The following is a 115,343-nucleotide window of genomic DNA, read 5'->3' as shown; positions in this document are numbered from 1 at the left end:
AAATAGATACCAGATATAAACCAGATTGTTCCATCCGAGTTGGCATAATGATAATCCGTAAAGAATCGGATTGGGAAACCATACTCTGTTCGGAGCGGTCCATCTTCAGTATGTAAAGTTCCAGGAATACATAGGATGGCTAATACAGCAAGCCAGGCTGATAGATTCATTATTCTTTTGTTAATCGTCAATACCTCTCCTCCTTATTCAACACTAACGGTATCTTCACCAAAATACGTCCCTTCCAACTTTTGATCCATAAAGTCTCTTAAGTCCTTTTGATCAAGTATATATTTCGTATCTCTATTAAATCTGCTTTTTGTGGATACAATAATCTGTTTCCGATTGTATTGAATTGTAATTTCAGCGTTATGCTTTAATCTCAAAGCAATTCCCGCACTAATGCTTCCTGTGACATCATCTACTGGTATTTTGGCTGATTCCGGGGCTGCATTCAGCCAGCCGACTATACGGCTAATGTCTTCTTTACTTAACGTAACATTGTCAATGCTAACGTGTGCTCCACCGTCGCCTGTCCTGGTGTACACAACTATGCTCATCTCTGTGCTTATCACTTGATTTCTCGAAATCGGCTTATTTGGATCTGGATTACTCGTGATTAGAAAATACATAAACATGATTGCCGCACCTATGAAAAACCAAAATCGCCTACGTTTTCCTAGCATTACAACACATTCTCCGTATCCACCACGTTGGCAAACAGTCTCAGTACCGTATTGTGATGTGCAATAATCTGCTCTGCTTGAAGCGTCTTTGAATTCCATGTGCTGTGCGCATCTTGAACCAGATTGACCGTGTAACCCAGACTGAACGCTCTGCGGCAAGTCGTGTCTACACATACCTCAGTCTGCATACCCGCGAGAATCAACTCCTTCACGCCATTATCTTGCAATTTCAGATGCAGATCGGTTCTGTGAAATGAATCCGGTGTCTCCTTTTCAATAACGAGGTCACCAGCTATAGGTGCAATGGACGGATGAATGGCCCACCCCGGAGTTCCTCGTTCCAGTGGACTGCCTGCCCCTTCGCTGTGCTGGATATATATGATGGAATGCCCTGCTTCACGGGCCTTGGCAATTAACACCTGGATCTTTTGAAGCAATCGTTCCCCCTGATAGACGGGATCTGCTTCATCAAACATCGCTACCTGTACGTCAATGATTAGAAGTGCACAATGCGTTGTCATTTTGCTTTCCTCCTGACAAATCAATTTAATTCAAATCTTTCTTCTTCGTACCTTTAACAAAACTTCCAATCTCATATCAATCAGTACAAATAGGATAGCGGCAAGAACGCCAAACAAGGTCAGAACTAACGTCTCTTTGAAATCCAAGATTGCTTCTCCTGCGCCCATGACCAGATAATAAATATACATGCCTAAAACTCCAGCACATGCATAGCCTAATATCCTCGTACTTAGATACAACACATGATTAGGGAATTGTATTCGGCTGAGCAGATAGTCTAGCAATATCGATAAAGGTAGCCCGATCAACAGGATCAAGGGAGTCGCGTATACCAGATAAATAACAATGTAAAAATCAAAACTGTAGGATTCATTCATCGATATGAGACTTGCAGCCAAAGTAAAACCAATGATGGTTAGAACGGTTGTTATCAGCTTTCTTCCCATGTTCATCTCATCACTCCAATACAGTTATCTCTATTCATTGGATGTGCTCATGCGTCAGATTTTGCCGGTTGCCATCCGATTTCTTGAGACCAACTGTGTGCTCTCTGTAATATGCCCCACACCATTGGTCCTTTTCCTTCAACATATTTGAGACGCTGATCTTTATACAATGACATGAGTCTGTGCTTTTCTTCCGCATAGTTCAAACAATCTTCTGGATGTTCCCTTAGATAGTCTCTGAACAGCAAGGTCATCTGCTCGGAGAAACCGCCTACCTGTCTAACGTGTATATGTATCCTTCTGTTTCCGGGTTCTTCACGAAAGTAACGTTTAGTCTTATCCGGATTTTCTGCTCTGAATACAAATCCGACGGTTTCGATCTCATGTTTGTAGTCCAACAGATTCTTATAATTAGAAACAGATAGTTGTATATCTATAATAGGTTTAGCGTCTATTCCCACAATTGAAGTGGACCCAACATGATCAATCCGCACGGCCTTTTCTCCTAACGCTTCTCTTAATTTCGAACCCGTTTCGAGAAACAAATTACGCCATGCCGGATCATACTTTGCAATTCTCCATTGACCCTCCATACAACTCCTCCTTGGTTATCCAATCAAGCTATATAATTAAATAACACGTTCTTTTAACCTTTTGTTACATGTAGATTATTTAGTGATGCCATATTGATATCATGCAAAATCATCATTGTTTATCCCTAGTTCTATTTGTTTTTTGGATTCCATCATGTATTCGTACACATCATCAATTTCTGTTATCCCTTTAATTTTCTCTTTTAACAGTTCAATAATTAATTGATTTTCACTCTCTCGCATCTTTATATCTTCCATATAGTTATCGTTATAGTCGTTCATAAAATCTAGTTTGTTTTTATAAAATCGAAATCTCTCCAAAACATATACTTCCTTAAGATTAATAAATAATGCTATAAAATCCTTAATGTTTCTGGCAACTAAAGTTACTTGATTACCAAACGCCGTAGGTTGGATAAAGATAACCGGAGCTTCTTCCAAATCACTAATGGATCTGTTAAACGTGAAAAAAGCAAAATGGTCACCATCTGCCCCTATTCTTCCAAATATAATGGCATCATCTGGCGTACAATAGTATCGATCATCATCATTGTTAAAACTAATATAAAACCCCACATAATCATGAAGGGTCGCATTATGTTGTTTACGTAATTCCTTATCTATTCGAACGATGCCTTCTAATGATTCCGGCATTTTATAATGTACTTCCAAGTTTGCATACCTCTCTTCTATTGGCATTGATTAATATATCTATATTTTGACACAAATTAAAAAAAAGAGAAGGACCCTTAGGCCCTCCCCTTAACTTCTTAATGATAATCACACTTGAAATTTGTAAACTCAGCTGAAGTATCTTGCCCGCTCGCGTATAACCCAATAAGTACGCCCGTAAAACCTCCTGCCACCTCCGAGGATAGGTATCTCGTCTGTGCCGTGCCCAGCAGAATCTCTTCACCATCTGCTTGAAACAGGAAACTGTAGCGTTCTTGGCTTGAGCAGATCACCAGCGTTGCATACTGTTTATTTCCCAGATCTACTTCATGTTTTATCGATTTGATATCACCGATATTTAGACGCTCGACCACCTTATAACCGTTCTGCTGCCCACGAATAGCCACTTCATAATGATGATTCTCATCCATGTAGATCGTGATCCCGGCTTCTCCACTCGTCAGACTAACATCGACAGAAATCGTAGCATTAAAGTCTTTTTGACGTAGCCCAATGAACGTTGGGGATGCCGGAACGTCCAGTGTTACATCGGTTCCTGTTAGCGTAAGCTTATCTGATTCAAGCTGATAATGCTCTGTATTTGGATGACGAAGATAACACCAGTCGAGGTTCCAGTCTGTATTTTCAAACGTATAATTCTTCTTATCCTGCTGGATCACCGTGTCGGGAATGCGATCCGTCTCAAAACTCGTCAGCGTTGTGCCTTCATGCCCGGCTGTAAACCATCCGTCTTCACCAAACGTAATTGGAGTCAGAAATACTTCTCGACCCAGATGATGGTACGTAGCCCATTTGCCAATCTGTCGGAATCCCAGGTGAAAGAGCCACCAGTTCCCCCGATCATCCTGAACCAGATCACCATGCCCTACTCCCTGCAACTCATAACCTCCCAGATTGCGGTTGGTCAGAACTGGATTGTGCGCATAGGCTTCGAACGGTCCCGAAGAAGAAGTGCCCCGAGCATATGTAACCATATGACCATACTCGGTGCCGCCTTCGGCTGCAAGCAGGTAATAATAACCGTTCATTTTATACAGATGCGGACTTTCCAGATATCGTCCACCTGTTCCGTTCCATATCGAACGACTTGGACTAAGTTTGCGGCCAGTTTCAATCTCAAGCTCACACTGGACAATTCCGCCAATGCCTTCATCATCAACGCCATTACTCATAAACAATGTTTTTCCATCTTCAAAATACAAATCGGGATCAATCCCGCCTTGATCCACATAAATAGGCTCAGACCATTCTCCGTAAATATCGTCCGTCCAGACATAGAAATTCTGATGCGTCGTATCATTGGTTGTGACCATATAAAAACGCCCGTCATTGTGCCTGATGGTTGGGGCAAATACACCCCCGGAGCTGTCCACCGTCTCGAGTTGAATCTGGCTTTTACGAGTCAGGCAGTGACCAATCTGCTTCCAATTCAGCAAATCCTTGCTTTCAAAGAGCGGTACGCCCGGAAAATATTGAAAAGAACTACACACCATATAGTAGGTATCGTGCACCTTAATCACACTAGGGTCTGGATAAAAACCTTTTACAACAGGGTTATTGTATTTCATTACTTCACTCCACCTCTTAATATAAAATTCACATATATAAGAATTCAACTTTGTAACAACTACAAAAATTAAACACCATCGGGCGTAAACTTGCAATGAATCTGAATTGCATCTTGGAGCTAATTTTATTAAATTAATATATATGTGATTTTAGAAGATTGAGGGTAGGGAGTTGTACAGATGATCAAAGCAAATGGAGAGCCCCAGTTCCTTCCTTTATATGAGGCGCTGGCAAGCGAAGTCAGATGGGAAATAATGGACATAATTGCAGATCGCGAAATGAATGTGAAGGATATTGCCGCAGTATTAGAGCTTAGCCCCTCCATCGTCACGATGCATATTCGCAAACTGGAGGATGCGGGTCTAATTGGGAGCAGACGCGTTCGGATCAACGGAGGGACGCACAAATTATGTTACCTCAAGCAAAATCAGATTGAGATCGAGCTGCCATCCGCAAGCCAAACTTCACGAACCAGAGAACAGACGATAGCCGTTGGACACTACACTGCTTTTGATATTCACCCTACCTGTGGGCTAGGAACACTTGAGAAAGAAATCGGCGTATGGGATGATCCACGTTACTTCCTTGATCCTGAGCGTGTACACGCCGCTATCCTGTGGTTTGGGAAGGGCTATGTTGAATATAAAACACCAAATTTTGTCCTTCCTGATCAGACAACCGATGCGATTGAAATTTCGATGGAACTGGCGTCTGAAGCTCCGGGATTGCGAGATCATTGGCCTTCCGATATTCGTTTCACCTTCAATGGCATTTCTCTTGGAACGTGGACAAGCCCTGCCGACTTTGGCAGAGCAGCACGCGGCAAATATACGCCAGAATGGTGGCATCGCAATGTGAATCAGTATGGATTATTAAAGACCATTCGTATCGATACCTCCGGTACTTACATGGATGGAGAGCGGATGTCTGACATCACACTTGCGGATATTAAGCTTAGCGAGCCGTTCTGGACGCTTCGTTTTACGGTTGACGAGGAAAGCCCCAACGTAGGCGGATTAACGATCTATGGTGCCGGTTTTGGTAACCATGATCAGGATATTGTTATTCGTGTATTGGGTTGAATTTTTTAACCTAATCGATTAACTTGATTTTCTCAAAAACTTTATATTTCTCCAGATCTGAAGTAATTGCATAAGGCAGGTAATGATATAATTCAGATCTGGTTGCCCACTTGTATTCACTATGTTCTTCTGAAAGATTCACTTGATGATCTTTAGTTCTACACAAATACATTAGAAGAATGACCTGTCGATGAGGATCGGTAAAGAACGTATTGGCAAACAGTAATTCATCTATTTGAACTTTAATGCCAACTTCCTCTCTAGCTTCACGAATCAGAGCCTCTTCCAATTCTTCTCCGAAGTGAAGTTCCCCCCTACTGTCTCCCAACTTCCGGCGCCTACCTCATCCACTAGTGAGCGCTTAACAATTAACACTCTGCCTTCATTCTCGATTAGTCCTTTTATGACAGTTACCATTTTATTTTCCAAGTGTTTAATCGCAGCCCCATTTTTGTATTAACAATCAGTTTATGTTTGGAACCATCTTCTTAACTGATTAATATGAGCTTGATGATAACGGTTATGGTCAGCCATGTGCCATAATCCCCAACGTATCGTAGCTTGCTTTTCGTTCTGATGTCCAAAAGTAACGACTCGATCTAGATCAGCATCCGCTAAATGTGTGCATGTCTCTTTTAGAAGGGTTAATACACCCTCATATTGAGAGATAAGTGTGTCACGTGCCAGACCTTGAACCAGCGGAAGTCTATCATTTTCATCGATCATAGGGCCATATTGCTCTATTAAACGCTGAGGAAGGACAGATCCCTTTATTCTATACACCCAATTCATATCAACGAACGTAATATGTCGGATTAATTGAGCTGTACTATTAAACTGGTTGTTTTCCCCTTTGTAATCCACTTCTTCTTGCGACATACCTTCTGTAATTGATTTAAGTCGTTGGCTATTTTCTGTTACAGCGGATAATAACATCCCGACAACAGGTGTCATATTGGCTTCCCCTTGTAGGTCGTGAATCATAGTCATCACTCCTCCTTTACCCTCGTTCTTTCAATAGGTCCTTAATTTCCCTTAACTCTGATAATATTTCTTTGGTGTGCTGGCTATTTTTTGAGTTATCTATTCCAACTTTCACAACATAAATACCGAGGAACAGATACACCACCAACATAATGATCATTCCCATGTGCATTTCTCCTTCCAAAAAAACAAAACGCTGTTACGAGAATCACTCTCCCACGTACTCTCTCTCCAACTGATTCCCATGAAATGCCTTCAAAATAAAAGCTCGATCCGGAACGTTCAACCGTTCATACGACTGCAGATACTCTCTGTTGTCATATGGAACGCCAATGAATCTCACATTCAGTTTGCCCTCTTGAAGATCCACAATCCCATATCTGGCAATGGCAAGATCGTTACAGCCTAAAGCTCCCGGATTCATATATACTCTTTGATCTGTCCTATAATAATGAAGAATATGATAATGACCAAAACAAACCAAATCATGGGCCGTCCCCTGATACTTCGCGTCCAGTTTGGTCCCTGATGGTTCTTTATCGATGACATCCAGCTTGTCGTTGTTCATATGATAGTGAGTCAAAAGGAATCGACGTCCTGCTACCTCTTTTTCAACAAACTTCGGTAGAGCTTGTATTCTCTTGATCGATTCTGCACTTAGATGTTGACCAATCCATTCATGGTGCTCGGCTAAGCCTTTATGTCCTTCTAATGGACTCTTATGTTGGAGCAAACTCAATACGGCCTCTTCGTGATTCCCCGAAATCGCTATCATATTTTCACGACTGTACAACATCTCGATCACTTCATTGGAGTAAGGGCCGATGCCGATCATATCTCCCAAGCAAAATGTATGCTCAATGTCTTCTCTGGAATCGATATCAGCCAATACCGCTTGCAGCGCAGGAAAATTCCCATGAATATCGGTTAAGATGGCAACCTTCATTGTGATTCCTCCTCTGGAATGTACATCGTCTGAATCTCCTGTACTCCCGGAATAAAGCCCAGATTCAGATACACGGACTCCGCATCATTTCCTTGCATCACATACAATCGCAGCACGGGATATTTACCCTTAAGCTCATTCAAAGCTCTCTGTAACATCAGTGTAGCAAGCCCTCTACCTCTATATGCCGGCCGAACCCCTATGCTATATACAGCAGCCTGATTATCTTGCAAGCACAAGCGACAATTTGCAATAAGCTGTCCCGTTTCCTCGTCATATACAAGCGTGGATGCTTGGGTCAGAATTTCATTGGTATAATTAGGGTCATCACTTGGTATAAAATCTGCAAGAGTGTTATGTTTTCTTCGTGTAGCTTCAAGACTTCCTGCAAAACTCTCCAGGTCACATTGAGCAATCTCATCTTCATTCACATATTTTCTATTGCCGGTTTCACTTTCAATAATCTCTGGACTCTTTACGGTTACCCTGCTGTCCCATTCGATTTCAAAATGATCTGTAGGCCGCTGCATCCAGCGGCATCTGAACTCCACTGGCCAGAATCCGGCTCTTGCGTATAGATCAACTTGGTCTGGAAGAATCTCAAAGGTCAGAATGCGTTTGGTGCGATCGGACCACTGTACTAATGTATGCTTCAGAAGCTTCAATACCTCAAAGCACTGCTGGAACGGCGGGATAAAAAATAAATGATACATCCGGTTAGGCTCCATTCTCACGCCACCTATTTTGCTTTCCCCTTTGTAAATCCAGTAGGCACTGATCTTGGAAGAACTGAACTCTTCTTCCCTGAAAAATCCGACATAACGCATATCATAATAAACCGTGCAAAATAATCCCCATTCGGCAAAATCAGCTCTGCGAATCGAATATTCATCCGACAGATCATATTGAAGTATATCTATGGACCATTCTGTTAAACTCATACGTAATTCCTCCTCAATTCTAATTAAACGGCAAACAATCAAATCATTTTTCTATACGCCACCCCGTGAACATGAACTAACACCTGCTGTGCCTCCATACGTTCGAAGAAATCCAACATGTCCTTAAACGGATTCTCGAAATACGAAGTCAGGTAGGCAAGCTCTGGCGTTGTTTTGATAAAATTGTAAAAAAAGTAGGGGTCCATGTTGCCCACATCCTCTGGACTACCAAGGAAAACCTCTAATGTCTGCCCTGTTTCTGTATTCTTGAACATACAGTGCTCGCCGTGAACATCAAAATACCAGTTCCCCGTTAATTCTTCTTCTCCTTGGATTACATCCGCATTGGACAACAAATGGTACGCCCCTGCGAGAATTTCCGTCCGATCAGGCTGATCGGTTTCCAATATCAGTTGGTCGATTAATTGCCGCGCGATTCTTTGGTACATATCCATCACAGCCAACAATTCTTCCGTAATTTCCTGCGTTATCGCCTTCATAGTTTCAGATCCTTGCCCTTTCAAATGGAATAATTAGTTGCCCGACCTTGCGGTTAGCAAAGATACGATAACGTAGCCAAAAAGTTGAACCGTAAATACAATGGCGACAAACTCAACCATTATGCTGTTCGCTGCATTAAAATCATTCACAAGATCCACAAAGATCTTCCCAGGTCGGGATAATACATCCCACGAATTCCACCGATTAAATCTACCAATGTAGACCCCTATACTGCTCAATAGCAAAATAACACCGACAACCATCATACTAATGTACTTATTTATTAATTGGTTTAACATTCCGTGGATTTGAATGATCGAACAAGTCGAGAGCAGCAATCCGATGATCGCTACGGCAAACGTCAGGGTGAGTCCATACCAAAAATCAATATTAACCCAAAATTGAACCTCCCCTTGAGCATCAAAATATCGGAATGAATGCAGAATCTCCGTAAAAAGGTAGGCCGCATTGGGCAGAAAAAAGAGCCATACTCCACACATCAGCGCCATAGATATCATGCTCGTTGCGGTTAATTTCTTATGAAATATGTATCTAATGCAGGATGAGATGATGAATGGTACCCATGCCAGGAACATATCCCAACTTAGAAATCGATACATATTTGTATCTGTTTGAACACGTAAATACATCACAACACCTAAACAACAACAAGTAGCCACGAACAAGGTAACGATGAGTCGGAGATCTTGTACCGGATGTTTGTTATCTTTCATTTCTTTGCTTCTACTTCCTTTTCCCTGATGAATGTTATAAATACTTTTTAAATGCCTTGCTGGATTCTCCGTCGTACCCCAATTTCGTATAAAAGTGATGTGCTTCATGTCTGGATGATCCACTGGTAAGAAACACCTTCACACAATTTTTCTGTACACATACGTCTTCCACATATTTCATCAATTCAGAACCATATCCCTTGCTCTGCACATGTTCCGTAATAATAACCCGCTCAACTACGCCGAAGGGTCTATTTTCCACCAAAGCATCCAGACAAATATGTAAATGAGCCGTGCCGATCACCTGATCACCCAGTTCATAAACGAACAAGAAACTGTTTGGGTTATTTCGAACCTCTTCAATCCGTTCTGCCAATACCTTTGTGTTTAAGTTGTTCGGCAATAATTCTTTATACAGTCTTTCGATAACCTCTGCATCCCTAGCTTCTGCCTCTCTTATCATCAAGCTTGCCCTCCCTGTTACCTCACTTGATAACTTAAAATGATATCACCGTTGTCCTCGAATTCACCCGTGTCCTGAAATCCGCACCGCTTATACAGCGCATTTGCCGCACTATTATGCGGAACATGCGATACCCTGATTTGCTGGCAATCACTTCTCTCTTGCAACATACGAATCACTTCTTGAATAGCAAGTTTGCCGTAACCCTTCCCCTGATACTTCTCGTCAATCATGAAGCGCAGAATCCAGTAATACCCGTCATTGTAGATCTCGTTATCAAATAAAATAAAACCGACCATCTGATCCTCTGCCAAAATACCGTATGGTTTGGACGTAATTTCCTTCGTTGCATGAATCAATGAATCCGCATTGCTTGCGACCAACTCCAGCTGATCTTCCCGTGGTTTAAGGTGGATGCACTCAAGTTCATTTTCTTTGGTTATGGGTTGTAGGGTTACTTTCTTCACATCCACAATCATCTCTCCTTGCAGCTTACTTACTATATTTTCTTGATCAATATAATCTCCAAAGGTTGTGTATCCAGCAACAGAGCCCCTGCATCAACATACCCCAGCTTTCGATAGAAATGTTGGGCATGTTCGTCTGATTGCGTTGAAGTCATCACGGTATCGAAGCCTTGTTGCTTCATTAGACTTTCCCAGTGATGCACTACTTTTTTGCCATATCCGCCGTTTCGATAGGGTTCATCTATCCAGATCATATTCATGAAGGGAAGGTTGTCCCAAAAGTAACCGTACCTCATCCATCCAACTCTTGATCCCTCGTCCTCATCCTCGTCCCATAGAATGAATATTTCTTTCTCATTGATCTTGGTTTTCAAAAGTGCATGATGGATATGCCGATCTCTATCCAAGATATAGTCGTAGTCAGCTTCCGTTGCAAATTCAATCTTCATTCGTATTGCTCCCTTCATTAACTATGTCCATCATAACCCAAAATGTGGTAGTTGCGAACAGTTCTTTCCTCTTTTTTTCCCATGCCAAAAAACCACGGTTTCCCGTGGCTGCACCCGCTCTATTGTCCTCAATGCGATATCGATCCGCTCACCAATTGCCCCTTGTACCATACGGCCTGCCGCGCAGATCGCCGCGCAACGGCTTCCGCCGAACAACTCGCATGCACCAATACAAAACTCGCGGTGTCGCCTACCTTCGGCCATACCTGTTCCCCTTGTGAATCCAGCGGTGTAATACCGCCTGTTACCCATGCCAAAGATTGAGACAAGGACAGTTCGTCACTATATCCGTACAGTTCTGCGAATCGTCCCGCTTTCTCAAGCAGATCCCCATTGCCAAAAGGAGACCAATGATCTGTCAGGCTGTCTGTGGCCAGCTTCACGTCCACGCCCATACGATGGAGCAAGGGAAGTGGCATCATCGTTCTGCCGATGGGCACCGTGGAAGCAATGCTCATCCCAAGCGAAGCCATTCGCTGCGCCATATCTTCTGCTTCCTGCTGCTCTGCGCGGGCGAACCAGAACGCATGACTTATCGTAACTTTACCTTGAAGCCCTGCTGTTTCTGTCAGATTTGCGAGTTCCAGCAGCGTTTGTTTGCCGGCCTGACCTCCATCATGCAGATGTATGTCAATGCCCGCCTGGTGCTGAACAGCCAGTTCAACCATGGCATTCAGTGATTTCTCGATGTCTTCGTCCACGGTATAGGGATCGAGTCCACCCACATGTGTTGCACCTTCCTGCATCGCTTGGCCCATAAGCTCCACTGAATTCGAGCGAAGTAGTCCATGCTGCGGGAAAGCCACGATTTCCGAAGAGATTTTCCCCGAAAATGATTCCAGAGCCTGCCGCGTCGCTTCCAGTCTTTTCAAGCCACTGACAGGTTCAATATTGCAATGGCTACGTACATGAGTGGAGCCGTACCCCTGGATCAAGGTCAGAATACTCTTCGCTTGACGCTGGGCATCTGGCAGTAGCTTGGGTAACAGAACCTTTTCTTCTTCAATACGTTCGAAAATACTGGAGATCCGTTTAACGGCTGTCCACGGCCCATCGTAGTAGGTTTTATCCAGATGAATATGTGCCTCCTCGAACGAAGGCAGCAGCAGAAGTCCCTTGCCATCTACTTGTGGTAGATCGCTAGACAGCGGGTTGTTTCCTTCCACAATCTCCGCGATCACTCCATCTTCAATCCGTAGATGAGCGGGGCTTGTCCGCGTCCCCGTCACCTGTTCTCCCTCCCGAACATACCCCCGCTCCACAGTCACGTTGGTTAACCAATAAGCCTGCTTCATCATGTCATCCCTCTTTTCTTACCCGGCATTACGTCCCCCGGATACCGATTGATCTATGATCCATGGTACCATACGGTTTCACCGGGCAAAAATACGTAAAACGTTGGTGTTCCATATGCGAAACGTTTGTATTACTCTACCTTAATACATGCAAAAAAACAGGCACAATACGTGCCTGTCCCGTCCAATCACCTTAATCTTCTTGATTACGCGAGTCTATTAAAAATGAAATCGCGCATGCCCTCCATCGGTCACGCCTTCAATCTGTTCGATATCCAGCAGTCTGCGCTTCATCTCCAGGCCTCCACGGAACCCGGTCAGCTTGCGATTAGCCCCAATAATGCGGTGGCATGGTAGCAGAACCGGAATTGGATTGGCTCCATTTGCAGCCCCAACCGCTCGCACAGCCGAAGGTCTTCCAATCGCAGCGGCAATATCTCCATAGGTCCGAATTTCACCGTAAGGCACACGCCCTAGCTCTCTCCATACCTCTTGTTGAAAGTTCGTTCCGATCAAGTCCAGTGGGATCGCATCTGTATAAGCCATGGGTTCTCCTGCAAAGTAGGACTGCAACCAGTCCATCATACCTGTTTGTTTCAGAGCATGCTCGTTCTCTTCCAGTTCCACGCCAGGTGCTACTTTCTGTATCCAGCCGTTCCAATCCTCCAGTGTTTCGTTGGGCATAACCACTCGGCACAATCCCTGTTCCGTAGCGAGCAGCACCCATGGACGACCGTCCAACTGCATCGTGGTGTACATCAACTTTTTTCTCATTCGTTTATCGCCCTCTCCCCGGTGGAATGCTTAATGCTAGAACTAGGAGATAATCTGCTTCTTCACCTTACGTTTCATACTGCGGATGATCTGCTTGCTCTCCGGATCCACGCGATAAGATTCCGTGATTTTCTGAAGTGCCTTATTATACGTAAAATCGTCCAAGGTATTATGCCTCAGATAACGCATGGTCACCTCAGGTTGTTTCACATAGGCCATTGAGATGGCCCAAGCCACTGCCATTTTCACATAATACGCCTCGTGTCTAATGTGATCCAATGCGGATAGAACCTGATCAATATATCTCTCATTCAGATAAAAATTCAACAACATGACCACACCAAACCGGATCTCATATTCCTGATCTGATCTCAGATACGGCTGCAAGAACGCCCACATGGGCTCCGAATGAACCTTTGTATATTTCAGTCCCGCACAGAAGCTGTCACACACCGACCAGTTGTCAATCTTCGGTACAAATGTTTCAATAGCCTTTAACAGTTCGTCCAGATCAGCCTGGACATGTCCAATGACCATTGCTTGTAACATCACTTCTTCAAAATATTCGTCCTCTGCCGTTTCCAGATACGTGCGCCAGTCCCCCGCGGCAAGCTGCTTGGCAATTTTTCGTAAGGCTGGCAACCTTACACCAAGTACATTCGTGATGTTGGGAATAAGTGCAGCCGAGAATTTCTGATATTCCGGCTCAACCATGCTGAACAATTGTGTTCTGATATCTACTTCCACTAGCGCATGTCCTCCTCGTCTGTTGCTGTACAACAAGTATATCCTTGCAGCGGCTGTTTGTAAGCCCATATCGAATGTTTGAGCAAGATTACAATATCATTTTGGGACTCTCATTTTTTCTCCATTTGTTTAACTGCCAACCCATTTCGTTTAAAAATATGAAGCTGAACGTTTAGAAAGGAGTTTCGATATGAACGGACCTCATACCAAGAAAGATTTCTCCGTGGAGGAGATCACCGAGCAACTCGTGCAGCATGTACAATCCCGGAACCTTCCCGATTTTTATAAATTGGTGAAAGAACTGCATCCCTACGACCTCTCACTTGTATATAAAAAGTTCCCTGAAGAAGAAACCAATCGGTTTCTGCTCCTGTTCAAACCCGATGCTCTGGCGGATCTCGCCGAGACCTTGAAGCTGCACGAACAGATTCAACTGTTTGAACGACTTGGGCCGGAACGAACACTTGAAGTCATGCAGCAGATGGACAAAAGTGATTTGATCCGGTTCATGCACGATTTGCCTGCCAAACGCAGAGAAGAATTGCTGTCCAACATGAACCTGGATCACTCTGCTATTATCCGATCCGTGCTTAATTACCCGCCGGAGACGGCAGGGCGTATCATGACAGATCAATATCGGACCCTGCTCGCTCATGAGACAGCCAAGGAGGCCTTACGACAATCGCAAGGTACTATGCATATCTCAGCCTCCAGTTATCTCTATGTAACCGATAATGAAGGCAAACTGGTCGGTGTCGTGAGTTATCGATCCCTTGCCTTGGCTGACGATAAGACCCAGGTTGAAGAACTAATGACCCGGCGGGTGATCCATGCAACGGTAGATATGGACCAGGAAGAAGCAGCACAGCTTCTACAGCGTTATGAGTTTATTGCACTTCCGGTGGTGGATGAAAATCACAGGTTATGCGGTATCATTCAGATGGATGATGTCATCGATATTATTATGGATGAAGCAAGTGAAGATTTGGCCAAGATGGGGGGCGGCAGCAAGGATATCGACTTTGATACCAAACCACTCGTGGCCGTCAGACGCAGGCTTCCCTGGCTCATTCTATTACTGCTGATTGGCCTAATCTCAGGAAGCATCGTGGATTTTTTCGAGGATACACTGAATCAGGTTGTCGCACTGGCATTCTTTATGCCGATGATCGCGGGTATGACCGGTAACACAGGAACGCAATCTCTGGCTGTCGTAGTACGAGGACTAATCGGACGCAAGCTCGACAAAGCCACCGTACTCGCACTGATTGGCCGGGAGATCAAAGTAGGCACAATGATTGGCTTGGTATGCGGATTACTGATCACCGTCATTGCTTATTTCTGGCAAGGGGACTGGCTGCTGGGCGCGATTATTGGGGTATCTCTGTTTCTCACTCTTGTCATTGGTACGCTGACCGGTACATGCATCCCGCTTCTGCTTAGTCGTTTCAAAGTCGATCCGGCTGTTGCCTCTGGCCCATTAATCACCACATTGAATGATATATTGTCCCTGTTTATCTATTTTGGAATCGCCACACGTTTCCTCGATGCCTTGATGTAACTAAGTTGTGCATACAGCAAAACAGACCTGATCCTGAGATCAAGGTCTGTTTTTTCATTTTACCAAGTGTTACGCTGATCTTTTATTTTTATTATAGATATCAAATGCTACAGCCAGCAGCAGTACCAATCCCTTAATCCCCTGTTGCCAGTCAATACCGAGACCAATCAGGGACATCCCGTTATTCAACACACCCATAACCAAACCACCGATGATGGCACCAAATACCGTACCTATCCCCCCTGAAGCGGAAGCACCACCGATGAAGCAGGCCGCAATGGCATCCAGCTCAAAGTTGGTACCTGCTCTTGGCGTAGCCGCATTCAGACGTGCGGCGAAGATCAACCCGGATACCGCGGCAAGCGTACCCATGTTCACGAAAACCCAAAAGGTAACCTTTTTTGTTTTGACCCCAGACAGACCTGCGGCCTTCTCATTACCTCCAAGCGCATACACATGCCGTCCCATGACAGTACGATTCATAACGAAGGAGTACACAACGATCAGGACAAACAGCAGGACCAGAATATTCGGAATTCCCGCGTAACTCGCGAGTACAAATGTAAACAGATTGGTCACGGCAGCCACCACAATCAACTTGAGCAGAAATAGTCCCTGTGATACAACCTCGAATCCATATTTTCGCTGGGAACGGCGTTCCCGCAGTTCATTGACAATGTACCAGACGGTGAGCACAAGACCCACAATAATGGATACCAGACCGAAGCCTGAGAAGTGAATATCCGGCAGGAAACCCGAGCTTATTTTCTGGAATCCACCCGGAAAAGGAGAGATCGACTGTCCCTCCAGCACAATCATCGTCAAACCGCGGAACAGAAGCATCCCTGCCAGCGTCACGATAAATGCCGGAATTCGTACATATGCGATCCAGAAGCCTTGCCATGCACCGATCAAAGCGCCCACCAGCAAGGATGCGATGACTGCAAGCCAAGCCGGAAGCTGCCAATCAACCATCATAATTGCGGCAACAGCACCAACAAAGGCTGCAATGGAACCAACAGACAAGTCAATATGTCCGGTAATGATGACCAGCACCATTCCGATCGCCAGCACCAGAATGTAGCTGTTCTGCAAAATCAAATTTGTAATATTAATCGGCTTGAGCAACAGCCCGCCTGTAAGTACCTCGAACAAGAGCATAATCACTACCAAGGCAATAATCATGCCGTATTGACGGATATTATTTTTGAACAGTTTTGTTATCATTTCCATGCTTGCCGCCTCCAGACTTGGTCATATATCTCATCAACGTTTCCTGCGATGCTTGCTCCCGGCTGACTTCACCGGTGATTCGTCCGGCATTCATCACATAGATCCGGTCACACAGGCCAAGAACCTCCGGAAGCTCGGATGAGATTACCAGTACGCCCTTGCCTTCAGCAGCAAGCCGATGAATAATCGTATAGATTTCGAATTTCGCTCCCACATCAATACCGCGGGTAGGTTCATCCAGGATAAGAATATCTGGTCCGGCAAAAATCCATTTGCTGAGCACCACTTTTTGCTGGTTGCCACCACTCAGATTACCGGTCTTCTGCAAAATACTTGGTGCTTTGATATTCATGCTTTTCTTCATCTCTTCCGCGACCAGCACTTCTTCGCGCTCGTTCACTACCGCGTTTCGCGTCAGCTTGCTCAGACCCGTTAAGGAAATATTGCGCTTGATGTCATCCATCAGAATGAGTCCGTATTCCTTGCGGTCTTCTGTCACATAAGCAAACCCATTCTGAATAGCCTCTGTGACGGTATTGTTGTGGATCGGTTTGCCATTCTTAATGAGTTGACCCGAAATATTCCGGCCATAGGATTTGCCAAAGATACTCATGGCAAGTTCGGTACGCCCAGCGCCCATCAGCCCGGCAATACCTACAATCTCACCACGTCTGATATTCATATGGATCTGATCCAGTACTTTCCGCTCGGCATGATGTTCGTGATATACCGTCCAGTCTTTTACCTCAAGGATAACTTCACCAATGGTCGCATGACGCTCCGGATAACGGCTGGTGAGATCACGTCCTACCATTCCGCTAATAATCCGGTCCTCCGTCACTTTTTCCTTCTTCATATCCAACGTCTCAATTGTCTTGCCATCTCGTAAAATGGTCACTGAATCGGATACCTTGGATACCTCATTCAGCTTGTGTGAGATCAGGATACAGGCGATGCCCTGTTTCTTGAATTCCAGCATCAATTGCAGGAGATTTTCACTGTCGTCCTCGTTCAGCGCAGCGGTTGGCTCATCCAAAATAAGCAGCCGAACCTTTTTGGAGAGCGCCTTCGCAATTTCGACCAGTTGCTGTTTGCCTACCCCGATGCTGGATACCAGCGTGTTTGGATTTTCGCTCAGTCCCACCTTCGAGAGCAGTTCTCGTGTACCCACAAATGTTTCTTTCCAGTCCACAATGCCTCTGTGGGCACGTTCATTGCCCAGATATATATTTTCCGCGATTGAAAGGTAGGGAATCAGGGCCAACTCCTGATGGATAATGACAATCCCCAGATCCTCGCTCTGCTTAATATCCTTGAACTCACAATTTTTGCCCTGAAATAAAATGTCGCCTTCATACGTGCCATGTGGATATACACCACTCAGTACCTTCATCAACGTAGATTTACCTGCGCCATTTTCACCACATATGGAATGAATTTCGCCTTCACGGACTTTCAGATTGACATTTTCCAGCGCTTTGACGCCAGGAAAGGTTTTGGTGATGTTTTTCATTTCCAGAATGATTCCGGCCATGGGATGTGCTCCTTTCATTTATTATTTCAGTCCTATTTCTTCCTTCGTGTAATACTGGGTACCAACGATATCTTGCTCCACATTTGTACGGTCCACGGAGATGGGATCCAAGAGATACGCCGGAACAACCTCAATACCGTTGTTATATGATGTTTTATCATTAACTTCAGCCTGTTTTCCTTGCAAAATGCTATTGGCCATCTCTACCGTCTTCTCCGCTAGCTTCCGCGTATCCTTGAACACCGTCTGCGTCTGTTCCCCGGCCACAATCGACTTGATCGAAGCAAGTTCGGCATCCTGTCCTGTAATAACAGGCAGCGGTTTGTTCGAAGTACCGTAACCGATCCCTTTCAAGGATGAGATGATACCAATACTGATTCCATCATAAGGAGATAATACTGCATCCAGATTATCACCCGAGTAATACGCACTCAGCAGGTTATCCATCCTTGACTGGGCCAATGCACCGTCCCAGCGCAAGGTCGCAATCTGGGCCATCGTCATCTGCTTGCTGCGCACGACCAGTTTGCCGGAATCGATGTATGGCTTCAGCACAGACATCGCACCGTCGAAGAAGAAATAGGCGTTATTATCATCCGGAGAGCCACCAAACAGCTCAATGTTATATGGTCCTTTTCCATCCTTGAGCCCAAGCTTTTGTTCGATGTAGGAGGCTTGAAGCACACCTACCTTAAAATTGTCGAACGTGGCATAATAGGTTAAATAGGGCGTATTGCGAATGAGCCGGTCATACGAGATCACCTGGATCCCTTCGTCATGCGCTTTCTTGATTACATCCGTTAATGTATTGCCATCCACGGACGCGATAACCATCACATCCACACCTTTGGTGATCATGTTTTCAATCTGTGAAATCTGATTTTCAACCACATCCTCAGCATACTGAAGATCGGTTTTGTACCCCTGCTCCTGAAACAGACGGACCATGTTCTCCCCGTCTCCCACCCATCGCTCTGATGATTTGGTTGGCATCGATATACCGACATATCCCTTTTCTTTGCTGCCTGGGCCACTCTCTGCCAGATTACAGGCCGAGAGCATCAAGGTCATCACCAGAAGCCAGATGAGCATTGCTCCTTTTTTCATATGAAGTTCCCCTTTCCTCACGTCATACGGTTCTGAATGAGTTCTAAGATAACGCTTACAATGCATATGGTACATTCTGTTGCTTGGTGTTCCTGTCTGAGACCAATGGTAGCATTGGAGAAGCCGTAAGGTCTTTGCACGTTTTGAACCTTTTTTATAAAAATTTAACTTTTGATGGAAACGCTTAAAATACAAGTGTGACCCATGAGATACCATACCAGAGTCAAAAAAAAAAGGACATGCTCCACTTCGCTTCACACGAAGTAGAACACATCCATTTCAATTATCACACGTCTGAATGAACAACTGTAATACGATATTTAATTCGCAGAAGGATGATAAGCCGTTCCCCCGTTCTTTCGATACTGCACTGGCGAAATGCCCATTGTTTTCTTAAATGCAGTGCTGAAATAATGCTGGGTATCATAACCTACACGCTCAGCTATGGTGTGGATCGGCAGTGTTGTTGAATCTAAAAGCTGTATAGCCTTGCGAATGCGAGCATGCGTGACAAGCGTGACAAAGGAATCATTCAACTCTTTCTTCAACACACGGCTAAGATATACGGCAGATACTTGTAGACGGGAAGCGAGCGATTCCAGGGTCAGTTCCCGCTCGGCATATTCTTCGTGAATAAGTTGTCTTGCCCGGCGAACCAGAGGCGACAACTGCACTTCTCCGTATACCCGTTCACGGCAATGACGGTAAGAATCCGGCGTTTCTTCCAGTGTCCCTGCATGTGTCGCCACATGAGCATGAATGGCAATATTCAGGCAAGAACTAATCTGTTGTTCCAGAAGGGACTCTATTTCTTCAGGGGCTTCCTGCCACAGACACATGCCGATCAACCCGCTTACGTCCCGAAACAGGACATGTGGCACGTCCCCCAGCAGTTCACTGATTATATTTTCCACTGCATACAGAAACAACTGACGATCATTCTCTCTCAGTATCGTCTGACGAGCTTCAGCGGCAGGCCAGCGTACGACCCCGACCTGCACAGGTGGGACGGCGGGTAACCGCAAAAACACAAGCTGCTCGGTCAGATCCCTCCCTTCAGCCTGCCCCTCCAGCCACTCCAGCATAAATCGCTGGCGAAGCAACGGGATATTACGTTCAATCTGATGGGCTGCCTGTTGTACATATGCCGTCCTCTGGTGCTCTTCAGTAAGTCGCTGATGTAATCGCTCAAGCGCAGCATGTAATTGTTCTGCTTGCACAGGTTTTAAGATGTAATCCTCTACGCCAAGACGAACCGCCTCCTGCGCATATGCAAATTCATCATGTCCCGAGATGATCAGGTAACGACAGCCCGGGCACTTCTGCTGAAGGGCACGGATTAGTTCGATTCCGTTCAGGAATGGCATATTCATATCAACGAGAACAATATCCACACCCAAATCAGCCGCCCGTTCCAGCGCTTCCTCGCCATCTTCCGCTTCACCAACAACCTCCATCCCGAGAGTTGTCCAGTCAATGGCATCCCGAATCCCCTCACGAATGATCGGTTCATCATCAGCGATGAGCACGCGGTATTTCTTCGCCACATGGCTATCCGGCGTAATCTCCATTACTGTAGTCAATCCGGATGTCTCATCTGTTTCAGTGGAAGTTGTCACGGTCGACTTCATGAATTTTCCCATTCACTCTCCTGCCTCTCTTCGTTACTGATTTGCTTGGTTGTCGGGAGCTCTCGCATCAACGGATGAATAATGGTCACATTAGTTCCTTCCCCTTCCTGGCTCTCCAGCACAATACCGTACTCATCGCCAAAGGACAGCCGGAGACGGGCCTGCACATTCAACATTCCATAACTTTTGCCTGTCATCCCAGGCGTAGACGCTTCCAAACTTGCCAAAGGAGCTTCGAGCAGCTGCTGCATCTCGGCAAGCCGTTCGTTGGACATGCCTGCTCCATTATCCTGAACGGTCAGCAGCAGTCTGTTATGTTCCAATCTGGCCTCCACCCGAATGTGTCCTGGCCCACGCCTGCCCTTGATTCCATGATAGATTGCATTCTCTATCAGGGGCTGAAGCAGCAGCTTTAACACAAAAAGATCCCGCAGTTCCTCTGGAACATTCAATGTATACTGAAGACGATCGCGGTATCGTGTCTGCTGAATTTGCATATAGCTGGTCATATGCTCAATCTCGGAATGCAGCGGAATGTAATCCTGTCCTTTACTAAGCCCTATACGAAATAATCGAGATAACGCACCAACCATGCCGGATACATCTTCTGCACCCTCTTTGCGTGCCATCCAATGAATTGTATCCAAGGTATTGTACAAAAAGTGTGGTTTGATATGCTCCTGCAAACTTCGCATTTCAGCGTCGCGTTTCTGCCGCTCCCGCAATTCATTTAGTGATATCAGTTGTCGAATCTGTACCAGCATTCGGTTATAACTGTTGCCAAGCATGCCAATCTCGTCAGCCCGGTCGCTCCAGCGACCTGGTCTGAGATTGCCGGTCTCCGCCCTGCGCATATAGGACATGAGCCGGAAAATGGGCTGAGCAATGGAACGGGAGAACCATGAAGAGGCGCTCAGGCCAAACAAACACACCACAAATACAAAGCTAACCACGTAAAACTGGATTTGGCGTACTTCGGATATGGAGTCTCTTGTGGGAAATACTCCTACCGTTCTCCAACCCGTAAAGGTAGACGACTGATACATGAATAATAACGTTCCACCTTCTGTTTCGGCGGTAAATGTTCCACTCTCACCGGAGGGGAACCAGTCTGTGGGAATGTCTTCTATTAGGGGGTGCTCCGGCTTGTATACACTTTGACCTTCTGCATCCGTCACCATCACATAACCGGATTTCCCCAAGGTTACATTACGGGCAGCCTGAGAGACGGACCTTAGTTTTAGATCAATCATAATAACGCCTCGCACACGCCCTGACGCTTCATCCGTGATGGAACGCGCAACCGATACAATCTCATCATCCTTGTACCGTACATGTGTCGTGAGATTACGCTCTTTTGGCTGGCCCAATACCATGAATATGCCCGGATTGGCTGCGGCTTCTTGGTACCAATTTTCCTGGATCAGGCTCTGCTCTGCTCGGGGATACATCTCGTTGCTAATATAGTCACCACTTGCATTGACGAGAACAATCCCGGCGATTTCAGGATACAATGTTGTGAATCCCTGCAAGGTTTGTTTGATGCCATATAACCGATTTTGCTCCGTTTCGGCAATTGTGCCCATGTTTATCGGTTCACCGTCTGCATCATCATCATTCAACGGCATTTTGTCGTTCATAAAAGCATCAATATCCGGCTCAAATGCAATCAGATAGGTCATATTCTGCAAATTCTCCATTTTGCTGTTCAGAGCTTCATTCACTTTGCCAATCAGCTGCATGGTATGCCCTTCAACCTGTCGTTCAACTACCCGCTCCACCGTCCAGTTCACAAGCAACCCAAGCCCTACGGAAGGTACAATGGCAAATAGCAGAAAAAGCAGCATCAGCTGGTATCGAAGAGGCATATTACGCAAGCGTAAACGCCGAATCCCATTCTTAAAAGTTGAGAGAATTGCTCTCCTGCTCCAAGGCCTTGGACTCTTGAAATCCTCCTTGTTATTTGGCATAGTAATCATCCACATCCGAGCGTGTCACCACAGAGATCCCTGTGTCCACCATCACGGGAAGCGGTGCATTTTCACCGGATGAGGATGGGGCAGGAACCGTTAACTGGTGATGCAGATGGAACAAATATTGGAGTGACCAATATCCCATATTCCAGGTTCCCTGTGCAATTGTAGCTGAGATCGTACCGTTCTTGATCATATCCAATGTGGCCTTATTTGTATCAAACGAAATAATCTGCAATGGATGTCTGTCCCCGGTAGTTTGAACGGCTTCCCCCGCCCCTGCTCCTCCGGTGGCTTCAGTCACAAAAATACCCGCCAGCTCGGGATGTTCCTTCATCATTCTCTGTGTTTCGTCTCTGGATACCATCGCATCACCGTGTCCGTCTGCAACTTCAACGATCTGCATGGAAGGGTATCTCTTCTTGATCGTATCGCGGAAGCCCTTCGTCCGCTCTTCATGATTTTGTTGCCCAGGCAAGGTTAATACCGCGACCTCTCCCTCACGCCCCAGCAGTTCAGCCATTTTATCGGCAGCCATTACACCTGACTTGTAATTATCTGTCCCTAGAAAAGAATAGGCCTCGCTATCAGGTGCATCCGCGTCGAATAAGACAACAGGGATATCTGCGTCGACTGCCTTGTTGATCGCTGGTACTAGCGATTGAGGATCGATTGCAGATATGGCAATGCCTGCGGGTTTACGAGCGATAGCCTGCTCGATTACCATGGTCTGCTCCTTCGCATTATACCGGGTAGCCCCGCGATATTCTACGGTCACGCCAAGTGCATCCCCGGCATCCTCGAATCCTTTGAGCGGGCTCTTCCAATACTCCAGCCCGGACTGGAATGTAATCATGATATACGTCTCACCGATATCACCGCGCAGCCCACGGTCCTCCCATGAACTGTTTACCTGACTGGTGTATTCGAATCTCAACACATACAACGCAAATGCTGAGATTAGCAAAATGTAAACAAGCAGCATTTTTTTCATTCCGTTCACTTCCTCAAGTTGTCTGATCACCTTGTACTTCGTTTAAATTGTAAACGCAATCATTCAAAAAGAAAACTCCCCCTTATCTTTTTAAAAGGAAGCTCCTGTTGCTAACGGTGTACCTGCTGCAATAATGTACTATATGGTTTCTCCCTCTGGACGTATGATCATGGAACTAGACTACAACCAGAGGAGAGCATCATCATTATGAATCTTGCATCTTTTTTAATCTACTGCATCGTTGTTACATTCACCCCTGGCCCCAGCAATATCGTAATTCTTTCTTCTACACAGATCGTTGGCGCACGAAAAACAATGCGCTATGTCTGGGGAGCTACGTTGGCATTTGGTCTGCTGCTTACCGCTTCAGCTTTTCTTAATCAGCTTCTTGCGGGAGTGTTACCTGGAATTCTGAAGGTGATGCAGATTGTCGGCGGCCTTTACATGGTGTATCTGGCGTACCAGATCTACAAAATGGGTACCACCGAGGATGCACCGAAACAAGTTACCGGATTCTGGAACGGTTTTATCATGCAATTTGTGAATCCAAAGGTCGTCTTGTTTACTTTCACTGTCATTCCAAGTTATGTATTGCCCTTTTATCAAAGTTCATTTTCTTCGTTCCTGTTCGTGCTGCTGATTACATTCATTGGATTTCTGGCCTATTCCAGTTGGGTTGTTTTTGGCACGGTTTTCAGAACGTTGCTGAATCGCCACCAAAAATTACTGAGTATTCTCATGGCACTTTTTTTGTTATACTCAGCCATTATAGTATCCGGATTAATCTAAAGCTTGGGAGGTGTGCTGCATGGAACGGTTTAACTATAAAAAGTCGCAAGACGTGCTGGCACTATCCGCCAGCTTTACTGATTTTGCATACAAAAAACATTGCCATGAAGAGTATGCGGTCGGCGTAACCCTGCGTGGCATTCAACAATACAACCTGGACGGACAATATCAGGCGTCTCACCAAAATGGTGTCATGTTATTCAACCGCGAACAGTCTCATGATGGAAGCTCCTATGATAAGGCTGGCATTGACTATGTGATGCTGTATTTGAAGCCGGATTTGGTAGAGGAGATTATAGGTAAAAAGGAATTGCGTTTTGGAAGTCCCATCGTCTATGACCCCGAGCTTGCACGTAACATTCTGATGCTGAACGATGCCGTTCAACTCAGACAGGACGAAGCCGAGTGCAGCGAACGGGTCTTCAATCTGGTTCACCTGCTGGCTCAGAAGGAAATGGACACCAAGCTCTGGTTGCCTCAGGACAACCTGGTCCGCAAAGCCAAGGAAATCATGTTTTGCAGCACCGAAGATGTGCTCAAGCTGGACAACCTGAGTTCCGAATTTGGCATGTCCAAGTTTCAATTTATCCGTGAATTCAAGGCACATGCAGGCATATCCCCCTACCAGTTTTTCTTAAACTGCAAAGTAGAGCGTGCCCGTCAGTCCATTGAAAAGCAGAAGGACGTATATACTGCTGTTGCCGATTGCGGATTTGTTGATCTGACCCATCTGAACCGGCATTTCAAACGGGTATTTGGTGTCACAGCCTATGAATACATGTTGCAGCTGAACTTTAAAAATTGAACTAAAGAATATTTACACTGGCCACTCAGATGACAGAATAACCTTCTGATCGCTGTTATCCCCAGATTTTTTTGATCCCTTTTTATAAAGGGAAGATTCGGGGATAGCGTATGCTTTCGATGCAGCTTTCTTTCAAAAGGCTTTTAGGCGAACGCTTCGCTTCTTCAGATTCTGTCTGTCCTTGGGCAATCACACTCTTTTCTTTCTTCTCCAGACCCACACAACTGCCAACACTGCTAATAAAATGACTGTACCGTATAAGATAAGATAGAAAGGCCCACTTCGCCCATCATTAGTTTCTCCAAAGTCTTCTTCACTCACAACCTTGCCTGCGCCCAGCAATTTCAGATCATCTCCGGCTTGTTCAATTGGAACATTGCGACTGCACAGATTCGTATGTAGCTTATGATCCAATTCATATCGATAAGCATAGATCAGGTAGGACTGATTCTTTTCAAATTGAATGCCACAGGATTCAGATCCTCCGTCACTCGCAAGGATTTTCATCTTTTTGGCATCAACTCCCTTCCATGCCGTATCTACATCAAAGGTATACTCTCTTAATAAGCCATCATGCTTCGACTGTTGAGAACGTCCCTTCTTCACCACTTCTCCTGTAAATACAGTTGTGTTTGTCTTCAATCTCTCTTGAACATCATTCTCGACACAACTGCAAGCATACACTTTCTCTCCGGGAAATAGAGCTAACCCAGATGTAACCAACAGTAAGATCAACATGCACATCACCAAACGTCGTTTCATTCCGACCGCTCCCCTCCTACATTCTCTGCTTGAATAAGCGTTGTTAAGGTTACATATTTTTATTGCTGCTATATTTATTGTAAAATTATAGCACAATACAAATATCGTTATGTCCGACATACGCAAGGACACAACATACGAAATCAACCATCACGGAGGAACTCGACATTTGATACACAACTGGAAAAAGAACATCTCATTCCCGCTGCTCTTTGCAGCGTTATGCATGATCGCTTTTATAAGCATCGCCCTATCCATCAGCGACAACCAGATTCATCGATTTGATGATACGCTGATCGGCTGGATTCAGGGGTTGGAATCCCCCAGCATGACGCAATTCATGCAGTTTTTCACCTGGATCGGCAGTGAAATGCCTGTAGTTTTCATTACAATCATTTCCATGATTGTGTTATACGTTTGGCTGCGACACAAACGCGAACTACTCTTCCTCGCTTGTGTGCTCGCCGGTTCAACCCTGTTAAATGCATTGCTCAAGCTGGTATTCCAGCGTGCCAGACCTACCATTAACCGGATTATCGAAGTGAGCGGCTATAGCTTTCCCAGTGGGCATTCTATGGCCGCATTTAGCCTGTACGGTGGACTGGCCTTTCTAATCTGGAAACATGTACCCACCGTCACCGGACGTGTTCTGATGATTGTTGCCAGCGCCGTATTTATACTGACCATTGGTATAAGTCGTATCTACTTGGGGGTGCATTATCCAAGTGATATCGTAGGCGGATACTTCTTGAGTGGTTGCTGGCTCTCCACATGCATATGGTTTTATCGGCGGCATTTGGAGCGTATGTCCCAACTGCAAAGCAGAAGGCTGGCCTAAGCGGCCCGCTATTGATCTACACAAAGAAATACCCGGCTTTCCTTAACTAAAGGATAGCCGGGTATTTTTAATATTCATATTTACTAGTCCTAAATTCGTTCAGGACCACATGTACCGCTTGTCCCAATTAAGGGAACAGGCTGATCTGTTTTTTTTCACACCAATTTATAACTCTTCACCATTCGATTCAATAACTTTTTTGTACCAGTGGAAACTCTTCTTCGGTGTTCTGCTCAAATCTCCGTTACCGTCGTTGTCCTTGTTGACATGAATGAAGCCATAACGCTTCTTCATCTCTCCAGTGGATGCACTAACCAGGTCGATACATCCCCACATTGTGTAGGCAATGAGGTCTACGCCATCCGCTACGGCTTCTTTCATTTGTTCAATGTGGCCCTTCAGATAATCAATGCGATAATCATCTTGAATGGAGCCATCTTCCTCTACCACATCAACAGCGCCAAGCCCGTTCTCAACCACCATCAATGGAATCTGGTACCGATCATACAGATGATTCAACGTGTAACGCAGTCCTTTTGGATCGATCTGCCATCCCCAGTCGGAAGCTTCGAGATATGGATTTTTGATACCACCAAGCAGATTACCTTCTGCTCTCTCCAGGGACTCGTCCGCACTTTCAACCAAAGACATATAATAACTGAAGGAATAGAAGTCTACGCAGCCTTCACGCAGGGTCTGTTCGTCTCCCGGTTGCATCTCGATCTGGATGCCCTCTTCGGCGAAGAAACGTTTGGCGAATCCAGGATATGCTCCACGAACCTGTACATCACCGCAGATCATATTGGAGATTTGGTCTTTCTTCTGTGCAAGCAGCATGTCGTCCGGGTTACATGTGTTTGGATAGGTTGTCATGAAAGCGACCATACAGCCGATCTGGAAATCAGGGTTAATCTCATGTCCCAGCTTCACCGCTTTGGCACTCGCAACGAATTGGTGATGTAATGCCTGGAAACGAGTCTGTGGATCATCCACTCCGTCGACCAGTGTCTCTTTGCCTTCAAACAGAATACCTGCAGCCATATATGCACCCATCGGCATCGTCAGACAGTTGATTTCGTTAAACGTCAGCCAGTATTTGACCTGATCCTTGTAACGGTTGAACAGGGTTGTACAATAACGGATATAACAATCGATAACTTCACGGGAAGCCCAGCCATTATACTTCTGTGTCAGACCAAATGGCGTTTCATAATGGGAGATCGTTACGAGCGGCTCAATATTGTATTTTTTCAACTCGGCAAAAACATTATCGTAGAACTGCAATCCCTCTTCGTTTGGCTCCAGATCATAACCGTTTGGATAGATCCGGGACCAGTTGATGGACATGCGGAACATTTTGAAACCCATCTCTGCCATCATGGCAATATCTTCTTTGTAATGTCCGTAAAAATCAACCGCTTCATGGCTCGGATAATACGTGCCCTCTTCCAATACAGGCGTAATCCGGCGTGGAATCGTGTGGGTTCCCCCTGTCATCATGTCAGACGTGCTTGGCCCCTTGCCACCCTGGTTCCATCCACCCTCGAATTGATTGGCAGCCGTTGCGCCACCCCAGTAAAATCCTTCTTTCATTGTCATGACCAGTTCCTCCTTCATATCTCAACAAGACTATGTAACCAGTGTACCATCCATACCCTGACACCTATTGTCATGGTATAATCAGAGCATGGAAAATAACCGACTATTTCGAATGTTGCTTTTGTTATTGGAGAAAAAGAAAGCCACTGCACCAGAGCTCGCCCGTATGTTCGAGATTTCTGTACGCACAGTGTATCGCGATATCGACCGTCTGAGCGCTGCGGGCATTCCCGTCTATACAACGACCGGCAAGCATGGCGGTATTCATCTTATGGACAACTATGTCATGGACAAGTCCCTGTTGTCTGAAGAAGACCAGAATGAAATTTTGATGGGACTATACAGCATCAGTGCGATCCCCCATCTTAACAGTGCCCATACGCTACAACGGCTAACCGCCCTTTTTGATCACAAGCTGGATTGGATCGAATTCAATTTCTCACCATGGGGCAGCATCCCTCTGCAGGAGAGAGAACTGTTCAATCAGGTGAAGCAGGCTATATTAACGAATCAACTGATTACGTTTCATTATGTTAATTCGGATGGCGAGAAAAGCATGCCGACTGTGGAGCCACAGAAGCTTATTTTCAAAAACAGTACGTGGTACTTCAAAGGATATATCCATGATGACCCTGATCGGAAAGAATTCGAGACATTTAAGATGAAACGGATCACCCAGTTGACTTTTCTGGCGAGAAAACACGATCACTCTGTTACTGCCGGATCAAACGATCCTGAATCAGAGGCAGCTCCTGTCCTGATTCCTCTTACACTCTCGTTCTCCAGCAATATTGCATACCGAGTGTATGATTTTTTCGAACCCTCCCTCATTAAAAAAGAGCCTGATGGCAGGCTCCGTGTGTCTCTCGAACTGAATGTAGGGGAATGGCTCTACTCCTTCCTGCTGTCGTTTGGTTCCGAGCTGACCGTAATCGAGCCTGTTCATGTTGGACAGGAATTGCTCAGACGTCATATCAAAGCCGTTGAACATTTGCAGAACGTCATGAACAAACTTCCCAACAATGAATGATATAATATAGGCCTATACAACTTTTGATCACAGCTGACTCTCCGTCATCCATCTGCCCGAAGGAGGTTTATCCATGCAAGACATTAGACGCAACAATGTGGAACGTTTCAAAGGTTTTGGTACGTTATACGATCAGAACCGACCAGCTGCTCCCACTGAAGTGGTGGATATTCTAACGACATATCTTGGCAGCACACCGCGTATGGTCGCAGATATTGGTTGTGGCACCGGCTTATCCTCCTGGATCTGGCTTAATGAAGCTGAACGAATCATCGGCTTTGAACCTAGCGATGACATGAGGTCTGTAGCAGAATCCAAGTGGGAATCTGCCGGGAAGCCGGATAACCTGCGGTTTGTGTCCGGCTTGTCTCACGACCTCGGACTACCAGATGGCAGTGTGGATGTGCTGACCTGCTCGCAATCGTTTCACTGGATGGAGCCGCAACCCACACTACGCGAGTTTGCACGTGTACTTCGTACAGGGGGCATATTTGCAGCCTACGATTGCGACTGGCCGCCAATGTTAGACTGGCAGTTAGAACAAGCCTATCTGCAGCTGAATAAGGAAGCAGATCAACGAGCAGCCAGTCTGGCTCCCCAGAATAGTCAGGCACACAAATGGAGCAAGGATGGGCATTTGCAGCAGATTCAGCAGTCTGGGCTGTTCCGATATGTTCGGGAAATCGTATTTCATCACCACGAGACATTCACAGCCGATCGATATGTCAATCTCGCCCTGAGCCAAGGCGGCCTGCAAACGGCGTTGAAACTCGGAGCGGATGATCTATTAACAGCTGCTGAGGAGTTTAGAGCGCTGGCTAATCGTATATTTGACGGAGAATCCAGAAAAGTTCTCTTTTCTTATCGCATGCGCCTTGGTATTGTTTGAAAACCGTCCGTTGCTTGTATCTCTCATACATACCAAAATGAAAAAGGAGGTCCTACACGTCATAAACATGATCTGCAGGACCTCCTTTTGTCTACATCCTCAGGAGGAGAATAAGTCACTTAATTGTCGCTCCTGTACATTCAATGCCAACACCAATTTTGTTGGGTCTTGTCTTGAATAAATGACGTTAATGATATGACCTTGCTGCACCTGCGGCAGCGCAGATGACAAAATTTCTTTTTGCGTTGTCACATTGAAGGTTTCACCGTCCGTTTTCGTTATGCTGAGTTTGAGCTGAATTTTGATCTTATTACTGCCTCCACTCCCAAGTGGAGTGACGTCAAGGATCTTGGCCATCGCTTTTTCCCCTGTTCTTGCAATATCCATCATTTCAGGTGATACCCCTTGCTGTACCATCTTTTCATCCAGCAATTGCTGCATATCCTCCTGTGATAATTGCCCCTTCAGATCAAGCCCTACCTTTCGCTCATCCTTTACGGAGACCACTAACGGAATGAAATTGCCCGGATGAAACTGTGCCATGGAGGTCAGCGGAATGACGGCTTTCATCTCGGTATCGTATTTCTCGCGCCCCTTACGCGACACCGTCAGACCCAATCGAACCTCCGGCTGTTCATTAATATACGTCCCCGTCTGTTGTATAGTCTTAATGACCCCAACTGCTGGGAACCCTGTCTTCACTCGACCTACACCAAAAATATTGCTCAAAATCGCTGGAACAAAGATCAGTGCAAACCCGGCAAAGATCGCCGGAGTGTACCACCATGCCTGCATAATCATAAACGGATCATTCCACAGCTGCTGTGCCAGAAATGGGGAGAACCCCACCCCGAATACAGTTAATACGCCAATGAATCTCAGGAAACCTACCATATGATCCACCCTTTCTTAATCCTTCTCTTAATATCTCTATCAATATATCTATTTATCGTTGTTATAAGCATTATACAAATAGATTATGACTCTCTTATAACCAAATACCTTCTAGATGGACATTAGCCCCATGTAGATCAGCTCGGAGGGATTCGCTGGATTCTGGCCCAGTCCCACTCGATCGCCAACTCGTGGAATCTGCATTTTGGACACCAGTGTCTCCAATGTTCGCTGATACTGGTTACCGTTTGTCTCTGTCACATCCAATACAAGCACAACAATCGGATCAAAGTTGATCAGTTTGCCTGTATCGGTGATTGTCACCACCGTAGCCGTAGCTGTTAAAGGCAGAGAACCACTTGCCGCCAACTGTGCCTGCTTTGCCGAATCCAGACTTTGGTTGATAGCATCCCGATGTTCCTTTGATACAAAACCTTTCATCATCATGCCAGTGAGTCCTTTATTCATCATTTTATCCGCTTTAGCAATCGCATCTTCCTGTTTGTTCTTTTTACCGAACCATCCCATACCAAGCACCTCATTTGTTTTATTTGTTTTTAGAAGTTGTTCAAAAAGTCCACTTTTGATTACGAATCATGCCTAGTGGCATCATCAGCATCGAAGATGAAATTCAGCCGAAATGTCCGTTGCTCACGTAGGTCTCCTACGCTCCGCTACTCCATTTCTAGCTTCATTCCATCTTCTCGGTACTGAAAACCAGACTTTTTGAACACGTATTTATAGTTAAATTATAAACACCGCGGCTTGTCCTTGAATACCCTTCTGGCGGCATACAAAAAAAACGAAAAATCCAGCAATTGAATTACGGGATAATCGTTTCTTGGGTAAGGAATGATGCTAATTTCGCAAAAAAAGATCTGCTAATCCAATCTTCATTTCACGATTGGCGGCCATATTTTGTGCCAAGTGCTCCTGCAATGCACAAAATCATGACATAATCAGGCTATTGCAAGCCGATTCTCACTCTATTTTTTGCGTAACAAATATACCAGCTTCCGATAATACATCGCTGCTTCTTTGTATTTCCGCTGATCCTCGGATACTACAGCCATCCCCTCATATAACGGTTCAAGCCGCATGACATGCTGCGCTGATTCAAAATAAGGCAGACACGCAAGTGCCCGCTCCATGAAAACTTCGCGATCTCCATGCGCAAGAGCCAGATGGCTCTGGTAGAAGGTTGCGCTCATCTGCTGGTCCTGTGTTGTTGCACATTTCAAAAGTTGATCTACACTCTGCGCGAGCACGCCCCAGTTCTTCCGTGCCAGAGCCACTTCGCATCGATACACACTGACGAGCGGCTGCATGGCCTGCTGTGTTTCTTCCGTTTCCTGCTGCAATAGCGATTCAAATCGTTCAATCTCTGTCTGTGCCTGATCCAGTTCACCTGTCATTGTTAACATGACAATCCGATTGTTGGCAATCGCCGTTACCAGATCTCCCTGGTTGCCAGCATACACGAGGTTTGCCTCCGCCATGGTTAATGCCGAGAGTGCCTCCTGAACCAGCCCCATCGCGAAGCAATAGCCACTATATGCCACATATAACCCGGACAACCGATGGAACATCCGCTGATCATAGACATGACGCATTGTAAGCTCGAATACCTGTTTTGCCTCTTCATACTGTTTGACCTGGATGTAGGCTTCCATCTTGATATTTTGCACAGACAACCAGAATTCACTGCCAGGAAGCGCTAGCTCACTGAGCCTGGTTGCATGAGTTAATACATCCACAAAAGCCATTTTGGAGCGATAATATTGTATTTTATAGAATAAAAGTGCCTTGACTAACGGACGCGGCAGATCAATATCGTCTGGACGACCGTATTTCTCCAGGTAAAAATTGAGGTAGGACGTATGTATATACTCATGAGCCGTTGCATCGTTTAATTGCTGATAATAGACCGCCTTCATTAAGGCCGTTGTCAACTCTACGGTCAGCGCGTCATCCCGATCTGCCAGTGCATGCACCGTATCTTCGGATATCGCCGACGCTGGAACAGACATTTGTTCGAAGATGGCCTCTGCCCGTTCAATTGTTTCCTCGTCCTGTGCCGCAGCTTTTAGAATATAGGAAGGGGATACCCCAAGACGCCCGGCGATGGCTTCTGCCAAGTCCTCAGGTAGCGGATAACGATCCGCCAGGATATTGGCAAAGTGGGCCTGCGTGACCAGACCTTCCACAAGGTCTTTACGGGAGATTTGTTTTCTTTTGCTTAGCAGTTCAATGCGTTCCTTCAGCATGGTATCCCTGTCCTTTCTATCCTAACAAGCGAGTACATTCTATTCACATCATCGCAAAATTAGAGATATAACGCCACCCTTCCAGCGAAATCAAACGAAACGGTTTCCGTTTCCGAGGTAATTGTTTTACAATAAGAAAGTATGTGTAAGAGCATTTTATCGAAATGCTGAAACATGAGCTGAATATGAAAGGATGCAAATAAATGATTATTAAACCAAGAACACGTGGTTTTATTTGTACCACTTCCCATCCTGTAGGTTGCGCTGCGCAAGTGCAGGAACAGATTGATTATGTGAAATCCCAGCCTGAGCTGAAAGGACCGCGTAATGTGCTCGTGATCGGTGCTTCCACTGGATACGGTCTGGCGTCACGCGTTGTTTCTGCCTTTGGAGCTGGAGCGAATACAGTCGGCATTTACCGTCCGAGCAGTTCCACAGAGAAACGTACGGCTTCTGCAGGCTGGTACAATTCCGCTGCATTCGAAAAAGCCGCGGAGGAAGCAGGCCTGAAATCGTACAGCGTTACAGGTGATGCATTTGCAAACGAAACACGAGACAAAGCCGTTGAACTGATTCGCAGTGAACTCGGTCAAGTCGATCTGGTTGTATACAGCGTAGCCTCGGCACGCCGTACCGATCCAAACACGGGTGAAGTATTTAACTCTGTGCTGAAGCCTATCGGACAATCCTACACGAACAAAACGGTGAACTTCCACACAGGCGAAATTAGCTCCGTTACCCTTGAACCGGCAAACGAAGAGGAAATTCGTCAGACGGTAACCGTTATGGGTGGAGATGATTGGGAACTATGGATGGATGCCCTGCAACAAGGCGGCGTGCTTGCTGATGATGCAACAACCATCGCTTTCTCTTATATCGGTCCTGAACTTACGCATGCCATTTATCGTGATGGTTCCATCGGTCAAGCCAAGAATCATCTGGAAGCGACTGCACACAAGCTGAATGATCGTCTGAGTGCAAAAGGTGGACGTGCGTACTTAACTGTAGCCAAGGCGCTGGTGACTCAATCCAGTTCTGCAATTCCAGTCGTGCCGCTGTACATCTCAGCATTGTACAAAGTCATGAAAGAAAAAGGCTTGCATGAAGGATGCATCGAGCAATTGCAACGTCTGTTCGCTGATCGTTTGTATGCGGGAGGAGAAGTTCCAACCGATGCCGAAGGCCGTATTCGCATTGACGATTGGGAGATGAGAGCTGACGTTCAGGAAGAAGTGGCGAAGCTCTGGAATGAGTTGACCACAGAGAACATCTACGATCTGTCGGATCTGGAAGGTTACCGTCGCGAATTCTTCCAGCTGTTTGGTTTTGAAACCGATGGTGTGGATTATGAAGCAGATGTTGATCCCAACGTTGAAATGCCTCATCTGGTGAACTAAAGAAGTTTGGATATTAAAATCAAATGAAGAAGGAGGGGCCCTCTGGCTCCTCCTTTTTTGTCCTTTTTAGACCCTTTACCCCCTCAATAATTCCAATTTCCGTGTCCATACATTCTTTCATGTATCCCTAATCAAATCGATTTAAGCAGCTTTTTCAACTCTTTTGGTACCGTCTTCTCGATAGTAATGGAACGCGCTCCATGCATGGACGCAAAGAATTGAAGCCCCTCCCGAAAATCCGTAATCCATTCCTCCACAGGTGGAGCAGTCTCTTCCATCGATAACAAACGAACAGTAAGTACTCCAGTTTTGCGATCAAGGCGTGGGTCCATACGTCCAATCAACCGATCACCGTGAAGAATAGGCATGGCATAATAACCGTAGGTTCTTTTCACCTCTGGCGTATAAATCTCCCATTTATAATGAAAATCAAATAAATCAACAATACGTTCTCTTCTCCATAACAGGTTGTCCAGCGGCGGCAGGAAACGGACTGGGCCAGACGGATCATAGTGTGGCTCTTCCTTTTCCATATGCAGCAGCAAATCCTCATCTTCAGCACGAATATAATAAGGCGTCGCCACGTCCTCCACCTTAAGCGGGATCATTCGCCCATCTGACACACGTGCAGCAATATCGGCGCGTCGTTCAGCCGCTGTAGATTTCAGCCAACCCAGACGGGGGTCACGGGCATCTACGACACGATACGCATGAATGTATTTATCCAGCAGAGCCTGTCTCTGGGCCAACACATCGATGTCTTCTTTCATCGTAAGTCCCTGTTGTTGCAATCCGGATTCGGTAATATGAAAATAACGTTCATTCCCCTGCCGCGCCACCACACGAATCACAGCAGAGTCCAACAGTAGATTCAGAGCAAGTGTGGTATCCTTGGTCTTTGGCACATCTGCACTGTCCCAATAACCACTTACCCTTTCAACAGCACGAAAAGCTCTTGAAGGCAAAGGACCCTCTTCCTTCAAACGTTGTAACACATGCTGCACTGTTTTCTCCAGACCTTGCAAGGACGGAGACAGACGCTCCCTTAATCGGGCACGCACAGGTTCAAAGAGAGCATAGTCTTCCATTGGAATGACACAGGCAGCATTTGCAAAATATTCAAACACCTTGTGATCACTCAGCAGTGTATTTAAGCTGTCAGCAGTATAACCAGGGTCACGAGCCCCCAGCACCAAATGCTGGTTTCCAGTTACAGCAGCCACAGGATCGATCTGCACGCAACCAAGGGAGCGAATTAAACTCAAAACTTGGTCGGGTCCCGAAGGTAAGGAAACTGCTGGCCAACGTCCAAGTAAAGCTTGCGTTTGCAGCAAAAAACGCCGAACGATTTTTTTATTCATGTGCAGCGCTGTTGTCATATGTATAGGTTCTCCCTTCATTTAGTGTACAAAATTCTATCGTCTTACTTATCCAGCAATCGGCGCCTCATATATAAAATAAAAAGAAGCACCACCATCCTGGATGATCTGCTTCTTGTGTTTGACCTTTTGCAATTTTTCCTGCTTCGTAGGCATGAGCCGTACATGCTGGGATAACGCGCTATAATCCCCGTTAACTCTTCGGCTCTGTTCCGAGCACCATTGACCTGACCGCTCTGCTTTACGTAATGCTTTTTGTGTTTGTGTACGTGCCATAATGGATCACACACTCCTTTGGTTGATATACACTCAATATATCATGTGCAGCTACGCAAGTGAAGGTGCTTCCTACTGGAATGAGATGTACATCATTAAAAAGGCTTCCACCCAAGTACTTAGCGGGATAGCCGCTTTCGCCGGGACTGCCACGTCTCGATTGGTTCATGATCATCTTCTTCGATCAGTTCCAATGCTTCTTCCACTCTTCTGGCTTTGAATAACAGAATTAATTCCATCAGGTCTTCCCGGTCCAGCAGCTTCACTCCATTAACCGCTGCAAGCGTCCGACAGGCTTCGGTGTAACGGGCGGACGTTAATACAATCGATCGGTCGGCTTCATAATAACGCATCGATGTATATATCTCCTGCACAGCACTCAACCCTACGGGATGGTTCGCACCATATCGCTTCGCTTGTATCACACTTCGTCTGCCGAGTCTATCAACAAACACCAGATCTGCCCCAAAATCCCGGCTGCTCGTCGTCTTATGAACCTCGTCATATCCGAGTTGCTCGAATAAATGATAGAGATATAATTCAAACTCCGAACCATCCTCCATCTTGTCGATGTCCTTTATTGTGATCTTACGAGGATTGGCTTCACTTCGGATCCGCTGCCCGCGCCCGATAACTCGCCGAATAATCCAGGCCAGCAGCAACAATATGATGATACATCCAATGACCCATAGGGTCACATTTTCACTCCAGTTCATAGCTATTCTCCTTGTTTCATTTCCTATGTTCTATCCAACGTCTTACGCAGATATGGCTTATCACCGCACTAAATATATCAGACTTCCACTTTCATCGAAAGAAGATGAATTCCCTGTAACCGTTACACTTCTCCAAACATCGTTATTTCGACAAATCAATGATAAAAGGTTACAGTGCGTTCGGTTGAATTCAGCTTGACTTTAATGGTAAAATTCAACAATCGGTTCTATTTTGAACCGAAGAAGAAAGGTGGTTTATCACTTGCATACATTGACCAAACACAAGTCCAAAACATGGGCTGCCCTCATTCTCAGCGGCATGCTCCTCTTCACCATGAATACAACAGGTTACGCCGCTGCTTCAACCGAATCCATGCCCAAACCGGCGTGGACGTCATCGTCCCTGATGTTATCTGAGGCTAATACAGAGAAAGATGTCCTGATCAAGGGAATTCATGCCGTGCCATCCAAAAACCTTGTATATGTACATGCCTCCCAACCCGTGACCAAAACAAGCAGCAAAACAACACTCGACTGGCAACTGGACTCTCTCCAAGCATTCGATGCGACAACTGGACAATTGAAGTGGAATACGATATTCCATGAGAAAAGTGGTCCTTATACCACCTACTCTGATTCGGTATATGCCAGCAACGGTACGGCTTATGTGTATATGGAATATTCAGACAAAACCAAAAAATTGTACTCATTCAATACATCCGGTAAAACCAACTGGGTCAAAACGGTGAATTCACCTGCAAGCATATCTCTATTGGATAACGATACGCTGATGGTTGCTTCAAGTCAGGGCGTGCAATCGAATGGTTCGGTTCGCTCCGCCATCTCGTTATATGACAAAAAGGGCAAGCTGATTTCCGAAAAGACCATCAACGGTAACGTGCTTAAGGCTGATCATGGTCGAATTGTAGTGGATGCCAGTAAACAAACCAAGGTAGGAAACTTCTGGCAGCAAGCTGCGAATCCCAAAGTAGAGATCTATGATCGTACGTTGAATCGTCTGTCCTTCTATCAATTCCCTGCCAATGCAAATACATTAGGAGATGGCGGCGGTGAATCGCTGGCCATTCTCGACGATGGTTCCATCATTATGCGCGCCAATGTCGAAAACACCGGTAACCGACTGATGGGCTTTGGCATCGATGGCAAGCTTGCTTGGGGACGTGCCATTGCTGGTGATGCCTACATTCAGACGGCTGGCAACGGTTATACAGTCTTTACAGGGCAGAAGCTGGAACTGTACACGATGAAAGGCAAAGTGACTGAGCGTACATTCAAGGACGCACAGCCTGCACTTATGCGTGTTGACCAGACACAGGATGGTCAGTATCAGCTTGATTTTGCCAAAACAGGATACATTCTTGATCCACAGACGCTGGAAGACGTGCATATCTACACGACCAGTGCCTCGGTTCCTTCATTAGAAGGTGTTTCAACCTATGTCGATGATGTCATCTATTCCTTGAACGATGAGACATTGTCCAAATATGTACTGAAGTCCAATTCTGCAAAATAAATACTCGATTTAATAATAAGCCGGGAGAGTTCCATAAGGAGCTCTCCCGGCTTATTACATTGGCAAATTAGAATATCATCCTATTTCCAATTCTCGTCTATAAATTCGTCCCGTCCGGATAACGCACGGTCTTCCTTATAATGTTTTTCGTTTTTCTTGTGGTAATCCTGATGATAGTCTTCAGCCGGATAGAATATAGCTGCATCCCGAATTTCCGTAACAATCGGTTGAGTGAATCGTCCGCTGGCTGCCAGTTCCTGTTTGGACTGTTCTGCAAGCTCACGTTGACGTTCATTATGCACAAAGATCGCCGTACGATACTGTGTCCCCCGATCCTGGAACTGACCTCCGTCATCCGTCGGATCAATCTGCGGCCAGTATAGCTCCAGCAGTCGTTCATAAGGGAATACATCTGGATCAAATGTAATTTCAACCACTTCGACATGACCAGTCTCCCCGGTTTTGACCTGCTCATATGTTGGATTCTCGACGTGACCGCCGGCATAACCCGATATAATGCCTTGAATGCCCGGTTGTTCTTCAAACGGTGTAACCATACACCAGAAACATCCGCCGGCGAATGTAGCTTTTTCCATTCCGTTCATCCCCTCTTATCGAAACTATCTTTTACACTTACTACTCCGATGACAGAACAACCTTCTGATCGCTGTTATCCCCAGATTTTTTATAATTGCTTTACAAGGAGAAAATCTGGTGTTAAAGGCGAGTGTATGCTTTCGAAGCAGCTTTCTTACAGAAAGCTTTTAGCTCCGCTTCTTCAGGTTATTTCTGTCCTCTACGTTCTCGTGTAAATGTTTAGTCCAATTTATATAGATAGCTTAATACGCTTATCTTTATATATTTTAAAACAACAAGAGGTTGATTGAAAGCCATGGTTATGGCTCTCAATCAACCTCTTCATTGGTAAAACATTTAGCTGACAACTAATTCAAGAAATTATCTTGATTAAGTTACCCGCGACTACGTCCCATCGAACGGAAGATCAAGCTTACGATGGCTACAAGAACGATCGCACCGATCAATGCAGGCACAATGTAGAATCCGCCCATCTCAGGACCCATATCGCCCAAGATTACTCCACCTAACCATCCACCGATAAAACCAGCAATGATGTTACCAATAACACCACCTGGAATGTCACGACCAACGATCAAACCTGCCAACCATCCAATGATACCACCGATAATTAATGACCATAACCAACCCATATCATTCACCTCTAATTAAAGTTTTTGTTGTTGTCTGTCTACTATTAACCGCTACAGAAGCATTTAAACAATTGGCATAAAAATTTTTGCATATTACCTTTTGTCCCCATGCATCTTCCTCTGCAAAACAAGCCTTAGTCAGGTATGGAACAGATCGCGTTACTTTCCGGCATCTCACCAGCTCAGGGCTGCGTTATGTACCTCCCGAAAGTCATTGTATGTTAGAGCAGACAAGGTTAGTATCACCAATTGAGGTAGGATTATTTATAAAATTGCGTCATATTATAGGTTGATGGGTTAGGTCTGATCAATAAAAGCCTGCACGGCCCTTACCTGGCTGCGCCAGCCAAGTATGTTTATGGCTCTTGTCCAGCTCGCCACGCATCGACTGAATGACTTTCACAATGTCTGTCTGTCCATTCTGATGCCATTCCAGCGCAGCGCTCACATATAACTCACCTAGCTGTGCAAGAGAAAACGTGTCGGTCAGACGAGCTGCTTCTACTGTGCCTTCTTCACTCGCAAATACGGTGAAGCCTCGTTGGCGCAAGTATTGCAGGCGCAGCGCTTCATCTGGCAGCGGAATTTCGTAAGCTCGGTCAAACCGCCCAGCACGGTTCATGAGGCCAGGATCTATTTTCTCCGGATAATTCGTTGTCCCGATCAGGAAAATGCCTTCTTTTGACGTAGCTCCATCCAGTGTATTCAGGAAAAAGGAACGGACTTCATCCGGCATCGAATCGATGTCCTCAATGATCAGTACCATCGGTGCCAACCGCTTGGCAGCCTCGAACACTTCACGCACAGATTCACTGTTGGTATACTCCGTAATCTGCCAATACGCAGCCGGTCCCGGGATACTTCCCGCAATGGATTTCACCAACGTGGTCTTACCATTCCCCGGATGCCCATACAATAAAATGCCTCTTTTGTACGGAATATCATAATCTCTGTAAAAGGAACGATCCGCTTCGAAGAACTGATCCAGCGAGCGGAAAATATCCTGCTTGATCTGTGCAGAGAGAACAACATCCTCTCTTCCCACGGAGCGAGTGATGGATTCGACATGACGATCGCTACCATTACGGGCATCGGTGTAGACCGTTACTTTTTTCATATTTTGCTGACGTTCCCGTTCCCGGACACTTCCCAGAAATTGCTTCATCTCCTCATCACCGATGGCAAAGACAAAGTCTTCACTGTAGATCCCGTTCTCTCGGAAAAATGGAACCCGCACAAGTGCTACGCCCCATTTCGGATAAGCAAATACGTTATTACGAATGGAGTAATGCACACCATAAGTGGGTACATCTCCATCATCGTCGTAATGCAACGTCTGAAGTTCCAGATCCTCGAATATGCGGGCTACCAACTCCACTTCGTCACTGCCATTTTGCAGATCTTCCCGGAGTAACTCCCAGTATTCATTGTTCGGATCAGAACTGGCATAAAGCTTGTACTCAACTCCATAGCGCTGAAGGAGCGCCTCACTGATTCCACGAATCAGCCTTGAATAGATGGCGTACCCTTCCACTCGAATTCGGGTATCATGTTGTTCGTCATAGGTATAGATCGCCTGGGTTGGATCTGTTTGTTTTTCGTTTATTGTCATTATTTCGCTCCCTTTACCGCTACAAGCGGTTTGCATTTGGCTACAACTTGAGCCAGGCCTGCGCCGGTAACACTGTCTATAATTTCATCTACATTTTTATAAGCCTGAGGTGATTCATCAATAATGGATTCAAGTGAGCGTTGATTTACCACGATCTCATCTTCTGTACCCACACCCAGTGCCGTAGCAAAATCTTCCACGCTAATCAATCGTTTTGTTGCCGTCCGTGAACGGATCCGACCCGCACCGTGACATATTGAATAATAATTATCAGCACCCTGCGGCTGACCTACCATGATATATGAAGCAGTTCCCATGGAACCGGGAATAAGCGCCGGATGCCCTGTTGCCAGATAAGGCTTTGGATTGTCCGGATGACCTGCCGGCAACGCACGTGTCGCCCCTTTGCGATGCACAAAAACAGAACCTTGGTCTGCGTGAGATTCCTCCCAGGCATAGTTGTGCATCAGATCGTATAACGTACGAAATTCACATTTGGAGCCAAACACATCCCGGAATGCTTCGCGAATAGCATACGCAATCAGGTGACGATTGACAACAGCGTAATTCAATGCAGAATACATCATGTTCACATAATGACGACCTTCCGCATGCTCCAGTGGAGCAAATACCAGTCTGGGATCGGATGTACCTAGGTTAAGCCGCTGCATGACTTTGGCAATCGCTGACGAACTCGTCTGGCTTACATACCCACCCCATGCACGAGAGCCGGAATGAATCATGACCACGACCTGTCCATCATACAATCCCCAAGCTTCGGCAATTTCACGATTCTCTTCAGCGATCTCAATCGCCTGGATCTCGGCAAAATGATTCCCCCCACCCAGTGTTCCGAGCTGACGATGCGAACGATGCCATGTCATATCAGGAACGTGGTTTAACACATCCTCATCGTAACTGAACTTGCTGCTTTCCACATGTGTCATCGCGGTTGATTTTTTCGGTGTATAGCTGTCGGGAATATACTTTTTGGGTAAACCATGCAGTCCTTTACGAACAATATGCTCCAGTCTGATATCCGAGTAATGACCTCGCTGGTTCGCCTCCATCGGCAATACTTTCTCAATGGCCTTGACGAGTTTGCGGCGGAGCTTGATGTCTTTCAATTCGTCCTTGTGCAAGTTTGTCATATGCACTCGCATGCCACAGCCGATGTCACTGCCGACGATGGAGGGAGAAACGTATCCGCTCTGCGCATCCCACACGGCTGTCGTTCCAATGCATGTACCTACACCGACGTGTACGTCTGGCGTGTAACTCATATAAGAGATTCCCGGAATCTGCAGATTATTGTTTGCCATCTCGAATACCTTGTAATCGAGTGAGGAGAAGAGCTGTTGCGCCGCATATACGGTTAGGTCGCCTGCAGGCAATTTTACTTCATGCCGGTAGCCACCTGCGATTTCATTTGGATTAGTAAATAAATTAAATTCTGTATTCATAAAAGTGTATTATTCCTTCCTGTACGTTCAGCAAATTCGGTTTGCTGATTCATCTGTAAAATAAATATTAAAAAAAGCCATAGGCTAGTCGCCCATGACTTCTACTGAATGACAATAACGGAGAACAGAACAGCATAAACATGCTGTGTGTCTGTCATCCATCGCTATAATATAAGCGAAGAACGCATATCGATTATAAAACCTGCTAAACGATATGCCTATCCCCTATGTCGACCGTATGAGGCCAATGAAACGATGAGCCGGATATGCTATTGTGTCTACGTTGCGCCCTGTTTGAATCAAATCATAACCAAGCATCATGTCTCTCGGCCTCCCTTCGTTAATGTTAGTCTTATATTAAGGGGACTAGAATTCATGTGTCAACCCTTTTCTTGGAAATTGGTCCATGGTGTAGATTGCATATGTAAACAAAAACAGGAGATTGTCCTAGGACAATCTCCTGTTTTCCAAATAATAATGATGTTGTTAGCGTAACATGATTATTACAGTCCTGCTTGTTTTTCTAACTCTTCAACCGGATTTTCGTCTTCTTTTTCAGGAACTTTGGAAGACAGGAACCAACCACATACCGCAATGGTGATCAGTACAATATAGAATCCGAATTTCCAAATTTTATTTTCCGGGAAATGCTCATCCAGAACACCCAATGAAGGGTGTGCGAGTGTAATAACCGCCAGCTTAACCCCTACCCAACCTACGATGACAAAGGCCGCAACTTCAAGTCCTGGACGGGAATGAAGCAATTTCACAAAGTATGAGGCTGCAAAACGCATGATCACAAGCCCGATGAATCCACCGAGGAAGATAACGATAAACTGTCCACCGTCGAGTCCGCCAATTGGAGGCAATCCACTTGGTGGCAACGCCACCGCCAAAGCAACAGCAGCCAGAATGGAATCAACTGCAAATGCGATATCCGCTACTTCGACCTTGAAAACGGTCATCCAGAAACCGGATTGTTTTTTCGGTTTCTTCGGCGTTGAATCAGCTGCTTCATCTGTCTTATTGCGACTACCCAGTATCTTTTTAACGATATGGTTAATCGAAATATACAGGAGATACAGGGCACCGATCGCTTGCACCTGCCATACATCGACGAGGAAAGAGATCAGGAACAATGAACCTAAACGGAAAACAAATGCACCCATCAGACCATAGAACAACGCTTTTTTGCGCTTATCTTCAGGCAAGTGTTTAACCATGATTGCGAGTACCAATGCATTATCTGCTGCGAGTAATCCTTCAAGGACCACTAAGACAGCAAGCACCCACCCATATTCTAATAATAATGAAACATCCAACATTGACTCCTCCTTAATATTCTTATGATGTACAAAAAAAAGGACCTTTACCATCACTGGTAAGGTCCTTTTATATCCACAAAAAGAGACCTTTACCGAGCATGAAAACTTGGTAAAGGTCTCGCTAACAACAAAATTGCTGCCAATAAAGCCGGGGATATGATCCCGAATTGACGACTTTACTGTAAAAGCTACTCCCCTTTAACAGGAATATGTAGTTTTAGTTGGAACGGGTTGTTTAACCTGTACTCATCATATTTCATAACGTTAAATAAAGTCAAGCTTTATTTAGTTGACGATACAGCTTACGGAATACGACAACATCGTAGATCATATTCCCCAGCGGAATGAAAGAAACAAAGAACAGAGCAATTGGACGACGCAGACGCCATTTCTGTGAGGTGTACATAGTCACCATAAATAACAAATACATTAAAAACAAAAAACCGTACAGATTTCCAAACCATGTGACAGCCTGCGGCATAATCCCTGCATCTCTCAACGGAAAAGCAACAAAAAGTAACAACACGTACGAAATGCCCTGCAACCACAACATCAGCCGGAAGCGCCCCAGCGTAGAATGTAACATTATTTTCCTCCTGCTTTTATACATGTAACGAATTCAATTGTTCCCGTACAGTATATCACAAAAGCTGAATATCTCGCTTAATGCCAAGCAGCAGATTATTCCTGCTCGCTTATATGGGTGATTCACCTACCCTTTCGCAGGAGCCAAATGCTTTAACTTCTCATAAGATATATGACGAAGATTGTTACAGATGTCGGACAAGGAGGAGCCGGATCATGAAAATAGCTATGGTTGCACCCGAGAAATTGCCTTTGCCCGGTAATGGTTCCGTGGAAATCTGTATCCTGGGCATCGCTCGTGAACTAGCCCATCGCCATCAGGTAACCATTATAAGTCGTCAAATGAAAGGTCTCGCCGCCACAGAACAGATCGAAGGGATCACCATTCAACGTGTCCCTGCTTCGAGTCCTGTCATGTACACCAAAGCAGTCATACGTTTGTTATCCCAGCAACCCTATGATGTAATTCAAGTGGATAACAGGCCACGAAGTATGGCTACCATCAAACGAGCTTTTCCACGCACTCCCGTTGTACTCTATCTTCACTCATTAACGTTTGCTCAGCCCGGACCTTCCAAACTCACATTAATGAAAAAAGCGGATTGGATTGCCGTCAACAGTCATTCCCTGCGACAAAGGTTAGGCCGCAGATTTCCGTTGGTAAAACACCGAATGAGTGTTGTTCCATTGGGTGCAGATCTAAGCCGCTTCAGACCTGTTGAATCCAGCGAAGAACAGATTCATCTGCGTACACAATTTGGAGTAACGAAACCATTCTCTATTCTGTATGTCGGCAGGCTGATCCCTGGAAAAGGTGTAGACGTATTAATTCGTGCGACTGCCCTCCTTCAGAAACAGATGCCTGTTCAACTGGTTGTTGCAGGCAAAGGACCTCCGTATTACATGCGTAAACTTCGCGAACTTGCCCAAAAACAAAAGGTCCATGTTTCCTTCCGTGGTCAGATAAACCATGAGCACATCGATCAGTTGTATCGGGCAGTGGATTGTCTGGTCTGTCCGTCTCAAGAACATGAAGCTTTTGGCCTGGTTAATGTTGAGGCGATGGCTTCAGGATTACCCGTTATTGCTTCGGATAACGGAGGTATTCGTGAGATTATTGAATCAGGTATCAATGGATACCTTGTCACTGCTTATAAGCGCCCTCAACGTTTCACCTCTTACCTGTACAAACTTGCAAGCAATCCCACTTTTGCCGAGAAGTTAGGAAAGGCTGGCCGGGACAGCGCAAGGGCATATTTCAGTTGGGCAAGAACAGCCATGCATCTGGAAGCGACCTATACCAGGCTCATCCGTAAATGAGCCTTCTTTTGTTACAATGATCAAGCTTTTTCACGAAATTGCCATCCCTTAATCAAAGAATCCATCTGCGGAACAGGAATGTGACTCATCTCAATTAACTCCATAATCACCATATCTCTCATCATGAATCGTACTTTGGCACACGTTAGTTGATGAAACACATCGTAGAATGCCGTCCCGACCCAACATCCATGAGGTACGACCAGCGGATCATTAACGATATAACCTACGGCTCCAATCGGTGGAATAACAACCTTAATTGCTTGATAATCCAAACGATTATCTGGATCTTTGACGAGATACACGGTATCCCCCACATGTAAAGCCTGTACTCCATGGTAGTGGTCCATCCCATACATAGCTGCGAATAATTTGGTGCTCATATTACCTGCTCCTTTTCCTGTATTTCTCCATGATTAAATTTTTTACAATGATACATCGGTTTCATAATGTTCCAACCACTCGACAAGTTGCCTGCGTATCTCTCTACGAAACTCACGAGGTTCAAGTACCTCTGCTTCGGGCCCAAATTGATACAACCATTTCAAAAATTCTCTGCTGCTATTCAGTGTCACTTCAAATAACAATCCCCCATCCGACATATTCGTCATTCGCGGGCGAACAAACATTTCTTCTTCTTTTATGTAGGGGGCCACTTTCTCAGAGAATCTTACCTTGAAATGGATATGCTCGTCTCCACGGTCAATAGACCATGTGTTTTTCATGTACTGCGTTATGTTGAAATCACCCTTGTCGAAACCGGCATTTGTTCGTGTCACATCCAAAAAACGGCTGATCCGAAATAATCGAACTTTTTGCAGCAAATGGCAGTATCCAATCAAATAAAAACGTTGATCACGTGGAATGAGATAATAGGGATCGATATCCCGGACTGTGATCTCATTTCTTGTCAGCGTATGATATTGAGTACGAATGGTTTGCTGGCTTAGAATAGCTTCGATAATGGGAATCAGCAAATTAGGGTCTTTTCCTTCCTCACGATAAGCTGGCGTGCCCATCCGAATAATTCCCGCAATATTCTCTACAATGTCACTGTTTCTTGATTTTAATTTGGTATGAGCCGACATAACCTTGTCAAACGCTGAATCAAACTCAGCAGGTAACTTGGAGGTATCAACTACGGACGGGAGCAAGGAGAAAACCATTGCTTCCTGTTCAGTAAAATCTAACGGATACATCGCAAACTCACCAATAAATCGGTACCCTTTGCCGTATCCTTCATTCATAATCGGGGCGACCCTATCCAAAATCCGGAGATCACGATAAATCGTGCGTACAGTCGTACCGCATTTCAGCGCCAATTCCTTGGCCGAAATTCCAGGATTTGCTTGTATAGCCTGAAGTATACGCAGCAGACGAATTAATTTCTCTGTCATGTAGTTTCTCCCCTTCGATATTTTATCGGCAAGGAAAACTAGTTCCTTTAGTACAGAACTAAATCTTTAGTCCCAATATTATTTTCGCAATTTCACCATTTTTGTATAGTCCAATTGCACTCTTACCCCCTTTTAATATACATTCTCTTACTCGCTTGCGTAAAACATTAACCCAAAAGACCTTAAACCTAAGCCTGAAAGCCTATACAATTTTCTAAAAATAATACAAAAAAAGCCCTAATCTCACCAAAGAGACAAGGCTTTTCTCGGAATTGCTAGTTATGCAACTGTAATAATTGATTCATCACATTTGCCATATGCTCACAGAGTTCAGGAATGTCCCCCATCTGGTCTTCATTCACACTGCGGTCAAAATGTACGTGTGCCGTAAGGTTATATGTGATTGGCTGTTCATCAAAGATATATTGGATGTTCTGGCACATCCTCTGCTCAGGCCAGCTCTTCTGTAATATCGGACGAATAACCGGGCACTGCTTCTCAGGATCCTTCACAAGCATACTGAATCGTAGCTCCAAGCGGCAACCCGGACTCGCACCAGGCGTCTCCAGGATCTCCGCTGCAAGCTCCTCAAGGGAACTGCTTAATACAACTTCCCCTGTTACTTCCGGGCGATCCCTGAGACAGAATTGTAATGTGAATTCTCTGGACATCACTGCCATCTCCAGCCGATCCTTACGCCCCGTAATCTGAATACGTTCATCCAGGTTATCCATATCATAGAGATAATTCTCGAACCCGACTTTCAGATTGTCATACACCGTTGGATCAAACATTGAATTAAACCTACTTTCTTACCCTTTAACAGTATTGTAGTACATTCTCATTTTTCATGCGAACAATGTGCCTATTGAACTCTCTTGCTCGGAAAATAAAAAAAGCCCAGTCACGAGGACTGGGCTTTGGTTAAGCATGAGATCTGGCAAGATCCCGTAGCTTGGCTTATTCTTCTGTAGCTTTTTCTTCAGCTGCCGAATCAGCTTCCTCAGCAGAGGCCGTTGGCTCTTCCTCAGCCGCTTGTGGCGGCATGACAGAAGCGATGATGGACTCAGGTGATGTTACAAGTGTCAAACCTTTATCCAGTTTGATGTCCGCAGCAGTCAAGCGATCACCAATGTCCAATCCACTGACATCCACCTCAATGGATGTTGGCAGATCCGCAGGCAATCCTTCTACTTCCAGCTGTGTCTCCTGTGTCTGGAATACACCGCCAGCTTTCGAGCCAGCCGCTGTACCCTGGAAGTCGATCGATACACTTACGCTGATTGGCTTGTTCTTGGAAATTTGCAGGAAGTCTACGTGCAGCAAACGTCCATTACGCTCTTGCTGATCCTTGATCAGCACCGGAAGCGTTCTACCGCCCTCAAGATTCAGGTTGAACATTTCGGAGCGGCCTGTGCGTGCCACTTTCAGCATTTCTTTTTCATCTACATGTATTGAAGCACCTTCAAGTCCCGGGCCGTAAACGACTGCGGGAACTCGTCCGCCTTGTCTTAACAGGCGCAGTGCTGCACCTTTCTTTTCCGTTCTTGGCGTTGCTGTAAGTTGAGCCATTTTTCCGTTGGATTTCATGATTGAACATCCTCCTTCAAGGGATCACTACATTATATTTGTTGGAAAGCACTGAGGCTTATCTCATAGACCATAATGGTCTTTTTTCCTTTGGCCGAATCGTGGGCCATATCTATATTTACCCCAATGATAGAGGATCTCAAACACGAAACAGGACAATTAATTATTTTTTGGCAAGTTATGCGGCTTCTAATCAGAGCAAAAAAGCAGTCGGAATCTCTTCCAACTGCTGATTTATCAAGGTTTTGACGAACTACATTCGACGTTATACATAAAGAAACTATGCGCTATTACGATCCTCTGTTTTTTCGCTTTCACGAATGATCTGCATCTCGTCTGATCCGCTACGGACAATAATGTGTACATCCCCGTCTTCAGGTACAATGTCCACGTAACGGTCTCCGCACGTATCTTTAGCTTCCCATTCGTTCAATCGAATGATCAATCCCAGGTGATGCAGACCCGGAGCAACCCGGAAACGGGCTTCGGCGGCATTTCCGACTTGTTCCAGCCGTACTGCTCCGTCCTCCATACCTGTGCCCCACACCCAGACATCCCAACCTTCATAATGCTGGTCTTCCCGTTCGTATCGAAGCGTGACCGTTCGCGAAATCTGTTTATGAATCGTCACGGCAAGCGTTGCCCGAATTCCTCCAGCTTCAGCAATAATATGGGTTACTCCAGGTGTCATCGCACGTACGATCCCTGCTGCACTTACCGCTGCAAGTTCTGGATGAGAAGAGCTCCAGCGTACATTCGAATCCTGAAGCGGCTGACCAAATTGATCAAGGGCCAAGGCACGGAAGCGACTGATTCGAGTCATGTACATGACTGGTTCGCCCACAATTTCGATTCGTTCAGCATGACGATAATCCACTTGTAACATACAGCTTGCCGTTATGTCCCCACAGTGGACTGTAATCAAAGCTTCCCCTCGTTCCAGTGCATGGATTGTTCCATCAGGCTGGATCTGAAGAATATCTGGATCAGAAGAAGTCCAGGTAACTGGAGCTTTTTCCACCACATTGCCAATGCTGTCCCGTACGATCGCTCGTAGTTGAGTGGACTCCTTAGGACTATATACCTGGCGAGGAAAACTAATCTCCACTGTTGATGGTTCAGCGCCTCCAGCTCGCTCTGTGTCATACAGTACCATTAATGACCATCGTTCTATCTGCACAGTACCACGAACAGTTTCGATCAGATCTGTACCTGCCTGATGATCATTGACTACGACATGCCAGTCCCCTTCCCCCAGGTCCACATGCTGCTCATGTTCCGTTCCGTTATAGATGACCATAATCTGATTCCAGGTGTCCTGATTCGCACCATCCTGAAGTATAAAGGCAACCACATTGCCATCCGCACGAATTATACGAAGGTGATTTCGTACCTGTTCAGCATCAATCATACGAAAAGCGGGATGTGTGCGACGCAGGTGAATAAGACCACGATAGTAGTCGAACACCGGTCTGAACCGTGATTTATTGGCCCATGTGATGGCGTTCACCGCATCCCCGCTCCGATAACTGTTATGATCACCGGCTTTGGATCTGAGCATCTCATCCCCTGAATGCAGAAACGGAATTCCCTGAGAAGTAAGCAAAATACCGGAAGACAGTAACGAGCGACGAACCATCTCGTGATCCAAAACATCATCTGCATCCACATACCGATAAGGATCTGCTGCTTTTACAGCGGACTCAGCACTCCCACCACCCACGGGCTGTCCGTCCTTCCATACGGGAAATCCTAATTCATGCCTAAGGTTCATTGTTGTCGCAATTTTATCCCACAGATTGAGATTGTCATGAGCAGTTACATAATTGACAACCTCCACAGGTGAAGATGTGAAATCATCCAGTGCTCCTGCCAATCCTCTGAGAATCTCATATTCCTGCCCTCCGGCACCCGTGACAAACCCTCTGCCACTGCCATCACTATCGCCCTTGATTGCGCTGCGAAAATGATCATTAAATACTGCAAATCCCTGACCTCGCTGGGTTCCTTTTAATGTTTTGCGGTCCAAAGGTGAATCTCCACCCGTCCAAGGTTCCCCATAGATCAGAAATGCCGGATCGATATGCTCCCGCAATTCGCGTGTCAACTCATTCATCGTTTCCGTATCAATCAGAGCCATAAGGTCAAATCGAAATCCGTCCACATGATATTCTTCTGCCCAATATCGGAGAGAATCCACAATATATTTTCGCACCATCGGACGCTCAGTCGCCAATTCATTGCCTACACCGGAACCATCACTGAGGGTGCCATCCTCCCGATAACGGTAATAATAGCCTGGTACAATCCGTTCAAACGGCCCTTCTTCCACGCTGTACGTATGATTATAGACAACATCAAATACAACGCGAATGCCTTGTCTGTGCAGCGATTGTACAAGTGATTTGAGCTCTTTAATTCGAACTGCCGGATCACGAGGGTCGGTAGCGTAGGAACCTTCGGGAACGTTATAATGTTGCGGGTCATATCCCCAGTTGTATGGTGCCTTGACATTCGAACCAACATCCGCTGTAGCGAGTTCATTCACCGTCTGATAATCCGCCACAGGCAGAAGATGTACATGAGTGACTCCCAGTTCGGCAAGATGGTCTACACCAATACTATTGCCAGCTTGATCCGTCAGGCCGGATGCCGTGAATGCCAGATATTTTCCCTTATACGGAATATCTGCATGTGGGTCTGAGGAGAAATCACGGACATGTAACTCATATAACACGGCATCGACAGGACGCAGGAAAGCAGGTTTGACATCCAGGTCCCAATCGACCGGATTGGTGGTCTCAGGATCTATAATAGCCGTTCGTTGCCCATTAGCCGTTACCGCTCTCGCGTAAGGATCAACAACGACTTCAATCCGCTGATCATCATGGATAATTCGGTACATATAATAATGTCCTGCCCAATCACCGCTGAGCTTCAGACTCCATATTCCGTACGTATCGCGCGTCAGAGTATGTTCCTGCCCATTCTCATGATCTTGTACTTTACCACTATCGTTGTAATGCCCTTCATCTTCAAAAACCAATATATAAACCCGTTGTGCCGTAGGTGCCCACAATTTAAAAGTACTTGCAGCACGAGTATATGTTAAGCCAAGATCGTTGCCTTCGTAACAAAAAGAAGTCCATTCCGGCATCGTTCCCACCGCCTTTATATCCATTGTTTTCGTGTTGTCCCGATGTTACGGAGTGGGACGTTGTTTGTCAACCCGGGGTTGTCTGTACTAACATATCGGTTCGATTCGAGTATTCAATTAGCAATCGCTTTCAAAATATAGGATATGAAAACAAGTGCCATAGATTGACAGCATTTGTACCTGTCCTGACAAATAAAAGTTTGGAATATACAAGAATAAATTACAGGATGTCATTGGGTTGAGATTAAAATACACCAACAGGTGCATAGCATACAAAAGTTCCAGACATGACAATGTATAGCCCTGCGACCAAGGCAATGGTTTCTGACGCATCAAAAAATCCCCCTTTCTTACGGAAAAGGGGGATTTGTTTTATCTCAATTTATTTGATTAAATTCGATGGATTGGATACCTTGAACGTGTCCTTGTTAGCAATTTTACTAATGGTTTGTTGGTACCCTTCAATTCTCGGCAAGCATTCCGTTCATTAGGAATTGGAATACATCACCGTTAGGGATAACCCTTTCACATGTACCTGTCCGTCCTGTATGGTACGTATCGTATTAACGCCTGCTTGTCCTTTTTCTACAATCACATTCCATGTCCCTGTGGGAACAGGGATGTCACGGTTTTCCTTTGCCGCGTTATAGATCACAACAATGCGATTCCACGAGTCTTTGGCTACTGTACCGTTCAATTCATATGCCAACAACCCATTACCTTTTTCGATTAGACGAACATGTTTCTCAATATCTTCCCGTGTACGAAGCCGAAAGGCTGGATGTTCTCGCCGAAGACGGATCAGCCCACGATAATAGTCAAACACCGGCTTGAACAGCTTCTTCTGCTCCCAACGTATGGCATTGACCACGTCTCCACTCTGATGGCTGTTGGCGTCCCCATATTTGCTGCGAAGCAGCTCATCTCCAGCCGCGATCAGAGGAACACCCTGGGAGGTTAGAACAATACCGTTGGCAAGCAGACAACGCCTAACGGTCTCATTCTCCAGAATGTGTTCCGGATCAATCTGCAGGTAAGGCTTAGCCTTCTCTACTGCCTCTTCCACACTCTGGCATCCACGAATACTTCCATCCTCGTCATAGGTAAGGAAATTCAAGGTATCGTGAAGTCCTTGTGTACGTGCGACTTTGTCCCACAGGTTGAGATTATCATGCACAGTTACATAGTTAATCGTCTCGGATGGACCATCCGTAAAATCCTGAATAGCTCCCCGGACGCCAGTCCATAATTCGTCTTCTTTTCCGTCCGCACCCGTCGCAAATCCCGTACCCATGCCATCGCTGTCTCCCTTGATCACTCCGCGGAAATTATCGTTAAACACAGCAAAACCCGCTCCGCGCTGCGTTCCTTTTAGGGTCATATCATTTCCAAGCGGCGAATCCAGTGCGCCCCATGGTTCACCATATAACAATATGGAAGGTGACACTTCGGAGTGCAACTCCGCTGCAAGCTGTTTCATCGTAGTGGTGTCGATCAGGCCCATCAGATCAAAGCGAAAACCGTCCACATGGTACTCCTCTGCCCAGTAGCGGACCGAGTCAATGATAAACTTGCGAACCATGGCGCGTTCAGTAGCCACTTCATTACCCGTACCTGAACCATTGCTGTAGGTCCCATCAGCGTTTTGACGGTAGTAGTACCCTGGTACAAGTTTTTCAAAAGAGCTGCCTGCCGTATCAAACGTATGATTATATACCACATCCATAATGACACCTATTCCCTTGTTATGAAGGGCAAGCACCATGGATTTGAACTCACGGATTCGTGTCTCCGGGTCGTCTGCACGTGATGCATATGAACCTTCCGGGACATTATAATGGAGCGGATCATATCCCCAGTTATAGTTGGAGGAATCCGTCGTATCACCATCTACTCTGGATTCATCCACCGTCGCAAAATCAAATACGGGTAGCAAATGCACATGGGTAATCCCGAGTTCAACCAAATGATCGATTCCCAATGTGTTGCCCTCCGAATCAAGCAGACCCGTCTCGGTGAAAGCCATATATTTGCCTTTATTCGTTATTCCCGACGATGGGTGAATGGAAAAATCACGTACATGCAGTTCGTACAGGACTGCATCCACAGGACTGGTCAATTCCGGGCGAATATCCTCACTCCATCCCTTCGGATGAGTCTGCTCCAGTCTGACAATGACACCCATTTCTCCATTCATGGTCACTGCTCGTGCGTATGGATCTACAGCAGTAGTTGAATGTCCATCTTCGAAAGTAGGCTTGTACATGTAACGGTAGCTACTTAAATCACCTTCCAGTTCCAGAACCCAGATGCCTTCTTCTTTCTTTTGCATAGGTAACGCCTGCTGTTTCCGTTGATTGGGCTCATCCTCCGGGGTCCCCCCTGTCAAAGGTGGATACAGAAGTAGTTCCATCTGAACGGCTAACGGTGACCAGACTTTGAAGCGACAGACTTGTGCTTCTAATGTGACACCTAAATCTCTTCCTTTGTATGTATCTTCTAAAATCAATAGTTCCTGCTTACCCTCTTCAATCATGTGGTTGTTCCCCTCTCGTTGAGAAAATTAATGAATATGGCTGGAACGAGTGCTCCTTACCCTTTATACCCGTTCTGCTGCCCAACCATAATCCCAATTACACAAAAGAAGACAAACGTCATGTAGATTCACATAACATCTGCCTTCTTTATGGATAAACGAAATCTCTCTAATGAGGTACCTGGGATTGGAAATCATTCCGGCTGGATTGATCGGCGTGGTACAAAACCACGTCCCCATCTTGCATCGGCCAGTTTCTCCCCTGACTATCTACCGGACTATAATCAAAACCTTCCATTTGCCATTGATTCATCAACGGTGCATGAATATATTGCAGATGGGGTGCATTTGTATTGCCACTGCGCAAAGTTTCGATATTGAAGTTAACTGCAATGTAACCGTCCTTCAGAAATACCGTTGCCTTGTCATCCAAACGGTTTTGTCTGGCAAGCGATTCGAGATCGGTTCCTTTGGGTACAGCATATACATCCGCTGGCAAGCTATATTCCCCATACCAGCGCTGAATCGCTGCATTCGCCCGATCCACATTAACAATGGAGGGAATATCTGTTTTTGGGCCAATGAGTGTGCGGATCTGTGAAGGAAGAATCATCCAGTTATACCGACCTACCCACGTTTTATGATGAGAGGTCTGATCCACAAATCGAACCATATGTTCCTCCATTGTACCCTGATTGCGTTCCTCCTCCGACAGTTCATAAGTATACTGGTAGCGCGCTGTATCACCTAACTCCGTACCGGGAACATTCCGCAATCGTGAGTTCAGGACAACAAAACGTTTTTCTAAATCTTGTGCCGATCCAATACGAATGAGTCGTTCCTGTCCTCGATGGTAGTATAAATCCACTTCTTGCCTGGTGGTGCCATCTTTACTCACAAAAGAGAACGTCGGCGTGATTCGGATACCATCCTGTTTGCCAAACATATTACCCTTGGTTTTCAGATCAAACTTGAAATGGTAACCCGTCTTCACTGCAGCATTTCGGAACCCCTGTACCGGATGACTGCCGGGACGAATTGGCAGGACATAGGGTGCCAAATTACCTCGGGGATCTCCGTCGATACTGTTTCCTCCGGTCCAGTAGCTCACACCCGTTGGTTCGGGGCTGCCCATCCGCTTACGGAACACGTTCTCCCAGTTGTAGTCTGAAATATCAGTGATGTGAAAATCATATAATCGTCCGATAACCTCTACAACCACGGTATCTGCTGCGACATGATGGGTCAGATTTGTGTTCGCATCCTGTTGTTCTGTGAAGTTTTCAGGTGCATTTTCGGCGATATTTCGAAACTCAACCTGGTAATTCCCTTCATCTACCCATACAGGAAGATAAAAAGGGGTGTCCAACTGATTTACAGGAATATCCACCCAAGTCATGGCCGGGATGAACTGGCTTCTGGCTGCACTATAAACATCGAATGGGAAACGAACCTGTTTGATCCGGAAATATTTCGCATAATCATGGTTTCCATAACCAGGGTGACTCGCTACATCCAGATGCTGCCCTGAAGTTGGGATTCGTACAATAAACGGACGCTCTAAAATAAGTGCAGCTCTGGTCGGATCAGGCGTAGTCTTCTGGTTATGCGGCTGATCATCGGATACCCAGGCATAGTTCACAACTGGAGTATGTACTGTCACCGAGTTGATGCCCAGAATGGGAAACTTCTGATCCTGCCCACCGTTAACATTGCCAGGGAGCAGTCCATACGTAATCTCACCTGTGGTGGGCTGGTTAGCTTTGTTCATCAATGTGTTTTTGATCGTCAGACGGTTCTGGTACAGAACATCATCTCCAATCATGCCAGGCTGGGGGATAGTTCCCGGTTGCGGAGCTGATTTTGCTACTGGAGCGGGGTCCATAATCGTCGCCCCATTAAAGGTTACCTTATCGTTATTTACAGTGTTCTCTCTAACCTTCGCTTCAGCTTCAGATTGAAACAATGACGTTTCATCTGGCGTAGGCGGTTCATCGGAACCACCTGGAACCCCTTGGATGCCAAGATCAATTTCTTGACATGGCGCAGGTTTCACATGAGTGTTAACCGCAGTATCCATAGCCGATTGCAGAGTCGGCGGTGTATATGCATTGGGCATCAGGGTCACGGTGTCACCATAACCGCCTAGTGCATAGTTAGATACTTTGGCCTCATTTAACTTGTATACCTCCAGGTTATCGATCTGCCAATAGCTATATGTCCTTGTTACTTGCATCGTTTTATCCCCAGGGACGTCAAGTTCTCTGGGCTCAGGAGGTGTTCCTGGATCTCCCTCACCACTAGACGCTCTTCCCGGAATCGTCCAGGTTTTATGATAAACCCTTTTCACAGGAACCGTGTAAGTCACCGTTCCTGTCATGTTAACCCAACGGTGCTGAAACAGATATTCCTTGGCCAAGACATTGGCATAGAGATCTTCCGAAGTTGGAATACCACGGGTAACATCGAACTTCTCAGATCCACGCTCGTCTGCCTTCAACACACCTCGAACAGATGGGTCCATAACCGATGCTTCGATAACCGTGCCTCTACTAGGTGGGCTGATGGTCACAGAGCAAGCGTTCACAGGATCGCCCCCCGGATCGCCATCATTACCACCTTCTCCATTATTCGTGCAGTCCTTCACCTCAAGCACCTGAGTCCCTTGTTCATCCAGTTGTTGGGTAGAATCAAGAAAATGGGCTTTAATGGTAGTGCTGCCCACGATCCCTTTTGTCGTAATTTTGCCGTCTGCGCCGATCGTGGCTATAGCTGGATTCGAGCTCTGCCACGTCAACTTGGGATGAGCTGTCAGTTTATGAACGGTGCGATCCGGTTTGGTTAGAACGGCTTCTGCCTGTAGAGGTGTCGTATTGGCTTTACAAGCATTCGGCAGATTCACCACGAGTCCTGGCTCCGACGTGACTGTTATGGTTGCAGTATCCGAAATCAGGTAGGTACCGTTGTTCCAGATCGCACGCACAGTGACCGTACCTGGACTCTCGGCTTTTAACATCCCTGTTTTCAACTCTACACTCGCAATTGTCTCGTCAGAAGAAAACCATTTGATCTCTGCTTCTCTTCGGGACACGTCGATGCCTTCACCAAAGGCTGCCGCACCATAACCCTTCGTCTTCACCAAGGCTTCCATCTGCTGGGTTTGACCTAGGGTAAGGGTTTTATTTGGAGTTACATCGATTTCTTTCTCTTCGTGAATCTTACCTTCCCAGTAGATGCTAACAGGGGTGTGGTATACCATCTTATATTTGGGTTTATTTCCTGGCCTAGTCCCATAAGGTTCCCTTTCAAAGAACTCAAACCCTTTTCCAGTATATGTTCTAAGATCCGCATTTTTTTCACTTGTAACTCTTGGACTGCCTATTCCTTCATAACTATTTACCTGCTGATATTTTACGCCATCAGGATCGTTCTTTAGCTTAATATCAGTTACCATTTCCTTATCAATTCCTATACCTCTATATGGCTTCCAACTTAGTGGCGGCCATCTACTCATATCAACATTATCAGGAATTTCTGTTTTCACAGGGTATGCATCATAGTCAGTTCCTCCGTTATCCACATCTTTGTGTGTGCCTTGATATTCTGCCCTAAATTCTCCTGAATCAAGTTGATACCAGTAAACTCCCGGTGTTCCTTGAGTTGGGTTTGCATCAACTGTTACTGCTGGCCCTTTCATGGATTTGGAACCATATTGTTCTTCTACGGCATTAGCTTTAAGAGTATCAAAAGTGCAGTAATAGACTGGTAATATCATAAATATAATCACTAAGATTCTATATAAACTTTTAAAACCGCCTAATAGATAACGTTTAATATTAAATTTAAACACCACCAAAAGTTCTATTGATAGATTTGAACTTCTTTACCAGCATCATTCTTCAACATATATCCTCCCTTTACAGGATCCAGAGTATGTGATGACCAAAATTTGGAAGATACCCCTTGCTTCAACATTGCGTTTGAATCGTCTGGTAAAGTAATAAACCCTTTTTCTTTCAAATAGCTCGCGTTAAATAATCGTTGAATTGGAATAGCTATATTATCATTCGCTCTAGCAACAGTTAAAAGATTTGACTTATCAAGTTTTGAAGTAAACGTTATCTCAGCATAGGTAGAGAAGCGCCCCCCTTGTGCCCTAGTCAAGTTATTTTGATCTACAAATAACGAGGCGTACAGTCCCTTGGGCTTAGTCCCTCGGGTATCCACTACGATAAATCTATGGTACCTTACGACCCCCACATTATTTTTCAACGTGTACTCTGTGTTAACTATATTTCCGAAGTTACCTTTAATATATTTGTAATTTGATACTGTCGTTAAATTCGTACCCGTCGTGCCGACCTCTCTCATTTCATTCAGGTCACTATACTTCCCGGCATCCGTGCCCTCCACGTCCATATAACGCAGCAAAATGGCCGATACTTCTGCACGTGTGGTGGAATCCGCGGGTTTTAATGTGCCATCTTGGAAGCCCCCCACAATGCCAGTCCCACGAACAAGGGCAAGATACGGAATCTGCTCGGCACGAATGGTGCCGCGGTTCACTTCTGGTGTAGGAAGTAGCGTATTTGTTGTGTCATTAAACGCATCCTGGAAGCTGGCTCCGGACTTGATCAGTCCATTGGCAATCCATTTCATCATCTCGTAACGCGTTAGCTCCGCATTTGGATTGAAGCCTTTGGCGTAATCGCCCGCGTTAATGAATCCTTGTCCTACAAGCTGGCTAACCGCCGCTTCAGACCAATGTCCCTTGAGATCAGCAAAGGGATTCTGCCCTTGTACCTTCTCTAGTCCAGTCGCGCAAGCGAGTATTGTCGCATATTCCCCACGCGTGATTTTGCCATTGGGACGAAACGTTCCGTCCTGGTAACCAGAGATCAGATTTTTTTCATAAGCTTTGGCAATTGTGGCTTGAGCCCAATGCCCCTTGATATCCTTGAACTTGCTAAGGGCATTGTCACTTGTTCCCGACGCCGCATTCGCTGTTGACGTCAAATGTACGGGGCCAATCGGTAATAGTGCTACTGCCAATACAGCTGTCGTTACCAACCCGACGATCCAAACATTCCGTTTTTTCTTCTTCTCGTGTCCTTCAATCTGCTTCTTCAATCTACTCACGCTCCTATGTACCTTAGTATGGGGATGCTTTACTTGGTCAACCTAGTCACTTCTCTTCATAACCAAAACCTAAATTTGACATAATAATCAATATTCTACCATGTCGCACTAGGCTATTGGTATTATTTTTCGTCCATCCCCATCACATCAAGGCGTGCAACGCTCCTTCCATAGACCCACTTGATTCGCTTAAAACAAAAAAAAGGCCATGAATCCGCAGATTCATAGCCTTATGCTTTAAGGTGTGTGGTCTTTCTTATGATATTGGAAAAAGAACTCTCTCATAGAATAAACCATATCATTCCAATTGATCAACCTTTTTTTTATTTCATTCAGCTTTATTTTCCGTTCAATTCCTTATAGGATGCTTCCAATTCCGTGATCAATTGATCACCACCAGCTTTTCTCCAGTTTGCGATTTCCTGCTCCCAACCTGCATCATCGATTTTACCCATAATGTACTTCGTCTGCGCATCCCAGATCATCTGATCCAGCTCCTGACCACGCTCAGTATAGATTGCCGAAGACAATGTGAGTGCCGGATTAGCGATGGCGTATTGCTCATTCTCACGCGCCATCTTTGTACCTTTCATTCCAATGGGAACATCGACCAGTTCAGGTACATTATAACCTTCAATGCTTAACAAATTATCCCGATATGGCTTCACTTCACGCTGATAAGCGTCAAAATCCTTAAGTTCGGTTTTCCCATCAGCCGTCTTGGTATAGTGCACATCGAGCAACCCACGGAGCTGCAACGTGCTCAGTTCCTCATCCATCAACTGGTCCAGGAACGTAAGAACCTGCTTCAACTGCTCCTCATCCGTAACGGATGCTTTCGGAATGACCAGCATTCCGTAGTTCCCAGGCTCTCCGGCGATGCGAATACCATCGGGTCCCTGGAACGGAGCTACATCAATCTCTCCATCCGGAGCATTTGGCGTAAGTCGTTGCTGAGAAGATTTTCCGTTCTGAGCCACACCGTTCAGCTTCATGCCAACGAGGCCCGAATCCATTTTTTTGTCTGCATCAGAAGGGTCCAGGGCAGGGAAATCACTGTTGATCAGTCCCTCGCTGAACAGACGCTTGAAGAGCTTCATCGTATCCACATATTCGGTGGTCAAGAACTCCGGTGTCAGTTTCCCGGCATCGTCCACTCCCCATTTATTAACGCCACCGATACTTACAGCGATCCTCGTCAGTGGGGAAGAGACACCCTCATTATACTTTTTGAAAAGCAGTGCGCCGTACGTATCTTCCTTACCATTCCCGTCCGGGTCATCCTTACGAATAGAGCGCATCACTTCATACCAGTCATCCAGCGTTTTGGGTATATCCAGCTTCAATGTATCAAACCAGTCCTTGCGATATACGATCGCAGTCCGTCCAATATCCCGGAAGTTCGGAATACCGTAGACCTTGCCTTCAATTTTGATATTGTTAAAATAAGCTTCGGATTGGGCAGACAGGTTTTTATAATCCTTCAAGTAAGGCCCCAGTTCCCAGAACAGTCCTGTTTTGGCGGCATTAAATGTGGTCGGTACATAATTCACACGCATAATGGTTGGCATCTCGCCTGAAGCAACCATCACGTTCACCTTATCATCAAAAGCAGACTGCGGAATCCACTGTACATTGACATCCGTATTGGTATATTCCTCAATTTTCTTTTCAATCCCGTTCTCCTTGGCCGGTATATCACCTACCTGCATTAAAGAGATGGAAATGGGAAGTTTACCTTCCCCTGCAGCAGGCGCTTTTTCTCCCCCGCAACCTGCAAGCAATCCAGCGGACATTGCACCAATTACAACGATTCCGCCTAAACGGGACATTGGACCTTTTGGACTCATGAACCATCTCTCCTTTTTGATAGCCAAATTGTTCAGCAATCTTGCCTCACTTTACTCAAACTAACCATGTATGCGCTATCATAAGTGTTCTAAAAAGAAGAACCAGCATTACGCCAGTTCAATCTCCACTCCCGCCAAAATGAACGGAGCAACCGACTTCGGATCATTGATCCGAATGGACTCGGTCACATAATACTCATAGGACCCGTCACGATACGGGCTTCCTCCAAGACCAGCTCCGCCGTTACACTGCGTCAAGGACAGCACGCCTTCACGGTCCGTTTGCAGCAGATGCCGCACCAGACCCTGATACCCTTTTTCCGCAACCGCTTTGAACTTGCCGCTTAGATATCCTTTACGTACACCTTTGGCCAATGCATAGACAAACATTGAGGTGCCGGAAGCCTCCAGATAGTTCCGCTCACGTCCCGGCTGATCCAGCAGATGTGGCCATAATCCGGTCTGTTGATCCTGTACATGCACTAGTGCGTTTGCTACCCGTTCGAAGATGCCCACAATCTGCCCGCGCTGCGGATGATCTACCGGTAGATAATCTAATGTATCTACAACCGCCATCACATACCAGCCCATCGCCCGACTCCAGACATGTGGAGAACAGCCCGTTTCTCCCGAACTCCAACGCTGTTCTTTGCTCTCATCCCAGGCATGGTACAAGAGACCGCTACGCGGATCACGTGTACGTTGCTCCACCAGCAAAAGCTGTAGAGCCGCCTTGTCAAACCACTTCTCGTCACCCGTCACCGCGCCATACTGGGTCAGATACGGAGTAGCCATGTACAATCCATCCAGCCACATCTGGAAAGGGTAAATCTTCTTATGCCAGAACCCGCCTTCACTCGTATGTGGCTGTCCCTTGAGCTGAGTCATAAGCAAATCAGCAGCTTTGCGGTACTTTTCTTCACCCGTTTTCTCATGCAGCAGGAACAGTGATTTTCCCTGATTGATCTGATCCAGGTTATACTCCTCGATCGTATAGGAGCGAATCGAGCCATCTTCCTGAACAAAATGATCCATCAGCTCACGGATGTAGTCAAAATACTTTTGCTCCCCCGTGTGCGTATATAGCTCCTCCAGCGCTTTCAGTAAGCAGCCATTCTCATAATGCCAAGTAGAGTACAGCTCATGGTTGCGATAACTTTCCATGAATTGCTGTGCCATGCGCACCGATGTGAGTTGCAGTGTTTCCTTCATGATCAAGCCTCCGCTTCCGGCTCTTTATTGAGCCTGTTTTTTGTAATCTTCGGCATATTCCTCACGAATCTTGTTTCCACCCGCATTGCCCCAATTCTCGATTTCCTTTTCCCAGCCACTTTGATCGATCTTGCCCATAATGTATTTGGTTTGTGCATCGGCAATCACCTGATCCAGATCCGCACCACGGTCACCATACGTTGGAGAATATAACGTCAGCGCAGGGTTTGGCACAGCGTGCTCCGCAAGTTCCTTGGCAAGTGCCGTACCTTTTTCACCCAGTTCGGTATCCTTCAATTTCGGTACGTTATACCCTTCGACATAAGGAAGGTTGTCACGGTAAGGCTTCACTTCACGCTGGAATGCATCGAAGTCACTCATCTCCACCTGATCTTCGCCCACTTTGGTGTAATGTTTGTCTTCCATACCACGCATCAACAGGGTCGCCATCTCAGGGTCCATCAGTTTATCCAGGAAGGAGAGCAGGTTTTTGAGTTCTTCTTCGGATTTCACCGTTGATTTAGGAAATGCCAGAATTCCTGAATTACCCGTCTGTCCTGCAACACGATCTCCGTTCGCTCCAAGCAAACCAGCGATGTCTACCACACCATCCGGATTGTTTTTGGACAAACGCTCTTGCTGACTTTTTCCGTTCTGCGCAACACCAACACGGATACCCACAACACCGGAATCATACTTTTTCTCCGCTTCCGTAGAGTCGAATACGGCAAAGTCCTGGTTCAGCAGTTTCTCGTCATACAAACGTTTCAGCAGATCCAGTACCTGCATATATTCCGGTGTCATGAATTCCGGCGTGAAGCTGCCATCCTCCTCGACCTTCCACTTGTTAGGTGCACCAAAACTTACACCAAGGCGCGTCGTGAAGGAATATTGGTCCTCATTGTATTTTTTGAAAAGCATCAGTCCAAACGTATTATCCTGACCATCTCCATCCGGATCGGAGGTTGCCAGTGTTTTAATCGTCTCATACCATTCATCCGGTGTGGTTGGCACCTTAAGATTCAGCTTCTCGAACCAGTCCTTGCGATAGATCACGGTAGCTCGCGCAATATCGGAGAAAACAGGAACCCCATAGATTTTGCCCTCTACCTTGATGTTGTCAAAAAAACGCTCATTCTGTGCCGACAGATTTTTGTAGTCTTTCAGCAATGGGCCCACTTCCCAGAACACGTCATTACGCATCGCGCTGGTCACCGTTGGGTTATATTGCACTTTCACAATTTTCGGCATATCACTTGAAGCGATCATCACGTTAATTTTGTCATTGTAGGCCGATGCCGGAATCCACTGGATATCCAGTTTGGTATTGGTATACGCTTCAATCTTTTGCTGAACTTCATTGCCCTTGCTTGGCACGTCACCCACCTGTGCAATGGCTATAGACACATTTTGTACGCCGCCCTCGGCAGCCTGACCCTCGTCTGATCCGCATCCTGCCAGCAAACCAGTCACCAGTGCCAGTGTGCTCAAGACAGCTACGGCTTTCTTTTTTGTTGCTTTCATAACATGAAAACCTCCCCTTTTTTATGCAGTCATATTGTCAAAATGTACTGGCTTTGATGCATGTGACGACTCAACCTTTCACCGAACCCAACATTACTCCTTTGGCAAAGTGCTTTTGCAGGAATGGATACACCAGCATAATCGGGATCGTGGAGAATACGATTACCGCCATGCGAATGGTAAGCGGCTGGATCTCGGTCTCTTCGATACTTGTGTCTCCGATTCGGCTCTGTGCCAGAATGACAATCTCACGTAGCCAGACTTGGACAGGCCACTTCTCACTATCGTTGATATAGATAACAGCGCTGAAGAAACTGTTCCAGTGGGCCACCGCGTAAAAGAGTGAAAAGGTTGCCATGGCTGGCATGGATAACGGCAGTACAATCCGGAACAATACGCTGACATCGTTACATCCATCAATTTTGGCTGCATCCTCCAGTTCGTCGGGAATGGCCTGGAAGAAGTTTTTCAGTACGATCAAGTTAAAAGCACTAATGGCAGTAGGTAACATCAGCGACCATAACGTATCCGTCAGGTGCAAGGATTTCACGACAAAGTATGTTGGAATCATCCCGCCACTGAAGAGCATCGTGAACAATACACCGAGCAAAATGGGCTGACGTCCACGCAAATATCTTCTGGAGAGCGGATATGCCATAAGTGACGTAAACAGCAGGTTAATAAAGGTACCAATCACCGTAATATAGACCGATACACCCAGACTGCGAATCAAGGTATCCGTAGAGAAAATGTAACGGTACGCAGCCAGAGAGAACTCTTTTGGAAAAAGAATAAAACCTCCCTTAGCCACTTCATGTGGACTGGTAAACGAGACGGCCAAAATATAAATGAACGGGATGACCGTCACAATTCCAATCAACAGCAGCAAGCCGTGATTCACAAAATCAAAGATCCGGTTGCCCCACGTTTTATCCTGTTGCATCTTAATGTTCACTCCTGTCTGGTGAAGAACGTCTGCTCCCGAGGGTTAGTAGACGCCTTCCTCCCCGAATTTTTTGGCCAGCGTATTGGCACCAAGAACAAGCGCCAGCCCAACAACCGATTTGAACAACCCGACAGCAGCACTATAACTGTACTGTGCCTGGGTAAGACCCTTCGTGTACACGTAGGTATCAAACACCTCGCCCACATCCCGGTTTGTCGGAGTCAGCATCAGGAAGATCTGTTCAAAGCCAGTATCCAGGAAATTGCCCAGACGCAGAATGAGCAAAATGACGATTGTACTGCGAATGGCCGGCAACGTAATGTGCCAGGTTTGGCGCCAGCGATTGGCACCATCAATCCGTGCAGCTTCATAGAGCTGTGTATCCACACCGGAAAGTGCAGCAAGGAAGATAATCGTGCCCCAACCGACTTCTTTCCAGATGGATTGTCCAACAATCATGGTTCGGAACCAACCAGGTTCAAGCAGGAACGCCACTTTTTGTCCAGTCAGGTTATAGAGCAATTCATTAATCGCACCACCCTCGGTTGTGAACAGCATGTAGAACACACCGACAACAACAACCCAGGAAACAAAGTGTGGAACATAGACAAGAGTTTGTACAAATCGTTTGAACCGTTCACGGCGAACCTCATTCATCATAAGTGCCAGTACAATCGGCAGTGGGAAAAAGAACACAATGTTATAAATGGCAAGCAAAAACGTATTTCGAAACAATGTCCAGAACTGTGGTTCTCCGAAGAAACGCTGGAAATGTTTGAACCCTACCCAGTCACTTCCCAAGATGCCTTTGTAAGGCGTGTAATCCTGAAAAGCCATCGTGATGCCATACATGGGTATGTATTTGAAAATAACAAAGTAAAGCACACCCGGTATTAACATGATATACAGCCACCGGTTTTTGATAATGTCCCTCCACAGCAGGTTTTTGTCACTGCGGGTAGCGGGCCGTGTTCGAGCCGCCGTTTCGGCTTTCATATTGTCTTCCTCCCCACATTGGAAACGATTACAAAATATCACTTCCTGAATTCATGTCTTCATTGTGGAGGATAAACGAATGACTGGCTATCATCTCCTTTTAGCCTTTTGTTTTTCCTTATGTAGCAAGGGTTTAGCTCATTTCTCTCACAGAATCTAAAGGCGTAATGAACTGCTTTCAACCTCTATATTCCTGTCTTAACTTCATGGAGAAAAGCGGTCTTCACCCTACACCTGGACATTAAAAAGCCTGCCTGCCATGGCAGGCAGAGCAGGTATGTTTTATCGCTGCTGCTCCCGGTACTTGCCGGGTGTTGTTCCTGTGATTTTTCGAAACGTACGGATAAATGCGGTTGGATTGGTATAGTTTAATTTCTCGGCAATCTCCGATATTTTAAGATTGGTTGTTTGCAGCCAGGTCTTCGCTTTTTCCATACGATACTCTGCGAGATATTCCGTAAAATTGACTCCGGCTTCCTTCTTGAATACCCGACTTAGATAGACAGGATGAAAATTAAGCTCAGCGGCACAGGCTTCCAGCGATAATTCACGGTCATAACGTTCCTCGATCAAACGAATCATGCGCCTTGCAATGTTCATGTATTGGGATTCTTCCTGTTCTCGCCAGAAACGAATGACGGGCAGGAACAGCCGCTTGCGGAACCAATTGGTCATTTCGTCCAATGTGGACAACTTCAGCAAATGTGACATGGATGCTTTTTCGCCCAGTACCTCAGCCACATCTCCACCTTGCTCCTGCACAAGCTGATATACACGAGACAATAACTGAACCATAATGACGGGGTATTCACTGAAATGAAGCTTTTTGTCTGCAAGCAGTCCCAAATATTGCTTAAAGTAGGTGTCCGTTTTCTCTTCATCTCCTTGCTTGAGCGCAGAAGCGAGCTGATCCTCGATCATACGTAACTGGGTATACAACGCGGCCTCCATCTGACCACGTGGCTGAATATCTTCGTAATGCAAAATAATACGGCTGCCCAGACTTACCCGGCCTTGCAGAGCCTCTCGGCTCTCCTGAACCGCTCTTGGCGTATCACCAATACAAGTGTAAGAACGACTGATGCCAATACTTACGGGCAGATTTAGATAGGTCACGACACGTTCGCGAATCCAGTCTGCCTGAGTGTGCATCCATTCCTTCAGCTTCACCTCATCCGTAAGTTCGGAGGCAAGTACAGTGACCTGGGCATCATCCAGCATAACCGGGGTGAATCGAACTGCTGAAGGAAGGAGCTCACCTACCATATTGTTGACAGCAAACAGCAGCAGATCGCGATCCTGTTCCTCATATCGGGTCCCTTCCAAGGTATCGATCTGGAGCATAAGTACGCCAAGACTCGCCCACCCTGTCGGGAAATCATACAATTCTCCCTGATATCTGAAATCTTCTTCCGAGATTTTACCTGTTAGCAGTTTGGTCATAAAAAACTCTTGAAGATGCACATGCTGCCCCTTCATCTGCTCACGCATCGTTTTCTCCGAACTAAACAGTGTTGACAATTGCTCCTCAATATAGATAAATTCATCCTGACGGCGTCCTGATGGAGTAACTGGAGAATCCAACCCCTTCGTAAATTGCAGCAGTCTGGAGATCGGTGAATACATCCGCCGACTGCCGTATATGGCGACCAATCCCGTTACACATAACATGACCAGTGTAGCGATACCGGTAACCAATGCAATTTTCTGCGACTGGGCCGTGATCTGTCCAAGAGATACAACGGACACGTATAACCAGCCATTGAGTGGAGATTGCCTATAGCTAACCGCCACTTGGTTACCTTCCACCTCTGCACTGAAGAAACCTTCTGGCTCCCCCGTCGTTTGCACCATTTCATGAATTTCCTTATTCAGCGTGTCATACTTCCCGTCTTGCTGCATATCGTTCAGAAAATACTTCTGCTCCCGATCCAGAACGTACATATCTCCAGAATTCGTATTTCGGCTCAAAAACGTACTCAGTTCCGTATCGGCGATATCAATCACAAGAAATCCCTTTGGTTTCACATTGGTTGGTATCATCGGAATTTTGAATACCATACTGACCACATTATCCGATGATATAAGGGCAGGTGCCTGTTCGGGTGTCAGTTCACCCATGCCAGCTGAAACGGGTACACTTTCTTTGGATGAACTGGCATTCTGAGTAACCCAGAACAGGCTGTTAGTGTAGGTCAGATAAGAACCAATCCGGTCCCGAATGCTGAAATCATCCAATTTGCCAAAAGAACGCATCGAAACAACCCAATCTTCGTCCAGATTAACCAGATAGGCTTGGTCAATGTTCGTAACCGCTTGCAAGTTGTTAAAGCCTGACGTCAGGTCACGAATCTCTTGAAATTCGCTGCTGTCCAGCGGTTTCTTCATCGCTTGAAGTACCAAGGGCGAATTGACATACTGGATGGATGATAATTGCAGGCTGCGCAGAACTTGTTCTACCCGCATTTGGGTCTGATGCAATATCTGAAGGTTGCTTTCACGTACTTTCTGTTCAATGTCACGTGATGCAATCGTATACGAGACCGAACCAATAACAATGACTGGAAGGGCTCCGAGGATCAGGGTAAAGCAGAGCAAACGCAGTAAATACTTAGGCAAGAAGAGCATCCTCCTTTATACGTATGTTTATTAAATTAAATCGCTTTCATTGGATTATTTTACTATTGTTATTTTAAAACCCATTCTTATTCAAGTCCACTCATTTATTCTAAAGGTTGACTTCAAACCAATTTCCAGTTTATATTGGTTGCATATTCCTCAATCAAAGGAGAGATTTTTAATGTCGGTGAATGTTCTTAACTAACCAAGTTTCATATTCAGGAGTTTGGCCTTTCATTGCGTTTGTGCCCATATGGCATACGTGTATTTCATGATGCGCCAGATCCCTGTACTTAGTTAAGAACAGCGGATATCATAAATCGCCTCCGGGATTGTCATTGTCCGGGTCTATTTTTTCCGCGCTGAGTTCAGCGCGGATTTTTTATTATAGACCTGTAGTGGACTTTGCTTTCCCATATGTTTAGGGCGGAGAATGACGTTTGTTCATTCTCCGCCCTTTTTGCGTTTTCCAGGAATATGTTTCGCGTGCCAACTGCAATCCCAATTCAAATTCAAGGAGAGATTACGCATGAATGAGAACGCATTAAACAGTCTGGGTTATCCACAAATTCAAAAAAACGTTGCAGACTGCGCCCTGTCTTATCTCGGCAAACGTTATGCCAGAGAAATGAAACCGATGGTAGATGCTCACCTGATCCAGATTCGCCTGGAAGAAACAGCAGAAGCGGCTGCGTTGATTCGCTTCGGGGCCAGCATCCCCCTCCCGTCACTCGACGGAATGGAAACGATTATGGATCTGCTTGGCACCGGTTATCTATTCAGTGAACGTGACTTCAGTCATCTCGCTCAGTTCCTGCGGAGCTGTGCACAACTTATGAAATACATGGAGGGCAAATCCGGGGCCGCTCCCACCGTTAGTCGCTACGCTGCATCCATGATTCTGATCGAACCTTTACTGAGTGAGATCGAGCGCTGCATCCATAGTGGACGCATTCAGGATCAAGCAAGCAAAGAACTGATTCGAATCCGCAAAAAAATGACGGTGAATGGAGAACGCATGAAACGAAAGCTTGATTCTCTGGTGAGCAAACATCGCTCGATTATGCAGGAGCATGTCATCAGCCAACGCGGAGGAAGAACCGTTCTGCCCATTAAGAAAGAGTTCCGTAAACAGGTGAAAGGCAGTGTGCTGGATGAATCCGGCAGTGGGCAAACCGTATATATCGAACCTGTTGAGTTAGTAAGTTTACAGATGGAATTGGCGGCTCTACAAGCGGAGGAATCCAGAGAGGAGATGAGGATTCTCGGTGATTTAACCTCTCTGGCCGAAACGTATAACCGTGAAATCGCCCTGAACACCGAAACGGTAGGTGTATTAGACTTCCTGTTTGCCAAAGCCAAATATGCGGCCACCATGGACGGACGCAACGTTCGAGTCAATACTAAGGGCCATATCAGTCTTCAACGTGCACGTCATCCGTTCATGGGTTCTTCCATGGTTCCCCTTGATTTTGCAATCGGCAGAACGTACTCGTCGCTCATTATTACTGGCCCGAATACCGGGGGGAAAACGGTAGCACTCAAAACACTTGGTTTACTAACCCTGATGATGCAATCCGGTTTGCTTATTCCGGTAGAGGAAGGTGGCGAGATGGCTGTTTATACCGAGGTAGCGGTTGATATTGGTGACGGGCAGAGTTTGGAACAGGCGCTCAGTACATTCTCAGCACATATTCGCAATATGATTGGCATACTGGAACAGGCCAATACATCAACTCTGGTGCTCATTGATGAGATGGCTTCCGGCACAGATCCCGGTGAAGGTGTCGGACTGTCCATCGCCATGCTGGAGGAGCTGCACAGCCGCGGAGCAACCGTTGTGGCGACAACGCATTTTGGTGAAATCAAACATTTTGCAGCTGCCACGCCAGGATTCGAAAATGCTCGTATGGAATTTGACACTGTTTCTCTCCAGCCGCTGTATCGATTGCGTATCGGAGAAGCTGGTGAGAGCTATGCTTATTCCATCGCATTAAAGCTGGGCATGCCACAGCGAATTATCGAGCGATCCAAGTCCCTGTCGGATCAAAGTATTTCGAGAGATCGTACATTGGTATTCACGTCACCTCCTTTGGAAACTCCGCCCCTGACGCCTGAGCGTTCCGCTAAGGAAGCAGACGACCCGACAGAGTTATCCAAGCAGAATCAGTTGAATCAGACGAAGCAATCCAAAGATTCAATCGGTCTCCACAAAAAGACAACAACCAGAGAGTCGAATTCTGCTGCTCCTGCCAAAACGTTTCGCAAAGGGGATCGGGTATATGCGGCCTATCTCAATCAGTCGGGTATCGTATGTGATGTGGAGGATAGCCGTGGAAATATCGGGGTCATGCTACGAGGACGCAAAGTCAAAATCCATAAGAAACGCCTGACCCTGCATATATCTGCCAATGAGCTTTATCCGGGTGACGATTATGACTTGGACATTGTGCTGGAAACAAAGGAAAATCGAAAGAAACGTAAGTTGATGGGACGCAAACATGTGGAAGGCCTACAGATCGAATTACCGCCTGAAGAATAGCCGATGGGAGAAACAGATGTGGTGAACTGGAAGTCATATATACAAAGTGAAATCCATAATCACCTGCACATTTCTGTTATACTGGGACCAGTATGTTTAACTTCAGCTCGTAGTTATTCCACAGGGAGGGAAGAACTGTATGTCTGCAGAACAAGACGATCAAAAGCACATCCATATCGATGTTCTTGTCTGCCCATTATGCGGGGAAGCTAATCGCTGTTCCTATGCCGCAGGACATCCTCATTCGGAATGCTGGTGTAATCGGGCTACTTTCCCCGAGGGTGTGTTTGACCGCATTCCGCCAGAGCAGCGCCGAAAATCATGCATATGTCAACGCTGTTTGCATGAATATGCCGATAAACGTCAATCAAAAGAAGAGCCACACAGTTAACAACTGTATGGCTCTTCTTCATTATGCCTCATCTATACTGTTAGCTGGCTACTACTGCTCTTACATTTGGTTATACTGAGCAACAACCTGCTCAAGCACCGGATGATGCTCATCCATGGATGTATAATGGTGGAGCGCAGCTGTAATTCCCTTCTGGCGAATCATGTCCTGAAGCTCAACTGCTTCCGGATCATCGGAGACATCGAACTTGCAGGCTGCTGCCATACCCATAGCCAGATAAGTCGTATCAGTTCCATCCGCATATGCCTGAAGGGCCGGGCGAACCAGACGATCATTCGGAGACAACTTACGCAGCGGGGAACGACCAACACGAGTAACCTCATCGGTAAGATACGGGTTGACAAACCGTCCCAATATTTTGACAATATACTGCTCATGCTCGTCAGGATTAAATCCAAAGCGCTTCACCAGAACTTTTCCAGTTTCCTGCAAAGCACCGTAGACAATCGATTTCACCTTCTCGTCGGCAATAGCCTTCTGAATCGTGTCAAACCCGTGCACATTACCGATATATGCTGCAACGCAGTGTCCTGTATTAACCGTGAACAGCTTCCGTTCAATATACGGCTCCAGATCATCGACATATACAATGCCCTCAACCGGTTTGAATGCAGGAGCCATCTGGGAACGATCCACCACCCACTCGTAAAAAGGCTCCACCTGTACATGCAACGGGTCTTCATGATGCTGAATAGGCACAATCCGGTCTACGGCCGAGTCTGGAAAATAGACATACTGATCTGCAAGGGAACGTACTTCTTTATTGAGCAGAGCATACACATGCTCTTTCAATTGTGTACTGGCTCCAATGGCGTTCTCGCAAGCGATAATGTGAAGCGGGTTTTGAGCAGGACCGGAATTCAGTCTTTTCTCAAGTCCCTTTGCAATCCCTGGTGCAATATGTTTCAGCACACCCACACCCACTGCGGTTGTAATCAGATCAGTTTCCACAACGGTTTGGGCAACCGTCTCCAGTTGGGTTCCATCGATTGCATTTACGCCTGTGACGGTCTCCTGATCCTTGCTCTCGTTAGCCAGTTCCACCGTATATTGCCCCCGTTGCTGAAGAGCGGTTACCAAGGTCTGATTCACGTCGGAGAAAACCACCTCATACCCTGCGCGGGACAGAATCAAGCCGATAAATCCGCGTCCAATGTTACCTGCGCCAAAGTGTAGGGCCTTCATAGCTCCATTTCACTTTCCAGAATAGCGATTACTTCTTCGGCTGTTTTCGCCAGACGCAGGGCCTCCATATTCTCATCCTCAGCACAGATCACCGCGATGCTAGTCAAGATTTCCATATGCTCCCCGCCTTGAGCCGCGATACCTATGACCATATAAGCCTTTTCTTCGCCAAAATCAACACCCTGTGGATACTGAATGACAGAGATACCTGTGGATAAAATGAAAGCTTTGGATTCCTTCGTACCGTGCGGGATCGCAAGTCCGTTCCCTACATAGGTCGATACAATCTCTTCTCGTTCAATCATCTTCTCAATGTAATCAGCGGTAATATGTCCCGCATCCTTCAGAATCTGCCCTGCCATACGAATCGCTTCGTATTTGTCCTGAGCCGTCGCATTCATGATGACTTTATCTGTTGTTAACATACTCATAATGGTTGACCTCCAATTTCGGTTTTACTGCGATAAAATCCAACAAGTTCCTGAGACAGGTAATGAATGAGTTCATCCCTGATTCCCTTTTCCAGCAATGTAATCATTTCTTCCTGTAATAACAGTGCGCTGATCTCACTGAGAACCTCCAGGCTTTCCTTGGATAATTCTCTGGGACCGAGCATCAAAAGAACATGGGTAACTCCTGCCGGATCATCCGGCGTACGAAGAAGTGGTTCAGTGAGCTGAAACAAGCTAATGGACGGCCTGTAAATTCCCTCACTTCGTGTATGAAACAGAGCAAGTCTTGTACCGGGAATTTTCTGGCTCCCCACTGCTTCACGTGCCTCCAGCCGTTTTGTGATCTCCTCTGGCTCCTTCAGCACACCAGTTCCATGGAGTACGTTGCACATCGCATACACCGTTTTATAGAACCCGATATCCTGATTATCCAGCGGGTACACCTGAAACTTGCCAATAATTCGGACGATTTCAACTAAAATAGCTTCCATTCCATCAGGGTCCGAGTAACGACTTGTTGTCTGAACCTCTGCTTCACGGGGCTTATTATGCTGTCGTTGTAATGTTGTTGTTCGGATAAAATGACGCAGACGTTCGCTCTCTTCTGCCGTAAGCAGTGGACTCACTTTGTAATACTGATGCTCATCCATCGGCAGATCGACCGTCGATAACACCAGATCATATTGATCTGTAGGTATCCGGGCAGCTTCATACCAGGACACGCTATCCATGATTCGAATCTCGGGAATCTCCTTGGACAATCGGCTGGATAGCATGCGTGATGATCCAATTCCGCTTGTACACACGATGATCGCCCTGATCTCCCGTTTCAATGTACGCAACCTCTCGATGGAAGCCCCAAAGTGCATGACCAGGAAACCAATTTCCTCATCCGGAACGTCTGTGCCTGGCCAAGCTTGCCCCACAGATTTTTTGACATCTTCAAAAAGTGAATCATAATCCTTCCGGATCTGCTGCAGTAGCGGATTACGAATCATCTGGTGCCCTTCAATACGCTCCATGACAGGTTGCATATGAGCAAGCAGACCTTCACGAAGCAAACGATCCTCATGAAAGGCGTAATGCGTTCTCCCCTGCATCTGATCAATCAGTGAATGCACCCTGTCCAGTAAAATTAAGTCGTCTATTGGCAACAGCCGCGAAGAGTGAATCCGCTGCTCTGTCTCAACTAATAGTCTGTGAAAATAAGCTTGCTCCTCTTGGGAGAATGTCAGCCCCAGTTGAGTGGATAACACACTACACAAGCGTGAAGCCATATAAGGCGGAACCTTCATCTCATCCTGCGCTGCAACTGCATCTCCCGTGTTCTCTCGTAGAGACATACCACCAATACCAAAACCTTTACGAATACGGACAACCGCTACGGATAATTGAATCAGCAGCTTCATGTATTGACGTTCCGGGATGTTCTCCAGCCATTCAATATCTGGTTGCCATAACGCATTTTCGATCGTAAGCACATCACCGTGTCCAATCATATCCAGCAATTTTTGGTTTACGATGGAGCCACCTTGTTCAGGTTGTCTTCCGAACAGGTCGGATTCATCCAGAAATTCCAGAGCAAGTGCAGCTATGGCTGTGCGATGAATCGTCTCACTCCCGTTAATCTTGACGCCATATCCACGTCTGCGAACCAGTTTTAGTCCCGCCTGACGAATTCGTGACTCCAGATCGTCCAAATCCGTGGTTACGGTGGATACGGTCACTTTCAGATCCGAAGCCAGAGCGAGTAACTTTACAGGCTCCGCTTCATCAAGCAGGATGCAAAGCATGAAGAGCTTACGCTCTTCCGGCGTAAACTCTACATATTCTTTACCCTCTAGTTGCTGGCGCAATACAGCCAGATCATCGGAACTGGCATCAATTCGGATTCCGGTTCCCGATTTTTTTTCCAGCCTCATGCCCAAAGGTTCAAGCCATTGTTCAATCATTTGCAGCTCCCGGTGAACCGTTCGGGTACTGACCTTTACTTCAACGGCGATTTCGCCGGCTGTTACTTCATGTGGATGCTCCAGCAGAAACTCCACGATTTCACGTTGTCTTTTGGTAATACTCATATCTCAGCCTCCGGCTCAGGGAAAACAAATGCGTACAATTACTTTAGACGTTCAACGAGCGCATCGTATTCCGGGCTTTTTAGGAAGTTGTCGATGGATATATGTTCTGCGTTCGGCGCAACGGAGCGGGCACGATCGGTTAATATTTGTTGTGTGATGACCACATCTGCATCTGGCGGGATATCACTGATGGCCGTATTGGTCACCGTAACGTCAATCCCCTCTGCCTTCATCTTCTTGCGAAGAATGGAAGCGCCCATGGCACTCGAGCCCATACCTGCATCACAGGAGAAAACAATCTTCTTCACATCTGTTTTCACTGGAGAAGAAGCCATATCTGCGGCTCTGTCTGCTTCACGTCGATTAGCCGTAATGCCAGCGTTTGGCACGGTTCCTTGACTCTTCATGTCTTTCATCCGACTGGATGCGGACTCCAAATCTTCGTCCTTTTGTTTACCCGTTTTCAGCAACACCGCTGCAACCAGGAAAGATACGACGGCTGCTACAAGCACCCCTGCGAGCATCGGCAGGTATCCACCTTTTGGTGTTAAGAGGAAATACGCGATAATACTACCCGGTGATGGTGCCGAAACAAGTCCCGCTCCGGTGAGCATGAATGTTAATGTACCTGCGACGCCACCCGCGATTGCGGCAAGAATCAAAATGGGTCTCATCAGAATGTAAGGGAAGTAGATCTCATGAATTCCCCCGAAGAAATGAATGATAACGGCACCTGGTGCAGAAGATTTGGCCATTCCGCGTCCGAAGAAACAGTAAGCAAGCAAGATACCAAGTCCCGGACCCGGGTTCGATTCAAGCATGTATAATACGGATTGCCCTAATTCTCTCGCTTGATCTGTTGCAATCGGTGTCAGAATTCCGTGGTTGATCGCATTGTTCAGGAACAATACTTTACCTGGTTCAATGATTAGGTTGACCAGTGGTAACAAGCCCAGATTCATTAAGCCTTGTACCCCGGCAGACAATACTTTGCTAATTGCTTCTACAGCAGGCCCGATGCCCAGTAGCGCAAAAATCCCCAAGATCCCGCCAATAATACCGGCTGAAAAGTTGTTAACCAGCATTTCAAATCCGGCTCTAATTTTACCTTCAATGGATTTATCGAACTTTTTGATGATCCATGCTGCCAGTGGTCCGGCAATCATGGCACCGAGGAACATCGGGATATCACTACCCACGATGACCCCAATGGTCATAATGGCACCCACGACACCACCACGCTGACCATGCACCATCGTACCCCCGGTGTAACCGATTAACAGTGGCAGCAAATATTTGATCATCGGATCAACTAGCTGCGCAAGCGTCTCGTTAGGGAACCAGCCTGTTGGAATGAACAGAGCCGTAATTAATCCCCAGGCGATGAACGCTCCCATATTCGGCATGACCATACCACTCAGGAATCGGCCAAAACGCTGAACACCAACCCGTAGCCCACCTTTGGAATTGGACGATTGGTCCAAATTACTCATTGTATTATCCTCCTTGGATCAAGTGATTATGATTTATGAAAGGGGTATCATTTCTCCCCTGCTGTAATCCTAAGCGAGAATGCTCTCCTGTTCAATGAAATGAAAGCGTACTTTCGTCATGAACAATGATGACAACATTAGGTTATGTAATCGTTTTAATCGATGCATAATGGCCGAATCCATTGGTACGCAAGGCTTTTCTTGCCTATGACTTTTATCATTTCCAGAATCATTTTCTAACCTATAGCTTGGTCCAATCAGGTGATTTACATCCACAATCTGCTTCAATCCACATTCAAAACTATTCCTGGAAAGCACAAAAAACCTGTGCAAGCATCCGGCTCACACAGGTCGAAACAATATGAAGCTCATTTCATTTGGTTATAAAATATATGTTAATAAGTACAAGTTCGTTGCTCCTATTCTTCCGTATGTTTACGATACGCGTCTGCATTCATCAATGTAGACAATGCTGCTGTCAGATCTCCCTCAACACGAATCTCAATCATCCAGCCTTCCTCGTAAGGAGAGCTGTTCACAAGTTCAGGTGAGTCCTGCAACGAATCATTGACTGCAATAATAGAACCTGTGACGGGAGAGAACAAGTCCGAAACTGTTTTGACCGATTCTATTGTTCCAATACTGTCCTCTGCTTTTACATTGGTTTCAAGGTCAGGCAATTCCACAAACACAATGTCACCCAGCTGATGCTGCGCGAACTCGGTAATGCCAATACGTACAGTATCCTCCCCTACGGTTTGCACCCATTCGTGCTCTTCACTGTACAGGAAATCACTTTTCAATTCGCTCATCGATATCCGCCTCGCTTTTCATTAAATGAGTGCATGCGTTCTTTGACCTTAACCCTTTTCCCAGAACATAGCGTATGATATTTATGAATCAAATGTCAAGATACCTCACAATTTATTTGCTGAACACCTCTAAATCCTGTAACCGGATTACACTCTTTCTTCATATACTGGTGAATATTAGAATAGTAAGCGCAGTCTTTTTAAATACACGAACAATAACACTTAAAATATATTAAATATTCGGTTTTTATTCATTATCAATGATATCGTTCTTGACATCGGTAGTGGATTCACGTTTTAATGAGAGGAGTAAATGTGTTTATTGGACTATGTTATACTCGCGGATGAATGTAAAGGGAGAGATTACCCGTGACACCCGATTCGGGATGTACATGAGGTAACGCCGAAGGAGTAAACCACCGATAAGCGGGGGTGAATCTCTCAGGCAAAAGGACTTTTACGGGACGCAACTCTGGAGAGCATCTATTCGCCCTGTGCGGGCGTTATGATCACCCAAGGGGAAACCTGCTGCACAACGCAGCGGGGTAACTCTCAGGTACAAGGGACAGAGCCTTAGAATACAGCGTGCTACTTGGCATGCCGATTCTTTGGCCTGTCCTTTTCCTTTTTCCCAAAAAACGAAAAACAGGATGTAGAACGGCGCTGCCCTAGCTGCTTACCATACTTATGTGATGAAAATATCTAGCTGAAAAATTTAAAAATACCCTGCTTCATTGATCCACGATTATATTTCCGGCCGGTTGACGGTCCATGACGAGGTGATTTGATGTCCGATTTGCTTAGAACACCACTCTTCCCACTATATCAGCAATACGAAGGCGTACGGTGCATTGATTTTGGAGGCTGGGAGCTTCCGGTGCAATTTAGCGGAATTCAGAAAGAACATGAAGCGGTGCGTGAGCGTGCTGGACTATTCGATGTATCCCATATGGGCGAATTCACAGTACAGGGTGAGCAGGCTGAAGTTTTTTTGCAACAAATGACGACCAATGATGTGACCACGCTGGTTCCCGGTCAAGCCCAGTACACCCTGATGTGTTATCCAGATGGCGGTGTGGTGGACGATCTGCTCGTGTATAAGCTGGAAGATCAGCATTATATGCTCGTGGTTAACGCCTCCAATATCAACAAGGATTGGGCGTGGCTGCAAGAGCACTTGATCCCTGGCGTAAACATGACCAACGATTCGGAGCAGACGGCGCTGCTCGCCTTGCAAGGTCCACTGGCTGTAGACATTATCGGAAAAGTTACAGATACAGATGTCTCCACGATTGAACCGTTTCGTTTTGTGCAGGATGCCGAAGTCTGTGGAGTAAAATTGCTGTTGTCCCGTACCGGTTATACCGGTGAAGATGGCTTTGAACTATATATTCCAGCAGATCAGGCCGCTACCGTCTGGAACGGATTAATGCAAGCCGGTGAAGGTCACGGACTGGTGCCAACCGGACTTGGTGCCCGGGATACATTGCGCTTTGAAGCCAAGCTGCCTCTGTATGGACAGGAATTATCTGCAACGATCTCTCCGCTAGAAGCTGGCGTTGGTATGTTTGTGAAACTAAATGCCGGACCTTTTATCGGACACGAAGCCTTGTTACAGCAAAAAAATGACGGGCCTGCCCGCAAACTGGTCGGCATCGAAGTGCTGGAGCGCGGTATTCCTCGCCCCCACTATCCGATTTACGCCGAAGGCGTACAGATCGGTGAAGTGACAACAGGCACGCAATCACCTACATTGAAGCGTAATCTGGGGCTTGCCCTCATCGACAGCAAATACGCTGCGCTGGGAACTCCGCTTGAGATTGAGATCCGAGGGAAGAAACTAAAAGCCGAGGTCGTGAAGACCCCTTTTCATAAACGGACACGTACGTCTAAGACACCTACTCAAGGAGCTGATCAAGCATGAGCAAGCACCGTTACATTCCCATGACTGAACAAGATCAGAGCGCCATGCTCGCAACCATCGGTGTGGATACGCTGGAGAAACTGTTCCAGGACATTCCTCAGGAGATTCGTTATCAGGGCGAGCTGCCCGTATCATCCAAACTCGATGAGTATGCGCTGACACGGCACATGTCCAAACAAGCTGGTGCCAACGCCAATTTCGAAACACACGCCAGCTTCCTCGGCGCAGGCATATACGATCATCATGTTCCTTCCGTCATCAATCATGTCATTTCCCGTTCCGAGTTCTACACTGCTTACACACCTTATCAGCCTGAGATCAGCCAAGGTGAACTACAGGCCATTTTCGAATTTCAATCCTACATCTGTGAATTAACCGGTATGGCTGTAGCCAATGCCAGTATGTATGACGGTGCAACCGCCTTTGCTGAAGCAGGTAATCTGACCGCAGCGGCAACTCGTCGCAAACAACTCATCGTATCCCGTACCGTTCATCCGGAAGCCCGCCAGGTATTGCAGGCATATGCGCACGGACTCCGTCTGGAGATTGTCGAGATTGGTTATAAGGATGGCGTCACGGACTGGGATGCCTTGCAAGCCGCCATATCGGACGATACCGCTGCTGTCATGATCCAGAGTCCGAACTTCTTTGGTGCCGTGGAAAATGTGAAGCAGGCTGCCGACCTCGTGCATGCGCACAAGGGCCTACTCGTTGTAAGTGCTAACCCGCTATCGCTGGGTCTGCTGGAAGCCCCAGGCAAGCTGGGTGCCGACATCGTTGTTGGTGATGCGCAGCCCCTCGGCATCGCCGCTTCACTCGGCGGCCCAACATGCGGATATTTCGCCGTATCCCAGCCTCATATGCGCCGAATTCCTGGCCGAATTGTAGGCCAGACCAAGGATCGCAACGGAAAACGTGGATTTGTACTCACACTGCAAGCACGTGAACAGCATATCCGCCGCGAAAAGGCGACATCCAACATCTGTTCCAACCAGGCTTTGCTTGCACTCAGCGCATCTGTGTATATGTCCATCATGGGGAAACAAGGCATGATCGATGTCGCGGATCTGAATCTGCAAAAGAGTCATTACACCCTGAATACATTAACTGCGATTCCTGGAGTTAGCCTTACTTTTAATGCACCCACATTTAATGAGTTTGTTATTAAACTTCCTGAAGGAACCGATGTGGATGCTCTTCAACTGAAACTGCTGGATGCAGGCTTCATTGGTGGTTACGAACTCGGACGTGATTATCCGGAGCTTGCCGGACATATGCTGATTGCTGTTACCGAACGACGCAGTAAGGAAGAGATTGACGAATTCGCACGAGCATTGGAGGGATCGCTGTGACTCAGGAAACGACGACAACGACAACACCGGCACAAGGACAATCGGAAACAGGCACCTCTTTCTCTACTTCGTCTAAACCTGAGACGGATACAACATTCAGTGCACAGACCCTATCTCCTGCTCCGGAACAATCATTGATTTTTGAACTCAGTAGCCCTGGACGTGTCGCTTATTCCTTGCCAGAATGTGACGTTCCTCGTCAGGCTGCCGATACGTTGATTCCCCGGGAAATGCTCCGTTCGGAAGCAGCGGCACTACCGGAAGTGTTCGAGGTAGATGTTATCAGGCACTATACTGCGTTGTCCCGCCGTAACTTCGGCGTAGATAACGGATTCTATCCACTGGGCTCCTGTACGATGAAATACAATCCAAAGATTAATGAGGACGTGGCCCGTTACAATGGATTCGCCAAAATCCATCCGTACCAGCATGAATCCAGCATTCAAGGTGCACTTGAACTGTTGTATACGTTGCAAAACGACCTTGCAGGTCTGACAGGTATGGACGCTGTGACCCTGCAACCAGCAGCTGGTGCTCATGGAGAATGGACTGGACTCATGATGATTCGTGCCTACCACGAAGGTCGTGGCGAACAACGTACCAAAGTCATCGTGCCCGATTCTTCGCATGGTACCAACCCAGCAAGTGCTACCGTTGCAGGATTTGAAACTGTGACGATTCCATCCCGCGCAGATGGACTGGTCGATCTGGACGCGCTCCGTGCAGCCGTCGGTTCGGATACGGCAGCATTGATGCTCACAAACCCAAATACACTTGGTTTGTTCGAGAAAGACATTCAGGAGATTGCATCCATCGTACACCAGGCTGGTGGCTTGTTGTATTACGATGGCGCGAACTCCAATGCCATTATGGGCATTACCCGTCCGGGTGATATGGGCTTTGACGTGGTGCATCTGAACTTGCACAAAACGATGAGTACACCTCATGGCGGTGGTGGACCTGGCGCCGGACCAGTCGGTGTGAAGAGTCGCCTGATCCCGTTCCTGCCTAAACCGATGGTGATCAAAAATGATGACGGTATGTATGCATTCGATCGTGAAGGCGATCAATCCATTGGCCGGGTGAAAGCCTACTACGGTAACTTCGGTATATTGGTACGTGCCTATGCCTACATTCGCACCTATGGACCGGAAGGATTGCGCCGTGTGTCTGAATGTGCGGTACTGAATGCCAACTATATGATGGCCCGCCTCGCACCATACTACGAGATTCCGTATCCGGGTGTATGCAAACATGAATTTGTCATGTCTGGTCGGGGTTTGAAGCAATATGGTGTGCGCACACTTGACGTTGCCAAACGATTGCTTGATTTTGGATATCATCCACCTACGGTGTACTTCCCGCTCAACGTTGAGGAATGCATCATGATCGAGCCGACGGAAACCGAAAGCAAAGAAACACTGGATGGGTTCATTGATACGATGATTCGGATTGCCAAAGAAGCGGAAGAGACACCAGAGTTGGTACTCAACGCACCTTACGGAACACCAGTCACTCGTCTTGATGAGACCACTGCCGCCCGCAAACCTGTACTCAACTGCGCATGCAGTTAAACACTAAGTGAATTTCTAATCCATGCTCTTGCTGATGTTAACTTACCCCAGCAAGAGCATTTTTTTGCCTAGACATTACAGGGTCTTTCTCCTCGTACTCCCCTCCTATACATTCGCGCAACAAAAAAAGCCGATATCCACAATGAATCGCGGATACCGGCAAAATTACTGCACGACTGCAGCTTTTTATCGGAAAAAGAAACCCTTAAAATCGGGTGGAAACCCCGTAAAATTACATTACGCTTGAATGCTTTGAACCAATTCAACGACTTGTTCAGCCGTTTGCATATCCAGAGCTTTAGCAGCCAGTTCCTGCATATCCGCACGGGACAGCTTGGTGATCTGACTACGAGCTGGCAGGATGGAGGTTGCGCTCATGCTGAACTCATCCAATCCAAGACCAAGCAGCAATGGAATTGCTGTTTCGTCTCCTGCCATCTCACCACACATGCCAACCCATTTGCCTTCACGATGCGCAGCATCGATAACCATTTTAACCAAACGCAAAATGGCTGGGTTGTAAGGCTGGTACAGATAAGCCACTCGTTCGTTCATACGGTCAGCAGCCATTGTGTATTGAATCAGATCGTTCGTTCCGATACTGAAGAAATCCACTTCTTTGGCAAACTGATCTGCCAGAACTGCAGTCGAAGGAATTTCGACCATGATTCCGAGTTGAATGCTGTCAGAAACAGCAATACCTTCAGCAACCAGCTTCTCTTTCTCTTCGAGCAAGACAGCTTTTGCTTCACGGAATTCACCAAGCGTTGCGATCATTGGGAACATGACACGCAGGTTTCCATGTACGCTTGCACGCAGCAATGCACGCAATTGTGTACGGAAGATATCCAGACGGTCCAGACACAGACGAACTGCGCGGAAGCCGAGGAATGGATTCATTTCTTTTGGCAGATCCAGGTATGGAAGCTCTTTGTCTCCACCGATGTCGAGTGTACGAACAACGACAGGTTTGCCTTCCATTTTTTCCAGTACCGCTTTGTAAGCATTATACTGAATGTCTTCGGATGGAAGCTTGTCTCTGCCCATGTAAAGGAACTCGGTACGGTACAGGCCTACAGCCTCGCCGCCGTTCTCCAGAACACCCGTTACATCATTGGGTGTACCGATGTTGGCTGCAAGTTCAACATGAACGTTATCCACCGTTACCGTTGGCTCATCACGAAGTTTTCTCCACTCTGCACGTTGTGCATCATACTGTTCCTGTTTGGCACGGTATTCAGCAATAACTTCATCAGTAGGGTTAACCAGTACGTGACCATCCAGACCGTCAACAATGATCATATCGCCTTGTTTCGCTTGAGCCAAAATGTCCTTGGTTCCAACGACAGCAGGAATTTCAAGAGAGCGAGCCATGATCGCTGAGTGAGAAGTACGTCCACCAATGTTAGTTGCGAAACCTTTAACAAATTGGCGGTTCAATTGAGCCGTGTCGGAAGGTGTTAGATCCTCCGCAAGCACGATCACTTCTTCATTGATCTCAGCTGGACTCATGAAGTCGATACCAAGCAAGTGATTTAGCACACGTTTGGTAACGTCACGCATATCTGCAGCACGTTCCTGCAGGTAAGCACTCTTCATGTTCTCAAACATGGAGATAAATTGCGATGCCGTTTCGTTCAAAGCAAATTCTGCATTGATCATGTCATCTGCAATTCTAGCTTTAACCGGATCAATCAATTCCGGGTCATTCAGAATGAGCAAATGCGAAGCAAAAATCTCAGCTTTTTTCTCGCCAAGCTCTTGTAAAGTGCGCTCTTTGATCGCCTCAAGCTCAGCCTGGGATTTACCCAGAGCTGAGTCGAGTTTCGCGATCTCTGCGTCAACGTCGTTGATTTGGCGTTTTTCTACAGAGTAATCAGGATGCTCCAAGATAAACGCCTTGGCGATAGCAATACCCGCCGAAGCCGCGATCCCGGAGACATTAAGCATTAATTTCGCCCAACCCTTCGTTAACCATAACGTCAGTCAAAGCTTGAAGAGCTTCAGCTTCGCCTTCGCCTTCAACGATGATGCTGATAGTGTCGCCTTGTTCCAATCCGAGGGAAAGAACACCCAGAATAGATTTCAACGTTACTTTTTTACCGTTAGCTTCTGCAAAGGATTCTGCACCTTTGAATTTGTTTGCTGTATTTACCAGGGCTGTCGCCGGACGTGCGTGGATACCATCTTCGTCTGTAATTCTGAATGTTTGTTGCATTACAATCATCTCACTTTCAGTAGTTTGGTTTAGGCATTGCATATATTTACACTTGCTTGCCATCGTCGTAACACTTCTTATTTTATCTCAATGATTGGCTGTTCGCCAACTTTCAGCACTCCACTCTTCTTCAGAGTTACCGTGGAGCCCTCTGGCAGGTTGGTGAAAATAACTGGTGAAATGATCGAAGGTGCGTTTGCTTTGACATACTCCAGATCCACTTCCATAATCGGCTGACCTGCCGATACCAGATCACCTTCCTGTACCAGTACGTTAAAGCCTTGACCTTTCAACTTCACCGTATTAACACCTATATGAACAAGCACTTCCTTGCCACCATCGGACATGATGCCCACGGCATGTTTGCTTGGAAATACATTAAACACTTTACCATACACAGGAGAAGTTATCGTACCATCATGTGGCAAAATTGCGAATCCATCACCTGTCATTTTCTCAGCAAAGACCGGATCAGGTACGTTTGTAATGTCCAGTAATTCACCATTAACTGGCATGACAATATCCTCAGCAACGATGCGCTCGCCTTGCTCACCTTGTGCCTTCTCCTCTTCAGGAGTTGGTTTGGCAGCTGCTGGCGTTGGTGCTGGTGTTCGTCCTGCAATAATATCCTGCATTTGAGATTTGATCGTGTCGGAACGTGTTCCGAAGATGGCTTGAACATTATTACCCACTTCAAGTACACCAGATGCACCCAATTGTTTCAAACGATCTTTTTTCACATTGGATTTCTCATTAACTTCAATCCGCAAACGAGTAATACAAGCGTCCAGATGTTTGATATTCTCTTTGCCACCAAAAGCTTCAAGAATGTTATGGGGCAGATCATCTGTTGAACCAGAGCCTCCGCCAGATTCGGTTTCAGGCGTTGCATCCTCTCGTCCAGGTGTTTTGAGATTGAATTTGCGAATGATAAACCGGAAACCGAAGTAATAGATCACCGCAAGAATCAATCCGACAATAATAACGTCCCACCAAGGTGTACGGTTCGGAATAATCCCGAAGATCAGGAAGTCAATGAACCCACCGGAGAAGGTCATACCGATCTTTACACCCAGAATCTGCATGGTCATGAAAGACAAACCTGCAAAGATACAGTGTACTGCAAACAAGATTGGTGCTACGAACAGGAACGAGAACTCAAGCGGCTCTGTAATCCCTGTCAGGAACGAGGTCAGCGCAGCTGAACCCATGATCCCTGCAACATACTTTTTGTGCTCCGGTCTTGCTTCATGGTACATCGCAAGTGCCGCTGCTGGCAAACCAAACATCATGAACGGGAATTTACCAACTTGGAATGTTCCTGCTGTTAGAGCAACGCCATCACGTAACTGGCTGAAGAAAATCTTCTGATCCCCACGAATAACATCTCCGGCTTTATTCACATACTCACCAAACTCAAACCAGAATGGGGAGTAGAAAATGTGATGCAAACCGAACGGAATCAATGACCGTTCCACAACTCCAAAGATGAACGCCGACAAGGTCGGACTTGTATCTACCATGAAGTGAGATACAGCATTCAGTCCATTTTGAATCGGAGGCCAGATAATCACAAGAAGCAATCCGATTACAAGGGATACTACCGATGTGATAATCGGTACAAATCGTTTACCTGCAAAGAAACCCAGGTAGGACGGCAGTTCGATTTTGAAAAATCGATTGTAACACAGCGCGGCGGCAATACCTATGATTATACCTCCGAACACGCCTGTACTTAATGTTGGGATACCCAAGATGCTGGCATAACCCGGTACTTCACCGATCATTGCCGGAGTAACACCTACCGCAGATCCTAATGTAACATTCATGACCAGGTAACCGATGATCGCTGCAAGACCTGCAACGCCTTCGCCACCAGCCAATCCGACAGCTACACCTACAGCGAACAGCAATGCCAGATTATCGAATACGATCTGACCTGCGTTCATCATAATTGTTGCGATCGAGTTCACCCAAGGGGTGTCGAGCGCCGTTACATATTGCAAGAAATCTGGATTAACCAACATGTTACCAATTCCGAGCAGCAAACCTGCCGCAGGTAGAATGGCTACAGGCAGCATGAGAGCTTTACCTACTCTTTGCAATACACCAAAAAGCTTTTTGAACATCGCGTCGTTTCTCCCTTTCGTCTAATTTATATGTTGTGATGCAAGCAAGGGAACACAAAAAAGGCATGAATTAATAAAGTAAACTGTGCCAACCTTGGGGTATAGCATACCCTGTACAAGGAAAGAACAATCACACTTTAATTAACTCATGCCTGATCGAGTCAGTAACACGTCGCTTATGTTTATTCAGTTGCTTGATTACGGAAACCATTGTAGCACCAGTTCTAATCTATTGCAAGCCTTTACACCAAAAAAATAAATTCCGCATTCCATCGCTGGAATGATCTCACTTATTCTCTTCTTCCTTCCGCTGATTCAGCCTTTGCAGATGAATGGTCAGATAACCTACCTCCGCAGGATAAACCGGCAGTTTCAGTCTTTTCTCCATTACTTTGGTCAGTTTCCATGCAAGCGAGTACATTTCGGGATACTCCAACTTAAGCAGGGAATCCAACTTATGGAGTTCTTCCACTTTGTCTCCACGGCGAACACGCTCAAGGGCGAAACGAAGATGAGTCAGCAAACGAGAGTAATCAAGCGATTCCGCTTCAAACGAATAATCGAGTTGATCAGACACCAGGTTCACCAAATCAGTGATCAATTGTGAATGCTCACGTACCTGGGATATATTTTGATTGGTCATTGCGCTATAGATATGGAGGGCAACAAAACCAATCTCGTCCATCCCCAGATCTACACCCATTTTCTCTTTGATCAGACGAACAGCGTATTCTCCCATTCGATATTCTTCAGGATAAATTTCGCGGGTTTCATATAAAAATGGATTTTGTATGATAATGCCCTGCTCCTTGCGTTTTAACGCGAAAGAAATGTGATCGGTTAATGCAATATGGATATGTTCATTCAGAGGAACGTCCGTACGCTCTGCAATATACGTAATAACTTCGTTAATGATCTCGATCAGTGCTTCATCCACCTGTGGAAGAAGCTGTTTGTACTGCTCTTGCTCCTGCTGGTTTTTCAAAATAAACATTTTCTCCACAGCCATCAATGGAATGTGATCACTCGGTTTTCGGTTAAAGCCAATGCCTTTACCAATAACAACGACTTCCCCGTGTTCTGGATGCTGTGCAATGATTACATTATTATTTAGCGCTTTATCTACATGCAGGCTGCTCATTGTTTGCACCTCTTTTTCACACCATCTTAGGTGTGATTAAGTCACACCCTGTTACGAACGAAAAGACACCCGGAGCGGGCAAACCGCGCCGGACGTCTCGCTTAAAAAGTAACAAAAATTCGTCTTAAGGTCAATAGAGTAACCATGCAAGATTCGAAGTGCTTCTTACTCGTCAACTCCAGCTCTTTCCACAATCTTGTCGATTATAGAAGGAGTTGTTACAGGCTCGCTCTGTTGAATGGCAACCGGTGCAGGTGTTTTGGACTTGGTAAGGCCCTTGATCAGCTGCTCAACGTCAATGCCGGATACGCTCTTAAGCATCTCTGGAGCCGTCGCCATAAGTTCCGTAACATAGTTACTCACCCGCGTGGCACCTTCACCTTTACCTGTATCTACCACAGTCAGTTTATCAATGGATGCAATCGGCTCGGCAATTTTGCCAGCCAGCTCAGGCAGCATTTTTACAATGATATCGAGTACAGCCGCTTCACCAAACTTCTGGAACGCCTCAGCCAGTTTTTCCTTCGCTTCTGCTTCTGCAAGTCCCTTCAAACGAATAACTTCAGAGTCCGCTGTACCTTTGGCAAGTTCAGCATCCGCCATAGCCTGACCTTCAAGTCGCTTCTGTTCAGCTGTTGCTTTGGCATGTGTTTCAATGGAGTACTGTACTGCATCGGCTTCACGCATTCTTTTAGCTTTGTCTGCTTCGGCCGCCTGCTCTACTGCATAACGATCTGCTTCGGCCTTTTTCTTCACTTCGGCGTCATATTGCTTCTCACGTACGATGATTTCCTTGGCCTGGAGGTCAATTTCCCGTTCCTTACGAACGAGTTCAACTTTCATTTCCTCTTCGACTACGGTTTGTCTAGCACGTGCCTCATGAATATGGTACGCCTGATCGGCTTCCGCTTTGGCTGTATCTTGATCCCGCTTAAACGTGGCTACTTTCAGTTCCTTCTCTTTGGCTGCCTCGGCGATATTGGTATCCCGCAGCAACTCTGCTTTCTGGCCCTGTTCTTCCGCATTGGCCTTCTGAATACGCGCATCACGCATGGCTTCCGCTTCGGCAATCTCGGCATCACGCTTCACTGCAGCAATTCTCGGTTTACCGAGAGCATCCAGGTAGCCCTGTTTGTCACGAACATCCTTGATAGTAAATGAGACAATTTGCAGACCCATTTTCTTCAGATCTCTAGCTGCTACGCCTTGGACCTCTTGAGCAAACCGATCCCGGTTCCGATATACTTCTTCCACCGTCATCGTACCGAGAATGGCCCGCAAATGCCCCTCCAGTACCTCCTGTGCTTCGCTTCTCAGCGCTTCTACAGGTTTACCGATGAATTGCTCAGCTGCCGTAGCAACGTCCTCTACAGCGCCTCCAACCTTGATAATAGCGACACCATCAGCGATAACCGGAACACCTTGCTCCGTGTACACTTCAGGTGTGGAGACATCCAGCTTGTGGGACAACAAGGAGATAAATTCTGATTGCTGGAATACCGGCAGGATAAATGCACCGCCACCACGAACAATCTTAATTTTTCGGCCAGAATCATCATCAGAGATATTTTTGCTACCCAAGAATGATCCCGTAACGATCATCGCTTCATCCGGTCCAACCGTTTTGTATCTCGCCCAGAAAGCCAAACCCAGAATCAGTATTACAGCAACCACAACTATAGGAATCAACAATACATCCCAATTCAAATTCAAATTTTCCATTCCACATCTCTCCCCTTATTCATTCATGATGAGTGCTTAAACTAATTAGGTGGTAAGAATACTTATAAATCTTTAAGTACGTTTTCATCCCATTCCGACACACGCAGTACGCCATCTACAACATCCACTACAACAACACGGGCTCCCGCCGCAATGGGGAGGTGTTCAAAACTGGATGCTGTTTGAATCGTACTACCGGAGGCAAAGCGGATCATCACTTCACCAAAACCTTTTTCCGGCACCGGAATGGTAATTTCCCCAATTTTCCCAGATAATTCTTTCATTGAAAATGCAATCGAGACATCGCTGTTACGCATCGGTTTGATATATGCGAAGAATACCAGCATGGCTGCAGCAATACCTATAAGCAGGGATAATATTAGACCCGACATCGCACTTAATGAACTATAACGTGTCAGCATAATGCCTGCCCCACCGAAGGTTGTAATGGAACCAGCTAACACAACGGGTTTGAAAAAATCAAGACCTGGCATCTCAAAAGCCCCGTCCAGCAAGCCGTCAATCAAGTCACCCAGCACCAGGCTGACAACCGCAAATATGGCCCCTCCGATCAGACACCCCCAATATATCGTCTCCATCCCCTGTTCCTCCTCTCTCTGCCGCAAATTCATCCTAACTGGGCATTCCACATGTAAATAAATACGTAACTAACATCAAAATGTTTCAAAATCTTTCCTCAAATGTATTCTGGAGCCGATAATGGGTATTATCATGGCATTCTTTACTTCATGCTTCATGTTCCTCCATCATTCACGTGTACAGTCCGAATACATGAAAAAACCGCAAGCCCCCATATAGGAGACTTGCGGCTATTGGACCACAGGATGTGTCCGTTCACTTGTCAGTGATTATAGAATTACAGAGAAGCCTTGTAGATGGATACAACATCTTCCCGTTGCAGTTTCTTGAAGTTACCGAATGGACCAAACAGCATAGCTTTATCAGCCATTACGTCGATCTGGCTATCATCGATATCGTAATCAGCCAAACGGTTAGGGGCACCAATGGATGTCCAGAATTGGCTGAGCGCATCGATACCTTCTTCGGCAATCTGTCTGTCCGACTTGCCTTCAGGATTCACTTCGAATACATTAATTGCCAGTCGTTTGAATCGGTCCACATTGACATCCAGATTATGTTTCATCCAGTGTGGGAACAAGATTGCCAGTCCGCCACCATGTGGAATATCATATACTGCGGATACCGCGTGTTCAATATTATGTGTTGCCCAGTCTCCTGCAAGACCCATATTCAGCACACCATTCAATGCCATTGTTCCGCAATACAGAATCGTTTCGCGCAGTTCATAGTTCTCCAGATCTTCAACCAGACGCGGTGCTGCTTCCATGACAGTACGCAGAATTGTCTCACAGAAGCCAAGTTGAACCGGTGTATTGGCATCCAGATGGAAGTAATGCTCTAATACGTGGGACATCATATCCACCATACCGTATACCGTTTGGTCCAGTGGAACAGTGTATGTATTCACCGGATCCAGGATGGAGAATGCAGGGAATGAATATGCGCTACCCCAGCCCAATTTTTCTTGTGTATCCTGATTTGTAATAACCGAACCGGAGTTCATCTCCGAACCCGTTGCTGCCATCGTTAATACGGTACCAAGCGGAAGAGCGTCTTGTGCAACGGCTTTGCGCTGAGCAAAATCCCACATGTCGCCATCATATTTAGCACCTACAGCAATCGCTTTGGAGCAGTCCAGTACACTACCGCCACCTACAGCGAGAATCAGGTCAATGTTATTCGTTTTGCAAAGGTCTACCCCTTTATGCACCGTAGAAAGACGTGGGTTAGGTTCAACGCCTGCAAGTTCAGTCACTTCTGCTCCAGCTTCCTTAAGCAATCCGATCACTTGATCGTACAGCCCACTGCGTTTGATACTACCGCCACCATATACAAGCAGAACCCGTTTACCGTATTTCGGTACTTCTGTCTTTAATGTTTCCAGTTGTCCTTTACCGAATATCAGACGGGTTGGATTATAGAATTGGAAAGATCTCATATCTATTGTCGCCTCCAAGGGAGTTTAGAATTTTTAGTGCAACTCCAATTATAGTACCCCGTTTATAGAAAAACAAATCGATAGTCACTCACTTTATAACAATCCGTTAATCTCCAAATGTGCTCTAAACATCTCGCTCGTTGAAGGCAAATCCTCAGCGTCTACCCATGTTTCATGGTCCCATAACCCAGCCTGTTTGAATGCCCGCGGACAATGGATAAAACACTCTTCCACATCCACAATGACAGCTGCACCTATGGTTTTACCACTCCAACCCATGCTGGCGATAAATTCTTCATCCTTGGTGATGGATGCTGTACCATTGATACGCAGCACTTCATTCATTCCCGGAATCAAAAAGAGCATACCGATGCCAGGGTTAGACAACATGTTCAACAACGAGTCTATCCGCCGATTACCTGGGCGCTCAGGATATACGAGTCGATATGTATCATACACTTTTACGAATCCCGCTCCATCGCCCCGTGGTGACACATCACTTTTTCCATCATGATCAGACGTGGAGAGGAAAAATAATGGTGACATGGATATAAAGTTCTGAACATGTGAATCCACAAATGAGATTGCCTTGTTACGCACATGTTCATGCGGTTCACCCACCATGCCTTGCAGTTCCTCAGCATCTGTAATCAACGGAATATCCAATGCCTGCTTTTCCAAGTTATTAACCCCATTTCCTCAATTCATTGTGGTACTCTAGGACTTCACTCCATTATAACTGGCTGGGAAGTTCATTCCAATGCACACAAATGTAAAGAACAACAAGAACACCCGCTCATGAATGGGCGGGTGTTTTGGTTTGTTGACTGCTATTCAATGTATCCCATGCTGCTTACAAAACGACGGAAGGCCTGGCGTCCTGCTTCATCATATTTGTAGACACCTGCATGTTCGAGAATCTCGGCAAATTTCAAGCCAACTTCCTGCTGTACAATGGAAATAGCTTGTTCCTTGTCCAAATTAGGACCAAATCGTTCAATCAATTCTTCCGCCCAGCCCAGATGTTTGTTCAACACATGATCAGAAGCTTTGGCGGCTTCAGCAAGTTTGGCATCTCCAGCGAGAATATCCGCGATACTGTCCAGCTCTTCCTTCAAACGACCTGGCAGGATGGCAAGTCCCATCACTTCGATCAGACCAATGTTTTCTTTCTTCAGATGGTGCATTTCACGGTGAGGATGGAAAATCCCTTCAGGATGCACATCATTTGTACGATTGTTACGCAATACAAGATCCATCTCGTAGCCACCGTCTGCACTGCGACGAACGATTGGTGTTACCGTATTGTGTGGTACCTGCTCGCCGTCTATTTCACTGAATGCTTCAATATCCACAGCTGAATCACTGTAAACCTTCCATGCCTCATACACAGCGTTACCGGCTTCAAGCAGCTCTGCAGGATCGTGTGAGGCCAGACGCATGACGGACATTGGCCATTTCACAAGACTCAATGTAAGTCCAGGTGCATCCGCATGGCGGAATACCGCCTCTGGCTGTGCATTTTGAATCGCAAATGTATGACGACCACCTTGGAAATGGTCATGTGTCAGGATAGAACCGCCCACGATCGGCAAATCCGCGTTAGATCCGATAAAGTAATGCGGGTACTCCCCGACAAAGGCAAGCAGTCTGCGCAGCGTATCTTTGGTCAGCTTCATCGGCACATGATCATGATGGAAAATAATGCAGTGCTCATTGTAGTACACATACGGCGAGTATTGGAACAACCAAGGCTCGTTGTTAAGATTCAACGGAATGACCCGCAGATTCTGGCGGGCCGGGTGATTCACCCGACCAGCGTAGCCTACATTTTCACGACACAGCTGGCATTTTGGATATACCGGTGGCGGAAGCAATTTCGCCATGGCAATTTCCTTCGGGCTTTTCTCCGGCTTCGAGAGGTTAATGGTAATCTCCATCTCCCCATAAGCCGTATCCTGCGTCCAATAGACGTTCTTCGAGTTGCGATCCATCCGAATGTAGTTGGAGTTAATCGACAAGTCATAGAATTGGGATGTGGCCGCCTCAATGCCTTCCGTCTGCTCGGTGTGGCGGAATGCGCGTACCACTTCGGATGGGCGTGCCATCAACTGACCCATGATTTTGGCATCCAGCAAATCACGGAACGTATCACTATTTTCAGGAATGAGTCCAATGGAAAATCCATAATCGATCAACGTATCCAGCATCGCCTGTGGACTATCGGGCACAGTTGTGTCCAACTCACCGGCATAAGGCTCTGAGAATCCGAATTGTTCCAACAAGAGGTTGCGGCTATAATCCCAATCCGCTTCCTCGATTAATTGTTTCTGCAAGGCAAATGCAACCAGACGTTCAATGGCATGCAGTGCTTCCTGCTGCTCCGGTGTCCGCTCTGTGGCACCTGCTGCAATATGAGTCTGTGACATAAGGTGTTCGCCTCCTAATTTTTTCCGTAGCCGTCAGGACGTGATTGGTGCCAGCTCCAAGCGCTTTGAATGACATCTTCCAGATTGGTCCATTTCGGATTCCAGCCCAGAACGGATCTCGCTTTTGCAGATGAGGCTACCAATACAGCCGGGTCACCCGCACGACGTGGTTCCTGAACAACCGGAATATCGAGGCCAGTCACTTTTTTAGCTGTTTCGATCACTTGTTTTACCGAGAATCCAGTGCCGTTACCCAGGTTAAACACGTTACTGTTCTCACCTTTGCGCAGGTAATCTACTGCACGCAGATGTGCATCAGCCAAGTCGCTCACGTGGATATAGTCACGGATACATGTTCCATCTTCTGTTGCATAGTCGTCACCAAACACAGCAATGTGTGAGCGTTGTTTCAAAGCCGTTTGCAGTACGAGTGGGATCAGGTGACTCTCTGGCTGGTGATCTTCACCAATTTTGCCGCTCTCATGCGCACCGGCTGCATTGAAGTAACGCAGGGAAACGTACTTGATATCCTGAACTTTATCGAACCATGACATCATGCGTTCCATCATCAGTTTCGTTTCACCATATACATTGGTTGGCTCTGTACGATCGCTCTCTTCGATTGGCACTTTCTCAGGCTCACCGTAGGTAGCTGCTGTAGAAGAGAAGACGATGCGGCGTACGTTAGCTGCATTCATCGCTTCCAACAGACAGAGTGTACCAAACACGTTGTTGTCATAATATTTAACCGGGTCTTTCATACTTTCGCCTACGAGTGAGTTGGCTGCAAAGTGAATGACTGCATCGATTGAATTCTCAGCGAACAGCTTCGCCAGAATTTCTTTGTCACGCAGATCCCCTTCATACAACTTACCGCCGAGCAACGCTTCACGATGCCCTGTCTGCAAGTTATCCAGTACAACAACCTCTTCTCCACGTTCCAACAAAGCCGCTACCGTATGAGATCCAATATACCCTGCTCCACCTGTCACCAAAATTGCCATTTTACTTCGCCTCCTTCAATTCTTTAACACCGTCACCTACGCCGCACACATAAAAATCACCTTTGAGACTGGTGCGCGCTTCATATGCAGCGCCCACTTCGCTTACAAAACGCTCGACATCATTTTCATGCACCAGCGATACGGTACAACCGCCAAATCCTGCGCCAGTCATTCGGGCACCAAGTGTGCCAGGAATCCGCTGAGCTTCTTCAACCATAACATCCAGCTCATCACAGCTTACTTCATACAAGTCACGAAGCGATTCATGAGAAGCGTTCATCAATTGGCCGAAGGTTTCCAGATCATTACGCTGCAATGCTTCGACCGATGCGAGCACACGTGCATTCTCTTCCACAACATGTTGTGCACGCTGTCTTACTTTCTCATCCTTGATCTGATCCTGTAGTGTTACGAACTGCTCTGGCGTCAATTGAGCCAGGTAATTCAGTGCAGGCAGCTGTTCCTTCAAGATGGCAAGTGCCTGCTCGCATTGGGAGCGACGTTCATTGTACGCCGAATCCACCAAACCGCGGCGTTTGTTTGTGTTCCCGATGACCAATTTGTAAGAGCCTGTACGGAAAGGAACCTTTTCGTACTCCAGTGTGTCACACATCAGCAGGATCGCGTGATCCTGCGCACCGTTGGCCACAGCGAACTGATCCATGATTCCACAGTTGACACCTACGAACTCATTTTCCGCTTTCTGGGACAGAAGTGCCAGTTGAACTGTATCAATATCCGCTACGCCCTCCAGAGATTGAATCGCGAATCCGGTAAGTACCTCCAGAGATGCGGATGATGAAAGTCCTGCCCCGTTCGGAATCTCCCCGTGGTACAGGAAGTCGTAGCCTTTTGTTACATTCACGCCTTTCCCTTGCAATTCAACCATGACACCAACAGGATAGTCGATCCATTCTCCGGTTTTCTCTTTACCGATGGTGGAAGTATCCAGTACCCCTTCATAAGACATGTTCGTGGAAGCCAGTTGCAACTTGTTGTCCTGACGCTCACGGATAATTAATGTTGTTCCGAATTCAAGTGCTGCCGGAAGCACGTATCCACCGTTATAGTCAATGTGCTCACCGATCAGATTCACACGCCCAGGGGCATGAAACACACGGATGTCCGCTCCACTCTCTCCGTACTTCTCAATAAACTTTTGTTTCAATTCAGTTACGTTCACTGCTGGTGCACCTCGCCTCGTTGTTGTTGTTTTCTTAATGTTATTATATAAGAAAGCGGTGCCTCTTGTAATGCAACCATGTGTGTTTCATATGGATAAATGTGACCTTAAGGCGTATAATGATCGGAGCATCCCGGAAAGAAGGAAACGACCATGTCAGATCAATCCAACCCCAAGAAAGAATCCCTTGCATCTTCTACCGAAAAAATACAGGAGTCACCTTCCGGTAAAAGTGGAGCACTCAGTTATTCGGTTGCCTCCAATCCCGTCTATTATGAGCAAGGCGCACTGCATGTCCTGTTTGCCGGAGCAAGCCAGACCCTTCCGGGTCACGCCCTCGGCCCTAAATTGTTTGATTATTATCTGCTGCATTATGTAGAAAAAGGGGCGGGTACGTTCCGTACCGAACTGCACACCTACGAGTTATCCGCAGGTGATTGTTTCCTCATTCACCCCGGGCAACTGGTGAGCTACCAGTCACATGCCCGTAACCCATGGCAATACCGCTGGATCGCCTTTACGGGCAGCCAGGCTGCCCAGTATGCCGAGGAGGCAGGATTCCGCCCGGAAAAGTCCGTTTTTCATGCCGGACCCTCTTGTGGAATTTCCGATTGGTTATCCGTGATGCAGGATGCTTTTGCCGAGCGCAAAGAAAGCTCCCATTTCACATCACTGGGTACGTTATATATGATTCTAGCCGAAGCACAGAATCACCTTTCGCAGGGGCAAACCTTAATTCCAGGTGAATCATCCATCCGACGTACGGTGAAACAGATGATTCAATATATGTCCACCCAATATGCCTATCCTGTCTCCATTGAACAAATGTCTGCGAGTCTTGGGTATAATCGTGCGTATCTTTCCCGCATTTTCAAACAGGAAACCGGACTGTCGCCAGTCACGTATCTGCTAAAACTGCGGATCGACAAGTCGCGCCAACTCCTAAGAGGACGCCCAGATCTGTCCATCGAACAGGTATCTGCATCGGTCGGACTGCCAGACGCGCTGTATTTCTCCAAACAGTTCAAACGATTTCACGGTGAAGCGCCCAGCTTGTATCGAGAGAAAATACTGTCCCATCCACTACATCAGGGTTTACAGAAAAATGCTCAACAGATCAAACGGTGAGCAACATAAGGACGGAACCACGTACAACAAAAAAAGGTGCATTCCGCCATTATGGCTAAGATGCACCTTTTGCACTTTATTTATTTGTCATCTGGCTCCGGAGACAGAATGGATTCAATCCGTTCCAATTCCTCTGTAGAGAAATCCAGTTGACTGAGCGCAGCCACATTCTCTTCAATCTGGGAAGGACGACTTGCGCCAATCAGCGCAGAAGTTACCCTGCCATTACGCAGCACCCATGAGAGTGAAAATTGGGCCAAACTCTGACCACGGGCTGCTGCAATCTGGTTCAGCGCACGCACTTTGCGGAGCGTCTCTGGAGAGATGTTGTTTTCATTCAGGAATACCGACGGTCCTTTGGCACGTGAGTCTTCCGGGATACCATTCAAGTATTTGTTCGTGAGCACACCTTGTGCCAATGGACAGAATGCAATACTGCCTGTTCCATACTCATCCAGCACGTCCTGCAAACTATCTTCAATCCAGCGGTCCAGCAGCGAGTATTTCGGTTGATGGATTAACAGGGGCGTACCCAGACCTTTCAGAATTTCGGCAGCCTGTCTTGTCTGCTCTGCGGGATAGTTGGAGATTCCTACATAGAGGGCTTTACCCGAGCGAACAATATGATCCAGTGCCATCATCGTTTCTTCCAAAGGCGTTTCGGGATCATAACGATGTGAATAGAAAATATCCACATAATCCAGGCCCATACGCTTCAAGCTCTGATTCAGACTGGAGACCAGATTTTTGCGTGAACCCCACTCGCCATACGGCCCAGGCCACATATAATAACCCGCTTTGGTGGAGATCACCAGTTCATCACGATAAGGTTTCAGATCCTGGGCCAGTACCTGTCCAAATAACTGCTCTGCCGAACCTGCCGGTGGGCCATAGTTGTTGGCAAGATCAAAATGTGTAATACCCAGATCAAATGACCGGGTAATCATATTTCGGCCATTCTCAGCGTTATTGATACCGCCAAAGTTATGCCACAGCCCCAGTGAAATCGCTGGCAGTTTCAAACCCGAACGTCCAACGCGGTTGTATTTCATCGTTTCATAGCGAGTATCGCTTGCTACGTAGACCATCATGAATCCCTTCTTTCCCCAGGTTCCGCCTCCTGATCCGGTCAACACCGGAGAATGCGGTTATTCAGTCCATACGTTTAACCAAGAAGCTGGTCCACATGATTCATTACCTCACCAATCGGCTCTGTAATCAGCAAATCCGCCCTGCTGTCGTAAGCGGTAGGTGTAGCATTGAGCAGAACGGTATGTTTTCCCTGAAAATACGTAATTAACTGGGCTGCTGGATATACCGTCAGTGACGTGCCGCCCACGAGTAACAGGTCTGCGGAAGACAATGCATCAATAGAGCGATACAATGTTGTCTGGTCCAGCTCTTCCTCGTATAGCACCACATCCGGCTTGATAACACCACCGCATGCGGTACAGCGAGGTACGGTATCTTGGGATTGTATAATATCATTCAGTGCATAAAACTGCTTGCAATCCATGCAGGCATTACGATGAATTGAGCCATGTAGCTCCAGGACATTGCTGCTGCCTGCCTTCTGATGTAGTCCGTCGATATTTTGCGTGATCACTGCCTGAAGTTTTCCTTCCTTCTCCAGACGAGCCAATAGTCGATGGCACCCGTTAGGTTCCGCATCTGGATGAAGCATTTTGCCTCGATAAAAATCATAAAAAATATCCGCATGCTGATCAAAAAAATGTCGGCTTAACAACTCTTCCGGTGGATAAGGCGAATGCTGCTCTGTCTGATACAGACCCGCAGCCGAGCGGAAGTCGGGAATCCCGCTTTCCGTTGAAGTTCCGGCCCCTCCGAAAAAAACAATCCGGGAGCTTTCCTGAATCCAGGCAGCCAGTTGTTCTGTTACGTTCATCCTCTCTCCTCCTTTTGGCCAGAGTGACTTATATAATCACACTTATCTCATTATAATGACGAATAATGGCATGTGCATCAACCAGGTGAGATCCTTGATCTAACTGCGGACAGTAACCGAGCGTATAGGATACCTCTGCGTGACGCCCCATCTGCATATCCCCATTGCTGTCTCCAATGACAACGGCCTCCGCAGGATCGATATGTAATTCACGGCAAGCCAAGAGTGCAGCTTCTCCATCCGGTTTGCCCTGGGTTACCCGATCACAGCCCACAATGGAGGTGAAAAAGGAACGTATCCCCATCCAATCCAGATGTGTTTCTGCTGCCGCTGTGCTGTCTGAAGTGACAACTGCCAGCGGTATGTCCGCTGACCTGCAACTCTGTAAGAAAGCAAGTAATCCTGGCATCGGTTCAGCCGATTTGCGCTCTCTTACCGATCTCATGGCCACACTTGAAAATTGGCGTATCGTTGTGATCGCTTCATTCCATGGCATGCCTGCTGCATATAACTGCCCGGCAAGCAATCCCGTGCACTCATCCACAGTCGCAATGGCAAGTGGACCTTGCGGATCATATCCAATAATATGACCTTGTGGATTATGGGTAGTGCCCAGAACGTGCTCCAGTTCAACCGTAAATGAAGCACCAAGTTCATTCATACGTGATTGTAACTGACTCAGCAATGTCTCTGCCCACGGCCCCCATAGCTGGAGGAATTCCAGCAGTGTTCCATCTTTATCGAACAGGATAGCTTTACATGGGATCTGCGCTCCATTCACTTGAAGCATGGTCATCCATATCACCTCCATCAAGTTATGCTATCAATGCATTCAACCCTTAATGCAGAATAATCAAGATCTACTCGATGGTACTTAACCAAGCCAGTACCGTCTTGACGGTCTGATTCAGCTGTTCTTCTCCACTCACTTCCGGCTCGCCATCCCCTTTTTGATGACCATAATCACCGAACTGGGCGTGGTTTCCACCTTCAATGGTGTAGTACACCGTCTCCGCGGGCAAATACATCCGTCCACTCTGATACTTGGTCATATTCACAACCTCATCTTTAGTACCCAGAATGGATAAGGCAGGTAGACCCAATGTCAACAGACTTCCTTTTTCATCCGGGTAAGATGCCAAGAAGAAGATCCCATGAAGTGCATCTGGATGCACGGCTACATAACGTGCAGCCATGGATCCGCCGAGAGAGTGTCCACCCATAACAAATTGTTCCTCTGGATATGCTGCCAGAATCTCATCTGCCAAGTTTGGCTTAAGCACTGCCAGGTTAACTGGCATCTTGGCAATAATCGTGTGATGACCGGCAGAAGCCAGCTCATGGGCAAGTGGTGCATAACTTTCCGGTTTTACCAGTCCACCAGGGTAGAAAAGCACACTTTTCCCCGTCGGTTTGTCTGGCACAAAATCAATCCAGTTCTCTTGTTCACTCACCGTCACCTTATTGGCTGTTTCCATAGCTGTTTGAGCTGTCTCCTGTGGACCGTATGGTGTGAATAATTTCCACGCAACAAATCCACATCCAATGACAATGAGCGCCAGAAGTACGAGCAGGAATTTCCCGATGCCCCTCTTCTTGCGCCCTGTATTATACCGATTTCTCAACGTTAATCACCTTTCTTCACTTCCGCAGGTGCCGCGGCTCACAGAATTGGGAGCCCTCATTCATCAGGCTCCCCTTCTACGAATTAAAAAATATTATTCAGCCTTGGCCTTACGGTAAGCATCCATATATTGTTCCGCTTTGCGACGGACATGACTCAGGTCACCCGTCTTCACAGCTTCCGATGTCAAGTCGGAGCCGATCCCTACAGCCACTGCTCCACCCTTGATCCAATCTCCCAGATTAGACAAGGATACCCCGCCAGTTGGCATAAAATTAGCCTGAGGCATAGGGCCCTTCATCGTTTTGATAATCGAAGGATCATATAGATTTCCCGGGAACAACTTCACAATGTCCACGCCGAGTTCCAAGGCGCGTTGAACATCAGCAATCGTCATCACACCAGGCAGAATCGGAATTCGATACAGGTTGCAGATCTGAACCGTATCCGGGTTCAGGGAAGGTCCAACGACAAACTCGGCACCCGACATGATAGCCGCTCTCGCCGTTTGCGGTTCAAGCACCGTTCCCGCACCAATAATCGCGAATTTCTCTGGATCTTGTGTGTTCCAATGGTATACACGGCTTAATTTTTCAATGGCTTTGAGAGCACTGGGTACGGTCATCGTAATCTCGATAACTTTAATGCCACCCGCGATCGCTTGCTCGGCCATGGCAATGACCTGATCCGCAGAATCTGCACGCAGAACTGCCACAACCCCATTGTCCGTAATCTTTTGCAACAGCTGAAGCTTCTTCATTTCATTCTCTCCCTTGTCAATGTGGTGGTTGTGTATACAAGCCTTACATTTGAAGAACGAAGATGAGCCATATATGATTTCAGCAGCGACTAGCGCTCAACATGGGCAACATTGTTCAGCTTGGCCTCGACCTGCCCCCACGTCGGGAGCGCCTCCCAATCGCCAACAGCCTGTATAACCATGGAACCGGTCAAATTGCCGAGACGGGTTGCTTCCTGCGGGGAGTATCCTTTTAATATACCCGTTAAAAATCCCGCGCAGAATCCATCTCCTGCACCTACCGTATCCAGAACATGATCCGCCTTAAAGTACGGAACTTCAGTTAGGGTACCATTCGCTAATACGTAGGTCAAATCAGGGCCACCCTTCACAATGCACACAGCATTCATGGCAGATAAACGCTCAAGTACTTTTTGATCATTTTCTTCGTTATATAGAAGTTTCATCTCGTCCAGACCCGGTAAAAAGTAGTCCGCCAGTTCAGCTAAACGCAGTAAAACCGGACGGGCCTCATCCGCAGACCATAGTTTGAGACGCAGATTTGGATCAAAGCTTACTTTCACCCCTGCCTGTTTGGCAATATGTATAGCAGCCTCTACCGTAGCAAGTCCGGACGGGCTTATCGCTGCCGTTATACCCGTAACGTGCAATATCTTCGCCCCGGCAATATAGTCGGGATCCAGATCATCAGGTGTGATCGCACTTGCAGCAGATAGCTTCCTATAATAATGCACCGAGGCTTTCCCGGAAGCGTTCTCACGAATCATCAAACCAGTGGGCTCGTGATCACTCAACCTTACCCGGGATACATCTACGCCTTCACCGCGAATGGCTTTCAGTATCATACTGCCGATCGGATCATTGCCCAAGCGTCCAAACCAACCACTGGTATGCCCCAGGCGGGATACGCCAATAGCCAGATTGCTCTCAGCACCCCCGAAAGACTTGTCCAATGTGGCTGCATATTCCAGCCCTCTTGTATCCTTGGCAGTCAGCAAACCCATACTCTCCCCAAACGTAATAATTTCCGGGCTTGGATAGGGACTCGTTGACATGATTTCTTCCCTCCTTATATTTACATTCCCTCATCTTCTTTTTCTATTGTCATCCTCTATGCAACCGTTGTCAATCCCGTTGCGTTCATTTTGTTGTCACAGCTTTGAGAAAAGATAACGCTTACTAATGTGAATTAAATCACAATAGATAATGCACATCCATATTACCCTTATTACAGATGCAAACGACCTGGCAACCAGGGTCTATAAGGGGGCTACACCATGAAAAATCAGACACTGATCCGGGATGATCAGGAATCTTTCTTTTACAATCTGCGCTTTATGCTTATCGTCTGTGTCCTGGCTGGTAATGCACTTGAACCACTCATCACACGTTTTGCAGGAGCGGAAGCTCTGTTCCTGTGGATATATACGTTTCACATGCCACTCTTTGTATGGGTGACCGGGTATTTTGCGACACACTCACTCCAAGGTGCATCTGGGCGAAACGTCCTGAAGCAGATTGCACTACAGTATGTACTGTTTCAGTCCTTATACGCATTGATGGACTTTACCGTATTCCATACACCCCATATGCGGCTATCCTTCTTTGCACCTTACTTGCTGTTATGGTTTCTCGCGAGTCATTTCTGTTGGCGACTGTTGGTTCGTCTGACGATTTCCTGGAAACCGATATATCGGCTGATTGGATCGATTACGCTTGGTATAATTGCCGGGTATTTGCCCATCGACGGGTTCTGGCTCAGCTTCAGCCGTACGTTTGTATTTCTGCCGTTCTTTGTCATCGGTTATGACTATGGAACAACCATCCGTTCACGTTTATTATCCGGTTGGGGTCGAAAAACCGCAGCCATCCTCTCTGCTGCACTGTTGGTATGGATCGGGTATGGGGGTTTGAATATTTCAACCGGATGGTTACTCGGCAGCATGACGTACGCCGAACTGGGTCACCACGAATGGTATGCCGGCATCTTCCGACTTGGAGTCTACCTATTGGAGATCGCATCGGCAGCACTGTTCTTGGCCTGGGTACCTTCCTTGACTTCCAGACTGACGGACCTTGGACGACGCACACTCTATGTATTCCTGCTGCATGGGTTTCTCGTTCGTCTCGCGATCTGGTCCGGAGTCTACAGTTATATGGGAAGCTCGGCGTATATTCCAGTCATACTGGTCATTGCCATACTCTTCGCAGTCACACTGGCTCTGCCGGCTGTGCGTCACACGTTCAAACCCTTGATTGAACCGGATATATCCCGATTTTCTTTCAATCGACATGAGGTGTTTAAACGATCGGCCTAACGCTCTGACGGATCTCTTCACCATCGATTCTATTCTGGTGTGTTGTTTCAGTCTGGAAATAAGGTGGTAAATTAGGGATACGCGCTACAAAAAACAACTTATCGTTGTAAGGAGTGATTTGTAATGGCACGTCAACCGACGTCAGAACGCAAGATGAGCCGTGAGGAAGCTGGCAGATTAGGTGGCAAAGCGACTTCCAAGAACCATGATCGAAGCTTCTACCAGATGATTGGAAAAAAGGGTGGAGAAGCGACTTCAGATGCCCATGACACTGACTTTTACAAGCAGATTGGTCGCAAGGGCGGCGAAGCAACCTCCGAAACTCATAATAAGGAATTCTATCGTGAGATTGGACGCAAAGGCGGAAGCAACTCATGAATTCCGCTTGCCACATCGAAACATGATCATAGCTTTCCCGTAAATCAAGAAGTCTAATTCCATGAAAATGGTTTGAGGCTTCTTTCTATTGTTTGTAGAAATATGACGACGGTTGTGATAGACTCAATAGAAAAACCGGGTGTTCACGGGTTTAAAGCAGCAAAGAATTTCAAAAACTACGGGGAGCTCGACACCGGCATGCCGGTCCTTTTTTTAGAGTACGGATGAAATTAAACGACAGATGCACTGCCATTTATTTTTCCATTCATGTTGCTCAATATTATATATTTGGGGGGAATACACCATGTCAGCCAAGAAGATGCGTTCCGATATGATCAAAAAAGGTTTTGACCGTGCACCACACCGGAGTTTGCTCCGTGCAGCGGGCGTTAAAGAAGAGGATTTCGGCAAGCCGTTTATTGCCGTATGTAACTCATACATCGATATCGTGCCCGGCCACGTCCACCTTCAGGAATTCGGTAAAATTGTAAAGGATGCTATTCGTGAAGCCGGTGGCGTTCCATTCGAATTCAACACCATCGGAGTAGATGATGGTATTGCCATGGGACACATTGGTATGCGTTACTCGCTGCCAAGCCGTGACATTATCGCGGATTCCGTGGAAACCGTTGTATCTGCACACTGGTTCGACGGCATGGTATGTATCCCGAACTGTGACAAAATTACACCAGGCATGATGATGGGTGCGCTTCGCGTAAACATCCCTACCCTGTTCGTAAGTGGTGGACCAATGAAAGCTGGTCGTGACAGCAATGGTAAAGCTCTTTCCCTGACTTCCGTATTTGAAGGTGTAGGTGCTTACCAAGCAGGTAAAATCGATGATAAGAGCTTGCTTGAACTTGAACAGTTTGGCTGTCCAACATGTGGATCATGTTCCGGTATGTTTACGGCAAACTCCATGAACTGTCTGGCAGAAGCGATGGGACTGGCTATGCCAGGTAACGGAACCATCCTTGCCGTTGCTCCTGAGCGTCGTGAGTTTGTTAAACAATCCGCTACCCAATTGATGGAACTCATCAAAATGGACTTGAAACCACGTGATATCGTAACTGTAGAAGCGATCGATAATGCGTTTGCACTGGATATGGCGATGGGTGGCTCTACGAATACAGTACTGCACACGCTGGCACTGGCTCATGAAGCAGGTATCGAGTATCCAATCGAACGTATTAATGAAGTAGCTAACCGCGTTCCGCACCTGGCGAAACTTGCACCTGCTTCCGATCTTCACATCGAAGACGTTCATAATGCAGGCGGCGTAAGTGCAGTGCTGAACGAATTGCTCAAAAAACCAGGCGCAATTCATGGTGACTGCATTACAGTAACAGGTAAAACAATCCGTGAGAACGTTGAAGGAAAAGAAATCCAGGATACAAATGTCATTCATCACCTGGATAACCCGCATTCCGAAAAAGGTGGCCTGGCTGTATTGTTTGGTAACCTTGCACCACAAGGCGCTATCATCAAAGTTGGTGCAGTTGATGCTTCGGTTGGTGGATACCATAAAGGTCCTGCCATCTGCTTTGACTCCCAGGAGCAAGCGCTCGAAGGTATTGCTAACGGCAAAGTAAAAGAAGGACATGTTGTTGTTATCCGTTATGAAGGACCAAAAGGCGGACCAGGTATGCCTGAGATGCTGGCTCCTACTTCCCAGATCGTAGGTATGGGATTGGGTGCCAAAGTTGGTCTGATCACCGATGGACGCTTCTCTGGAGCATCCCGCGGAATCAGTATCGGACATATCTCTCCGGAAGCAGCTGAGGGTGGTCCAATCGCCTTTGTTGAAGAAGGAGACATCATCGAGCTGGATCTGAACAACCGTATCATCGAATTGCACATCAGTGACGAAGAATTTGAACGTCGTCGCGCAGGTTGGAAAGGCTTTGAACCGAAAGTAAAAACCGGTTACCTGGCTCGTTATTCCAAACTGGTTACCAATGCAAGCAACGGTGGCGTACTGAGTATCTAATTCACTAATAAATAAAGGGTTGCTCTTCTGCCAAATCTGGCGAAGGGCAACCCTTTTCTTTTGCTGGATGGTATAATTAGTCCGTTTAGTTCCGCTCTGGCAATATCTCTTGATCAATTAACAACGATTCATCTCTGGATTCTTCCATCGTTGCTGCCACCTGCGTCGTATGTTGACCGTAACGCTCCAACAATATATCCAGCGGCATGGCAATCATCTTGGGTACCAATTGTTCTGTACGCTGTTTCAGACGTTTGGTTCCTGCCGGATGGATCACACTTAAGAGCAGTTTCAGGTATACTTTGGATGCAGCACTGAACGGTCCAGGGGGCAATTCTTGAATGGTAAATCCGAATTTTTCCGGACCTCTGTTAATCATGCTCACACCGTATATCGCTTTGGCAGAGCGTAACTCAGGTTCGAGTGCTACCAGGCGTGCCAAATCCGGCAATTGCTGTTCCATCGTCCGAATCATGCGAATAGCCAAATGCATACTGGAACGCGACGTCACTCCAAGTTCAAACAACTTCTGATTGTCAAAATGCAGTTCTATCACCGGATCTCCATTTTGAATAACATGGCCGTCATTCATCTCCACCCGTGCTCCGTGATATACACGTGATCTGAAGTGCAGCATTGGGTCCTCCGGCGAAGCTGTCCGTAGATGATATACCCAGTGGAATAACTTCTCCCAGCCCAACCATAAGGCAACAACGATTCGTTTCCATAACTTCAACGTTGTCTGTGGTTGATTCTTGTTCTGAGATTCGCTCACTGTAACACCTCCCATCAACGTATCAACGCGTACGCTTTGCAGGCCTAACCGTTCAGCTTCCTGTAATACGAGTTCCAGCGCCTGAAGCATCTGCTCCGGCGCGTGTGCATCAGCACCAAGGGTCGTTCCTCGATCATGCAGCAGCATGACCTCTCCGCCTCTCAGTTCCTTCAGCATCCGTTCAGTCAATCTCTGGGCACCTACTCGGCTTCTCCAGTCTTCAAACATGGAAGACCATAGTACAATCTTTCGTTCTTTCTTGCTGAAAAAATCAAACAGATTCATAATCCCCCATGGTGGACGATAATAACAAGTCTTCACGCCGGTTACTTCATGGATAATCTGACCTGTTCGCTGAATCTGGTCACGAACCGTACGCGGCCGCATGAGCCAGTTCGTTTTGTGAATATAATTATGAATGCCAATAAGATGGCCTTCGTCATGTATGCGCTGAATGAGTTCAGGATGACTCGCGGCATGTTCTCCAACGACAAAAAATGTGGCTTTTGCTTGATGCTGACGAAGCAGATCGAGCAATCTCGGCGTATAGTGCGGATCTGGCCCATCGTCAAACGTTAAAGCAAATTGTGTATCACTTCTCCCCCGTCGGAATACACGAAAACCAAAAAGCCTGCTGATCAAACTTGGAATAAAGGCGTAAAAAGATGAAAGATACAATAACCACAGTAAAATACTCTGAAGTATCGTTGTCATGTTGCAAGCTCCCCACTTCTCCTGCTGAATTACGATGCACAATGGCACTATCTAAAATAAACCGCCTTTAATTTTATCATAGTTCAGACTTTTCTTGAATCCTGTTTTCCCAAAAAGATAGCTATCGTGTACAATAAATACAATCTAATTATTGCCATCAAAGGAGCCATGTCCATGCTACCGCTTTACAAAAAATACGGGCGAACTGTCTTTGACATCGCGTTGCTCGTATTAACCGTGTATGTGATCATGTACGGTTTCAGTCAATTATACCATGTGGCTGCACCGGTCTTTCTATCATTCATTGTGTATTGGATGATTGAACCGCTGGCCAAATTTTTACATCGCAAAGGATTGCCCAAGACACTTGGGGCCGCAATCTCTGTCTTGTTGTTTCTTGCATTAATTGTTGCTGCCTTTTTTGGGGTAGGCTTGATTATCATTTCACAAATTTCCAATCTTCAAGATAATTTCCCCGTATACATTGAAATGATACAACGTGAATTCACCAATCTGGTGTTATTCATTCAGGACAAGTCAGATGCTCTCCCTGATGGAGTTATGGAAAAAGCGAATGATTATTTTGCAACACTGACCGGGTTCCTGTCCAAATGGGTAACGAGCGGAGCGCAATTCGTCGTAGGCTTCCTCAGTTCGTTCTCATCGTTTATTACGAACTTCGGAATTGCGATTATTCTGGCCTTCTTTCTCAGTATCGAGATTGAATCCTGGCGCAAGTTCGCCCGTGCGAAGACGCCCAAAACATTAAAGTTAGCTATTGAATTCATGCGTAATCACGTGTTCAAGACAATCCGCTCGTATTTGAAGGCACAGATGATCATGATGCTCATTACGTTTGTATTGATTTATGCAGGTTTGTTGATTTTGGGAACCTCTAATGCCTTTACCATTGCAGCAGTCTGTGCCGTTTTTGATCTGGTACCATTGCTTGGCGTTCCTGTTGTGTTTATTCCATGGATCGTCTACTTGTTCATTATTGGCAATAGCAGCCTGGCGATTGGCCTGATTGTGATTCTGGCAGTGACGATGCTGACACGGCAGTTGCTGGAACCGAAAATATCGGGTAACTCGATTGGTGTATCTTCGGCGTACTTGATGCTTTCGTTTATGCTGATCTCCCTGTCGATCTTTGGCCTGGCTGGTGTAGTGTTATCTCCAGTGCTCCTGATCCTTCTGAAAGAACTGTTACAACAAGGGTACCTGCAAAAGTGGATTCACCTTCCAAAAGATGAATTTGAATCCTCTCCATTAGTAATGGATCCACCCGTTAATAAGGCCTCATCCAATTCTGCCGAATCTACTGTACAACGTCCCGTTCCTGCGAAGAATCATGAGGACTCAGCCAAGTAGTCCATCACCTTCCTGAAGAGTGCTGTCGCCTGATGTTGGCTGTCAGGAGAGACATTTTGAACAAGAACAGCTACAGCATATTTGGGTTGTTCTACCGATCCATAACCAATGAACCATTGATTGTTGCGCTTCTCTCCATGTTTCTGTACCTGAGCTGTACCTGATTTCCCTGCAACATGCCACCGCGCACGCTGCAGGGATTTTCCTGTTCCCTCACGGACTACCTTATTCATCCAGGATAACAGTTTATGCGCTGTTGCGGGAGCAATCTGTCCTGCGGCTGAAGGTGAATCATGCAAGGGCATCTCCAGCATGGTGCCACCATCCGCATATCGGATACGTTTAACGAGACGTGGGGCACTAACCTTTCCATCATGTAACAATGTAACGATCAGATTGGCAGCTTGCAGCGGTGTGACCAAGACATCGCGCTGACCGATTGCTGTCTGTATTTTCGCACCTTCATCAGCACCAGTAACAGCCTCTGTTCTCACACGCCCTTGATCCTCATGATCAAAGTGTCGTAACACGGGCATTCCTGCCATCTGCTTCCCCTCCCAGCCAATCGGACGCGCGAGTCCCAGACGATCAGCCGTGTTCTCCAGTTGTTCCATACTAAGCCTGCGCGCCGTTTCCGCAAATACGATGTTGCAAGACTCAGCGAATCCTTGCTCCAGATTCAGGTTTCCATGCCCATGCTCCTTCCAGCAAGACAGCCCATATCTTCCGTACTCACCACCGCAATGGAATTCTTCTCCGTTAGAAACCGCATGGTATTCCAACGCAGCGGCCGCAGTGACAATTTTGAAAATGGAACCCGGGATGGCTCCCTGTACTGCACGATTTTCCCAGGCCGATTGCTTGGGGTTAACATGTTGTGGCTGATAGAAAGGGCGGGAGATCATGGCGCGAACATCTGCGTTAGCGGCATCTAACACAACAATGGCCCCTTCTTGTAATCCAGATTCTTGCGTCAACTCCTCCAACCCACGCTGTAACTTAGCATCCACAGTGGTTTCCACACGTAAAGGATAATGGCTATTTGCTGGTGCAATGACGTGCGGCTGAATATCAGGGATAATCTCTCCACCCCCCGAGACCATGCGTGATAGAAGCGTAGGGCCAATTCCCCTTAACAGCGGTTCAAGTGTCCTCTCCAGTCCAGCTGCTCCTGATTTCATGGCAAATGGCTGTTTTACTTCATCCTGATGCCCAGTTAGAACTTTGGAGGACTCAGGCTGTTCAGCCAGATAACCCATCCACTGCATTCCTGTATGCCCCTGAAGGTACCTTGTCATCATCGGATAGATGCCAGCTCCCTGCAGGTGCAAACTACGTAGGCGCTCCACCTGAGCAGCGTTCAAATGAACAGGCTGATGTGTACCTGCTGTCCAGAAATGAGGTATACTTTCCTGATTCCATTCCTTCTTCAATTGATCCGGATCGGTATGTAATATAGTTGCCAACTGTATCATCTCGGAGCCTTCTAATGCCCCTTGCTTGCGTAATTTCTCTAATGGCACTGCCTGTGGAAAAAGAACCAGTCCCCATTGCAGCTTACCAGTCAACGCCTCACCCTTGTAATCCGTAAATTGTCCCCGCCCCGGGTCAAGCATCACCCCGCGTTCACGCTGCAATACAGACATTTCACGTACCGTTCGGTGAAATCCAGGCATCGTCTGATTCACCTGAACGATCTGAACCCATCCCAATCGTAATATAAGCAATCCAAAGACAAGAGTTAGAAGAATACAAGTTATATAGATTCGCCGTTTCGCAAGAAGATGCATCCCAATCTCACCTTTTGTCGTTTTGACATATTATTGCTGATATGGCTTGGAATTATCCGGTAAACAAAAAGAGAACCTGTCCCATGTGTGGGACAGGTTCTCCTCATTTCAACCTTGACTTGTTACACCGTGAAGCGTGACAAGGTTTCTTTCAGTTCAGTAGACACATTCTCCAGTTTGCCAGACAGATTGACCAGCTGGTTACTGATATTTTGCTGTTCACTGCTCAAGGAAGCTACTTCTTGGGACGTTGCAGAAGATTCTTCAGCTACAGCGCTGACATTGCTCATGGCTTCAGACAATGTACCTTGAGATTTGTTCAAATCTCCAATAGAACCTGTCACCATGCCCAGACGTTCCACAAATGCACCCATCTGTTCCTGCACGGAAGCAAAGATGACGTTGGTGTCTTTAACCGCATCCATCTGTTCCTTGAATAACGGATAGGCTGCAGACAAAGCATCCACGGTCTCATTCATTTCGGTCATGATTTTGTCTGTGATCTCTCCAACCATCTCAATGGATTGTCTGGATTGAGCCGCAAGCTGACGAACCTCATCAGCCACCACCATGAATCCGCGTCCGGCTGCACCGGCACGTGCTGCTTCAATGGTTGCATTCAGGGAAAGGATATTTGTCTGTTTCGTTATGTTTTGCAGCACTTCAAGCACTTTCAGAACAGAAGACGTACTCTCTTTCAGCGAATCAACCTTATTCACCAGGGCACCAATCATTTCTTCTGTCTTCTGCGTTTTGGTCATCAACTGATTCAGATGTTGTGTTCCTGTCTGACTTGACTTCTCTACATGACGAGCAGAATCACCCATCTGTTCATTAGCAGCGATTACACTCTGCATCTGACGAGAGATATTGTCAGTTAATTCATTGCCACGTTCCGCTTCGGTTGCCAAACTGCCTGCACCGCCTGCGATCTCTTCTGTAGCTACGGCAATCTCCGAAGCAGACACAGCCGTTTTCTTGGATGCACTGCTCAGCTCAGAGGCCGTATCCAATACTTCCTGCGCAGAACGATTGGTTTGTTCAACCAGCTTAGTAATCTGCTCCATCATCAGATTGAAGGCGGTCGAGAGCTGACCAATTTCATCCTGGGAGCTATATGGTGTACGAACTTTAAGATTACCCTTCGCACCTTCCTGCATCAGGTCTTTCAATTTGCCGAGTGGACGAGCGATCATACGCACCATCCAGATTCCGATCAATACTGCAATCCCCGCATCAATCAGCGCCATCCAAAGGGTCAGAGTCAGAATGCCTTTTGCGTCCTGAACCAAAACTGAGGTAGGTATCATACCAACTAGTTTCCAATTGGATGTATCCATCGTACTGTATACAGCCAGCATTTCCGTAGATTTGCCATCTACCTTATACTCCGTATTCGTACTACCTGCTGGTTCGGTCAACTCTTTGACAAATGCAAGCTCTGTTTCTTGTCCTGTACGATCCGAGATGGAGGATGCAACCACTTTATTATCCGGAGCAATTAGTTGAAGAATAGCTCCTTGCCCCAGATCAAGCGATTTCAATTGTTCCTCCAAAACTTCCAGTTTCAGTTCAATAACCAGAACATACGACTGAGTTGTCCCCTGCAAGTTTTTCATGGAACGTGCAATTTTAAACGTTGGCGTTGAGCCACCTTCTTTGACCTCTGTTGGAAGCCAGCGATAACCGCCCGCCTCAATTAACTCACTGTACCATGCTTCCTGGCGAATGCTGCCCATGGATGAACTGTTGCTGCCGGTACCCATAATGGACTTTGTATCGTCCGTAGGTACCAAATAAATCGCTTCCATAGATTTATTTGTAAATGCAACATTGGACAGTTGCTTGTTGATTGAACTTGAGTTCACGAATGTATCATACGCAGTCAAATTCGTATCTGACATTTTTTGTAGCAAGGACTGCATTTCCGGATCAAAGAAAATCTGTGTGGATGTATCGACAAACCTCTCCAAAATGATGTCCATTTTTTGTTTGGTCTGATCAATGGTCTCCTGATTGGCACGCGAGGCATTTTTCTCTATCGTACCTTTGGCCTTCGAATAGGATAATAGACCTAAACTTACTACAAAAATCATAATTCCCGCAAAAAAGATCAAGAACAGTTTAACCCCTACGGATTTAACCGGATTTGCCTTCTTAATCTGTTGGAAAGAGGAACCTCCAATGTTTTTCCAATCCCGGTTTTTAAATTGTTTCTTCACCCAATCAGTCTTGATCCAGCCCAGTTTGAGCTTGCTGCGGTCAATCTTAAACATTTTTTTGCCACTGCCTGTTGTTTTGCTTTTGACTACTTTTTCTTTCTTCACTTTCTTCACTTTCTGAACCTTCTCAGGATTAACCTGCTCGGCTTTTGTCACTTGCTCCCCACTGTCTTCCTGCTTCTTTTGAACCAATCCCATTCACCTGCCAGTAATTTACTTGTTAGATTTTTCTTTCTCTCCCCTATAAATATGTAGTATTCGACAGTTTTCTTCGTTCCCCTTTCACTTCCCAGAAATATTTTACAACTTTATTCCTATTTTTCTATAAAAAAAAGACCCCCATCTGCCGATAAACGGAGGTCCCCATGTAAATTTCATAACACTATGTTGTTAAATCCTAATACAATATTGACACATTGTAGGTATTTGAGCCTACTTCTTTTTTCTCATCATATCGAAGTACGAAACCGGTTGATCTACCTTCATTTTAATCAGTTGCAACGGGTGACGAGCAGCATCTAGAACATTGCCTGCTTCATCCTGTATTTCACCGACGACCTGTTTGAAAAAGTGACCTCCCGGACCGAAAAATTCGATTTCCTGTCCTGGTTTGAAATGATTGCGCTGTTGAATGGTTGCCATTCCTGTTTCAGCATCATACCCCATGACCAATCCAGCGAAGTCAAAAGGTACAGCCTTTTCTTCCGGTTCATAAATATGATCTTCATGGTCTGGTGTATCATAGAAAAATCCGGTATTCAGCGGGCGATTCGCCGCTTTGTTCATTTCTTCAACCCATTCAGGTTTCAGAACATAATTTTCCGGGTCTGCCATATAGGCATCAATAGCTTGACGGTATACGTTAACCACAGTTGCCACGTAGTGGATCGATTTCATACGTCCTTCGATCTTGAAACTGTCCACACCCACATCAATCAACTCGGGAATATGGCCAATCATGCACAGATCCTTTGATCCCATGGAGAATGAATTATCCTGTTCCTCGAACAGGGGAA

Annotated in this window: 99 protein-coding genes, 1 pseudogene and 2 riboswitches (2 of these 102 cut by a window edge); of the genes and pseudogenes, 20 read left to right on the top strand and 80 right to left on the bottom strand. The window is 46.4% G+C overall.

The features are described from left to right. From IFU39_RS14605 to IFU39_RS14575, 7 genes are all read right to left on the bottom strand, one after another. Positions 1–191, bottom strand: the 5' portion of a protein-coding gene (locus IFU39_RS14605) for a hypothetical protein (protein WP_091020292.1). 88 nt of this gene lie to the left of the window's left edge; the window shows 191 of its 279 coding nt (coding positions 1–191); its start codon is at positions 189–191; the stop codon falls past the left edge of the window. Between the two features lie 12 nt (positions 192–203). Beyond that, entirely contained in the window at positions 204–548 is a 345-nt protein-coding gene (locus IFU39_RS14600; protein WP_146117040.1) for a hypothetical protein, read from the bottom strand. Between the two features lie 137 nt (positions 549–685). Next, the gene (locus tag IFU39_RS14595) at positions 686–1,207 is read right to left on the bottom strand and encodes a cysteine hydrolase family protein (protein ID WP_105601724.1); all 522 of its coding nucleotides are present in this window, start codon (positions 1,205–1,207) and stop codon (positions 686–688) included. A 30-nt stretch (positions 1,208–1,237) separates the two neighbouring features. Continuing rightward, positions 1,238–1,660, bottom strand: coding sequence for a hypothetical protein (locus IFU39_RS14590; RefSeq protein WP_105601726.1), 423 nt, complete (start codon positions 1,658–1,660; stop codon positions 1,238–1,240). Positions 1,661–1,701: 41 nt separating this feature from the next. Next, the gene (locus IFU39_RS14585) at positions 1,702–2,247 is read right to left on the bottom strand and encodes a GrpB family protein (protein WP_192133296.1); all 546 of its coding nucleotides are present in this window, start codon (positions 2,245–2,247) and stop codon (positions 1,702–1,704) included. A 99-nt stretch (positions 2,248–2,346) separates the two neighbouring features. Next, positions 2,347–2,919 (bottom strand): hypothetical protein, encoded by a 573-nt coding sequence (locus tag IFU39_RS14580; protein WP_105601729.1) that lies wholly within the window; start codon positions 2,917–2,919, stop codon positions 2,347–2,349. Positions 2,920–3,017: 98 nt separating this feature from the next. Then, entirely contained in the window at positions 3,018–4,508 is a 1,491-nt protein-coding gene (locus IFU39_RS14575) for a glycoside hydrolase family 43 protein (protein ID WP_192133294.1), read from the bottom strand. A gap of 180 nt (positions 4,509–4,688) precedes the next feature. Here IFU39_RS14575 and IFU39_RS14570 point away from each other — a divergent pair, with 180 nt between their 5' ends. Continuing rightward, positions 4,689–5,591 (top strand): ArsR/SmtB family transcription factor, encoded by a 903-nt coding sequence (locus IFU39_RS14570; RefSeq protein ID WP_105601732.1) that lies wholly within the window; start codon positions 4,689–4,691, stop codon positions 5,589–5,591. A 10-nt stretch (positions 5,592–5,601) separates the two neighbouring features. Here the strand turns inward: IFU39_RS14570 and IFU39_RS14565 are convergent, their stop codons facing one another. The 13 genes from IFU39_RS14565 to IFU39_RS14505 all read right to left on the bottom strand — a co-directional run bounded on the left by IFU39_RS14565 (position 5,602) and on the right by IFU39_RS14505 (position 13,952). After that, a complete protein-coding gene (locus IFU39_RS14565) occupies positions 5,602–5,919 on the bottom strand; it encodes an NUDIX domain-containing protein (RefSeq protein WP_223199759.1) in 318 nt (105 codons plus the stop codon). Between the two features lie 140 nt (positions 5,920–6,059). Next, the gene (locus IFU39_RS14560; RefSeq protein ID WP_091020305.1) at positions 6,060–6,575 is read right to left on the bottom strand and encodes a DinB family protein; all 516 of its coding nucleotides are present in this window, start codon (positions 6,573–6,575) and stop codon (positions 6,060–6,062) included. Between the two features lie 16 nt (positions 6,576–6,591). Continuing rightward, entirely contained in the window at positions 6,592–6,741 is a 150-nt protein-coding gene (locus IFU39_RS14555; RefSeq protein ID WP_165790026.1) for a hypothetical protein, read from the bottom strand. Positions 6,742–6,783: 42 nt separating this feature from the next. Further along, positions 6,784–7,521 (bottom strand): metallophosphoesterase family protein, encoded by a 738-nt coding sequence (locus tag IFU39_RS14550; RefSeq protein ID WP_105601733.1) that lies wholly within the window; start codon positions 7,519–7,521, stop codon positions 6,784–6,786. Further along, entirely contained in the window at positions 7,518–8,462 is a 945-nt protein-coding gene (locus IFU39_RS14545) for a GNAT family N-acetyltransferase (RefSeq protein WP_105601735.1), read from the bottom strand. The genes IFU39_RS14550 and IFU39_RS14545 overlap by 4 nt, the downstream gene beginning before the upstream one ends. Before the next feature lie 38 nt (positions 8,463–8,500). Next, positions 8,501–8,962: a DUF6896 domain-containing protein gene (locus tag IFU39_RS14540; protein WP_105601736.1), complete on the bottom strand. Its 462-nt coding sequence runs from the start codon at positions 8,960–8,962 to the stop codon at positions 8,501–8,503. Between the two features lie 33 nt (positions 8,963–8,995). Continuing rightward, the gene (locus IFU39_RS14535; protein WP_244661000.1) at positions 8,996–9,559 is read right to left on the bottom strand and encodes a DUF1361 domain-containing protein; all 564 of its coding nucleotides are present in this window, start codon (positions 9,557–9,559) and stop codon (positions 8,996–8,998) included. Between the two features lie 172 nt (positions 9,560–9,731). Further along, positions 9,732–10,160, bottom strand: a complete 429-nt coding sequence (locus IFU39_RS14530) for a GNAT family N-acetyltransferase (RefSeq protein WP_181155583.1) — start codon at positions 10,158–10,160, stop codon at positions 9,732–9,734. A gap of 17 nt (positions 10,161–10,177) precedes the next feature. Further along, entirely contained in the window at positions 10,178–10,633 is a 456-nt protein-coding gene (locus IFU39_RS33225; protein WP_181155584.1) for a GNAT family N-acetyltransferase, read from the bottom strand. A 26-nt stretch (positions 10,634–10,659) separates the two neighbouring features. After that, positions 10,660–11,076 carry a GNAT family N-acetyltransferase gene (locus IFU39_RS14520; RefSeq protein WP_105601742.1) on the bottom strand — a complete coding sequence of 139 codons (417 nt, stop codon included), beginning with the start codon at positions 11,074–11,076 and terminating at the stop codon, positions 10,660–10,662. Between the two features lie 128 nt (positions 11,077–11,204). Beyond that, positions 11,205–12,431, bottom strand: coding sequence for an amidohydrolase (locus tag IFU39_RS14515; protein ID WP_105601845.1), 1,227 nt, complete (start codon positions 12,429–12,431; stop codon positions 11,205–11,207). A gap of 219 nt (positions 12,432–12,650) precedes the next feature. Further along, on the bottom strand, positions 12,651–13,205 hold the full coding sequence (locus IFU39_RS14510) for a methylated-DNA--[protein]-cysteine S-methyltransferase (RefSeq protein ID WP_091020321.1): 555 nt from the start codon (positions 13,203–13,205) through the stop codon (positions 12,651–12,653). 42 nt (positions 13,206–13,247) lie between these two features. Continuing rightward, positions 13,248–13,952, bottom strand: a complete 705-nt coding sequence (locus IFU39_RS14505; protein ID WP_105601744.1) for a DNA alkylation repair protein — start codon at positions 13,950–13,952, stop codon at positions 13,248–13,250. Positions 13,953–14,142: 190 nt separating this feature from the next. On the opposite strand from IFU39_RS14505, the gene mgtE reads away from it, so the two are divergent. After that, complete coding sequence (gene mgtE / locus IFU39_RS14500; RefSeq protein ID WP_091020324.1) at positions 14,143–15,513, top strand: magnesium transporter; 1,371 nt, start codon at positions 14,143–14,145, stop codon at positions 15,511–15,513. 69 nt (positions 15,514–15,582) lie between these two features. Here mgtE and mmsB read toward each other — a convergent pair whose 3' ends face one another. The 6 genes from mmsB to IFU39_RS14470 form a co-directional block, all read right to left on the bottom strand. Next, positions 15,583–16,746 carry a multiple monosaccharide ABC transporter permease gene (mmsB, locus tag IFU39_RS14495; RefSeq protein ID WP_091020326.1) on the bottom strand — a complete coding sequence of 388 codons (1,164 nt, stop codon included), beginning with the start codon at positions 16,744–16,746 and terminating at the stop codon, positions 15,583–15,585. Continuing rightward, a complete protein-coding gene (gene mmsA, locus IFU39_RS14490) occupies positions 16,715–18,280 on the bottom strand; it encodes a multiple monosaccharide ABC transporter ATP-binding protein (RefSeq protein ID WP_105601745.1) in 1,566 nt (521 codons plus the stop codon). The genes mmsB and mmsA overlap by 32 nt, the downstream gene beginning before the upstream one ends. Positions 18,281–18,301: 21 nt before the next feature. Next, the gene (gene chvE / locus IFU39_RS14485; protein ID WP_036674459.1) at positions 18,302–19,387 is read right to left on the bottom strand and encodes a multiple monosaccharide ABC transporter substrate-binding protein; all 1,086 of its coding nucleotides are present in this window, start codon (positions 19,385–19,387) and stop codon (positions 18,302–18,304) included. A 320-nt stretch (positions 19,388–19,707) separates the two neighbouring features. Next, complete coding sequence (locus IFU39_RS14480; RefSeq protein ID WP_374954430.1) at positions 19,708–21,006, bottom strand: response regulator; 1,299 nt, start codon at positions 21,004–21,006, stop codon at positions 19,708–19,710. An 8-nt stretch (positions 21,007–21,014) separates the two neighbouring features. Continuing rightward, positions 21,015–22,886 carry a cache domain-containing sensor histidine kinase gene (locus IFU39_RS14475; protein WP_105601846.1) on the bottom strand — a complete coding sequence of 624 codons (1,872 nt, stop codon included), beginning with the start codon at positions 22,884–22,886 and terminating at the stop codon, positions 21,015–21,017. A 91-nt stretch (positions 22,887–22,977) separates the two neighbouring features. Then, positions 22,978–23,985, bottom strand: a complete 1,008-nt coding sequence (locus tag IFU39_RS14470) for a substrate-binding domain-containing protein (protein WP_105601748.1) — start codon at positions 23,983–23,985, stop codon at positions 22,978–22,980. Between the two features lie 207 nt (positions 23,986–24,192). Between IFU39_RS14470 and IFU39_RS14465 the strand changes: the two genes are divergently transcribed. Both IFU39_RS14465 and IFU39_RS14460 read left to right on the top strand, forming a co-directional pair. Then, complete coding sequence (locus tag IFU39_RS14465) at positions 24,193–24,774, top strand: LysE family translocator (RefSeq protein WP_091020334.1); 582 nt, start codon at positions 24,193–24,195, stop codon at positions 24,772–24,774. Between the two features lie 19 nt (positions 24,775–24,793). Continuing rightward, on the top strand, positions 24,794–25,579 hold the full coding sequence (locus IFU39_RS14460; protein WP_105601750.1) for an AraC family transcriptional regulator: 786 nt from the start codon (positions 24,794–24,796) through the stop codon (positions 25,577–25,579). Between the two features lie 189 nt (positions 25,580–25,768). Here the strand turns inward: IFU39_RS14460 and IFU39_RS14455 are convergent, their stop codons facing one another. Further along, positions 25,769–26,341 (bottom strand): hypothetical protein, encoded by a 573-nt coding sequence (locus tag IFU39_RS14455; protein WP_181155585.1) that lies wholly within the window; start codon positions 26,339–26,341, stop codon positions 25,769–25,771. Positions 26,342–26,510: 169 nt separating this feature from the next. On the opposite strand from IFU39_RS14455, the gene IFU39_RS14450 reads away from it, so the two are divergent. Next, positions 26,511–27,179 (top strand): phosphatase PAP2 family protein, encoded by a 669-nt coding sequence (locus IFU39_RS14450; RefSeq protein WP_223199760.1) that lies wholly within the window; start codon positions 26,511–26,513, stop codon positions 27,177–27,179. A gap of 165 nt (positions 27,180–27,344) precedes the next feature. Here the strand turns inward: IFU39_RS14450 and IFU39_RS14445 are convergent, their stop codons facing one another. Next, the gene (locus IFU39_RS14445; RefSeq protein ID WP_036617092.1) at positions 27,345–28,778 is read right to left on the bottom strand and encodes a glycoside hydrolase family 1 protein; all 1,434 of its coding nucleotides are present in this window, start codon (positions 28,776–28,778) and stop codon (positions 27,345–27,347) included. A gap of 88 nt (positions 28,779–28,866) precedes the next feature. On the opposite strand from IFU39_RS14445, the gene IFU39_RS14440 reads away from it, so the two are divergent. Beyond that, positions 28,867–29,808: a helix-turn-helix transcriptional regulator gene (locus IFU39_RS14440; RefSeq protein WP_274599267.1), complete on the top strand. Its 942-nt coding sequence runs from the start codon at positions 28,867–28,869 to the stop codon at positions 29,806–29,808. A 73-nt stretch (positions 29,809–29,881) separates the two neighbouring features. Continuing rightward, complete coding sequence (locus IFU39_RS14435; protein ID WP_192133289.1) at positions 29,882–30,697, top strand: class I SAM-dependent methyltransferase; 816 nt, start codon at positions 29,882–29,884, stop codon at positions 30,695–30,697. Positions 30,698–30,796: 99 nt separating this feature from the next. Here the strand turns inward: IFU39_RS14435 and IFU39_RS14430 are convergent, their stop codons facing one another. From IFU39_RS14430 to IFU39_RS14420, 3 genes are all read right to left on the bottom strand, one after another. Continuing rightward, the gene (locus IFU39_RS14430; protein ID WP_192133656.1) at positions 30,797–31,591 is read right to left on the bottom strand and encodes a hypothetical protein; all 795 of its coding nucleotides are present in this window, start codon (positions 31,589–31,591) and stop codon (positions 30,797–30,799) included. A gap of 111 nt (positions 31,592–31,702) precedes the next feature. Continuing rightward, positions 31,703–32,119, bottom strand: coding sequence for a hypothetical protein (locus IFU39_RS14425; protein ID WP_192133287.1), 417 nt, complete (start codon positions 32,117–32,119; stop codon positions 31,703–31,705). 458 nt (positions 32,120–32,577) lie between these two features. Beyond that, complete coding sequence (locus tag IFU39_RS14420; protein WP_100529107.1) at positions 32,578–33,858, bottom strand: transcriptional regulator; 1,281 nt, start codon at positions 33,856–33,858, stop codon at positions 32,578–32,580. 203 nt (positions 33,859–34,061) lie between these two features. On the opposite strand from IFU39_RS14420, the gene fabV reads away from it, so the two are divergent. Further along, positions 34,062–35,255: an enoyl-ACP reductase FabV gene (gene fabV, locus IFU39_RS14415; RefSeq protein WP_036617082.1), complete on the top strand. Its 1,194-nt coding sequence runs from the start codon at positions 34,062–34,064 to the stop codon at positions 35,253–35,255. 131 nt (positions 35,256–35,386) lie between these two features. Here the strand turns inward: fabV and IFU39_RS14410 are convergent, their stop codons facing one another. The 3 genes from IFU39_RS14410 to IFU39_RS14400 all read right to left on the bottom strand — a co-directional run bounded on the left by IFU39_RS14410 (position 35,387) and on the right by IFU39_RS14400 (position 37,626). After that, positions 35,387–36,616, bottom strand: coding sequence for a DNA glycosylase AlkZ-like family protein (locus IFU39_RS14410; protein ID WP_192133654.1), 1,230 nt, complete (start codon positions 36,614–36,616; stop codon positions 35,387–35,389). Between the two features lie 66 nt (positions 36,617–36,682). Further along, entirely contained in the window at positions 36,683–36,910 is a 228-nt protein-coding gene (locus IFU39_RS14405; RefSeq protein WP_036674487.1) for a hypothetical protein, read from the bottom strand. A 119-nt stretch (positions 36,911–37,029) separates the two neighbouring features. Continuing rightward, entirely contained in the window at positions 37,030–37,626 is a 597-nt protein-coding gene (locus tag IFU39_RS14400) for a restriction endonuclease (RefSeq protein ID WP_192133285.1), read from the bottom strand. A gap of 262 nt (positions 37,627–37,888) precedes the next feature. Between IFU39_RS14400 and IFU39_RS14395 the strand changes: the two genes are divergently transcribed. After that, complete coding sequence (locus IFU39_RS14395) at positions 37,889–39,160, top strand: PQQ-binding-like beta-propeller repeat protein (RefSeq protein WP_192133282.1); 1,272 nt, start codon at positions 37,889–37,891, stop codon at positions 39,158–39,160. 80 nt (positions 39,161–39,240) lie between these two features. Here IFU39_RS14395 and msrA read toward each other — a convergent pair whose 3' ends face one another. The 6 genes from msrA to IFU39_RS14365 all read right to left on the bottom strand — a co-directional run bounded on the left by msrA (position 39,241) and on the right by IFU39_RS14365 (position 45,375). Then, positions 39,241–39,756: a peptide-methionine (S)-S-oxide reductase MsrA gene (msrA, locus tag IFU39_RS14390; protein WP_192133280.1), complete on the bottom strand. Its 516-nt coding sequence runs from the start codon at positions 39,754–39,756 to the stop codon at positions 39,241–39,243. A gap of 375 nt (positions 39,757–40,131) precedes the next feature. Further along, positions 40,132–40,389: a GlsB/YeaQ/YmgE family stress response membrane protein gene (locus IFU39_RS14385; protein ID WP_017686880.1), complete on the bottom strand. Its 258-nt coding sequence runs from the start codon at positions 40,387–40,389 to the stop codon at positions 40,132–40,134. Between the two features lie 307 nt (positions 40,390–40,696). Beyond that, on the bottom strand, positions 40,697–42,001 hold the full coding sequence (locus IFU39_RS14380) for an ATP-binding protein (RefSeq protein ID WP_192133277.1): 1,305 nt from the start codon (positions 41,999–42,001) through the stop codon (positions 40,697–40,699). Next, positions 42,001–43,464, bottom strand: a complete 1,464-nt coding sequence (locus tag IFU39_RS14375; protein WP_076212337.1) for an RtcB family protein — start codon at positions 43,462–43,464, stop codon at positions 42,001–42,003. Before IFU39_RS14375 ends, IFU39_RS14380 begins: the two co-directional genes overlap by 1 nt. Before the next feature lie 503 nt (positions 43,465–43,967). Next, the gene (locus tag IFU39_RS14370) at positions 43,968–44,786 is read right to left on the bottom strand and encodes a TerC family protein (protein WP_036617064.1); all 819 of its coding nucleotides are present in this window, start codon (positions 44,784–44,786) and stop codon (positions 43,968–43,970) included. A gap of 277 nt (positions 44,787–45,063) precedes the next feature. After that, positions 45,064–45,375, bottom strand: coding sequence for a DUF3817 domain-containing protein (locus tag IFU39_RS14365; protein ID WP_179198676.1), 312 nt, complete (start codon positions 45,373–45,375; stop codon positions 45,064–45,066). A 215-nt stretch (positions 45,376–45,590) separates the two neighbouring features. Here IFU39_RS14365 and IFU39_RS14360 point away from each other — a divergent pair, with 215 nt between their 5' ends. Further along, a complete protein-coding gene (locus IFU39_RS14360) occupies positions 45,591–46,694 on the top strand; it encodes a glycosyltransferase family 4 protein (protein ID WP_105601770.1) in 1,104 nt (367 codons plus the stop codon). A gap of 20 nt (positions 46,695–46,714) precedes the next feature. Here the strand turns inward: IFU39_RS14360 and IFU39_RS14355 are convergent, their stop codons facing one another. The 14 genes from IFU39_RS14355 to IFU39_RS14290 all read right to left on the bottom strand — a co-directional run bounded on the left by IFU39_RS14355 (position 46,715) and on the right by IFU39_RS14290 (position 69,660). Next, positions 46,715–47,077, bottom strand: coding sequence for an HIRAN domain-containing protein (locus IFU39_RS14355; protein ID WP_091020372.1), 363 nt, complete (start codon positions 47,075–47,077; stop codon positions 46,715–46,717). A gap of 42 nt (positions 47,078–47,119) precedes the next feature. Then, the gene (locus IFU39_RS14350; protein WP_091020373.1) at positions 47,120–48,091 is read right to left on the bottom strand and encodes a helix-turn-helix transcriptional regulator; all 972 of its coding nucleotides are present in this window, start codon (positions 48,089–48,091) and stop codon (positions 47,120–47,122) included. A gap of 275 nt (positions 48,092–48,366) precedes the next feature. Then, positions 48,367–48,885: a hypothetical protein gene (locus tag IFU39_RS14345; protein ID WP_105601771.1), complete on the bottom strand. Its 519-nt coding sequence runs from the start codon at positions 48,883–48,885 to the stop codon at positions 48,367–48,369. A gap of 166 nt (positions 48,886–49,051) precedes the next feature. Then, on the bottom strand, positions 49,052–49,681 hold the full coding sequence (locus tag IFU39_RS14340; protein WP_192133275.1) for a 50S ribosomal protein L25: 630 nt from the start codon (positions 49,679–49,681) through the stop codon (positions 49,052–49,054). A 280-nt stretch (positions 49,682–49,961) separates the two neighbouring features. Next, on the bottom strand, positions 49,962–52,838 hold the full coding sequence (gene pulA / locus IFU39_RS14335) for a type I pullulanase (protein WP_105601775.1): 2,877 nt from the start codon (positions 52,836–52,838) through the stop codon (positions 49,962–49,964). 487 nt (positions 52,839–53,325) lie between these two features. Continuing rightward, positions 53,326–55,374 (bottom strand): type I pullulanase, encoded by a 2,049-nt coding sequence (pulA, locus tag IFU39_RS14330; RefSeq protein WP_105601776.1) that lies wholly within the window; start codon positions 55,372–55,374, stop codon positions 53,326–53,328. A 169-nt stretch (positions 55,375–55,543) separates the two neighbouring features. Further along, positions 55,544–58,633 (bottom strand): DUF5704 domain-containing protein, encoded by a 3,090-nt coding sequence (locus IFU39_RS14325; RefSeq protein ID WP_244660985.1) that lies wholly within the window; start codon positions 58,631–58,633, stop codon positions 55,544–55,546. 602 nt (positions 58,634–59,235) lie between these two features. Continuing rightward, positions 59,236–60,504 carry an S-layer homology domain-containing protein gene (locus tag IFU39_RS14320; protein WP_192133273.1) on the bottom strand — a complete coding sequence of 423 codons (1,269 nt, stop codon included), beginning with the start codon at positions 60,502–60,504 and terminating at the stop codon, positions 59,236–59,238. Between the two features lie 347 nt (positions 60,505–60,851). Beyond that, positions 60,852–62,363, bottom strand: a complete 1,512-nt coding sequence (locus IFU39_RS14315; protein WP_105601781.1) for an extracellular solute-binding protein — start codon at positions 62,361–62,363, stop codon at positions 60,852–60,854. A gap of 108 nt (positions 62,364–62,471) precedes the next feature. Then, the gene (locus tag IFU39_RS14310; RefSeq protein ID WP_105601783.1) at positions 62,472–63,575 is read right to left on the bottom strand and encodes a glycoside hydrolase family 88/105 protein; all 1,104 of its coding nucleotides are present in this window, start codon (positions 63,573–63,575) and stop codon (positions 62,472–62,474) included. A gap of 24 nt (positions 63,576–63,599) precedes the next feature. Then, on the bottom strand, positions 63,600–65,099 hold the full coding sequence (locus IFU39_RS14305) for an extracellular solute-binding protein (RefSeq protein ID WP_091020388.1): 1,500 nt from the start codon (positions 65,097–65,099) through the stop codon (positions 63,600–63,602). A gap of 70 nt (positions 65,100–65,169) precedes the next feature. Further along, the gene (locus IFU39_RS14300; protein WP_062835838.1) at positions 65,170–66,042 is read right to left on the bottom strand and encodes a carbohydrate ABC transporter permease; all 873 of its coding nucleotides are present in this window, start codon (positions 66,040–66,042) and stop codon (positions 65,170–65,172) included. Between the two features lie 45 nt (positions 66,043–66,087). After that, positions 66,088–67,041, bottom strand: coding sequence for an ABC transporter permease (locus tag IFU39_RS14295; protein WP_017686861.1), 954 nt, complete (start codon positions 67,039–67,041; stop codon positions 66,088–66,090). A 282-nt stretch (positions 67,042–67,323) separates the two neighbouring features. Then, entirely contained in the window at positions 67,324–69,660 is a 2,337-nt protein-coding gene (locus IFU39_RS14290; RefSeq protein WP_181155588.1) for a helix-turn-helix domain-containing protein, read from the bottom strand. 529 nt (positions 69,661–70,189) lie between these two features. Here IFU39_RS14290 and IFU39_RS14285 point away from each other — a divergent pair. Then, on the top strand, positions 70,190–72,202 hold the full coding sequence (locus IFU39_RS14285) for an endonuclease MutS2 (protein ID WP_105601786.1): 2,013 nt from the start codon (positions 70,190–70,192) through the stop codon (positions 72,200–72,202). Positions 72,203–72,341: 139 nt separating this feature from the next. Further along, positions 72,342–72,593, top strand: a complete 252-nt coding sequence (locus tag IFU39_RS14280; protein ID WP_105601787.1) for a cysteine-rich CWC family protein — start codon at positions 72,342–72,344, stop codon at positions 72,591–72,593. Positions 72,594–72,653: 60 nt separating this feature from the next. Here the strand turns inward: IFU39_RS14280 and IFU39_RS14275 are convergent, their stop codons facing one another. The 5 genes from IFU39_RS14275 to gcvH form a co-directional block, all read right to left on the bottom strand. After that, complete coding sequence (locus IFU39_RS14275) at positions 72,654–73,799, bottom strand: mannitol-1-phosphate 5-dehydrogenase (RefSeq protein WP_105601789.1); 1,146 nt, start codon at positions 73,797–73,799, stop codon at positions 72,654–72,656. Next, positions 73,796–74,230 carry a PTS sugar transporter subunit IIA gene (locus tag IFU39_RS14270; protein ID WP_017686856.1) on the bottom strand — a complete coding sequence of 145 codons (435 nt, stop codon included), beginning with the start codon at positions 74,228–74,230 and terminating at the stop codon, positions 73,796–73,798. Before IFU39_RS14270 ends, IFU39_RS14275 begins: the two co-directional genes overlap by 4 nt. Beyond that, entirely contained in the window at positions 74,227–76,329 is a 2,103-nt protein-coding gene (locus tag IFU39_RS14265; RefSeq protein WP_105601790.1) for a BglG family transcription antiterminator, read from the bottom strand. The genes IFU39_RS14270 and IFU39_RS14265 overlap by 4 nt, the downstream gene beginning before the upstream one ends. Positions 76,330–76,367: 38 nt before the next feature. After that, positions 76,368–77,822 (bottom strand): PTS mannitol transporter subunit IICB, encoded by a 1,455-nt coding sequence (locus IFU39_RS14260; RefSeq protein ID WP_091020396.1) that lies wholly within the window; start codon positions 77,820–77,822, stop codon positions 76,368–76,370. Positions 77,823–78,241: 419 nt separating this feature from the next. Next, on the bottom strand, positions 78,242–78,634 hold the full coding sequence (gene gcvH / locus IFU39_RS14255; protein WP_047844042.1) for a glycine cleavage system protein GcvH: 393 nt from the start codon (positions 78,632–78,634) through the stop codon (positions 78,242–78,244). A gap of 344 nt (positions 78,635–78,978) precedes the next feature. After that, positions 78,979–79,101, top strand: a riboswitch (glycine riboswitch). Between the two features lie 3 nt (positions 79,102–79,104). Continuing rightward, positions 79,105–79,205: riboswitch (glycine riboswitch) on the top strand. A 216-nt stretch (positions 79,206–79,421) separates the two neighbouring features. On the opposite strand from gcvH, the gene gcvT reads away from it, so the two are divergent. From gcvT to gcvPB, 3 genes are all read left to right on the top strand, one after another. Further along, a complete protein-coding gene (gcvT, locus tag IFU39_RS14250; RefSeq protein ID WP_105601792.1) occupies positions 79,422–80,558 on the top strand; it encodes a glycine cleavage system aminomethyltransferase GcvT in 1,137 nt (378 codons plus the stop codon). Beyond that, positions 80,555–81,910 (top strand): aminomethyl-transferring glycine dehydrogenase subunit GcvPA, encoded by a 1,356-nt coding sequence (gene gcvPA / locus IFU39_RS14245; RefSeq protein WP_105601793.1) that lies wholly within the window; start codon positions 80,555–80,557, stop codon positions 81,908–81,910. Before gcvT ends, gcvPA begins: the two co-directional genes overlap by 4 nt. A 134-nt stretch (positions 81,911–82,044) precedes the next feature. Further along, positions 82,045–83,484 carry an aminomethyl-transferring glycine dehydrogenase subunit GcvPB gene (gene gcvPB / locus IFU39_RS14240; RefSeq protein ID WP_105601851.1) on the top strand — a complete coding sequence of 480 codons (1,440 nt, stop codon included), beginning with the start codon at positions 82,045–82,047 and terminating at the stop codon, positions 83,482–83,484. A gap of 237 nt (positions 83,485–83,721) precedes the next feature. Here gcvPB and ptsP read toward each other — a convergent pair whose 3' ends face one another. The 11 genes from ptsP to IFU39_RS14185 form a co-directional block, all read right to left on the bottom strand. Continuing rightward, entirely contained in the window at positions 83,722–85,434 is a 1,713-nt protein-coding gene (gene ptsP, locus IFU39_RS14235) for a phosphoenolpyruvate--protein phosphotransferase (protein ID WP_047844045.1), read from the bottom strand. Further along, a complete protein-coding gene (locus IFU39_RS14230) occupies positions 85,427–85,702 on the bottom strand; it encodes an HPr family phosphocarrier protein (protein ID WP_036617010.1) in 276 nt (91 codons plus the stop codon). The genes ptsP and IFU39_RS14230 overlap by 8 nt, the downstream gene beginning before the upstream one ends. 77 nt (positions 85,703–85,779) lie before the next feature. Further along, a complete protein-coding gene (gene ptsG, locus IFU39_RS14225; RefSeq protein WP_105601795.1) occupies positions 85,780–87,831 on the bottom strand; it encodes a glucose-specific PTS transporter subunit IIBC in 2,052 nt (683 codons plus the stop codon). A 286-nt stretch (positions 87,832–88,117) separates the two neighbouring features. Then, positions 88,118–88,972 (bottom strand): glucose PTS transporter transcription antiterminator GlcT, encoded by an 855-nt coding sequence (gene glcT / locus IFU39_RS14220; RefSeq protein ID WP_105601796.1) that lies wholly within the window; start codon positions 88,970–88,972, stop codon positions 88,118–88,120. 165 nt (positions 88,973–89,137) lie between these two features. Then, positions 89,138–90,694 carry a flotillin family protein gene (locus tag IFU39_RS14215; RefSeq protein WP_105601798.1) on the bottom strand — a complete coding sequence of 519 codons (1,557 nt, stop codon included), beginning with the start codon at positions 90,692–90,694 and terminating at the stop codon, positions 89,138–89,140. Between the two features lie 62 nt (positions 90,695–90,756). Then, positions 90,757–91,293 (bottom strand): hypothetical protein, encoded by a 537-nt coding sequence (locus IFU39_RS14210; RefSeq protein ID WP_017686844.1) that lies wholly within the window; start codon positions 91,291–91,293, stop codon positions 90,757–90,759. Between the two features lie 278 nt (positions 91,294–91,571). After that, positions 91,572–92,735 (bottom strand): iron-containing alcohol dehydrogenase, encoded by a 1,164-nt coding sequence (locus IFU39_RS14205; RefSeq protein WP_105601799.1) that lies wholly within the window; start codon positions 92,733–92,735, stop codon positions 91,572–91,574. A gap of 93 nt (positions 92,736–92,828) precedes the next feature. Further along, positions 92,829–93,416, bottom strand: coding sequence for an MSMEG_1061 family FMN-dependent PPOX-type flavoprotein (locus IFU39_RS14200; protein ID WP_223199761.1), 588 nt, complete (start codon positions 93,414–93,416; stop codon positions 92,829–92,831). Positions 93,417–93,565: 149 nt separating this feature from the next. Further along, positions 93,566–95,164 carry a UDP-glucose--hexose-1-phosphate uridylyltransferase gene (locus tag IFU39_RS14195; protein ID WP_105601801.1) on the bottom strand — a complete coding sequence of 533 codons (1,599 nt, stop codon included), beginning with the start codon at positions 95,162–95,164 and terminating at the stop codon, positions 93,566–93,568. A 14-nt stretch (positions 95,165–95,178) separates the two neighbouring features. Continuing rightward, positions 95,179–96,168, bottom strand: a complete 990-nt coding sequence (gene galE, locus IFU39_RS14190; protein WP_091020409.1) for a UDP-glucose 4-epimerase GalE — start codon at positions 96,166–96,168, stop codon at positions 95,179–95,181. Between the two features lies 1 nt (position 96,169). Next, a complete protein-coding gene (locus IFU39_RS14185) occupies positions 96,170–97,351 on the bottom strand; it encodes a galactokinase (RefSeq protein WP_091020411.1) in 1,182 nt (393 codons plus the stop codon). A gap of 153 nt (positions 97,352–97,504) precedes the next feature. Between IFU39_RS14185 and IFU39_RS14180 the strand changes: the two genes are divergently transcribed. Then, the gene (locus IFU39_RS14180; RefSeq protein ID WP_197997795.1) at positions 97,505–98,479 is read left to right on the top strand and encodes an AraC family transcriptional regulator; all 975 of its coding nucleotides are present in this window, start codon (positions 97,505–97,507) and stop codon (positions 98,477–98,479) included. An 80-nt stretch (positions 98,480–98,559) separates the two neighbouring features. Here the strand turns inward: IFU39_RS14180 and mgrA are convergent, their stop codons facing one another. From mgrA to IFU39_RS14150, 6 genes are all read right to left on the bottom strand, one after another. After that, entirely contained in the window at positions 98,560–99,567 is a 1,008-nt protein-coding gene (gene mgrA, locus IFU39_RS14175; protein ID WP_091020503.1) for an L-glyceraldehyde 3-phosphate reductase, read from the bottom strand. A 77-nt stretch (positions 99,568–99,644) separates the two neighbouring features. Then, complete coding sequence (locus IFU39_RS14170; protein WP_091020412.1) at positions 99,645–100,385, bottom strand: NAD-dependent protein deacylase; 741 nt, start codon at positions 100,383–100,385, stop codon at positions 99,645–99,647. A 28-nt stretch (positions 100,386–100,413) separates the two neighbouring features. Further along, positions 100,414–101,181, bottom strand: coding sequence for an HAD family hydrolase (locus tag IFU39_RS14165; RefSeq protein WP_105601803.1), 768 nt, complete (start codon positions 101,179–101,181; stop codon positions 100,414–100,416). A gap of 64 nt (positions 101,182–101,245) precedes the next feature. Next, positions 101,246–102,010, bottom strand: a complete 765-nt coding sequence (locus IFU39_RS14160) for an alpha/beta fold hydrolase (protein WP_105601804.1) — start codon at positions 102,008–102,010, stop codon at positions 101,246–101,248. A gap of 93 nt (positions 102,011–102,103) precedes the next feature. After that, a complete protein-coding gene (locus IFU39_RS14155) occupies positions 102,104–102,769 on the bottom strand; it encodes a bifunctional 2-keto-4-hydroxyglutarate aldolase/2-keto-3-deoxy-6-phosphogluconate aldolase (protein ID WP_017686833.1) in 666 nt (221 codons plus the stop codon). Positions 102,770–102,858: 89 nt separating this feature from the next. After that, positions 102,859–103,824, bottom strand: a complete 966-nt coding sequence (locus tag IFU39_RS14150) for a sugar kinase (RefSeq protein ID WP_091020417.1) — start codon at positions 103,822–103,824, stop codon at positions 102,859–102,861. Between the two features lie 222 nt (positions 103,825–104,046). Here IFU39_RS14150 and IFU39_RS14145 point away from each other — a divergent pair, with 222 nt between their 5' ends. The 3 genes and pseudogenes from IFU39_RS14145 to ilvD all read left to right on the top strand — a co-directional run bounded on the left by IFU39_RS14145 (position 104,047) and on the right by ilvD (position 107,455). Next, entirely contained in the window at positions 104,047–105,087 is a 1,041-nt protein-coding gene (locus IFU39_RS14145) for an acyltransferase family protein (RefSeq protein WP_105601808.1), read from the top strand. Between the two features lie 123 nt (positions 105,088–105,210). Beyond that, a pseudogene (locus IFU39_RS14140) lies at positions 105,211–105,453 on the top strand (KGG domain-containing protein); the annotation flags it as partial. 316 nt (positions 105,454–105,769) lie between these two features. After that, on the top strand, positions 105,770–107,455 hold the full coding sequence (ilvD, locus tag IFU39_RS14135) for a dihydroxy-acid dehydratase (RefSeq protein WP_036616973.1): 1,686 nt from the start codon (positions 105,770–105,772) through the stop codon (positions 107,453–107,455). An 85-nt stretch (positions 107,456–107,540) separates the two neighbouring features. On the opposite strand, the gene IFU39_RS14130 is transcribed toward ilvD, so the two are convergent. Beyond that, the gene (locus tag IFU39_RS14130) at positions 107,541–108,944 is read right to left on the bottom strand and encodes a polysaccharide deacetylase family protein (RefSeq protein ID WP_105601809.1); all 1,404 of its coding nucleotides are present in this window, start codon (positions 108,942–108,944) and stop codon (positions 107,541–107,543) included. A gap of 174 nt (positions 108,945–109,118) precedes the next feature. On the opposite strand from IFU39_RS14130, the gene IFU39_RS14125 reads away from it, so the two are divergent. After that, entirely contained in the window at positions 109,119–110,315 is a 1,197-nt protein-coding gene (locus IFU39_RS14125) for an AI-2E family transporter (protein ID WP_091020423.1), read from the top strand. Here the strand turns inward: IFU39_RS14125 and IFU39_RS14120 are convergent. From IFU39_RS14120 to IFU39_RS14110, 3 genes are all read right to left on the bottom strand, one after another. Continuing rightward, on the bottom strand, positions 110,294–112,105 hold the full coding sequence (locus tag IFU39_RS14120; protein ID WP_188310494.1) for a peptidoglycan D,D-transpeptidase FtsI family protein: 1,812 nt from the start codon (positions 112,103–112,105) through the stop codon (positions 110,294–110,296). The genes IFU39_RS14125 and IFU39_RS14120 overlap by 22 nt on opposite strands. Before the next feature lie 122 nt (positions 112,106–112,227). Next, a complete protein-coding gene (locus IFU39_RS14115; protein WP_223199762.1) occupies positions 112,228–114,525 on the bottom strand; it encodes a methyl-accepting chemotaxis protein in 2,298 nt (765 codons plus the stop codon). Between the two features lie 234 nt (positions 114,526–114,759). After that, a protein-coding gene (locus tag IFU39_RS14110) for a peptidase U32 family protein (RefSeq protein WP_091020429.1) crosses the window boundary here: on the bottom strand, positions 114,760–115,343 show its end. The gene runs 745 nt beyond the window's last position; the window shows 584 of its 1,329 coding nt (coding positions 746–1,329); the start codon falls outside the window, past its right edge; the stop codon is at positions 114,760–114,762.

Source organism: Paenibacillus sp. CFBP 13594, assembly GCF_014842675.1.
Lineage (GTDB): Bacteria > Bacillota > Bacilli > Paenibacillales > Paenibacillaceae > Paenibacillus > Paenibacillus amylolyticus_B.
The sequence above is the reverse complement of the archived record's forward strand: the minus strand, read 5'-3'. Positions and strand labels throughout refer to the sequence as shown.

Excerpts from the sequence above, each read along its gene's own strand:
- IFU39_RS14380 (WP_192133277.1), bottom strand. The coding sequence starts at position 42,001 with ATGACAATAAACGAAAAACAAACAGATCCAACCCAGGCGATCTATACC.
- IFU39_RS14405 (WP_036674487.1), bottom strand. The coding sequence starts at position 36,910 with ATGGCACGTACACAAACACAAAAAGCATTACGTAAAGCAGAGCGGTCA.
- IFU39_RS14275 (WP_105601789.1), bottom strand. The coding sequence starts at position 73,799 with ATGAAGGCCCTACACTTTGGCGCAGGTAACATTGGACGCGGATTTATC.
- IFU39_RS14205 (WP_105601799.1), bottom strand. The coding sequence starts at position 92,735 with ATGAGATCTTTCCAATTCTATAATCCAACCCGTCTGATATTCGGTAAA.
- gcvPA (WP_105601793.1), top strand. The coding sequence starts at position 80,555 with ATGAGCAAGCACCGTTACATTCCCATGACTGAACAAGATCAGAGCGCC.
- mgtE (WP_091020324.1), top strand. The coding sequence starts at position 14,143 with ATGAACGGACCTCATACCAAGAAAGATTTCTCCGTGGAGGAGATCACC.
- IFU39_RS14310 (WP_105601783.1), bottom strand. The coding sequence starts at position 63,575 with ATGAAGGAAACACTGCAACTCACATCGGTGCGCATGGCACAGCAATTC.
- IFU39_RS14595 (WP_105601724.1), bottom strand. The coding sequence starts at position 1,207 with ATGACAACGCATTGTGCACTTCTAATCATTGACGTACAGGTAGCGATG.
- IFU39_RS14435 (WP_192133289.1), top strand. The coding sequence starts at position 29,882 with ATGCAAGACATTAGACGCAACAATGTGGAACGTTTCAAAGGTTTTGGT.
- IFU39_RS14155 (WP_017686833.1), bottom strand. The coding sequence starts at position 102,769 with ATGAAGAAGCTTCAGCTGTTGCAAAAGATTACGGACAATGGGGTTGTG.
- IFU39_RS14440 (WP_274599267.1), top strand. The coding sequence starts at position 28,867 with ATGGAAAATAACCGACTATTTCGAATGTTGCTTTTGTTATTGGAGAAA.
- IFU39_RS14425 (WP_192133287.1), bottom strand. The coding sequence starts at position 32,119 with ATGGGATGGTTCGGTAAAAAGAACAAACAGGAAGATGCGATTGCTAAA.
- IFU39_RS14150 (WP_091020417.1), bottom strand. The coding sequence starts at position 103,824 with ATGTCAACGAGTCCCTATCCAAGCCCGGAAATTATTACGTTTGGGGAG.
- IFU39_RS14115 (WP_223199762.1), bottom strand. The coding sequence starts at position 114,525 with ATGGGATTGGTTCAAAAGAAGCAGGAAGACAGTGGGGAGCAAGTGACA.
- IFU39_RS14515 (WP_105601845.1), bottom strand. The coding sequence starts at position 12,431 with ATGAAGCAGGCTTATTGGTTAACCAACGTGACTGTGGAGCGGGGGTAT.
- IFU39_RS14420 (WP_100529107.1), bottom strand. The coding sequence starts at position 33,858 with ATGCTGAAGGAACGCATTGAACTGCTAAGCAAAAGAAAACAAATCTCC.
- IFU39_RS14520 (WP_105601742.1), bottom strand. The coding sequence starts at position 11,076 with ATGAAGATTGAATTTGCAACGGAAGCTGACTACGACTATATCTTGGAT.
- IFU39_RS14265 (WP_105601790.1), bottom strand. The coding sequence starts at position 76,329 with ATGAGTATTACCAAAAGACAACGTGAAATCGTGGAGTTTCTGCTGGAG.
- IFU39_RS14145 (WP_105601808.1), top strand. The coding sequence starts at position 104,047 with ATGAAAAATCAGACACTGATCCGGGATGATCAGGAATCTTTCTTTTAC.
- IFU39_RS14570 (WP_105601732.1), top strand. The coding sequence starts at position 4,689 with ATGATCAAAGCAAATGGAGAGCCCCAGTTCCTTCCTTTATATGAGGCG.
- galE (WP_091020409.1), bottom strand. The coding sequence starts at position 96,168 with ATGGCAATTTTGGTGACAGGTGGAGCAGGGTATATTGGATCTCATACG.
- IFU39_RS14555 (WP_165790026.1), bottom strand. The coding sequence starts at position 6,741 with ATGGGAATGATCATTATGTTGGTGGTGTATCTGTTCCTCGGTATTTAT.
- IFU39_RS14400 (WP_192133285.1), bottom strand. The coding sequence starts at position 37,626 with ATGAACTGGAGTGAAAATGTGACCCTATGGGTCATTGGATGTATCATC.
- msrA (WP_192133280.1), bottom strand. The coding sequence starts at position 39,756 with ATGGAAAAAGCTACATTCGCCGGCGGATGTTTCTGGTGTATGGTTACA.
- ptsG (WP_105601795.1), bottom strand. The coding sequence starts at position 87,831 with ATGTTCAAAAAGCTTTTTGGTGTATTGCAAAGAGTAGGTAAAGCTCTC.
- IFU39_RS14345 (WP_105601771.1), bottom strand. The coding sequence starts at position 48,885 with ATGTTTGATCCAACGGTGTATGACAATCTGAAAGTCGGGTTCGAGAAT.
- IFU39_RS14430 (WP_192133656.1), bottom strand. The coding sequence starts at position 31,591 with ATGGTAGGTTTCCTGAGATTCATTGGCGTATTAACTGTATTCGGGGTG.
- ptsP (WP_047844045.1), bottom strand. The coding sequence starts at position 85,434 with ATGCTTAATGTCTCCGGGATCGCGGCTTCGGCGGGTATTGCTATCGCC.
- IFU39_RS14535 (WP_244661000.1), bottom strand. The coding sequence starts at position 9,559 with ATGTTCCTGGCATGGGTACCATTCATCATCTCATCCTGCATTAGATAC.
- IFU39_RS14195 (WP_105601801.1), bottom strand. The coding sequence starts at position 95,164 with ATGTCACAGACTCATATTGCAGCAGGTGCCACAGAGCGGACACCGGAG.
- ilvD (WP_036616973.1), top strand. The coding sequence starts at position 105,770 with ATGTCAGCCAAGAAGATGCGTTCCGATATGATCAAAAAAGGTTTTGAC.
- IFU39_RS14410 (WP_192133654.1), bottom strand. The coding sequence starts at position 36,616 with ATGAATAAAAAAATCGTTCGGCGTTTTTTGCTGCAAACGCAAGCTTTA.
- IFU39_RS14475 (WP_105601846.1), bottom strand. The coding sequence starts at position 22,886 with ATGCCTCTTCGATACCAGCTGATGCTGCTTTTTCTGCTATTTGCCATT.
- IFU39_RS14510 (WP_091020321.1), bottom strand. The coding sequence starts at position 13,205 with ATGAGAAAAAAGTTGATGTACACCACGATGCAGTTGGACGGTCGTCCA.
- IFU39_RS14300 (WP_062835838.1), bottom strand. The coding sequence starts at position 66,042 with ATGCAACAGGATAAAACGTGGGGCAACCGGATCTTTGATTTTGTGAAT.
- IFU39_RS14325 (WP_244660985.1), bottom strand. The coding sequence starts at position 58,633 with ATGGTATACCACACCCCTGTTAGCATCTACTGGGAAGGTAAGATTCAC.
- glcT (WP_105601796.1), bottom strand. The coding sequence starts at position 88,972 with ATGAGCAGCCTGCATGTAGATAAAGCGCTAAATAATAATGTAATCATT.
- IFU39_RS14460 (WP_105601750.1), top strand. The coding sequence starts at position 24,794 with ATGGAACGGTTTAACTATAAAAAGTCGCAAGACGTGCTGGCACTATCC.
- IFU39_RS14180 (WP_197997795.1), top strand. The coding sequence starts at position 97,505 with ATGTCAGATCAATCCAACCCCAAGAAAGAATCCCTTGCATCTTCTACC.
- mgrA (WP_091020503.1), bottom strand. The coding sequence starts at position 99,567 with ATGGTCTACGTAGCAAGCGATACTCGCTATGAAACGATGAAATACAAC.
- pulA (WP_105601775.1), bottom strand. The coding sequence starts at position 52,838 with ATGCCGGAATGGACTTCTTTTTGTTACGAAGGCAACGATCTTGGCTTA.
- IFU39_RS14210 (WP_017686844.1), bottom strand. The coding sequence starts at position 91,293 with ATGGAGACGATATATTGGGGGTGTCTGATCGGAGGGGCCATATTTGCG.
- IFU39_RS14590 (WP_105601726.1), bottom strand. The coding sequence starts at position 1,660 with ATGAACATGGGAAGAAAGCTGATAACAACCGTTCTAACCATCATTGGT.
- IFU39_RS14125 (WP_091020423.1), top strand. The coding sequence starts at position 109,119 with ATGCTACCGCTTTACAAAAAATACGGGCGAACTGTCTTTGACATCGCG.
- mmsA (WP_105601745.1), bottom strand. The coding sequence starts at position 18,280 with ATGGCCGGAATCATTCTGGAAATGAAAAACATCACCAAAACCTTTCCT.
- IFU39_RS14120 (WP_188310494.1), bottom strand. The coding sequence starts at position 112,105 with ATGCATCTTCTTGCGAAACGGCGAATCTATATAACTTGTATTCTTCTA.
- IFU39_RS14365 (WP_179198676.1), bottom strand. The coding sequence starts at position 45,375 with ATGTTACATTCTACGCTGGGGCGCTTCCGGCTGATGTTGTGGTTGCAG.
- IFU39_RS14575 (WP_192133294.1), bottom strand. The coding sequence starts at position 4,508 with ATGAAATACAATAACCCTGTTGTAAAAGGTTTTTATCCAGACCCTAGT.
- IFU39_RS14385 (WP_017686880.1), bottom strand. The coding sequence starts at position 40,389 with ATGGGTTGGTTATGGTCATTAATTATCGGTGGTATCATTGGATGGTTG.
- IFU39_RS14165 (WP_105601803.1), bottom strand. The coding sequence starts at position 101,181 with ATGACCATGCTTCAAGTGAATGGAGCGCAGATCCCATGTAAAGCTATC.
- IFU39_RS14530 (WP_181155583.1), bottom strand. The coding sequence starts at position 10,160 with ATGATAAGAGAGGCAGAAGCTAGGGATGCAGAGGTTATCGAAAGACTG.
- IFU39_RS14305 (WP_091020388.1), bottom strand. The coding sequence starts at position 65,099 with ATGAAAGCAACAAAAAAGAAAGCCGTAGCTGTCTTGAGCACACTGGCA.
- IFU39_RS14445 (WP_036617092.1), bottom strand. The coding sequence starts at position 28,778 with ATGACAATGAAAGAAGGATTTTACTGGGGTGGCGCAACGGCTGCCAAT.
- IFU39_RS14550 (WP_105601733.1), bottom strand. The coding sequence starts at position 7,521 with ATGAAGGTTGCCATCTTAACCGATATTCATGGGAATTTTCCTGCGCTG.
- IFU39_RS14230 (WP_036617010.1), bottom strand. The coding sequence starts at position 85,702 with ATGCAACAAACATTCAGAATTACAGACGAAGATGGTATCCACGCACGT.
- IFU39_RS14285 (WP_105601786.1), top strand. The coding sequence starts at position 70,190 with ATGAATGAGAACGCATTAAACAGTCTGGGTTATCCACAAATTCAAAAA.
- gcvT (WP_105601792.1), top strand. The coding sequence starts at position 79,422 with ATGTCCGATTTGCTTAGAACACCACTCTTCCCACTATATCAGCAATAC.
- IFU39_RS14270 (WP_017686856.1), bottom strand. The coding sequence starts at position 74,230 with ATGAGTATGTTAACAACAGATAAAGTCATCATGAATGCGACGGCTCAG.
- IFU39_RS14465 (WP_091020334.1), top strand. The coding sequence starts at position 24,193 with ATGAATCTTGCATCTTTTTTAATCTACTGCATCGTTGTTACATTCACC.
- IFU39_RS14295 (WP_017686861.1), bottom strand. The coding sequence starts at position 67,041 with ATGAAAGCCGAAACGGCGGCTCGAACACGGCCCGCTACCCGCAGTGAC.
- IFU39_RS14260 (WP_091020396.1), bottom strand. The coding sequence starts at position 77,822 with ATGAGTAATTTGGACCAATCGTCCAATTCCAAAGGTGGGCTACGGGTT.
- IFU39_RS14280 (WP_105601787.1), top strand. The coding sequence starts at position 72,342 with ATGTCTGCAGAACAAGACGATCAAAAGCACATCCATATCGATGTTCTT.
- IFU39_RS14355 (WP_091020372.1), bottom strand. The coding sequence starts at position 47,077 with ATGAGCACCAAATTATTCGCAGCTATGTATGGGATGGACCACTACCAT.
- IFU39_RS14360 (WP_105601770.1), top strand. The coding sequence starts at position 45,591 with ATGAAAATAGCTATGGTTGCACCCGAGAAATTGCCTTTGCCCGGTAAT.
- IFU39_RS14545 (WP_105601735.1), bottom strand. The coding sequence starts at position 8,462 with ATGAGTTTAACAGAATGGTCCATAGATATACTTCAATATGATCTGTCG.
- IFU39_RS14350 (WP_091020373.1), bottom strand. The coding sequence starts at position 48,091 with ATGACAGAGAAATTAATTCGTCTGCTGCGTATACTTCAGGCTATACAA.
- IFU39_RS14455 (WP_181155585.1), bottom strand. The coding sequence starts at position 26,341 with ATGAAACGACGTTTGGTGATGTGCATGTTGATCTTACTGTTGGTTACA.
- IFU39_RS14215 (WP_105601798.1), bottom strand. The coding sequence starts at position 90,694 with ATGGAAAATTTGAATTTGAATTGGGATGTATTGTTGATTCCTATAGTT.
- IFU39_RS14315 (WP_105601781.1), bottom strand. The coding sequence starts at position 62,363 with ATGAGTCCAAAAGGTCCAATGTCCCGTTTAGGCGGAATCGTTGTAATT.
- IFU39_RS14375 (WP_076212337.1), bottom strand. The coding sequence starts at position 43,464 with ATGAATACAGAATTTAATTTATTTACTAATCCAAATGAAATCGCAGGT.
- pulA (WP_105601776.1), bottom strand. The coding sequence starts at position 55,374 with ATGATTGAAGAGGGTAAGCAGGAACTATTGATTTTAGAAGATACATAC.
- IFU39_RS14340 (WP_192133275.1), bottom strand. The coding sequence starts at position 49,681 with ATGAAATCCAACGGAAAAATGGCTCAACTTACAGCAACGCCAAGAACG.
- IFU39_RS14560 (WP_091020305.1), bottom strand. The coding sequence starts at position 6,575 with ATGATTCACGACCTACAAGGGGAAGCCAATATGACACCTGTTGTCGGG.
- chvE (WP_036674459.1), bottom strand. The coding sequence starts at position 19,387 with ATGAAAAAAGGAGCAATGCTCATCTGGCTTCTGGTGATGACCTTGATG.
- IFU39_RS14470 (WP_105601748.1), bottom strand. The coding sequence starts at position 23,985 with ATGAAAAAAATGCTGCTTGTTTACATTTTGCTAATCTCAGCATTTGCG.
- gcvH (WP_047844042.1), bottom strand. The coding sequence starts at position 78,634 with ATGAGCGAATTGAAAAGTGATTTCCTGTACAGTGAAGAGCACGAATGG.
- IFU39_RS14130 (WP_105601809.1), bottom strand. The coding sequence starts at position 108,944 with ATGACAACGATACTTCAGAGTATTTTACTGTGGTTATTGTATCTTTCA.
- fabV (WP_036617082.1), top strand. The coding sequence starts at position 34,062 with ATGATTATTAAACCAAGAACACGTGGTTTTATTTGTACCACTTCCCAT.
- IFU39_RS14585 (WP_192133296.1), bottom strand. The coding sequence starts at position 2,247 with ATGGAGGGTCAATGGAGAATTGCAAAGTATGATCCGGCATGGCGTAAT.
- mmsB (WP_091020326.1), bottom strand. The coding sequence starts at position 16,746 with ATGGAAATGATAACAAAACTGTTCAAAAATAATATCCGTCAATACGGC.
- IFU39_RS14170 (WP_091020412.1), bottom strand. The coding sequence starts at position 100,385 with ATGAACGTAACAGAACAACTGGCTGCCTGGATTCAGGAAAGCTCCCGG.
- IFU39_RS14540 (WP_105601736.1), bottom strand. The coding sequence starts at position 8,962 with ATGAAGGCGATAACGCAGGAAATTACGGAAGAATTGTTGGCTGTGATG.